Annotated in this window: 92 protein-coding genes, 1 pseudogene and 1 riboswitch; of the genes and pseudogenes, 15 read left to right on the forward strand and 78 right to left on the reverse strand. The window is 40.0% G+C overall.

Translation table 11 applies throughout. The annotated features are described in order from the left end of the window. Positions 1–479 precede the first annotated feature (479 nt). Both ACSU6B_RS09435 and ACSU6B_RS09440 read left to right on the forward strand, forming a co-directional pair. Positions 480–1,445, forward strand: a complete 966-nt coding sequence (locus tag ACSU6B_RS09435; protein ID WP_410884650.1) for a LacI family DNA-binding transcriptional regulator — start codon at positions 480–482, stop codon at positions 1,443–1,445. A gap of 198 nt (positions 1,446–1,643) precedes the next feature. Then, a pseudogene (locus ACSU6B_RS09440) lies at positions 1,644–1,736 on the forward strand (HAD hydrolase family protein); the annotation flags it as partial. 34 nt (positions 1,737–1,770) lie between these two features. On the opposite strand, the gene ACSU6B_RS09445 reads toward ACSU6B_RS09440, so the two are convergent. The 6 genes from ACSU6B_RS09445 to ACSU6B_RS09470 form a co-directional block, all read right to left on the reverse strand. After that, complete coding sequence (locus tag ACSU6B_RS09445) at positions 1,771–3,069, reverse strand: sensor histidine kinase (RefSeq protein ID WP_410884652.1); 1,299 nt, start codon at positions 3,067–3,069, stop codon at positions 1,771–1,773. 97 nt (positions 3,070–3,166) lie between these two features. Next, positions 3,167–3,838 (reverse strand): response regulator transcription factor, encoded by a 672-nt coding sequence (locus ACSU6B_RS09450; RefSeq protein WP_410884654.1) that lies wholly within the window; start codon positions 3,836–3,838, stop codon positions 3,167–3,169. A gap of 147 nt (positions 3,839–3,985) precedes the next feature. After that, entirely contained in the window at positions 3,986–4,672 is a 687-nt protein-coding gene (locus tag ACSU6B_RS09455; RefSeq protein ID WP_410884656.1) for a PspA/IM30 family protein, read from the reverse strand. Position 4,673: 1 nt separating this feature from the next. Continuing rightward, entirely contained in the window at positions 4,674–5,087 is a 414-nt protein-coding gene (locus ACSU6B_RS09460; RefSeq protein ID WP_410884658.1) for a hypothetical protein, read from the reverse strand. Between the two features lie 164 nt (positions 5,088–5,251). Continuing rightward, complete coding sequence (add, locus tag ACSU6B_RS09465; RefSeq protein ID WP_410884660.1) at positions 5,252–6,247, reverse strand: adenosine deaminase; 996 nt, start codon at positions 6,245–6,247, stop codon at positions 5,252–5,254. A gap of 73 nt (positions 6,248–6,320) precedes the next feature. Then, a riboswitch (purine riboswitch) is annotated at positions 6,321–6,421 on the reverse strand. An 88-nt stretch (positions 6,422–6,509) separates the two neighbouring features. Next, positions 6,510–7,400: an acyl-ACP desaturase gene (locus ACSU6B_RS09470; RefSeq protein WP_168245907.1), complete on the reverse strand. Its 891-nt coding sequence runs from the start codon at positions 7,398–7,400 to the stop codon at positions 6,510–6,512. A 323-nt stretch (positions 7,401–7,723) separates the two neighbouring features. On the opposite strand from ACSU6B_RS09470, the gene ACSU6B_RS09475 reads away from it, so the two are divergent. Genes ACSU6B_RS09475 through ACSU6B_RS09485 form a run of 3 tightly spaced genes read left to right on the forward strand, consistent with a single transcriptional unit; the run spans position 7,724 to position 10,060 of the window. Further along, positions 7,724–8,338, forward strand: a complete 615-nt coding sequence (locus tag ACSU6B_RS09475) for a hypothetical protein (protein ID WP_214997677.1) — start codon at positions 7,724–7,726, stop codon at positions 8,336–8,338. Between the two features lie 26 nt (positions 8,339–8,364). Then, positions 8,365–8,895 (forward strand): phosphatase PAP2 family protein, encoded by a 531-nt coding sequence (locus ACSU6B_RS09480; protein WP_410884663.1) that lies wholly within the window; start codon positions 8,365–8,367, stop codon positions 8,893–8,895. A gap of 22 nt (positions 8,896–8,917) precedes the next feature. Continuing rightward, positions 8,918–10,060: a glycosyltransferase family 4 protein gene (locus tag ACSU6B_RS09485; RefSeq protein ID WP_410884665.1), complete on the forward strand. Its 1,143-nt coding sequence runs from the start codon at positions 8,918–8,920 to the stop codon at positions 10,058–10,060. A gap of 60 nt (positions 10,061–10,120) precedes the next feature. Here the strand turns inward: ACSU6B_RS09485 and ACSU6B_RS09490 are convergent, their stop codons facing one another. Next, positions 10,121–11,296, reverse strand: coding sequence for an ABC transporter substrate-binding protein (locus tag ACSU6B_RS09490; protein ID WP_179195696.1), 1,176 nt, complete (start codon positions 11,294–11,296; stop codon positions 10,121–10,123). A 367-nt stretch (positions 11,297–11,663) separates the two neighbouring features. Here ACSU6B_RS09490 and ACSU6B_RS09495 point away from each other — a divergent pair, with 367 nt between their 5' ends. Next, positions 11,664–12,494, forward strand: coding sequence for a metal-dependent hydrolase (locus ACSU6B_RS09495; RefSeq protein WP_410884667.1), 831 nt, complete (start codon positions 11,664–11,666; stop codon positions 12,492–12,494). Positions 12,495–12,590: 96 nt separating this feature from the next. Here the strand turns inward: ACSU6B_RS09495 and ebgA are convergent, their stop codons facing one another. From ebgA to ACSU6B_RS09540, 9 genes are all read right to left on the reverse strand, one after another. Beyond that, positions 12,591–15,650: a beta-galactosidase subunit alpha gene (gene ebgA / locus ACSU6B_RS09500; RefSeq protein WP_410884669.1), complete on the reverse strand. Its 3,060-nt coding sequence runs from the start codon at positions 15,648–15,650 to the stop codon at positions 12,591–12,593. A 73-nt stretch (positions 15,651–15,723) separates the two neighbouring features. Continuing rightward, positions 15,724–17,427 carry an amylo-alpha-1,6-glucosidase gene (locus ACSU6B_RS09505; protein ID WP_410884671.1) on the reverse strand — a complete coding sequence of 568 codons (1,704 nt, stop codon included), beginning with the start codon at positions 17,425–17,427 and terminating at the stop codon, positions 15,724–15,726. 15 nt (positions 17,428–17,442) lie between these two features. Continuing rightward, complete coding sequence (locus tag ACSU6B_RS09510) at positions 17,443–18,741, reverse strand: MFS transporter (protein ID WP_410884673.1); 1,299 nt, start codon at positions 18,739–18,741, stop codon at positions 17,443–17,445. A 124-nt stretch (positions 18,742–18,865) separates the two neighbouring features. Then, a complete protein-coding gene (locus ACSU6B_RS09515; RefSeq protein ID WP_410884675.1) occupies positions 18,866–19,696 on the reverse strand; it encodes a carbohydrate ABC transporter permease in 831 nt (276 codons plus the stop codon). Positions 19,697–19,732: 36 nt separating this feature from the next. Beyond that, positions 19,733–20,677 (reverse strand): carbohydrate ABC transporter permease, encoded by a 945-nt coding sequence (locus ACSU6B_RS09520; RefSeq protein ID WP_410884677.1) that lies wholly within the window; start codon positions 20,675–20,677, stop codon positions 19,733–19,735. A gap of 20 nt (positions 20,678–20,697) precedes the next feature. Next, positions 20,698–21,978 (reverse strand): ABC transporter substrate-binding protein, encoded by a 1,281-nt coding sequence (locus tag ACSU6B_RS09525; protein ID WP_410884679.1) that lies wholly within the window; start codon positions 21,976–21,978, stop codon positions 20,698–20,700. Positions 21,979–22,098: 120 nt separating this feature from the next. Continuing rightward, the gene (locus ACSU6B_RS09530) at positions 22,099–22,893 is read right to left on the reverse strand and encodes a response regulator transcription factor (protein WP_410884681.1); all 795 of its coding nucleotides are present in this window, start codon (positions 22,891–22,893) and stop codon (positions 22,099–22,101) included. After that, on the reverse strand, positions 22,871–24,604 hold the full coding sequence (locus ACSU6B_RS09535; protein WP_410884683.1) for a sensor histidine kinase: 1,734 nt from the start codon (positions 24,602–24,604) through the stop codon (positions 22,871–22,873). The genes ACSU6B_RS09530 and ACSU6B_RS09535 overlap by 23 nt, the downstream gene beginning before the upstream one ends. Positions 24,605–24,847: 243 nt before the next feature. Continuing rightward, the gene (locus ACSU6B_RS09540; RefSeq protein WP_410884685.1) at positions 24,848–25,603 is read right to left on the reverse strand and encodes an NRDE family protein; all 756 of its coding nucleotides are present in this window, start codon (positions 25,601–25,603) and stop codon (positions 24,848–24,850) included. 343 nt (positions 25,604–25,946) lie between these two features. Between ACSU6B_RS09540 and ACSU6B_RS09545 the strand changes: the two genes are divergently transcribed. Then, a complete protein-coding gene (locus ACSU6B_RS09545) occupies positions 25,947–26,180 on the forward strand; it encodes a hypothetical protein (protein WP_214997672.1) in 234 nt (77 codons plus the stop codon). A 94-nt stretch (positions 26,181–26,274) separates the two neighbouring features. Beyond that, on the forward strand, positions 26,275–26,454 hold the full coding sequence (locus ACSU6B_RS09550) for a DUF3934 family protein (protein ID WP_168241740.1): 180 nt from the start codon (positions 26,275–26,277) through the stop codon (positions 26,452–26,454). Positions 26,455–26,603: 149 nt separating this feature from the next. On the opposite strand, the gene ACSU6B_RS09555 is transcribed toward ACSU6B_RS09550, so the two are convergent. From ACSU6B_RS09555 to ACSU6B_RS09675, 25 genes are all read right to left on the reverse strand, one after another. Beyond that, on the reverse strand, positions 26,604–27,674 hold the full coding sequence (locus ACSU6B_RS09555) for an LLM class flavin-dependent oxidoreductase (protein ID WP_410884687.1): 1,071 nt from the start codon (positions 27,672–27,674) through the stop codon (positions 26,604–26,606). A gap of 21 nt (positions 27,675–27,695) precedes the next feature. Continuing rightward, complete coding sequence (locus tag ACSU6B_RS09560; RefSeq protein WP_410884689.1) at positions 27,696–28,541, reverse strand: VOC family protein; 846 nt, start codon at positions 28,539–28,541, stop codon at positions 27,696–27,698. A gap of 250 nt (positions 28,542–28,791) precedes the next feature. After that, on the reverse strand, positions 28,792–30,174 hold the full coding sequence (locus ACSU6B_RS09565; RefSeq protein WP_410884691.1) for an L-cystine transporter: 1,383 nt from the start codon (positions 30,172–30,174) through the stop codon (positions 28,792–28,794). 264 nt (positions 30,175–30,438) lie between these two features. After that, entirely contained in the window at positions 30,439–32,100 is a 1,662-nt protein-coding gene (locus ACSU6B_RS09570; protein ID WP_410884899.1) for a glycerol-3-phosphate dehydrogenase/oxidase, read from the reverse strand. Between the two features lie 141 nt (positions 32,101–32,241). Continuing rightward, positions 32,242–33,732: a glycerol kinase GlpK gene (gene glpK, locus ACSU6B_RS09575; protein ID WP_410884693.1), complete on the reverse strand. Its 1,491-nt coding sequence runs from the start codon at positions 33,730–33,732 to the stop codon at positions 32,242–32,244. Positions 33,733–33,757: 25 nt separating this feature from the next. After that, positions 33,758–34,582, reverse strand: a complete 825-nt coding sequence (locus ACSU6B_RS09580) for an MIP/aquaporin family protein (protein WP_410884695.1) — start codon at positions 34,580–34,582, stop codon at positions 33,758–33,760. Positions 34,583–34,888: 306 nt separating this feature from the next. After that, a complete protein-coding gene (locus ACSU6B_RS09585; RefSeq protein ID WP_214997666.1) occupies positions 34,889–35,458 on the reverse strand; it encodes a glycerol-3-phosphate responsive antiterminator in 570 nt (189 codons plus the stop codon). A gap of 86 nt (positions 35,459–35,544) precedes the next feature. Continuing rightward, the gene (locus tag ACSU6B_RS09590; protein WP_410884697.1) at positions 35,545–35,742 is read right to left on the reverse strand and encodes a hypothetical protein; all 198 of its coding nucleotides are present in this window, start codon (positions 35,740–35,742) and stop codon (positions 35,545–35,547) included. A 244-nt stretch (positions 35,743–35,986) separates the two neighbouring features. Continuing rightward, complete coding sequence (locus ACSU6B_RS09595; protein WP_410884699.1) at positions 35,987–38,179, reverse strand: alpha-galactosidase; 2,193 nt, start codon at positions 38,177–38,179, stop codon at positions 35,987–35,989. Between the two features lie 171 nt (positions 38,180–38,350). Next, complete coding sequence (locus ACSU6B_RS09600) at positions 38,351–39,388, reverse strand: sensor histidine kinase (RefSeq protein WP_410884701.1); 1,038 nt, start codon at positions 39,386–39,388, stop codon at positions 38,351–38,353. After that, complete coding sequence (locus ACSU6B_RS09605; RefSeq protein WP_214714155.1) at positions 39,385–40,059, reverse strand: response regulator transcription factor; 675 nt, start codon at positions 40,057–40,059, stop codon at positions 39,385–39,387. Before ACSU6B_RS09605 ends, ACSU6B_RS09600 begins: the two co-directional genes overlap by 4 nt. A gap of 23 nt (positions 40,060–40,082) precedes the next feature. Beyond that, positions 40,083–41,831 (reverse strand): ABC transporter ATP-binding protein, encoded by a 1,749-nt coding sequence (locus ACSU6B_RS09610; protein ID WP_410884703.1) that lies wholly within the window; start codon positions 41,829–41,831, stop codon positions 40,083–40,085. Positions 41,832–42,070: 239 nt separating this feature from the next. Further along, positions 42,071–43,495: a sigma-54 interaction domain-containing protein gene (locus tag ACSU6B_RS09615; RefSeq protein ID WP_410884705.1), complete on the reverse strand. Its 1,425-nt coding sequence runs from the start codon at positions 43,493–43,495 to the stop codon at positions 42,071–42,073. A gap of 130 nt (positions 43,496–43,625) precedes the next feature. Continuing rightward, complete coding sequence (locus ACSU6B_RS09620; RefSeq protein WP_410884707.1) at positions 43,626–44,411, reverse strand: 3-hydroxybutyrate dehydrogenase; 786 nt, start codon at positions 44,409–44,411, stop codon at positions 43,626–43,628. Positions 44,412–44,468: 57 nt separating this feature from the next. Next, entirely contained in the window at positions 44,469–45,908 is a 1,440-nt protein-coding gene (locus ACSU6B_RS09625; protein ID WP_410884709.1) for a GntP family permease, read from the reverse strand. A gap of 383 nt (positions 45,909–46,291) precedes the next feature. Then, the gene (locus tag ACSU6B_RS09630; RefSeq protein ID WP_410884711.1) at positions 46,292–46,957 is read right to left on the reverse strand and encodes a 3-oxoacid CoA-transferase subunit B; all 666 of its coding nucleotides are present in this window, start codon (positions 46,955–46,957) and stop codon (positions 46,292–46,294) included. Further along, positions 46,957–47,616, reverse strand: a complete 660-nt coding sequence (atoD, locus tag ACSU6B_RS09635; RefSeq protein WP_410884713.1) for an acetate CoA-transferase subunit alpha — start codon at positions 47,614–47,616, stop codon at positions 46,957–46,959. The genes ACSU6B_RS09630 and atoD overlap by 1 nt, the downstream gene beginning before the upstream one ends. 337 nt (positions 47,617–47,953) lie before the next feature. Next, on the reverse strand, positions 47,954–49,189 hold the full coding sequence (locus tag ACSU6B_RS09640) for a Zn-dependent hydrolase (RefSeq protein ID WP_410884715.1): 1,236 nt from the start codon (positions 49,187–49,189) through the stop codon (positions 47,954–47,956). Between the two features lie 336 nt (positions 49,190–49,525). Next, a complete protein-coding gene (mglC, locus tag ACSU6B_RS09645; protein WP_168241726.1) occupies positions 49,526–50,548 on the reverse strand; it encodes a galactose/methyl galactoside ABC transporter permease MglC in 1,023 nt (340 codons plus the stop codon). An 11-nt stretch (positions 50,549–50,559) separates the two neighbouring features. Next, positions 50,560–52,065, reverse strand: coding sequence for a galactose/methyl galactoside ABC transporter ATP-binding protein MglA (mglA, locus tag ACSU6B_RS09650; RefSeq protein WP_410884717.1), 1,506 nt, complete (start codon positions 52,063–52,065; stop codon positions 50,560–50,562). 336 nt (positions 52,066–52,401) lie between these two features. Then, positions 52,402–53,463: a galactose/glucose ABC transporter substrate-binding protein MglB gene (gene mglB, locus ACSU6B_RS09655; RefSeq protein ID WP_168241724.1), complete on the reverse strand. Its 1,062-nt coding sequence runs from the start codon at positions 53,461–53,463 to the stop codon at positions 52,402–52,404. 233 nt (positions 53,464–53,696) lie between these two features. Continuing rightward, positions 53,697–55,283 carry a response regulator gene (locus ACSU6B_RS09660; protein ID WP_410884719.1) on the reverse strand — a complete coding sequence of 529 codons (1,587 nt, stop codon included), beginning with the start codon at positions 55,281–55,283 and terminating at the stop codon, positions 53,697–53,699. Further along, a complete protein-coding gene (locus tag ACSU6B_RS09665; RefSeq protein ID WP_410884721.1) occupies positions 55,258–56,742 on the reverse strand; it encodes a sensor histidine kinase in 1,485 nt (494 codons plus the stop codon). The genes ACSU6B_RS09660 and ACSU6B_RS09665 overlap by 26 nt, the downstream gene beginning before the upstream one ends. Then, positions 56,739–57,737, reverse strand: a complete 999-nt coding sequence (locus tag ACSU6B_RS09670; protein ID WP_410884723.1) for a sugar-binding protein — start codon at positions 57,735–57,737, stop codon at positions 56,739–56,741. The genes ACSU6B_RS09665 and ACSU6B_RS09670 overlap by 4 nt, the downstream gene beginning before the upstream one ends. Positions 57,738–57,929: 192 nt before the next feature. Continuing rightward, entirely contained in the window at positions 57,930–60,320 is a 2,391-nt protein-coding gene (locus ACSU6B_RS09675; protein WP_410884725.1) for a beta-glucosidase, read from the reverse strand. 409 nt (positions 60,321–60,729) lie between these two features. On the opposite strand from ACSU6B_RS09675, the gene ACSU6B_RS09680 reads away from it, so the two are divergent. After that, positions 60,730–63,084: a glycoside hydrolase family 3 C-terminal domain-containing protein gene (locus ACSU6B_RS09680; RefSeq protein ID WP_410884727.1), complete on the forward strand. Its 2,355-nt coding sequence runs from the start codon at positions 60,730–60,732 to the stop codon at positions 63,082–63,084. A gap of 44 nt (positions 63,085–63,128) precedes the next feature. Then, positions 63,129–64,442 carry a prolyl oligopeptidase family serine peptidase gene (locus ACSU6B_RS09685; protein WP_410884729.1) on the forward strand — a complete coding sequence of 438 codons (1,314 nt, stop codon included), beginning with the start codon at positions 63,129–63,131 and terminating at the stop codon, positions 64,440–64,442. 84 nt (positions 64,443–64,526) lie between these two features. On the opposite strand, the gene ACSU6B_RS09690 is transcribed toward ACSU6B_RS09685, so the two are convergent. The 18 genes from ACSU6B_RS09690 to ACSU6B_RS09775 form a co-directional block, all read right to left on the reverse strand. Continuing rightward, the gene (locus tag ACSU6B_RS09690; RefSeq protein WP_410884731.1) at positions 64,527–65,516 is read right to left on the reverse strand and encodes a LacI family DNA-binding transcriptional regulator; all 990 of its coding nucleotides are present in this window, start codon (positions 65,514–65,516) and stop codon (positions 64,527–64,529) included. A gap of 3 nt (positions 65,517–65,519) precedes the next feature. Then, positions 65,520–66,578, reverse strand: coding sequence for an aldose epimerase family protein (locus ACSU6B_RS09695; RefSeq protein WP_410884733.1), 1,059 nt, complete (start codon positions 66,576–66,578; stop codon positions 65,520–65,522). 92 nt (positions 66,579–66,670) lie between these two features. Beyond that, positions 66,671–68,155 (reverse strand): UDP-glucose--hexose-1-phosphate uridylyltransferase, encoded by a 1,485-nt coding sequence (gene galT, locus ACSU6B_RS09700; protein WP_410884901.1) that lies wholly within the window; start codon positions 68,153–68,155, stop codon positions 66,671–66,673. Positions 68,156–68,166: 11 nt separating this feature from the next. Continuing rightward, the gene (gene galE / locus ACSU6B_RS09705) at positions 68,167–69,156 is read right to left on the reverse strand and encodes a UDP-glucose 4-epimerase GalE (protein WP_410884735.1); all 990 of its coding nucleotides are present in this window, start codon (positions 69,154–69,156) and stop codon (positions 68,167–68,169) included. Next, positions 69,157–70,338, reverse strand: a complete 1,182-nt coding sequence (locus ACSU6B_RS09710) for a galactokinase (protein ID WP_410884737.1) — start codon at positions 70,336–70,338, stop codon at positions 69,157–69,159. Positions 70,339–70,506: 168 nt separating this feature from the next. Next, complete coding sequence (locus ACSU6B_RS09715) at positions 70,507–72,744, reverse strand: alpha-galactosidase (RefSeq protein WP_410884739.1); 2,238 nt, start codon at positions 72,742–72,744, stop codon at positions 70,507–70,509. Positions 72,745–72,828: 84 nt separating this feature from the next. Next, positions 72,829–75,864 carry a glycoside hydrolase family 2 TIM barrel-domain containing protein gene (locus tag ACSU6B_RS09720; protein ID WP_410884903.1) on the reverse strand — a complete coding sequence of 1,012 codons (3,036 nt, stop codon included), beginning with the start codon at positions 75,862–75,864 and terminating at the stop codon, positions 72,829–72,831. Positions 75,865–75,901: 37 nt separating this feature from the next. Then, a complete protein-coding gene (locus ACSU6B_RS09725) occupies positions 75,902–76,726 on the reverse strand; it encodes a carbohydrate ABC transporter permease (RefSeq protein WP_410884741.1) in 825 nt (274 codons plus the stop codon). Next, a complete protein-coding gene (locus ACSU6B_RS09730) occupies positions 76,719–77,567 on the reverse strand; it encodes a carbohydrate ABC transporter permease (RefSeq protein ID WP_374102967.1) in 849 nt (282 codons plus the stop codon). The genes ACSU6B_RS09725 and ACSU6B_RS09730 overlap by 8 nt, the downstream gene beginning before the upstream one ends. Before the next feature lie 241 nt (positions 77,568–77,808). Then, positions 77,809–79,095 (reverse strand): ABC transporter substrate-binding protein, encoded by a 1,287-nt coding sequence (locus ACSU6B_RS09735; protein ID WP_410884743.1) that lies wholly within the window; start codon positions 79,093–79,095, stop codon positions 77,809–77,811. Positions 79,096–79,270: 175 nt separating this feature from the next. Continuing rightward, entirely contained in the window at positions 79,271–81,034 is a 1,764-nt protein-coding gene (locus tag ACSU6B_RS09740; protein ID WP_410884745.1) for a sensor histidine kinase, read from the reverse strand. A gap of 13 nt (positions 81,035–81,047) precedes the next feature. Beyond that, complete coding sequence (locus ACSU6B_RS09745) at positions 81,048–82,607, reverse strand: response regulator transcription factor (protein ID WP_410884747.1); 1,560 nt, start codon at positions 82,605–82,607, stop codon at positions 81,048–81,050. Positions 82,608–82,892: 285 nt separating this feature from the next. Beyond that, positions 82,893–83,564, reverse strand: coding sequence for a hypothetical protein (locus ACSU6B_RS09750; RefSeq protein WP_410884906.1), 672 nt, complete (start codon positions 83,562–83,564; stop codon positions 82,893–82,895). A 106-nt stretch (positions 83,565–83,670) separates the two neighbouring features. Further along, positions 83,671–85,044, reverse strand: coding sequence for an alkaline phosphatase (locus ACSU6B_RS09755; RefSeq protein ID WP_410884908.1), 1,374 nt, complete (start codon positions 85,042–85,044; stop codon positions 83,671–83,673). Between the two features lie 325 nt (positions 85,045–85,369). Continuing rightward, positions 85,370–86,977 (reverse strand): M20/M25/M40 family metallo-hydrolase, encoded by a 1,608-nt coding sequence (locus ACSU6B_RS09760; protein WP_410884749.1) that lies wholly within the window; start codon positions 86,975–86,977, stop codon positions 85,370–85,372. A 113-nt stretch (positions 86,978–87,090) separates the two neighbouring features. Beyond that, positions 87,091–88,497 carry an amino acid permease gene (locus ACSU6B_RS09765; RefSeq protein ID WP_410884751.1) on the reverse strand — a complete coding sequence of 469 codons (1,407 nt, stop codon included), beginning with the start codon at positions 88,495–88,497 and terminating at the stop codon, positions 87,091–87,093. Positions 88,498–88,537: 40 nt separating this feature from the next. Then, on the reverse strand, positions 88,538–89,299 hold the full coding sequence (locus ACSU6B_RS09770; RefSeq protein WP_410884753.1) for a dimethylarginine dimethylaminohydrolase family protein: 762 nt from the start codon (positions 89,297–89,299) through the stop codon (positions 88,538–88,540). A gap of 17 nt (positions 89,300–89,316) precedes the next feature. Continuing rightward, positions 89,317–90,171 (reverse strand): dimethylarginine dimethylaminohydrolase family protein, encoded by an 855-nt coding sequence (locus ACSU6B_RS09775; RefSeq protein WP_410884910.1) that lies wholly within the window; start codon positions 90,169–90,171, stop codon positions 89,317–89,319. Positions 90,172–90,352: 181 nt separating this feature from the next. Between ACSU6B_RS09775 and ACSU6B_RS09780 the strand changes: the two genes are divergently transcribed. Together ACSU6B_RS09780 and ACSU6B_RS09785 are read left to right on the forward strand one after the other, a co-directional pair. Beyond that, a complete protein-coding gene (locus tag ACSU6B_RS09780) occupies positions 90,353–91,087 on the forward strand; it encodes an IclR family transcriptional regulator (protein WP_215011449.1) in 735 nt (244 codons plus the stop codon). A 182-nt stretch (positions 91,088–91,269) separates the two neighbouring features. Next, a complete protein-coding gene (locus tag ACSU6B_RS09785) occupies positions 91,270–92,478 on the forward strand; it encodes an MFS transporter (RefSeq protein ID WP_410884756.1) in 1,209 nt (402 codons plus the stop codon). Between the two features lie 130 nt (positions 92,479–92,608). Here the strand turns inward: ACSU6B_RS09785 and ACSU6B_RS09790 are convergent, their stop codons facing one another. The 4 genes from ACSU6B_RS09790 to ACSU6B_RS09805 are packed head-to-tail and all read right to left on the reverse strand — an operon-like array spanning position 92,609 to position 96,464. Further along, a complete protein-coding gene (locus ACSU6B_RS09790; RefSeq protein ID WP_410884758.1) occupies positions 92,609–93,604 on the reverse strand; it encodes an NAD(P)/FAD-dependent oxidoreductase in 996 nt (331 codons plus the stop codon). A 16-nt stretch (positions 93,605–93,620) separates the two neighbouring features. After that, positions 93,621–94,445 carry an ABC transporter ATP-binding protein gene (locus ACSU6B_RS09795; RefSeq protein WP_410884760.1) on the reverse strand — a complete coding sequence of 275 codons (825 nt, stop codon included), beginning with the start codon at positions 94,443–94,445 and terminating at the stop codon, positions 93,621–93,623. A 13-nt stretch (positions 94,446–94,458) separates the two neighbouring features. Next, on the reverse strand, positions 94,459–95,478 hold the full coding sequence (locus tag ACSU6B_RS09800; protein WP_410884912.1) for a FecCD family ABC transporter permease: 1,020 nt from the start codon (positions 95,476–95,478) through the stop codon (positions 94,459–94,461). Continuing rightward, a complete protein-coding gene (locus ACSU6B_RS09805; RefSeq protein WP_410884914.1) occupies positions 95,478–96,464 on the reverse strand; it encodes a FecCD family ABC transporter permease in 987 nt (328 codons plus the stop codon). Before ACSU6B_RS09805 ends, ACSU6B_RS09800 begins: the two co-directional genes overlap by 1 nt. A 351-nt stretch (positions 96,465–96,815) precedes the next feature. Between ACSU6B_RS09805 and ACSU6B_RS09810 the strand changes: the two genes are divergently transcribed. Further along, positions 96,816–97,763 carry an iron-hydroxamate ABC transporter substrate-binding protein gene (locus tag ACSU6B_RS09810; RefSeq protein ID WP_410884762.1) on the forward strand — a complete coding sequence of 316 codons (948 nt, stop codon included), beginning with the start codon at positions 96,816–96,818 and terminating at the stop codon, positions 97,761–97,763. Between the two features lie 821 nt (positions 97,764–98,584). On the opposite strand, the gene ACSU6B_RS09815 is transcribed toward ACSU6B_RS09810, so the two are convergent. The 11 genes from ACSU6B_RS09815 to ACSU6B_RS09865 all read right to left on the reverse strand — a co-directional run bounded on the left by ACSU6B_RS09815 (position 98,585) and on the right by ACSU6B_RS09865 (position 109,885). Next, a complete protein-coding gene (locus ACSU6B_RS09815; RefSeq protein WP_410884764.1) occupies positions 98,585–100,195 on the reverse strand; it encodes a glycoside hydrolase family 43 protein in 1,611 nt (536 codons plus the stop codon). A 109-nt stretch (positions 100,196–100,304) separates the two neighbouring features. Further along, a complete protein-coding gene (locus tag ACSU6B_RS09820; protein WP_410884766.1) occupies positions 100,305–100,922 on the reverse strand; it encodes a YesL family protein in 618 nt (205 codons plus the stop codon). Positions 100,923–100,997: 75 nt separating this feature from the next. Then, a complete protein-coding gene (locus ACSU6B_RS09825; RefSeq protein ID WP_410884916.1) occupies positions 100,998–101,846 on the reverse strand; it encodes a carbohydrate ABC transporter permease in 849 nt (282 codons plus the stop codon). Positions 101,847–101,913: 67 nt separating this feature from the next. Further along, positions 101,914–102,789, reverse strand: a complete 876-nt coding sequence (locus ACSU6B_RS09830; RefSeq protein ID WP_410884768.1) for a carbohydrate ABC transporter permease — start codon at positions 102,787–102,789, stop codon at positions 101,914–101,916. Between the two features lie 87 nt (positions 102,790–102,876). Further along, positions 102,877–104,187, reverse strand: coding sequence for an extracellular solute-binding protein (locus ACSU6B_RS09835; RefSeq protein ID WP_410884770.1), 1,311 nt, complete (start codon positions 104,185–104,187; stop codon positions 102,877–102,879). 94 nt (positions 104,188–104,281) lie between these two features. Further along, the gene (locus ACSU6B_RS09840; protein ID WP_410884772.1) at positions 104,282–105,079 is read right to left on the reverse strand and encodes a response regulator transcription factor; all 798 of its coding nucleotides are present in this window, start codon (positions 105,077–105,079) and stop codon (positions 104,282–104,284) included. Positions 105,080–105,086: 7 nt separating this feature from the next. Next, a complete protein-coding gene (locus tag ACSU6B_RS09845; RefSeq protein ID WP_410884774.1) occupies positions 105,087–106,862 on the reverse strand; it encodes a sensor histidine kinase in 1,776 nt (591 codons plus the stop codon). A 198-nt stretch (positions 106,863–107,060) separates the two neighbouring features. Beyond that, positions 107,061–107,657 (reverse strand): biotin transporter BioY, encoded by a 597-nt coding sequence (locus tag ACSU6B_RS09850; protein WP_410884776.1) that lies wholly within the window; start codon positions 107,655–107,657, stop codon positions 107,061–107,063. A gap of 184 nt (positions 107,658–107,841) precedes the next feature. Further along, positions 107,842–108,372, reverse strand: coding sequence for a GDYXXLXY domain-containing protein (locus tag ACSU6B_RS09855; RefSeq protein ID WP_410884777.1), 531 nt, complete (start codon positions 108,370–108,372; stop codon positions 107,842–107,844). Further along, a complete protein-coding gene (locus ACSU6B_RS09860; RefSeq protein ID WP_410884779.1) occupies positions 108,365–109,438 on the reverse strand; it encodes a DUF2157 domain-containing protein in 1,074 nt (357 codons plus the stop codon). Before ACSU6B_RS09860 ends, ACSU6B_RS09855 begins: the two co-directional genes overlap by 8 nt. Positions 109,439–109,534: 96 nt before the next feature. Next, on the reverse strand, positions 109,535–109,885 hold the full coding sequence (locus tag ACSU6B_RS09865) for a hypothetical protein (RefSeq protein ID WP_410884781.1): 351 nt from the start codon (positions 109,883–109,885) through the stop codon (positions 109,535–109,537). A 345-nt stretch (positions 109,886–110,230) separates the two neighbouring features. On the opposite strand from ACSU6B_RS09865, the gene ACSU6B_RS09870 reads away from it, so the two are divergent. Continuing rightward, entirely contained in the window at positions 110,231–110,767 is a 537-nt protein-coding gene (locus tag ACSU6B_RS09870; protein WP_214998088.1) for a ribonuclease H-like YkuK family protein, read from the forward strand. Positions 110,768–110,834: 67 nt separating this feature from the next. Here the strand turns inward: ACSU6B_RS09870 and ACSU6B_RS09875 are convergent, their stop codons facing one another. Further along, positions 110,835–112,295 (reverse strand): PAS domain-containing sensor histidine kinase, encoded by a 1,461-nt coding sequence (locus ACSU6B_RS09875; RefSeq protein ID WP_410884783.1) that lies wholly within the window; start codon positions 112,293–112,295, stop codon positions 110,835–110,837. A gap of 214 nt (positions 112,296–112,509) precedes the next feature. Then, on the reverse strand, positions 112,510–112,713 hold the full coding sequence (locus tag ACSU6B_RS09880) for a hypothetical protein (RefSeq protein ID WP_410884785.1): 204 nt from the start codon (positions 112,711–112,713) through the stop codon (positions 112,510–112,512). A gap of 262 nt (positions 112,714–112,975) precedes the next feature. Here ACSU6B_RS09880 and ACSU6B_RS09885 point away from each other — a divergent pair, with 262 nt between their 5' ends. Beyond that, a complete protein-coding gene (locus tag ACSU6B_RS09885; RefSeq protein WP_410884786.1) occupies positions 112,976–113,458 on the forward strand; it encodes a hypothetical protein in 483 nt (160 codons plus the stop codon). A gap of 111 nt (positions 113,459–113,569) precedes the next feature. Here ACSU6B_RS09885 and ACSU6B_RS09890 read toward each other — a convergent pair whose 3' ends face one another. Together ACSU6B_RS09890 and ACSU6B_RS09895 are read right to left on the reverse strand one after the other, a co-directional pair. Further along, a complete protein-coding gene (locus ACSU6B_RS09890; protein ID WP_410884788.1) occupies positions 113,570–114,580 on the reverse strand; it encodes a DUF418 domain-containing protein in 1,011 nt (336 codons plus the stop codon). A gap of 101 nt (positions 114,581–114,681) precedes the next feature. Beyond that, positions 114,682–115,020, reverse strand: coding sequence for a UxaA family hydrolase (locus ACSU6B_RS09895; protein ID WP_410884790.1), 339 nt, complete (start codon positions 115,018–115,020; stop codon positions 114,682–114,684). Positions 115,021–115,343 lie beyond the last annotated feature (323 nt).

Here is a 115,343-nt window from a genome sequence, read left to right on the forward strand (position 1 = left end):
GTCCTGAGCCAGGATCAAACTCTCCAAGAAAGTTGATTCGCTCATTTTGTTACGTTGGCTAAAGTGAACTTTCTTACGAAAGATTCACTAATAAAAATTTTATTGACGTTTCTGCTTTGTTTAGTTTTCAAAGAACTATTTTGTGACAGAATAACATTGTATCATCTCGCCTCAATAAAGTCAAACATTATTTTTATATAATATTATTTGAATCAGCGAGGTTACTATCATATCAATCAATATCATTTTTGTCAACTGGTGAAGGATTTATTTTTTTAAGAGATATCATATCCTCTTTCGCAATGCCCTCATCAGATTTACTATATTACTATTGTATATTAATAAAGTCAACTAGTATTCTACAAACAAATATATTATTTTTATTTTTAGGATAAAGTTACAATGAAACAATTATGCAAAGATTAACTGAAAAACGCGGGAATGCAATGGTGTCACGCACCGCTAAGGAAGGTACTTGTATGACAAACATTAAAGATGTGGCGAAGATGGCAGGTGTATCTGTAACAACTGTTTCTCGAGTGTTAAATAATCATCCTTATGTAAGTGAAGAAAAAAGGGGTGCCGTATTAGAAGCGATTAAACAGAGTAATTACCAACAAAACATGAATGCCGTCCATTTAAGTATGGGGAAAACCTTTCTTGTTGGTGTCGTTGTTCCTTTTATCGATCACCCTTACTTCGCACTATTAATTAAAGGGATAGCGAATGAAGCGTTACAAAACAACTACAAGTTGGTTTTATTTCAGACCAATTACGTGGAGACCAGGGAATTAGAAGCCCTGCAAATGCTCAAACAAAAGCAGATTGATGCGCTAATTATTTGTTCTAGAAAGTGTGCGTGGTCGACAATCGAAGCATATTTACCTTTTGGACCCATTGTTTTGTGTGAAGATACTAGAGGCGAAAAAGTATCTTCGATATTTGTGGATCATTATAAAAGTTTCATGTTTGCTTTAGATTACTTGCATCAAAAAGGTCATCACAAAATTGGTTACTGCATTGGACGTAAATCAGGTACGAATAGTAGAAACAGGGAATTAGCGTATAAGCATTTTATCAAGAACTATCATTTGCCTTTTAACCCAGCTTATATTTTTGAGAAATGTCTTCACTTTGAGGATGGAGAAAAGGTAGTAAATCGGATTAAACAAATGTCTAATCCTCCGACAGCATTGCTAGTGACGAGCGATGAGGTCGCAGCAGGGATTTTAACTTGTGCGAAAAATTTAGATGTTAGGATACCAGACGACCTCGCACTAATTGGTTTCAATAATCAGCCCATTGCTAAAATGATGAATATCACCACAATTGAAATCCCCCTTGAGGATATGGGCCGGAAACTATTTTTACAAGGAATCATCAAAAATGAAGAGATTGCACAAAATGAAATTCCCGTGAAATTAATTGAGCGAAAAACAGTATAATCTCAAGTATCACTTGTCCTCTCCCTTCGAATTCTTACATTAAAGGAACTGCTAAAACAGAATTTTTTTTACAAACCACTTGACCTGAAACGCGTTTCATAAAATATTCTGTTTTTGCAGGAACTCACAACACGATGCCGGCGTGATCGGAATCCTCTGAGCGTAACGACCGTGTTGTGTTTAACGGAGGGGTAGAAAATGACAAAGCCTATTGTGTTTTTTGATATTGACGGTACGCTGCTTGACGAGGATAAAGTGATTCTGGATTCTACAAAGAAGGCCGTTCGTGTACCGAAAATGATCACAACGACAGTTCTAATCAAATCTAAGCTTTAAAAACAAGTGGAATATAAATCATAAATGTACTCCCTTTGCCGAGTTCACTCGTAACTTTAATGGTCCCTTTATGTGTGTCAACGATCCACTTGGCGATAGAAAGTCCCAAACCATGCCCTCCCATTTGCCGGGAACGAGATTTATCAGACCTGTAAAAACGTTCGAAAATACGCTGATAATCCTCTGGCCTAATTCCGATTCCTGTGTCCTGAACAGAGATACAAAGCTGTTGTCCTACTATTGATAGGGAGAGCTTAACCTCACCGCCCTGCGGGGTGTATTTTATCGCATTGTCTAAAAGTATATATAATAGCTGTGATAGTCTTTGCGGATCACCGACTGTAATCAGCGAACCCAGTGTATTCAATTGGAATGTGATTTGCTTGGAAACTGCCAGAGGACGGACGGACTCAATTGCAGTTTCTGCCTGAGGACGGAAGTCAAAGGTCTCTAGACTAAGTTGGATTGTATTTGAGTCGGAACGGGCTAAGGTTAATAGATCGTTCACCAAATGTGTCATCCGCCTCACTTCTTGCCTCATATTCGAAAGTATTTTCTCTACCATGTCTCTCTGTTGTGGTTCGATTGTCATTTCCACCGCATCGATTGAGGAGAGCAAGACACTCAATGGTGTTCGTAATTCATGTGAGGCATCTGCCACGAATTCGCGCTGCCTTGTAAATGCCCCGCTAATCGGAATCATCGCTTTTTGTGACATAACCACACTCATATAGATGGCGATACCCAAAAACAAGCTGCCTATTGCTATCAGAATCAGCAATAGAGAGTGGAATAACTGATACGTAAATGTAATGTCTTTTCCCACATACAACTGCCCAATGAATTGACCTTTGTCGTAAATGGCTCGACTTGTAATTATTAGACGAATATCTTTAGGTGCCTCACGCGGATGAAAGCCCCCCTTCATTCCCCTTCCGTTTGAATTTCCTTCATCATGCAGTGTTTCCTTTCGAATTTCTCTTTCGTTTTGAAATCTTCCATTTATTAGCTGCAGTAAATCAGAGCGCAAGCGGGGATCCGATTCATTCCCCATGATGATTTCTCCCTTAGAATTAACCATATAATAAAAGAACTGATTGACTCCAGCAAACAACAACTCTTGGTCATCCATTCCTTGGAGATCATTCTGTTCATTTTTTAATAAATAACTCTCAATAAAATTTGCTTCCTGATTCACTAATGATTGAAGTTCTCGTTCCTGGTTGTTTAGGATAACAACGTGCAGGACGATATAAACGATCGCAATAAAAAAGATTAGAAAGAGCATGAGCAGTCCACCATACATGCGTGTTAATCGGCCTTGTGTGCTCTTAAAAATATCTTTTTCACCTAGGTTTGTGAATGTCTGTATGAATGAGCTAAATTTAGTTACCAAACTTATACCCTACCCCTCTGATGCTTTGAAGCAGATTTTGTTTTCCGAAAGATTGGAGTTTCTTTCGGATTAATTTGACTGTCGCATCTATGGTTTTAGGGGCTACCTCTGAAAAGCCCCAGATTCGCTCAAGAATTACCTCACGCGGCAGGACCTGTCCCTTATTTTTCACCATTAAATCTAATAACTGAAATTCACGAGGGCTTAGTTGAATTTCCTCTCGATCTAAACGTACAATATGGCTCTTCCGATTCAGAACCAATCCATGAATTTGGATCTCGTCCTCCAAAATTGGTGCATAATTCCGGCGGGAAAGTGCACGCAGCCGAGCTAAAAGTTCGTCAATTTCGAATGGTTTGACAAGGTAATCATCCGCACCAGAATCTAATCCCTCGATTCGGTCACCAACGGTATCTTTTGCGGTTAACATCAGAATTGCACCCGAATAACCCTGTTTACGCAATCGGCTGCAAATTTCTACACCCGTCCCATTTGGCATCATCCAGTCCATGATTACTACATCGTAGTGGGCAGAGGTGGCGTAATAGTAGGCATCTTCTCCGTCTACTACCCACTCAACCTGGTATCCGCCCTTCTTTTTAAGCATATAAACAATCAGCTCTCCGAGACGTATATCATCTTCTGCTAATAATATATTCATGGTATGAACCCCTTTTGAGATAGATTTTTAGATGTATCTATTCATCTCTAGTAACACAAATCTAGCATCGCAATCTTAAAGTTTGCTTAAGAAAAGATAATGATATAAAAAAGAAGCACCATAAATCATGGGTGCTCCTTTCTCGTCCTATTTTACGATTTCTTCTAATTGCAGTACTTTTTCATTTTTTAGCTTTTCAAGTTCCTTATTCAATTCTTCCTCGTTTACAAAGTTGCTGTACGCTGCATCATACTGGGCTAACGGTGCGGAAAACTGCTGGCCAGCTTGTACCTCTGCTTCCATCATTAAAATCCGTTCCTCCGCACGGGCCACACCTCTTGTAATGTTGTCCGTTCGGAAGGACACTGTTGCATTTTGAATCTGCTTCATCGACTGCGCCACATTCGCGCGGGATGCTAAAAGGATTTTCTTATGCTGCATTTGATTATAGGTCTCTTTCAGCTCATTTAATTTTTCGATAAGTATTTGAGTTTGGGCTTTAACCGCTTCATATTGTTGCTTGTAAAGGTCTAGCTGCTTTTCATGGACTAGTTTCTCTTGCACCGCTAACTTCGCGATTCCATCCTCACTCTGTTCAATCGCTAGTTTCGCTTGACGCGCACGCTTTGCTACCAATCCTTCGGTTTCCAAAATGAGAGCAGCTTGTTTATTCTCCACAAAAATTTGACGAGACAAGGCTTTCTGGCCTTTTAGAATTTCTTGCTCCATTTCTCGTGAATATTCATTTAACATCGCAATTGGATCCTCGATTCCATCTAGTAACCCATTGATTTCTGCCATCGTTATCGTCTTCACTCTTTTAAAAATACCCATTTTACACATTCTCCTTTTTATTGGTTAAATTTTTTTCCCATGTATCTAAAATACTTGCATTTTGATTTATTACCGGTATATGTGAACCCACTGGTGTGTTAATAAATTGTTTCATCGATGAGACCTTTTCCTTCTTTCTAAACCATCTCACTAAGAGAACCACAACAGCTAGTCCAATTAGAAGGCCGAGCCAAGGAACCCCTCCGCCGTGGTGCGGTCCGTTCATAAGCTGGTGAGAACCAAAGCTACCTTGTTGTCCCATGGCCCCTCCAGGTCCAGGGCCATATCCGTGCGGTCTATTCTCATAACTACTATGACTATGACCGCTAAATAAATAGTGGAGTACATTGACCACCAAAATCATGACGGCGATTCCCATACCCCAGAAAATACCTTTTCTCACTTTCGTATTCATCTCTCTTTCCTCCTTTCTACTTGATACCTGAAGTCTAATAGAGAATAGTGAAAACTTGGTGAAAGCCTGTCACGTTATTTAAAATTTCTCAAAAAATAGAAAAGGTGTCAGGCACCATGTGAAAAATTCACATGGTGCCTGACACCTTTCATTCTACTTTTTTTTCAGGGCATAAATTTTTTTAGCATATCCTTTGTTTCGGAAGCGGCAAAGCTTGCTTCGACACTATTACGGTAAATTTGCTTATAGTCATCTTCACTTATATTGAATTCTTTAAATACGATGTTACATTCATTCGCCATTGTAGTATCTGAGACGGTCCGGTTGTCCGTATTAACTGTTACCTTGATACCATCCTTATGAAACTGATAGATTGGATGTTCACTAAACTGGTTCACTGCTTTTGTTTGCACATTACTTGTTGGGCACATTTCAAGGACGACATGTTTTTCCTTCACAATGTTGTATGCTTCAGCACAATCCTTTATGAATACGCCGTGTCCAATTCTCTCTGCACCTAAAAGTTCAACCGCCTCTAATACATTCTTCCCTATGCCTGTTTCACCCGCATGGATCGTAACTCTATAACCATATTCTCTAGCTAAGGCGATCGGTTCTACGAATTTCCCACAAAACCCTTCCTCTTCCGATGCGCATAAATCGATGGCCACTACACCCTCTCCAAGGAATTTCTTCCCCTTCTCAACGACCTCAAAGGCACGGTCCGCAGACATCGTTCTCATACAGGAAAGAATCAAGTTGCCCTTTATATCAAATTGCTTTTCAGCATCCTTCATTCCAGCTAAGACGCTTTGGATAATAACTTCAAGGTCTAATCCCCCTGCTGTATGAAGGAGTGGCGCAAATCTTACTTCCATGTATTTCACATTTTCCCGGGCCGCATCCTCAAAAAGTTCAAAGGAAATCCTTCTAAGATTTTCCGCTGACTGCATAACTAAATTAGGAATAGAAAATTTCTCTAAATATTCATCCAGGGATTTGCAATCTAATGGAGCAATGAGCTCTCCTTTTATCTCGTCTATTTTCATAGAGGGTAAACTGATACTCTCTCTCTTTGCGATATCAATGATTGTTTCAGGTCTTAGACTCCCATCTAAATGGCAGTGAAGTTCAATTTTGGGTAAGGTTGCGAAATTCATGTTGGATCTTTCCCTTCTAATTTTTGTTTGGTAAAAAAGTGAAAAAAAAAATTCCTGATTACGAAGAAAATACACATCCATGTATCTTCTTCGTAATCAGGAATTTATAGGTTCCTGGTAGAGACCTCCAAACCATATCATTGGAGTTATACGAAATTTTTATTAAATTACTATTGCTCAAGAATAATAAATCTTATTTTTATTGTCAAGTGTTTAAGTTTCGATTAAACCGGCAATATTTCCCTTTCTATTCGGAAGCAACTTATTTATTTTTATAAAAACGATCTCTTACTCTTTTCAACCGGGCGTGATAATTTAGAATGTCCAGTCTTGCTTTTTCTGCTTCTGGTGCAATCGGTCTTAATTTTTCCAACTCCCAATAATCAACAATCACATCTAAAACTTGATCAAAATATTCCAAAGGGCCGTAGTTTGCTTCTTTCGCTATAATGGCCATGCGATCTTCAAAATCAGGCATTACTGTTCCAGGCATTTGAAAATTCTTAATAACATGTCCTAAATGATAACAGTAATTGGGTTCTAGTTGCAGATGAAATTTAATCACGTCCCTGTAAAAGGCATAATGCAACGTTTCATCCTTTGCAAGTCGGCGAAGCAGACTAGCTAAATCCTTATCATGCGAACCAGCTACTTTGGCAACATTATTATAAAAAACCATGGTTGCCAGTTCTTGTAAAGAGGTATAAACCATGGTTTCAAAAGGCGTATGGTAATCAGGATTCCAGCCATTCTCAACCGTTTGTTTGTGTAATTGGTGGAGTCGCTTCGGATCTACATTGCGTGTAATTAATAAATACGTTTCAATCAGGTTTGAATGCTGATCTTCTTCCGCAGTCCAAGTATGGACAAAATCTTTAATAACCGTTAAAGAACCCTTAAACGTTTGATCGAGATGAGAGGTAAACCATGGCAGGTTTACTTCGGTTAAAAGAGCCGTTTCAACCGCAGTAATAATGGACGGCGGGAGTGTGACCTGACTTTCATCCCATGGAACACGTCGAAAATCCATAGCCTTATCCCATGGTAAGAAATCATGGTAACCCCAATCTATTTTTTCAGACCGTTTTTTATGTTCTTCATATAAATCAATAAGTTTAGGCTCTAACCTAAAGTCCAAATCATTCGTTAACATCATAATCCCCCGTTGTTGTAAAAATTTATTTAGGTTTCCTGACAAGCGCTATTTCCAAATTCCAAAAATAGGACCACTTATAAAATCTGGAAAAATAGTTATTTTAATATCTGATATTAGTACCTACTACCAACCAAATTGTAGCACACTATTCTGAATTTATCTAACTGAAGGGATTTTTAATATTCTCAGGTGTCAGGCACTCTATTCATGATGAAGATGCTGAATCTTACAATTACTTTACATTCTTTTAACACCAGCTTAAGAAAAAATTCTCTATTCCCTTATACAATAAAGTAAATAATATCAAATGGAGGGATTGGATGAAGATTACCGTTGCTGGAGCAGGATATGCAGGGCTAGTCACAAGTGCTTGCTTAGCAGAATTAGGGCATATGGTGACATGTATAGACATTAAGAAAGAGAAAATTGACATGCTCCAAAATGGTCGTTCTCCAATTTTTGAGCCTGGTCTTGAATCTCTTTTAGAAAAAAATCTCCATAACGGTCAATTGAATTTTACAGTGAGCCATCATCAAGCCTATTCAGAGGCTGAAGTCATTTTTATCGCGGTCGGAGCACCAAAAAAACATGATGGGTCACGGGATCTAAAATACATCCATGTAGTTTCACACACGATTGCTCACTATATCGAAAATGATGTAACCATTTGTACAATAAGCAAAGTTCCAGTCGGCACAAACGATCTTATCCAACAAATTATTAATAGAAGCAAGCCCCCTAACCTACTCGCAAACGTTGTCACCAATTCCGGGTTTCTTCGGGAAGGCTCTGCAATCCAAGATTTTTTCCACGGTGACCTAATCGTAATTGGAACCAATCATCCTGAAGCAGCAACAATAATCGAAAAAATTTATCAACCATTGAAAATCCCAATAATAATAACAGACATCCGAAGTGCTGAAATAATTATATAAGCATTGAATGCAAAGGGGAATAGACAATGATAAGAATGCTACATGTATTTTATGGTTATGAATGTAGAGTCCTACAGAAAGTAAACAGCCATTTTGATAAAAAGCTATTAAATCTTTTTTTTCGCACGGTTACACACCTTGGTGGAGCAAGAATTACTATCGCGGCGGCTTTTTTTCTGATAATCCTCTCGCCAAGGGAGATCAGATTGATTGCCATTGCTAGCGCACTTGCTTTATCAGCAAGTCATATACCTGTACATTTTGCAAAGTTGCTATTTCCTCGTAAAAGACCCTATTTAATGATTGAAAAAACAAAGTTTCCTGCTAACCCATTACAAGATCATTCTTTTCCTTCAGGGCATACGACGGCAATATTTTCAGTTGTGACGCCATTTGTCTTATTCATACCTCTACTTTCTTATGTCCTAATCCCTTTAGGGCTATGTGTAGGCATATCTAGAATTTACTTAGGTCTTCACTATCCTTCCGATGTGATTGCTGGAGGAATTCTAGGTACCCTCTCTGGGAGCCTATTCTTTTATTTATTGTGTGTTTGAGAGTTCAATTAGGAGGGATTATATGAAAATTGCTATTTTCACAGATACCTTTTATCCGGACATCAACGGGGTTGCTGGGACACTTAAACGATTGACTTCCTATTTTGAAGATCAGAATATTGATTTTAAAATTTTTGCACCCGATTCAAATTCCAGCGACTATAGTTCTACGAATATTCATCTTTTTAAAAGCAGTTCCTTTTTCTTATACCCTGAATGCCGCTTAGCTTTTCCAAATCTTCTTCAAATCAAGTCAGAGTTACAACACTTCTCTCCTGATATAATTCATGTTGCGACCCCCTTTAATATCGGCCTTTGTGGTATTTATTTTTCTAAGAAATTAAACATTCCCCTTGTTGGTTCCTATCACACCAATTTTAATCATTATTTACACTATTATGACCTTCATTTTCTTTCAAAAATCCACTGGAAATACATGCTCTGGTTCCATCGAACATGCAGAAAACTCTTTGTCCCCTCAACTGAAACATTCCTACAGCTTAAGCACCATGGATTTTCAAACTTAGAACTATGGCCTAGAGGTGTGGATTGCCAGCTTTATCACCCCTATTATGATAAAAACGCTGTTCAGTGTCATTACAGTACACAAGGAAAATACCTGCTTACCTATGTTGGCAGATTAGCACCTGAGAAAGATATCAAAACACTATTTGCCGTCGCAAAATCAATCCCAGCTGAAATAAATGAAAAATTACATTGGTTAATCGTCGGTGATGGCCCATTACGCGAGGAACTGCAAGCCCAAGCAGTAGCTAATATGACCTTTACAGGATACCTATATGGAAAAAGCTTAGCCGAAGTCTATTCAGCATCTGATCTATTGGTTTTTCCCTCACCTACTGAAACCTTTGGAAATGTTGTTCTAGAGTCCCTTGCGAGTGGAACCCCTGTCATAGGAGCAAAGTCTGGAGGTGTTAAGAATATTATTAAAGAAGGGATTACAGGGGATTTATGTAAACCAGGTAATGTTCAGGAGTTTAGAGATGCCATTATTCAGATTTTAACGGATGATGGATTGCGAGAACAGATGGGAAACGCCGGAAGGGATTACGCATTAACACAGAGATGGGATCGGATATTTGAAAATCTAACTTGGCATTATACGAATGTAATCGAAGAACAAAATGGACAAAAGTATGCATGATTAATTTAAATAAAAAAAGTGAAATGGAAGGACCGTCCTTCCATTTCACTTTTCGCAATTTTACGGATTAACTTTAGTGTTAAACACTTGCTTACCGTCTTTATATTCTAAAACAGTTGCTGATTTAATTGGATTGTGGTCTTTATCGATAGTGATCTTACCTGTAATCCTAGACAAATCTTTTGTTTTCTCTAATGCTTCTTTAATCTTTGTAGTATCCGTACCGCCAGCGCGCTCAATCGCATCAGCTAATAGATAAACTGTATCATAGCCAAGAGCATTAAATGCATTAGGTGATTCACCATTGAACTTTTCTTTGTATGTCGTTACGAATTTTTGAATATTTTTATCTGGATCTTCAGATGTGTAATGGTTTGTGATAAATGTATTATTTAAAGCGTCAGCTCCAGCTAATTCCACTAACTTCGGTGAATCCCAGCCGTCTGCACCCATTAAAGGAACAGTGATACCCATTTCACGAGCTTGTTTCACGATTAAACCAACTTCTTCATAGTATCCAGGAATAAAAATGAATTCTGGATTTTTGGCTTTAATTCTAGTTAAGGTTGCACGGAAATCAGTATCTTTCGCAACATATGCCTCTTCAGCAACCACTTTACCGCCAGCCTTTTCATATGTCTCTTTGAATGAAGCTGCTAAACCTTTCGCATAATCACTAGCGCTATCTGCAAAAATAGCTGCATTTTTTAAATTTAATTCCTTCGTAGCGAAATTCGCTGCAACGATCCCTTGGAATGGATCAATAAATGAAGTACGGAAGACGAATTCGTTCAATTTTCCATTATCCCCCACGGTTACGTTTGGACTTGTTCCCGATGGAGTTAAAAGAATTGTTTTTGTATCATTTGCGATTTGAGCCTGTGCCACCGTATCACCACTAGTTGCCGCTCCAATAATGGCTGTAACTTTGTCTTGACTTGTTAATTTAATGGCACCGTTTGTAGCTTCTGCTGCTTCGGACTTGTTATCCACTTTAATAATCTCTAGCTTTTTACCCTTTACTCCACCAGCTTTATTAATCTCATCAACTGCAATATCGATACCGTTCTCAAGTGACTCCCCGTAAGAAGCAACCCCGCCGGATAACTCTAAGTTAACTCCAACTTTAATCGTTTTACTGTCACTGCCTGAACTTTTTGGTGCTCCTGAACAACCTGCAAGTATTCCAGCTAATAAAGTGGAAGCCATAAACATTTTTGCCCATTTTTTCTTCATTATAATGACCTCTTTCTTTTTCTGATTTTTCTGACATAACAAAGCGTAGATTGATAGCCTTTTATGATTCAAAATACTTTTGTTTACTGTCTTAACTAATTGATAAATATTATTTTAAAACAATTTTTTCGATTCGTCTAGTATATTATTCGATTTATTTAAATATTTCTGATTTTTTTGATTAATAGTGTTTTTGGTAGCGCTTTCTTTTGCGTATCACCAATAAATGCTATTCAAATAATGTTTTGTGGTTCACAAAACATTATACATAAATTTTATCGACGTATGAATAATCCGATAATGGTTCTTATTATTCATTTGAAAAAATAATATGGTAAAAGAGAGTCTCATTCTGAAGGTTATGGGGGTGTTTGCTCTGAAAATATTACGGCTTGGCCATGCCATGTACGTTCTAAAAAGTAAGGTTGGGAAAAAGTATCTTATTGATCCGTTCTTTGATTTAAATCCTGGCTTTCCTCCACAATTAAACACTGCTGATTTCTACCAATCTATTGATTGTGTATTTTTAACCCACGGCCATTTTGATCATACAAGCGGTCTTACGAAGTTGGTTGAACATAAACCTGATATTATGATTGTGGCACAATACGAGCTGGCTCTCATCCTTTTGCAGCAAGGAATTAAAAATGTCCTTCCCATTAATTTAGGGGGTTCCGTTTCCTTTGAGGATGTAAATGTAACAATGGTACAGGCAAAACATACTTCTTCCTATGGTGAAACCCAAGGTCCACCCGTATATGCCGGTGAATCAGCAGGCTATATTTTCGACTTTAATGACGATTGTACTCTTTACCACTCTGGTGATACGGCATTAATGTCAGATATAAAGTTAATTCAGGATGTATATGAGCCGGAAATTGCGATCCTTTCTTCAAGCGGCCATTTTACAATGGGACCAAAAGAAGCGGCCTATGCTGTAAAAAACCTATTAAAAGTTAAATATGTGATTCCCAGTCATACCTTTCCGACACATGAAACAGCTGCCTCTCCTGAATCATTAGCCCAATTATTAAAGGCTTTTCCTGTTGTTGATTTTATGATTGATAAAGACAACGAGTTAAAAGAATTATTAAAGGATTATCCAAAAACAGCCGTGATTACACTTTCTTATGGAGAAGAAACAGAGTTCGTTAAAAACCTTTGGTCAGAAGCTTTAGTTAATAAGGAATTCTCATGATTAGCGAGGCACCCTTAGAGAGGGTGTCTCCTTTTTAAATAAAAGAGTGTCAGGCACCGTTCGTGGACATTTGTCCACGGGTGGTGCCTGACACCTTTAGCTCTGTTCTCTTCCAAGCACTACAGCTGTGGTATTTTTAGTATTGAAGGAAGAAATCCGAAATGAAAGGGTAAAGTCTTCGAATTTACAACGATATTTTTCTAGTTGGTCCTGCCCGCAGGAATTGCTGCCAAGGCCGTTTTGTTTGTAGTCTATATTCAAGACTATGTAGTCCCGCGGTTTTAAATCGACCGTATGCTTGGCAAGTTCTAGGTCACTAACTTCATAGTGTGAAGCACTGAAGTCAAATTGGTCATTAGCGATGAAAATGAGGCCATTAGACTGACGATCTGTTATGCTTACCCAGTCACAATCAGAACGGTTGCCGTTTTCTTGCGGTTTCACGTAGTTTGTGAACAACTTATCAACTGTTTGACGGTAAACACCTAAGTGATTTGCTTGCTTCGAATCCACATAACTTTCACCAGGTCCTCGGCCGCGCCACTGAGTATCGATAAACTCTTTAGTCAAGCGCATATTCACACCGAGACGCGGAATCATGTCCGGTGCATTTTCTTTCATACCGGATGCAATTCCATTTATGCTGCAAAGAATATCACCATCCGGATAGACTCTATATTGATAGTTTATTTTATAGTACCAAGAACTGTTTGTTGTACCGTACAGTGCATCTGTATCCCATTCGAATACTCCGTCTTTCAACTCATAGCGGATATCCTCAACAATTTCATGTCCGAGATGCATGAAGTATTTTGTTCGATAATCAGTAAGCAAGTACATATCATTGTCAATTGGTGCACGCCAGAGGTTGAACTGCGGACCCTTTTCAATCTGGATTTTCCCATTTCGGGTAACTTGTTTTAGTGTTCCTTTGACGCAATCGAACGTGATGGTAAAATCAGTGCCACTAACGTTTAGTAGCGCTCCCTCTTTTTTAATGAGGAGCTCGCCATCACCGTGAGCTTTTAGTGATTTTGGCTTTCCTGGGAGCACAAAGGAAGCGTTCGCTAATTCATGTCCTTTCGGTGCCCAAGGTGTATCCTGATTTAATTTATATGAAAATACAAAATAGTAATGGGCTCCACTAACTTTTTCTATGTCCTGTCCAACTGGCAGCAAATGAATCTCTGCTATTTCACGCCCAGCTAGTTTTGGAAGCTTTACATCAAAGGAATCAACCAATCGATCATCCTCAAATAACGAACATGTTAAATCCAAATGAGCTAATGATAAGAAATCATATCGATTCATCAGACGGAAAAGGCCCTTCTCGATATCAATACATTCTGTTTGAACTGGTTCAATCACTTTTTTATACTCATATAGACTTGGGGAAAGTGAACCATCCGGCATGATTAATCCATCGATACAGAAGTTTCCATTCGTCGGGTCATCACCAAAATCACCGCCGTACTGATAGTAAACTGTACCATCCTCTGCAACAGCTTCAATTCCGTGGTCAAACCATTCCCAAACGAATCCGCCTTGGAGTTTATCATACTGATAAAATAAGTCCTGATATTCTTTGAGATTTCCAGGCCCATTCCCCATAGCATGGGCATATTCACAAAGAATATGGGGTTTTTTAGACTTTTCAATAACCTGATTCATTGTCCTTCTTTCCTTATGTTCAAGCCATGTATACATCGTGCTGTATACATCGGTCACCTCTGCTTCAAAATCTCCCTCATAATGAACAAGGCGCGTTGGATCCATTTCCTTTGCTCGCTTGGCCATAGCTCGGAAATTATCACCAAATCCAGACTCATTCCCTAGCGACCACATGATAATACAAGGATGGTTTTTATCACGCTCAATCATCCGCTCAAGCCTTGAAACATATGCCGTTTCCCAGTCTGAATCATTACTGATCCAATCATACTTTCCTGTCAATTCAAAGCCGTGACATTCTAAATCCGTTTCATCAATCACATACATCCCGTATTGATCACAAAGATCATAAAGGTATGGGGCATTCGGATAATGAGCCGTACGGATGGCGTTGATATTGTTTTGCTTCATTGTCTTGATGTCGCGCTCAATTTCCTCTCTCGTCACCACTCGGCCTGTCCTCGGGTTGTAGTCATGACGATTCACGCCCTTGAACTTAATGGCCACACCATTTACGAGGAATCTATCCTCGGCCATGACTATCGAGCGGAATCCTACATGCTGATGTACCACCTCAATAATTTTTCCATCTTCCATTACTGTCATATAGAGGTTGTATAAATAGGGCTGCTCTGCACTCCATTTTAAAGGTGACACTATATACTTGCTTAAAGGCTCGTTTACCTTTTTTTCCTCGATAAAAACTGGCTTGCCTTCTGGATCAATTAATTCATAGGTAATGATTTGGTTACACTGTTCCGTCAGCTCAACCAAAACAGTTAAGGTCGCATCCTTCCATTCTCTATCAAGCTCTGTCGTTACGGTAAAGTCATATACGCCAGAAACCGGCCGAGTATATAGTTCAACATCACGGAAGATCCCGCTCAGCCACCACATATCCTGGTCTTCAAGATAGGTCCCATCTGACCACTGGAAGACGCGGACAGTCATGGTGTTTGCACCTTGTCTGCATAGTTTCGTAATATCAAATTCTGATTGAATCCGAGCTCCCTTACTAAACCCAGAGAATTCTCCATTTACATACAATTCGAAGGCAGAATCGACACCATTAAAACGAAGGATTAATTGTTCATCATCCAAATTCCGATCGAACTCAAACTCTCGACGATAAATGCCCGTTGGGTTTTCGGTTGGGACACGGGGCGGAATAATCGGAAAATTGTACCACAGATCAGAATAATGCATCTTCCCGTAGCCTTGCATTTGCCAGTTGCCAGGAACAGCAATTTCGTCCCAAACTTTCGTATCCAAATCGTCATCATAAAAGCCATCCGGCCAATATTCGGGAGCTTCGAGGAATACAAATTTCCATATTCCGTTAAGGTTTTGATAGTAGCGACTATTGGCCACATCATGTGTTTCAGCCGCACTAAGTGAAGGATAGCTGATAAAGTGAGCACGGGCACTTAAACGGTTTATGCCATCTGTATGGATGTCTTCCCATCTTTTTAGTTTTTTCATCATTTAACCTCTCAATCGTTAATATGTTTTTATTACAAAACGCAGTGTTTTGAGATGTAGTCGACTTACCTTCTCTTTAATCCTTTATTGAATCCTCTTGACTAAGATGTTGTCCAAGGATAAGGAATACGCTCGAGGTCCATGTAAATGCCGGATCACGAAGTCCAGATCCAGTTAGAGCATCATAGTTTTCCGCCATGCCTGACTTGGTTGCCATTGAACAGAATTTCTCTGCCACCTCGAGAGCTAATTTCTTTTCACCGGATGAGACCAAACCATCTACTAGAAGCATAGTTGTTGGTGCCCAGATTGGGCCGCGCCAATAACCATCTTCCCTGTAAAATGGACTGTTTGGCAGCTCGGTTGCCAATCCATATTCTGTTAAAAACCCCTTGGTCTTTATATCTTCTACCAATTTCTTTAAGATTTTCGGTGGAAGCCTATTTCCAAGAATCAGAGGAACATACAAAACTAGACTGTCAGATTCGATTGTTTCATGTGTGCCTGACCGTTTTGCTACAAATCGTTGTCCGTTCCAAAAATGTTCAATCATTCTATTTAACAATGCTTGGGACTCATCCATCCATTTTCTAGCTTCCTCATTTTTTCCAAGCTTACAGGCTAATTCCGACAAAACTTCCATTTGCAGCACTAGAAAAGATGATAGGTCGGGACTTTCAACCGGAGTCCCTTTGTGGAAAATTGTACTATTATCCCAACCACTGTCATTTCCGTGATTGTATTGAGGGATCCCGTCTTTGTCACTGTCCTGGAAAGTCAGCCACCACTCCGTCCATTTAACAAGTGGCTGATAAACTTCTAGCAGTTTCTCCGCTGTAACAAAATCGTTTTGTTCCCACATGCACCTTAGTGTCCAGCCATGGATAGGCGGTTTTGTGAAATTCCACAACACAGACCTGTTATTGGCGAAGTCTGGCAGCATCCCAGATTCATCCTGCAAATCAAAAAAGATCATAAACTGATCCCAGGCGAGGTCGGGGTTATTTTTTGCTAACGCCAGGGCATTAAAGCAGTGATCCCAGCTCCAAATGTTTGTCATCCAGTTCTTCGACATGTACATCGCGGGCCTGGTCAGGATTCCTTCAGGCGCCACCACGCATGACCAGGTAACATAAGCCGCCATTTCTTTCCCTCGGACATACTTTTCAGGAATCTCCAGGGCATTCTCCACCCAAGACTCATATTCCTTTGTAACGGTAACGTGCCCTTCCGTAAAAGCTGAGTAGGAACGGGGCTGGTAAACGGTTGTAAATTCCTCTATTACACCTTCCATCTCCCCGAAAGGATGCTCTGGAAGAAAGTCGACAATAATTTTTTCACAACGCTGTTCAATGAAAGGTGCATCCACGACGAGGCGTCCTTTTATCGAAGTAAGCATATACCGCATTTCCTGACGGGAGTGATTAACTTCCCAGCGATCATCTTCCACAGGAACAGCATAATCATAAGCTCCGGTAATTCCTGTCAGTCTGACCCCCACGCTATGACTTCTTATCTGTAAAACGAGGGCTTCTGTTATACAAAATTCTGCAAACCCAACCTCATTTTCGAGCCGGAGCATGCTCGGACTTAGTACTGCCTTATATGGCAGGAGGTTCCCCTTATGTATAAGATCAATTCGGAACACCTCTCCAAACTCATTGTCTCCATTTCGGATATTACGAAGGTAGAGGGGGCTATCACCCTCCTCTTGGTGATTTGGTGAAATTGTCATAAATGAACCATAACGGCTAAAGGGGATTTTTTTTATATCAAACATAAACTTCACTCTCTTTCACCATTCATTTGTTATCCCATCCTGGTTGTTTACTCGGAATTCTGAATCTGCTTCAAAGAATTTCGGTCTGATAATATAAGTAAAGTACACATATCCAAGCAAGAGAAGCAGACCTGCTAAAATAAACGGAAGTGTATAATTTTTTCCAGCTAGGATGGTGCCGACTAGAAATGCAGCTAATGCAGAACCAATGCTACGGAACACGGCTCTCATCCCCGCATACAAATCACGTTCCTCATCCTTAAATGATGACATCGATAAACTGTCAACCAGATTGGTCAGCACGGTAAAAACCCCGCCCCTTACTAATAAAAGTGTCGAAAAGAAATAAGGATGGATGTTTAAAAATAAAATAAAACAAAGAAGGATATTCACCATGTAAATATAAAGAAATGTCTTTTTCACCCCGAAGCGGTCAATCAGTACCGGAGAAAAAACAGAACCTATAAACAATGCCAGACCATTTAGAGCCAGTAGTATCGATACACCCTCATTCGAGAAATCGAAACGGAACTTAATAAATAAATTCAAGTAAGGCTGAAGGCAGGATACTGCACCGCCAGTAATCAGTGCGAAGACAGCAAATAACAGCAATTTTCGCTGAAAATCACTCGAATGCTTACCTTGCCTTTGAAGGAAAGCATTCGGTTCAGAATCTGTTTCCCTTCGCTGGTTTAAATCCTCCCGTGTAACTTTTTTCCTTCGCTGCTCTGCAGGAAGCAGGCCTCCTCTTACACAGGCTAATAATAGAAACAATATTGAGGTAGTAATTAATGTATTTTGGTAGCCTTTCTCTGAAAGTTCAATCCAATTAGGCAAAAAACCGCCAATTAGTGTTCCCGCTCCCGTAAATGCAGTAAAGACTGCGAATAAAAAGCTATAGGCCTGGGTTTCTTCCCTTTTTGAACGGCTATAATGGAACAACAACTGTATTTCCGTCGTTTCCACAAGTGTTAGGCCAATGGACACCACAAATTGAGCCAAAAAAAAGAATACAAAGCCTTCTGCAAAAGCAAAAATGCTGCATCCAATGGCAATACTTGTTATCCCTGTAACAAGCAGCTTTTTCCGACCTGCTTTTTTAGCCAGGATGCTTACAGGAATTGCAAAGATTCCCATTACTAAGATCCCCATCGATGTGATGAGTCCAATTTGCTTTTCTGTAATACCCATTTCAATTAAATGGAGATTCAAGATCAAGGTAAACATTCCAATGCTCAGCCCGTACAGTGATTCAGTGGCCAAGAAACGTTTCACACCAGACGGCATAGTAAGAAATCTTAATGACTGTATCATAGAGTGTTTCAACCTTTCATTTTTAAAAAAATTTCAGAGGAATCTCCCCGTCAATAAACTAACTAATCAGAAGGGGCTTATCCCTTCTGATTAGTTCCTGTTTTGCGAAACAAATAAATACTTGTTATCCCTTTACCCCTGACTTAGAAACATCCTCCACTATATAGCGCTGTGCCGCGAAGAAGAGCACAAGCGGTGGTATGCTGATTAGGAAGGTTATCGCCATGATTCCTTCCATATCAACGCCAAACATTCCTTTGAACTGCGCAAGTCCAAGCGTTAGTGTATATTTGCTCTGATCATTCAAAAACACAAGCGGTCCTAGGTAATCGTTCCAGCAATTCAACATGCTGAACACCCCCACTAGAATTAATACCGGTTTCATGAGCGGAAGATAAATTTTATAAAAAATTTGAAAAGAGTTGGCTCCATCTATTCTTGCTGCTTCATCCAGTTCTTTTGGTATGCCCATGATAAACTGGCGCATCAAGAAGATATAAAATGGGGCACCGAACCAGGCTGGAACAATCAACGGTTTCAACGTGTTAATCCAGCCAAGGAAGTTAAATTCCATATATAAAGGAATCATGGTCACTTCCCACGGAATCATCATCGTGGCAAGAAGCACCATAAACAAGAAGTCTCTTCCTTTAAATGGAAATCTCGCAAACCCATAGGCCACTAGCGATGAGGAAACAATTTGGCCAAGAGTTGCCAAGATTGTTACCGTTAGTGAATTCATCAGAAATTGCGTAAATGGCTGAGAAATCCATGCTTCTTTAAAATTCTCAAAATGAAGACTGGAAGGAATCCACTTTGGCGGGAACAGATAGAGCTCTTCGGGCGATTTTAACGATGTCGTCATCATCCAAAATAATGGCGCCAAAAATAATAGCGAGAAAAAGATTAAGAGACCGTATATAAAGGTTTTTTCAACCCTGCTTTTCATTTTCATAGTAAAACCCCTCGTATCAATAGATTGGCTGCGATTTTATTTCTTCTTCACTTCTCCTTCGTAGTACACCCAGGCAGACGAGGATTTAAATACAAGCATTGTTAAACCTAAAACAATCAAAAACATAAACCACGCATTTGCGGAAGAATAGCCCATTTTAAAATATTTAAAGGCATTTTCATAAACATACATTGCGTAAAAATACGTTGAATTGAGCGGCCCTCCGCCGGTTAATAGCAGGGCTAACGTCAATTGTTGAAAGGCAGCAATAATCGTTGTGATGACATTAAATAGTATGGTTGGAGTCAAGAGCGGTAAGGTAATTTTGAAAAACTGAGTTATTTTATTAGCTCCATCGATGGATGCAGCTTCATAAAGTTCACCCGAAATACCTTTTAAACCTGCCAGGAAGATTAACATCATCGTACCTTGACCCCAAAGGCTTGCAATCACCATCGCAATAAGTGCCCAGCCCGTCTCATTGAGCCAGTTAGGACCTGTGATATCAACCAAGGAAAGAAAGTAATTTAGAATACCGTATTCACCGTTAAATACCCATGCCCAGATCATCGCAAGAGCAACGCCGGAAATGACGGATGGGAGGTAGAAAAAGGTTCGGAAAAAGGAGTGACCTTTAACGTCTTGATTCAACAAAATTGCTAAGACTAGGGCTACAATGATATTTAAAGGGACGAACAAAGCGGCGAATTTCACCGTTACCCCAAGTGATTTCCAAAACAGCGGATCATCCATAAACATGGTCTTATAGTTATCAAGCCCGATAAATGTCGCCTCACCGACAACCGGCCAATCATAAAAGCTGATAAATAGAGAATATAATAACGGTCCGAGCGTGAAAGCAAGAAACCCGAACACCCATGGGGAGATAAAAAGAAGTGGGATAATCTTGTCCCACTTTATTTTCTTTTTCTTATTTATTTCCACATAGGGTGTGGGAGAAGCAGGTAAAGAATTCAACATGAACACCCCATTTATTTAGTCTACTTCTTCATGTATTTCTCAGAATCGTGAACAGCTTTATTTAGTAGTCTCTCAGCATCTTGCCCAAGCATAACCGCATTTACGGCTGCAGACAGGTTACGGTTGATTTCATTCCAATTGCTGTTCAAAAGAAAGGCTGGTGTATCGTCAGATCGTTCAAGCATTTTATAGAACGGACTGATCAATGGGTCCTGCTCCATATTCATTTCCTTTACCACACTGATTCGAACTGGTAAATCAGCTGTACGCATTTTAATGGCTTCTGTAGAGGAATAAAACTTTACAAATTCATAAGCAAGATCTTTATGTTTAGAATCCTTTGCTACCGAAACCGCTGATGAAGCAATAACCCCTTTTGCCGGCTTTTCGCCAAATTTCGGAACTTCCACCGTTCCGAAATTAATCTTAGCTTCTTTAAAGCCTTCTAATGGCCAAATACCGCTTTCCCACATGGCGATTTTTCCTGCCTTGAAAATATCATCACCACTTTGCTGATTTTTCCCACCAACGAGAACAGCGCTTTTATTTTTAAGAAGATCACTTAATATTTGAATTGATTCAATGGTTTCAGGACTGTTCATATAGCCCTTAACTTCTTTCCCATCATTACTAATGAAACTGCCACCATTACTCCATACCAACCCTTGGAGATCATAGGTATCTGGCTCTGGTACTATCCCAAAACCGAATTGCTTTTTACTTGGATCAGACAATTTTTTGGAAATTTCCTTAAAATCATTCCATGACCAGCCATCCTTTGGATAAGGAACATTTGCTGCATCAAATAAATCTTTGTTATAATACACAACCCGTGTTGTAAATCCAGCAGGCATGCCGTAAATTTTCCCATTCATACTGGAATAATTAAATAAACCTTGGTAAAAATCATCCATATCCAATTCTGTATCGCCTTCGATGTACTGATCAAGTGGCTCGAGTGACTCGTAATATGCTGGGAAATTCCACATATACATCATATCCGGTGGATTTTTCGCCCCAAAGGAGGCAGCCAACTTCTGGTCAAAGCCATCACCGTAAGCTTCCACTTGAACCTTAACACCTGGATTCTTTTCCTCAAACTTTTTGGCAATATCCTGTTGAATTTTCAAAGCCTCTCCGGAGTCCCAGGTAGCAAAGCGAAGTGTAATATTGTCTTTTCCATCCTTCTCTTCTCCAGTTCCGCCAGAAGTTTTTTCCCCTGAACTGCTGTTGGAACAAGCAGCCAAGGAGAAGACGCTAACTAAAAGTAAAATCATTGCTAAGATGCTGATTTTCTTCATTCTGAATTTCCCCCTCTATAGAAAAAAATTAACCGCCTTCATTGTACTTCTAATGAAAGCGGTCTCATACTGAAATTCATCTTAACTTGTTAGTAATAATGTTTTAATGTTCTGTGAAATTTATGGGATGGGGGTAAAATTGTCCGGATGGATTCTCCTTTTTGTTTGACGATAATCAGATGGTGTTTGTCCGGTACATTTTTTAAACCATTTACTAAAATATTTACCGTCATGTACCCCGACTTTCTCCCCTATTTCCTGTAAAGTGAGAGAAGTGGTTTCAAGCAATGCACTAGCAGCATGGAGCTTTAATTTTTCCGTAAATGTATAGAAACTTTCTCCAACTGACTTACTAAAAAGGGTACTAAAATGACTTCTGCTAAGGCCGACTTCATAGGCAATATCAACTGAAGAGTGGGATTGTGATAAGTCTCTAGTAATCAGTTGAACGGCTTTTTGAATCGGTTCCGGCCATTTTTCATTAACCTCATTAATTACGGCTTCAGCTAGACTAGAGTCTTGTTCTTTATGTTGTAATTTTTCTATTTCATCAGAGAATTGCTTTAGATATTCTTCAAATTCATCATCTTGAAAGGCCGTTTTTAAGATATAACCTGAAGCACCCAACTTAATGCCTTCCTGCGCATATTCGAAATCCCGGTGGCAGCTTAATAGCAGGATTTTTGTGTCAGGGGCTGCTTGTTTAATTTTCCGGGCCAGTTCTATGCCATTTTGTTCTGGCATGACAATGTCTGTAATGACTATCTCAGGGGAATGCTCTTGAAACACTTCCCAGCCTTTCTGACCATTGGAGGCATCCGCCACTACTTCCATATTGTATTTCTTCCAATTCACCGTTGCCATTAACCCTTTACGGACGATATATTCATCATCAACTACCATGACTTTGATCATTGCTCATCCTCCTTTTTGGCCAGCGTATTTTAAATGTTGTTCCACTCTTCGGTTTTGATTCTATTGTAAGACCATATTCACTTCCAAAATGAAGCTTTAGCCGCTGATCCACATTAAACACGCCTATTCCACGGACTTTATCCTTAGGCGACTGTTCATTAAGTAAGTTTAAGGCCGTTTGTTCACTCATTCCTTTACCATTATCACTCAAGGTAAGTTCAAGTAAGTCTGATTTATCCTCAATAGTTAATTCAATAATTCCCTGTCCGTCTTCAAAGGCATGGAAAAAAATATTTTCAAATAATGGCTGTAGAGACAACCTGGGAATTAAATAATCGGAGCATTCTGGGCTGACCTTTTCATTGTAATCAAACATATGTCCATAACGGATTTCCTGCACCTTCAAATAGTGGCTTATCGTAGCCAGCTCTTTTTTTAATGGAATCAATTCATCAGAAAAATTGAGATTTTCATGAAGAACCTCCGTTAGATGGTAAATCATTTGCTGGACTTCCTTGGCATGACTAAGTCTTGCTTTCCACTGAATGGAGTTTAACGTATTAAACAATAAATGGGGATTTATTTGGTAATGAAACGCCCTTAACTCTGCTTTCCTTTTTAACCGTTCCGTCTCACCGATTTCATCAATTAATTCCTTAATTTGCTGGACCATCTGATTAAAGCTGATTGTTAATTTTCCAATTTCGTCGTTTTCTTTTACATGAATCTGAGTCTGCAACTCGCCCACACTAACCAGTTCCATTGATTCCTTCAGCTTTTTGATTCGTTTTGCAAGCGGTGCTGAAAAGACCATCGCTAGTAGGATTGCGAGAATAATTAAAAAGAAAATGCCTAACATAGTATAGTTAAAAATAACCTCAGAGGATTGATAAAACAGTTTTTCAGGGACTCGGACTTCAATTTTCCAGCCATAGGCATCAATATTTTTCACCCTGACAATATCGCTTAAAAGCCGCTCCCTTTTTGTTTTTGTTCGGTAAAGGACTTTATTCTTTTCATTATGAATGGTTACAAAGGCGTGAACATCCCGTTCAAGGTACTTAATATATGAAAAAAGCTCTTCGGCATTTGTCTCAATTAACAGTTTGCTTCCTTTTAAAATGCCATATTGGCTCTGGATCGGCAATACTAGACCAATCATTGGTTCAGGCGGTTTGCTGCTGTCATAATGATTAGATTCATAAAATCCAATCCATCGCTCTCCTTGTTTGATTTTACTTGCTTCCTTCCAAAACGGCATTTGAAACAGTTTTTGTGAATTAAGATGGTTTCCCCCGTAATAATAGCCAGAACTCGTTATTAAGTAGATTCCTTTTGTATTAAAAGTTCTATGGGCTTCAAGGAATCTTTCAAAATTCTTTTTCTCTATGAATCCTTCATAGGTTCTTGGAATCTCTTCTTTGATAACAATTAAGGTAGGGTCGGATAAATATTGATGAATATCGTTTGAGACGACAAACATCTGATTAATCGTATTTTCTAATTGTTTTTCAAGCTGTGATACAGCAAAGTTTTCATAATCATTAAATTGCTTATTCACAATCGTGGATGACTTTTGATAGGAGAGATAGCCAAATAGTAGGAGAGGTATCAGTGCCACCACGATGAAAAACAGCATCAACTTGGTACGAAAGCTTCCATACAATTGATTCTTAAGATTTAAGGTAATATTTTTAATAACTTCGATCATCCTATCCCTCTTCAAGTCCAGTGGTTTTCGTATGTTATCACTTTGTGCATAACAGCAAGTCTTTTCCTTTTTATTCGTAATCGTTTTCATAAATCTCCCTTATCATAAACCAGAGTTGTTCCAATTTCCATAGACATCTCTGGAGTTTTTGAATGGTAGTTACGACCACTTTTATGAAAATAAAAAATGAAGCATCAAAGAGAGAAAACTTCCCTTGATCCTTCATCCAGATTTACAAATTTTCTATAATTCAATCTTATATTGCTGCTCACTTATGCCATCCTTAGTGAAGACTCGTTCCATGTATTGAATTTCTTTATCTGACATCAACATGACGGTCGAGCTTCTCGTCCCGTAGTTCCCGCTTTTGATAAACAATGGCGAAAGCATTCTTTCCCATTCTAAAGAAACGCCCGTGTGCGGAAGAAGTTCGTCTGGAGCTTGATCTGCATTTTGGAGGAGACTCAAAAGCCGTTCTACAAGTTCGACCTGTTCCCCGTTGATGATTTTGGACATGCCTTCCTTGCCTTTTTGCACCTTGGGCCATTCAGTATTTAATAAATGGTTGCTGACTCCATAAATTCCAGGCTCCACCTTCTGAAGTTCCTGCCCTTTATTTGAATAATAATATAGTTCCGTTCCGTCCCCTGCTAGTAAGTTATAGCCAGGATACAGATCCTTTTTCTTTACAAGACTTTGCATATAATCCTTTATATTTCCTTTATGTTTCAAGGCATCGGCCACCAACTCACCTCTCGAACGCTTTCCTTCCGTTACTTCTTTTGGGTCGCGATAATTGGTCAAGGCCGCAAAACGTCCAGATGTGGTAACACCCATCCAAGTGCCCATTTTTTCTAAATCTCTACCGGCAAGGATGTCAAGTCTGTCTTCCCAATAATGAGCAGGGGCAGTAGGCCGCCCGTATAATTCATCTCGGTTTGCCGCTACAAGGAGCTTGTAGACTGGATGGACTCTATAGGCAAAAACGATTAAACACATATACAATCACAGCCTTAAAAATAATTTAACCGGGGGTTTTTTTATTGGAATAATGTCGTTCATCATCGAAACTAATTTACTAAACTCCAGGCCCAAACCGTCTTTTTGATCTATTAAGTATAATGTATCCAAATTCACTCCATAACCTCCATGTGGAAAAATAAACCACAAGTTATTATTCGCCATGTCTCTAGAAAATCCTTTTAACATAGTGGAATCCCAAAGCGTTTTGTATCTTTTAAGTGCTAAAAATGCATAAGGAAAATAAATCTAATCCTGATTTTAATCGCAAGGTTGGAAATAATAATAGCTACGACCTAATTTAATTTGGAGGTGTGTTTCCATGTCAGAATTAGAGCCCTTAGAATACGAAACAGGGACTGCTATCCGCGAATACGACATTATTGATATTACCCAAACAGCCAACGGGTATGAAGTACTGCTTGATATAGAATTAGACAGCGGCTATTCCTTAGCAAGAACCAAGTTAGAAGTTACCAATGAGGACTTATTAGGGTATGAAACAAAAGAAATTGAGGAAGGGATTAAATTTGCCTTAGGGTTTTTCAATCATTAACAACAAACTAATATTTTTGAGGGCAAATCACTATGAACTGTGTTAAACTAACCAACGACGTTAGAAGAACGTACATTAATAATGGAGTGGTTAAATGAGTAGTGCGAAAGGGAAAGGCGGAACAGGCAGAGGAACCGGCAAGAAGGGCTGGACTCGTTGGCAAGCAGGTGTCAAAAAAGCTAAAAGCGCCAAACCATATGTCAGTAAAGGTGTTAAAAGAGCAAATGACGGAAACAACACCAGCAATAATAAAGGTGACACATCCGAAAAATAGTAATAATACAAAGACTCAGGGGAACCCCATCCCCCGAGTCTTTATTTTCCCCAGCAAACGACCTTTTCAAAAAAAGCACCAATCCGCCACGTAAGGACAAATGTCCACGAGTGGTGCCTGACACCTAATTTTTACACCTTATTTCCTTCTTATTTGCTGGTTTCCCTCCTTACGACTGGTGCTACTTCTGTTGCTAATCGCTCGATGCTTTCGGCGACTTGTTTAAAGGGCATTCCGCCGATGTCCATTTGGGCGATAAATCGCTGGTGTCCATATAGTTCGTATTGTTGGAGGATTTTTTCAATGATCTGCTGGGAACTGCCAACAAATAAAGCCGTTTCTGGTCCGGCCATCTCTTCAAAATCCGCTCTAGACATTCTTGTATTCATCCCACGCTGGCGATTAAAGTATCCCCAATAATTAGAATGATACGGATAGAACTCATCCTTTGCCTTTTGGGTTGTTTCCGAAATAAATGCATGACCTGTCACTGCAACCTTCATCGACTCTGGGGCATGGCCTGCTTGGCTGGCGGCCTGTCGGTAAATATCTACCAGCGGCTTAAACCGAATGTGTTCGCCTCCAAGTATCGCTATTGCTAAGTTAGTCCCTAATCTTCCTGCTCGTGCTGCGCTTGACGGAGTTCCTCCAACACCTACCCACAATGGAATATTTTCCTGTAAAGGTCGTGGAGCAATTTCTGCATCCTGCAACGGAGAACGAAATTGACCATTCCAGGTCACTCGCTCCTGTGCATTCAGTTGCTGAAAGAGCTTGATGTTCTCTTCAAAAAGCTGGTCATAATCGTCTAACTCATACCCGAACAGCGGGAAAGATTCTATAAATGCCCCGCGCCCTGCAATAATTTCTGCCCGTCCGTTTGACAGGAGATCAAGTGTCGCAAAATCCTCAAATAGCCGAACAGGATCAACGGTACTTAAGACAGTAGTAGCACTTGCCAGTTTAATTCGCTTTGTAACTTGTGAAATGGCAGACAAGACAACGGGCGGTGCGGACACGGCATAGTCGAGGCGGTGATGCTCACCCACGCCAACTACATCTAATCCTGCCTCATCAGCCATTTTCGCTGCTTCAATAATTTCCTCAAGTCGCTGTCTTGCGCTGATTGTCTTCCCTGTTCCCCCATCCGGAACTAAATCTCCCAATGTATAGATCCCTATTTCCATACCTGAACGTTTGTCTTTGGAATCTCGCGTCATCTTCATATCTCCTTCATTCATTTATATTACTAATCGAATTTGATTTCCTGAAGGATCTTCCGTTACAAAGAAATCAGCTTCTTCCGATATTTGCGCACCTAATTGCTTTAGCTGTTTAATCGCATTCCCTCTGGCTGCCTCATCAGGGAAAACGAGTGAGTACCAATTTAAGCCGACACTATTCTTCGGTGGTGTCGCTGCCCCTTCACCTTGCCACGTGTTGATAGCAATATGATGATGATAACGTCCTGTGGAAAGGAATGCCGCTTGTGGATAGTAACTTACAATTTCAAAACCAAGCCCTTTTGTGTAAAATTCTTCTGCTTTTTTTAAATTAGATACGTGAAGGTGAATGTGGCCCATAACTGTTCCAGCCGGCAGACCGCTCCATTCGGCATCACTCTCCGCGATAATTCCATTGCCATCAAGCTCTTCCGTTGCCATTTCTACTAAACCGTTGTTCCATCTCCATTCGGAAGAAGGGCGATCTCGGTACACTTCAATCCCATTGCCGTCAGGATCGTTAAGGTATAACGCCTCACTTACATAATGATCTGCAGCACCGAGTGGATATCCCGTTTGAATCATATGCCGTAAAAAGACAGATAAATCAGCTCGCGATGGAAGCAAGATCGCAAAATGATACAAACCTGAACTACGTCCTGTTTTCGCAACCACATCTTTCGGCTGCTCTAGCGTTAATAATGGGGTTTTTCCGTCTGTTGTTAAGACTGCTTTACGATCTGATTTCTCCAATACTTGAAAGCCCATGATATTTTGATAAAAAGTAAGCGCATAATCGAGGTTTTTTACTTTAATATTGACCTCACCAACATATATATTTGGTGCCTGATGAAATTTATCCATTTTCTCCTCATCCCTTCCTTATTCATTTGTATAACGAATGTTATAAAAATTAATCTTTTTATTAATATGGTTATTTTACTTTCCATTAAACCATTAGTATTTCCTATGCTTACAGCATACCCTGAAATTATCTTGAATTCAAGTATTTAAAATTCATAGCATATTGCGGACCAGCCTATTTTTTATACTTGCAACAGAAAAAGGACTCTTCCGCTTAGCGGAAAAGCCCTTGAACCTTGCTTCTCGTTTTTTATGCTTCGACGATATTAGGCTGCTCGTAAACCTCGTTTTCAAACTCGCCTGTTACTTTACTAGTGAGTATGCCTGATGTCATCGCTCCGCTGACATTTAGGGCTGTACGTCCCATGTCAATGAGAGGCTCAACTGAAATAAGCAGACCAACAATCGCAATTGGGAGATTCATCACTGATAAAACGATTAAGGCTGCGAAGGTTGCACCGCCACCTACACCAGCAACACCAAACGAACTAATCGCCACCACAAGAATGAGCGTTAGAATAAAGGATATACTTGTTGGATCCACACCTGCCGACGGGGCAACCATCACCGCTAACATCGCAGGATAAACGCCTGCACATCCGTTTTGACCGATTGTTAGGCCAAATGAACCCGCGAAGTTGGCGATACCTTCGGATACACCAAAGTCCTTTGTTTGTGTTTTAATGGTCATTGGCAAGGTTCCTGCACTTGTCCGTGAGGTGAAAGCAAAGGTTAAGGTTGGCAGCCCTTTTTTCACATAATTTATAGGACTTAGTTTCGCAAATGATAAAAGGAGAAGATGGACAATAAACACAATAATGAGCGCCACATACGAAGCAATCACAAACTTACCTAGTTTTGCTATCGCGGCATAGTCACTCGTTGCTGTCACCCTGGCTATGATCGCTAAGATACCATATGGCGTTAAACGAAGAATCAGTGTGACGACCCTCATGACAACAGAGTAGAAGGTATCAATGATCTTTGCAAAAAATTCACCATGCTCTGGGTCCTTACGCTTCACTCCAAGGTATGCAATACCGATAAATACGGCAAAAATAACAACCGCAATCGTCGATGTTGCGCGGGCCCCAGTTAAATCCTGAAACGGATTGCTTGGGATTAACTCAATGATTTGCTGTGGGAGTGTCATATTTTTGATCCCTGCAGCTCTCTCCTCTAACTGGTCATTCCGGGCTGCTTCTGCATCGCCTTCAGTTAGCTGAACCCCGTCAAGACCAAATCCTAAAGCTGAGCCAATGCCAACTGCGGCAGAAACGGCCGTCGTTGCAAGAAGGATGCCGATCACTAGAAAACTGATTTTCCCTATATTTTTCGTTAATTTTAGTTTTGTAAAGGCCCCGACAATCGAAACAAAGATGAGTGGCATAACGACCATTTGTAATAGCTTTACATAGCCATTCCCGACAATGTTAAACCAATCAATCGAACCTGTCGTTACTTCATGTGTCGTACCATAAATGAGATGAATAATAAAACCAAATATAATTCCTAAACCCAACGCACTAAAAACACGCTTGGAAAAAGAAACATGCTTTTTTTGCATCGTAAATAAACCAAACATCAGTAATAGCAGCACCGCGACATTTACAATGATAAGAAAGGTATTCATGGGATCCCTCCTCTTTATTTTTCGGAAAAATTGAAAACCCAATATTCCAATGCATTAAGTCGGAATTATATTCATTCGTCTTCTTCGTCGTCAGTAATTTCTGTACCTTTATACTTTAAAACAATCAAACGTTTGATATGGTAAATAATATGACATGGCGACCCTAAATATTCCAAGCCCATAAATTATTCAATCAAACGTTTGATTAGTTTTTCAATCGTCCAAAAAGTTACGTGTCCTATTAGGACTGAACGGCGGATAAACTTATATCATTTCAGTCGGCTTCGGATGAATAGCATCCTTAAGTGCGGTTTCTAATTCGTCTTTAAACGCGGCCTTCTCCTCCAATGTCCATCCATGAGCATCTTCCATAAAGCCAATGATTGCTTCATTCCACTCATGTACCCATTGAATATCAAAAAATAAAGCTCCTGTTCGACGGATAAAAAAATCCACTGGTTTTACGGCCATTTCTTCCTCTAGGGAATAAACGATTTGAACATACACCTCCAGCGGCAAGCCAAATTTGTTATTTGGGTCATACGTTTTCGCGATTTCAAAAATACGATCAATATTGGAACCATAGCGATTGACTAATTTTCGGTATTGGTCCTTTGAAAACCCACTTAACTCGCCTTCTTTTTCCTTTTTTTCTATAAATGAAGCAAAGTTACGAGAGCCATCAATATGACCTCCAGAAATAGGTAAATGCTTTGTTCGGCAAGATCCAATCTGGCGTGCTTCGCCGCACTGTTTAGCGATCAAATCTACAACCGTTTCTGCCATTTTTCGGTATCCTGTCAGCTTCCCACCTGCGATTGTAACCAGCCCAGAATTTGATAACCAAATTTCATCTTTTCGCGAAATTTCAGAGGGATCCTTGCCTTCTTCATAAATAAGTGGTCTTACCCCTGCCCAGCTGGATTCAATATCCTCCCCCTTGATATCAACGGTTGGAAACATATAATGAATCGCATTTATAATGTAATCTCGGTCAGCTGCCGTCATTTTCGGATGAATCGGATCGTTGCCATAATAGGTGTCTGTTGTCCCCACATACGTTTTCCCATCCCTTGGAATGGCAAATACCATGCGGCCATCAGGTGTATCAAAATACACCGCCTGTTTAAGGGGAAATATTGACTGATCCATCACCAAATGGACCCCTTTGGTGAGCCGAAGTTTTTTCCCAGATAACGACTGATCTTTGTCTCGGAGCGAATCGACCCAAGGGCCAGTGGCATTAATGATGTGTTTTGCGTAAATATCATGAACGGTACCAGTTAATAGATCCTCAACTTTAGCACCGATCACCTTACCCTCTTGATAAAGAAACTCAATCACTTTTGAATAGTTTACTGCCTTGGCGCCATGCGCGACCGCTTCTTTTATGACTTCGATGGTTAACCGAGCATCATCGGTCCGATATTCCACATAATATCCGCCTCCTTTTAATCCCTCTCTTTTAATAAGAGGCTCTTTCTGAATGGTATCATCGGGAGAAAGCATTTTTCTTCGCTCACTTTTTTTTACACCTGCTAAAAAGTCATAGACTCGTAGTCCAATTGATGTACCGAATTTACCAAACGTTCCATCTTTATGCATTGGCAGGAGCATCCATTCTGGTGTAGTTACATGCGGACCATTTTCATAAACAATCGCCCGTTCCTTCCCTACTTCCGCGACCATCTTCACTTCGAATTGTTTTAGATACCTGAGACCACCGTGAACAAGCTTCGTTGATCGGCTTGATGTCCCAGCGGCAAAATCTTGCATTTCGACTAATGCCGTTTTCATTCCCCTTGTTACGGCATCTAATGCGATTCCAGCGCCTGTAATTCCCCCACCGATAACAAGTACATCTAATTCCTTAGCTGCCATTTTCTTTAAGATCGTGTTCCTATTTGAACCCGAGAATTTTAACATTTCCACTATGGTTACCTCCAATGGGGATAAAAAAAAGAGGCCACAACAATCACAATGATATTAAATCCATTGCTTTGTTGTGGCCTCTCGAGTTTCTCCCGCCAAAATATTAACTTAAGTATAGTTTACCATAGATTACGATTATTTAAAAGCCATAGCTGCGTTTACAGCCTTTTTCCAACCTGTATATAAATTGTTTCGATCCTCTTCAGCCATATCTGGTGTAAATGCTTTATCCATATTCCATTGAGTCGCGATTTCTTCTTGGCTTTCCCAATAACCTACCGCTAATCCTGCTAAATATGCAGCTCCTAATGCTGTGGTCTCTTTTATTTCTGGACGTTCCACTGGAACATCTAGCACATCGCTTTGGAATTGCATTAAAAAGTTATTAGCAACAGCTCCGCCATCTACACGCAAAGCCTTAAGCGAAATACCTGAATCCGCCTCCATAGACGTTAAGACATCCTTTGTTTGATAAGCAAGGGATTCTAACGTTGCGCGAACAAAGTGTTCTTTCGTTGTACCACGTGTTAAGCCAAAGACCGAACCGCGTACATCACTATCCCAATAAGGTGTTCCTAACCCGACGAATGCTGGAACGACATAAACACCGTCAGTAGATGCTACACTAGTAGCAAATTTCTCGCTCTCTTCAGCGTTTCTAAACATACGGAGCCCATCACGAAGCCATTGAATGGCAGATCCGGCAACAAAGATACTTCCTTCTAATGCATATTCTACTTTTCCGTTAATACCCCATGCAATTGTTGTTAACAAACCGTGCTCTGATTTTACTGCTTGTTCTCCGGTATTCATTAACATAAAGCAGCCAGTTCCATAAGTATTTTTCGCCATTCCTTTATCATAACATGCTTGACCGAATAACGCTGCTTGCTGGTCACCCGCCACTCCGGCAATTGGCACATTACAGCCAAAGAAGTGGTAATCAACTGTTTCTGAGTATACTTCTGAAGATGGGCGGACTTCTGGAAGCATCGAAGCAGGCACAGAAAGAATATCTAATAACTCTTCATCCCATTTAAGGTCATGAATATTGTACATCAATGTTCTCGATGCATTGGAGTAATCTGTTACATGGGCTTTTCCACCAGATAGTTTCCAAATAAGCCATGTATCAATCGTTCCAAATAGCAGTTCTCCACGCACTGCTTTTTCTCTTGCACCTTCTACATTATCTAAAATCCATTTCACTTTTGTTCCAGAGAAATAGGCATCAATTAAAAGGCCTGTTTTATCCCTGAATAATTGATCATGTCCTTTTGCTTTTAATTCTTCACAAATCGATGCTGTTTGGCGGGATTGCCAAACAATTGCATGATATATCGGTTGGCCAGTTTCTTTATCCCAGACAACGGCTGTTTCCCGTTGGTTTGTAATACCGATTCCAGCCACTTGTTCTGGTTTTACATTAGCCCCGGCCAAACAAGAAGCCATTACCGCTAGGATCGAACCCCAAATTTCATTTGCATTATGTTCTACCCAACCTGGTTGAGGGAAGAATTGTTGAAATTCCTGCTGAGAGACTTGGACAATCTTTCCTTCTTTATTAAAAAGAATAGCACGTGAACTTGTTGTACCTTGGTCTAATGATAAAATGTATTTTTCCATATATAAACTCTCCCTTTAATTAAAATTATGCACTGACTTTTTCTATCCGGGCCGTTTCCTGAGGTTTCTTTCCCATTACGGAAGCGATCGCAAGAACAACTACAATTGCCCCTATTATAAACCAAAGACTCATTTCTGTTTTACCGAGAAAGGCAGCTTTATAAAATAATCCTCCCAAACTTCCTCCAAGGATTGGGCCTACAATGGGAATCCATGAATATCCCCAGTTAGAACTTCCTTTTCCCGGAATTGGAAGAAGGGCATGTGCTAACCTTGGACCAAAGTCACGGGCGGGATTGATCGCATATCCTGTTGTTCCCCCAAGACTCAAACCGATACTAACAATAAGGAAGCCTACCACAAGTGGATTTAGTCCATCTGTAAATTTATTTGCACCAATCGCTAATATTCCTAAAACAAGAATAAATGTACCAATAATTTCACTAATTAAATTTGCAAAAGTATGCGGAATGGCAGGACCTGTTGCAAATGTACCTAACTTCGCCCCTTGATCCTCTGTCACCCTCCAATGTGGAAGGTATTGGAAGTAAATAATTGTAGCCCCAATCATTGCTCCAATTACTTGACCGAAAATATACGATGGGACTTCTTTCCACGGAAGATCACCGGTAAATGCCAGCGCCACGGTTAAAGCAGGATTTAGATGGGCGCCACTAAATTTACCTACTGAGTATGCAGCAACGGCTACCGCAAATCCCCAACCAAACGTGATCACAATCCAACCACTGCCATTAGAGAGTGTTTTCTTCAGATTCACACCTGCACACACGCCAGCACCTAACGTAATTAAAATTGCCGTGCCAATTACTTCACCCCAAAAAGCTGTCATAATAAGCCTCCTCTTTTTTTTAAAAACATCTTTATCCATTGAAAATAATCCAGAAAAAACAAAAGAGACACACAGAAATATCCCAAAAAAAGGGGAATTCCGTGAGTCTCTGGCTCTTCTTCACATATTATCAACTTAATTACTAGTATAATATTCATCTGAAAGCGCTGTCAACACATTTACAAAATTTTCATATTTTCACTTATTATTTGCCTATATTAATCTACTGTAGCTGCCGAAAACCAACATAAAAAAGCATTCTCTATGAAAATAAAGAATGTCTTTTGAGTACAATTTAGTATTCTATTACTTTTTCTTTTCTGGCTCAAAATATTTCCATAAATCTTTTTTGGATGTTGTTACTGTAATTGCTCCAGCTGCAAATGCTTGTTCAACCTCTTCAATCGTGTCAATAAATCCTCCAGCAAATACTTCCCTTTGCGTTCGATTGCGAATATCCTTAATAATTTTCGGCATAATTCCAGGTAATACTTCTATAAAATCTGGCTTGGTACGATCGATTAACGCAAAACTCTTTTCGATCGAGCTCGTATCTAATAAAAACAGACGCTGAATTGATATTACACCTTTTTGCCTTGCTTTCAGAATAACGCTTCCCTTAGTTGAAATCAGTCCAAATGGTTTAAATTCCTGACAAATAAATTCTGTTGAGTATTCATCACTTTTTAACCCATGAATTAAATCCATATGGATAATCAACTTTTTATGGTTTGCCTGCGCCATTTGAAAAATGGGTTTCAGTCTGGAAACATGCAAATCCAAAATTACAAGATATTCATAATTGCTAGACATCATTTTTTCGACATCTTCTATTTTTCGAATTGCGGGTAACACCTTTTGTCCAAAGAAGCTCATCCCCATTGTTCACCTTTCATCTTCGTTCTCTTATTCTATTATTTTATAACACTTTTTGGCTTCAATACAGTCTTTAATTAGAAATACTATGCTTGGTGATGTCGAAACTGTGAATAAATGGAAAATCCCCATTTATCAGAGCTTGTCAGTTGATCGAGTTGATTTTTACACATACCACATTCTGTCACTGTTTTTATGCCACGTAAGGATAGATCGCGGAGCACTCCTGCTCCCGTCATTCCTCCACCTATTACAATTACTTCCGTTTCTAGTTTTTGTCTCATATCCAATTCCCTCCCAACTTCATTCTAAGGGTTATTTTTGCGCACAAAAAAGCCATAAAAACGCATAGGAATATTAATGAACATTCCCAATGGTTTTTATGGCTTTCTCCGAGTCTCTAAGCCTGCTATTATATTTTCTACTTAAGCATATACCAAAAATATTTTTTTGCACAGGTAAATGGCATGTCAAAATTGTGAATTTTAATTGAGATATCTGAGGTGAAAGCTCGTATTTTTTATTTGATTACTTTTCGCATGCTTCAATGTGGTAAATACTTGAGGTAAAATCTCTTTTTATCAATGGCAGCATTAATCCAATTTTCATAAGCTCATCGCCCACATATTCCTGTTCTCCCCTATTTAGTCTATACATCTCATCCGACTTTAGCCCACGCAACTTCAGCCGGAAGAACGGTGGATTTGGTGTTGCCAACGTTTTAAAGTAAAAAACAGCAGCCCTTTCCTGATTCGGTGAAACATACATCCACGCCGAATCCATTCCATCAAACGGACTTAACAGCCTGAATAAGTTACCAAAACAGACGATATCCTTGATTTGATGATATCGTTTGATTTGCTCCATTACCACCTCTTTATCATCACTACTCAGCTTGTCGATATTTAATTCAAATCCCAAATTTGCAGCCATCGCCACATGGCATCTCATCAAAAGCGGTGTGGTTCTACCGACCTGGTGATTCGGCACATCTGATACATGCGCTCCCATTGTAATGGCAGGATAAATGAGACTTGTTCCGTATTGAATTTTAAGCCGTTCAACAGCATCAGTATCATCACTCGTCCAAGTTTGCGGCATATAATAGAGCATTCCAGGATCAAAGCGACCTCCTCCTCCGGAACAGCTTTCAAATAAAATCTTAGGAAATCGTTCGGTCAGTTTTTCTAGGATTCGGTACAAGCCAAGCATATAACGGTGCGCGGTTTCTTTTTGCCGATGAGGTGGAAGCGCAGCCGAACCCACCTCCGTCATATTTCGATTCATATCCCATTTCACATAGGAGATCTTAGCACTGCTAAAGACTTCGGTCAGCGTTTCGATTAAAAAATTACATACGTCTTCCCGGCTTAAATCAAGAATTAATTGATTTCTGGACTGTGTTCGGTTCCGTCCCGGCACATGGATACACCAATCGGGATGCTTCTGATACAAATTACTGTCAGGAGAAACCATTTCCGGCTCGACCCATAACCCAAATTGCATCCCCTTTTTTTGGATATAATCAGCCAATCCGTTTAAACCATTCGGAAGTTTTTTCTTAAAAACAAACCAATCACCCAACGAACTTTTATCATTGTCACGATGCCCAAACCAGCCATCATCCAATACAAACAGCTCGATACCCAACTCTTTTGCTGCATCCGCAAGGTCGATAAGTTTTTTTTCATTAAAATGAAAATAGGTGGCTTCCCAGTTATTAATGAGAATTGGGCGTGTTTTGTCGCGGTATACCCCTCGACAAACCCTTTCCCTCAGAAATTTATGATAAGTCCTGGACATTCCTCCAAGCCCGTCCGAGGAATAAACCATTAAAGCCTCAGGAGTTTGAAAGGTTTCCCCCGGCTGCAGCGCCCATGTAAAATCAAAGGGGTTTATGCCGATGCTAAGTCTGGAAGTTTGATAAGGATCCACTTCGACTGAAGCTTGAAAATTCCCACTGTAGACCAAACTGATGCCAAATACATCCCCATATTCTTCGTTGGTGTCTTTTGAAAGCAGCGCAACAAAAGGATTATGTTGATGGCTGCTTGAACCCCGAGCTGATGAAATCGTTTGAATCCCATGGTTAAGTGGCTGCCTTTCGATGTGACGCTCACGCCCCCATGTTCCATAAAGATGCAGCCAATCCCAATCTGATTGATGAATGTCGACTGACATACTCATACATTTATGTATTTCCACATCATGGCTGCCAAGATGCTCAAAGGAGACCGATCTCGTTATCACATCAAAATCACGATAAATTGTATAATGTAGATTTATCCCGATCCCAAGCATGGAATCTACCAGTGTTATCACTAATGTTTCAGCATCAGAATTATCCTCAACATAAGCAGACGGCAATCCCTCAAGCGTATGTTTTCCTTGAAAAATTTCATGAGAATCAAAGACAAAGTCCGTTACCGTAGTTCCGTCAGCAGAACGGATCTGATAAGCCGGCGAACGAAAGTCCCCGTTCCCAAAAGCTGGATATTCCTGTGGTAGCGTATCAAGTGAAAATTGCGGAAGAGAAGGTTCGGTAGTCGGCGAAAAAGCCCTGCCTTTAAACGCCAGAATGGAAGATGGATGCAGCGTCTTAACCATCTTGCCCCAATACAAATGAGCGGGATATTTACCATGGACAATTTGAATCAAATAACTAATCTTGCTATTGTACAAATGAAAAATCCTATCCTTTTCATCCCAATCAATTGGCACGAGCGCTCATTCCTCCATTGTTAGATAACCTAAATTACTTACTTATCTTCCTATAGATATGATTTTCCCTATGTATATCAGAACAATAAATTTAAAAAGGGTGTCAGGCACCGTTCGTGGACATTTGTCCACGAGCGGTGCCTGACACCCAAAACAACACAAAAATGGTTTTTATAGTGTAATGGTGAAGGTGGTTCCCTTCCCTTCTTCGCTGTCAACACAGATGGTTCCTTCGTGCATTTCGATGATTTTTTTTACGATGGAGAGTCCTAAACCGCTGCCGCCTTTTGACCGGTCCCTTGCCTTATCTGCTTTGTAGAATCGTTCAAATACATGGATCTGATCTTTTTTCGTGATGCCAATCCCCGTATCGGTAATTTTCACGATCGTTTTGTCATCGACCTGCTGGAGATGGACACGAATACTTCCGCGCTTGGGAGTAAATTTAATACTATTGTGAATCAGATTGGTCCATACCTGGCTCATCAAATCTTCATCCGCAATGATGATGACCTTCTCGAGGGACACATCCAGTTCCAGTTCCTTTTCAATCCAATGAGGTTCACAGGCCAATATAATTGTCCGTAATTGTTGGTCTAACCGATAGCTATGTCGCTCAAAGGGATGATGCTTGGATTCTAGTGAGGTTAGTTTTAGAAGATTATCACTTAATTTCGATAATCTTTTGCTTTCTGTTTCAATAATACTGAGATAATGACTTCTTTCATCGCTCGAAAGCTGGCCATATTGAAGTGCTCTTGCAAAGCCCATGATCGACGTCAGCGGCGACTGAATTTCATGTGAGACATTAGAAATAAACTCCTGCCTCATCTCTTCCAACTGCTTTAATTGCTTAGCCATATGATTAATATGGTCAATCAGACTCGTGAATTGATTTCTTTTACCAGCCTTTAAATCGAGGTATACATTAAAATCACCTTTAGAAATCCTACTTAACGCATCCAGTACTTCATGAAAGAGATTGCGTCGCCTTGAACGAGTGAATAAAGACATAAGAAAACCAACTAAGCTCATCGTCAATAAACCAGTAATTACCGATGCCATATGACGAAGGTAATCGGATGTGTGAAAATCGAATAATTGATAAGTTCCGGACACAATGAAATAACCTGCTGAAAAACCAAAAGAGACAAATACAAAGAAAAAGACAACCCCAAATACATGTTGAAAAAAGCGCTTAATCTTCATGATTTTACCTCAAAGCGGTAGCCTAATCCCCAAATCGTCTGAATCCGGAACGGGAATTCTCTTTCTGGAAACCGCTCTCTTAACCTTTTAATATGAACATCGACCGTTCGTTCGTCTCCTTCATAGTCATAGCCCCAAATGTCTTCGATGAGCACCTCTCGTGAAAACGTTTTTCCAGGATAGCTGGCCAGTTTAAACAACAGCTCGAATTCCTTCAACGGAATCGTATATTCCTTATTTTTAAAAGAAATTTCATGTGTTTTTCGATTCAATTTAAATTCATTAATCGTAATCGTTTGCGAAACCGTTATATTATACCGTTTTAATAATGCTTTAACTCGAGCGGTTAACTCCATTGGGTCAAAGGGTTTAACTAGATAATCGTCCGCTCCCAACTCGAATCCTTTCAGCTTTTGTGTTGTTTCCCCTTTGGCGGTCAGCATTAAGATGGGAATATCACTAAATTCCCGCAGCTCTTTGCATAATTCCCAGCCATCCATATTTGGCATCATAATATCAATGATCGCTAAATCCATCTTTACTTTTTCCATCAGTTGTAATGCCATTACACCATCTGATGCCTCATAAAGTTCGAATCCTTCTTTTTTTAAAAAAAGTTGGATTAGTTCGCGAATATTGGCATCATCATCGACCATTAGAACTTTTGTCATTCATCCTCATTCCTTTCCTTCTATTAAGCAGGTTCGTTGATCCGTAATTGCTGCTCGGCAAATTCACGATACAAGGAGTGAGTTCTTAAAAGTTGTTCATGTGTACCGCTTCCGGTAATTTTCCCTTTATCCAAAAAGATAATTTGATCAGAATCGATCACCGTTGACAGACGATGCGCAATTACGAGGGTAGTTCTTCCCTTCATTAAATTTTGTAATGCCTGTTGAACAACACGTTCTGATTTGCTGTCAAGACTGGAAGTTGCTTCATCTAACATTAAAATTTGGGGGTCCCTTAAAAAGGCACGAGCAATCGCAATCCTCTGTCGCTGCCCACCCGATAATTTTATTCCTCTTTCACCAACTTCTGTATCATACCCGCTTGGCAGTTCCGCAATAAATTGGTCCGCATAGGCCATTTTTGCCACCCTTTCGATATCTGCCTGCTCAATTTTTTTATCCATTCCGTAACAAATATTATCACGAATCGTTCCCACAACAATCGGGCTTTCCTGTGATACATAGCCAATTTGACTTCTCCAGGAAAACAGGGAGAATTGATTAATCGGTTCTTGCCCCAGACGAATTGCGCCTTGTTGCGGTTGATAATAACGCTCCAATAAAGAAAATAGGGTCGTTTTTCCGCTCCCGCTTGGACCTACAATCGCAGTCACCTTGCCTGCTTCTGCGGAAAAGCTAATATTCTTCAGTACGTCTTCCCCATTTTTATAAGAATAGTTCATATCCTCTACAGTGATCGATTGATTCACATTATGAACATCCTGATTCGAATGGTCTTCTTCCTCGTTCATATCCATGATGGTGATAATTCGTTCTGTGGCACCGGTTGCTTTTTGAAATTGGGTAAAGAAGGCGGCTAATTGCCCCATTGGCATGACGATTTGAAACAGATACATAATAAAGGCAACTAAATCACCCGCCATTAATGCACCTGATGATACCCTCATTCCACCGTAACCTAGAATGACGACTAGTAATACCATGATTACCAAACCAATCAGGGGGGTGATTAATGCTTGAATCTTCGCCTCTTTCAACCCATATTGAAACAATTGGGTGATCCCGTTTTTACCATTCTTATACTCGATTGCCTCGGCGTTGGAAGCTTTGACTAATCGTATTTCTGATAAAACTTGCTGGAGAACTGAGGTAAAACGTGCTGTTTCGGTTTGCATACCTTTTGACACCTGATGCATCTTTCTTCCAAGTGTCATTAATATAACTGCTGCAAGCGGCAGTGCTATAAACATGAGCAAAGCCATTTTCCAATCCAATAGCAGCAAAACAACAATCGAACCAATGATGGAAATCGTTCCTGATAGGAAATTGGCGAGATGATCGGTAATTAATCCTTTGACCACCGCTGTATCATTGGTCATTCTACTGACGGTTTCGCCGGTTTGATTTTCATCATAAAACGGTACCGGTAAGACGAGCAGCTTTTTCCATAAACGGTCTCGAATCCCGGCCACAACAGATTGGCCGAGATGATTTAATAAATAGATGGATATCCCGCTAGCCCCTGCTTGAATTAAAAGCGCAGTAACAAGAATAAGAATCCTGCCCGTACTTAAAGAGCTAATCGAAAAATCATTAATAAGATTTTTTGTAAACAGCGGGACCAATAGCCCCACTATTGTGGTACCGACACTTAATAAAAGAGCGATACCAAGGAGCAATTTAGATGGGTTGGTATGTTGAACCAATCGAATAAATTGGCGCCAGCCCTTCTCTATCTTCACTTCCGTCATATATATTTACATCCCTTCTAAAGGTCACGTTAAATTCAAGTCTACATTCTCAATTACAAACTCGATTATACAAAGAATATATGAATTGAATATGAACTGCCAATAATGAATAGCTTAAAAAAGGTGTCAGGCACCAGCCGTGGACATTTGTCCACGGCCGGTGCCTGACACCCTAACAAGATCGACTTACTTCTACCTATTCTTTTCGAGTTGGAAATGAAGACCCAAATTAATTATTGTTACGATCTAATAGCATACAATTTACATTTTTCATAGAAACTAGTTTTCCCTATTTCCAGTAGTTTAGCAGCCTCCTGCTTATTGCCATTTGTCAGCTCTAATGCATTTAAAATGGCTTTCTTCTCGGCATGAGCAAGTGTTTCTTTTAATGAGAAAATCGGTAATAGCCGTTTTGGCGCCGTCTCAAGATTCTGGGTATTAGCTCCCTTAACAAAGTTAGTCTCCGGTTCCATGTCACGTAAGTATAATGGCAGGTGGACCATTTCAATCGTTTTCCCATCCAGAACATTGATGGATCGTTCCAAGACATTCTCAAGTTCCCGGATGTTTCCCGGCCATGAATGCTCCATTAGTCTCTCTTCTACCACTGTAGATAGCTCAATTCCTTTGCGGTAAAATTTCCCCTCTAACTTCTTCAATAAGCTTTGAGAGATTAGCGGAATATCCTCTTTTCGCTCTCTAAGAGGGGGAATTTCTATTTTGATGACATTTAATCGATAATACAAATCCTGACGAAACTTTCCTTCTTCCACCAGCATCTCTAAATCCCGGTGGGTTGCTGCAATGATTCGCACATCTACTGCAATTGACTTTTGACCTCCGACTCGCTGAATCTCTTTTTCCTGCAGCACCCTCAAAAGCTTACTTTGCATCGAAAGTGGCATGTCGCCTATTTCATCTAGAAAAAGTGTACCATTGTTGGCAATTTCGAACTGCCCCTTCTTTCCGCCTTTCTTTGCTCCTGTAAACGCACCGTCATCATAACCAAACAGTTCCGATTCTAGTAAATGTTCAGGTATTGAAGCACAATTGATCGCAACAAAGGATAAGGAGGAACGCATGCTGCTATTATGAATGGCATGAGCAAATAATTCCTTGCCTGTTCCAGAATCCCCGATCAATAAAACGGATGAGTTGCTCCCGGATATTCTTTCTGCTAGTTTTTTGGTTGCAAGAAAGGTAGAGCTTTTTCCAATTAAATCATTGAATTGGTACTTACTTTTCAGCTCTTTTTCCAGTTTTGTTTTATAATACTTTAATTCTTCAACTAACCCCTGAATTTTTGTTTTATACATCCGCCATTCCTCAGGGGTACGAAACATGACAGTTCCCACCGCTCCGACGATTTTTCCATCCTCAATGATTGGGAAACGGTTTGCTATCATTTCACTTCCATTAATCGGATGAAGAGCAGCAAGCTCTTTTTGTCCTGTTTTGGCGACAATGTGCATGCGAGAATTTTCAATGACCTCTTGTACAGGCCGGTTGACCGCATCTTTAATCGTCGTTCCTAAAAACTGGCAATACGCCTCATTTATGTAAAGAATAATACCATTATCATCGACGACTACGATTCGTTCCGCTAATAGGTGAATCATTTGTTCATGCCAATTTTGGGGGATCTTCTCAAATCCTTGGTACATTCTTTTCCCACCTTTGCACATTAGATATTAAAATTATACCAAACGTAGACGTTTGTTTGAGCGACTGGAAGCATTTTTATAGAATAATAAAATCCTATTCGAACAATCGAATAGGATTCTCTATTTGGAATTATTGGGCCGTGTAGCCGCCATCTAGAATGACTGCTTGACCTGTAACGCCTCTACCTTTATCACTTGCTAAAAAGACCGCATAATCAGCAATTTCTGTTACGGATAATAGCCTTCTTTGTGGAACCAGCGGGAAGAGTACTTCTTCAATCACACTGTCTAAGCTGACATTTCTTGTTTTAGCCAAGTCCCCCAATTGATTTCTTACTAGTGGTGTATCCACGTAACCAGGACATAAAGCATTTACGGTAATTCCGTCTGCTGCACCTTCCAATGCTGCAACCTTGGTCAAACCAATGACACCGTGTTTTGCACTATTATATGCGGCCTTGCCAGCAAACCCGATTACACCATTAATGGAAGCCATATTGATTACTCTTCCAAAGCCTTGTTTCTTCATGATTGGGAATACATTTTTAATCCCGATAAATGGGGCGGTTAACATAATTTTGACTAGTAATTCAAATTTCTCAGTCGGAAATTCCTCAATTGGTGATACAAACTGCATTCCTGCATTATTGACTAAAATATCAATACTTCCGAACGCTTTATAAGCTGACTGAAGACTATTTTTAAATGCTTCCTCGTCGGTCACATCACATGGCGCCGATAATGCTTCAAATCCTTGCTCCCTTAATTCAGCAGCCACTTCTTCACTTTTACCAACATTTAAATCGGAGATCACCACTTTTGCGCCTTCCTGCGCAAACGCCTTTGCGATTTCTAATCCAATCCCACTTGCAGATCCTGTAATAAATGCTGTTTTTCCTTCTAATGACTTGGTCATACGAGAATCCTCCTTTATAACTAGACAACTATTCTTCTATATTTACGCGCAATGTCTTTAGATAATCCCAAATAAAGTGTAGATACCAATGATGACGAAAACGGCTAATGTTTTAATGACTGTAATAGCGAAAATGTCACGGTATGATTGTTTGTGCGTTAAACCTGTAACTGCAAGCAAGGTAATGACGGCTCCGTTATGTGGAAGTGTATCCATACCACCGGATGCCATAGCGACGACACGGTGCATTACTTCTGGTGGAATATTCGCTGCTGTAATCGCCTGATTGTATTTATCAGCCATCGCTCCTAACGCAATCCCCATACCACCTGAGGCGGACCCAGTAATACCTGCAAGGGAACTAGTTGTAACCGCACCGTTAACAAGTGGATTCGTAAAGGTACTAGAAATCCCGTCACTGATTTTTGCAAATCCTGGAAGTGAGGAAATAATACCGCCAAAACCGTATTCGGCACCCGTATTCATCGTTGCAAGCAATGCTCCGGCAATACTGAGGTTTAGTCCTTCTTTAAAGTTTACTGTCACACGCTTCCAATCGAAGGCAAGTGACGTGATGATCCCCACGACTAAGGCCATTTCAATGGCCCAGATAGCTGCAACAGTAGGAACATCTACTGTATATGCTTTTAAGCCAATCGCAGAAAAATCAAATCCGTTCGGGTACCATTTTGGTATGTAGGTAATGAACAATTTATTTGAAACAGCTACCAGCACAAGCGGTACAAACGCTAAAATTTGCTTTAAAACAGATTGATGTGTCGCTAAATCTGGAACGGTTACGTCCTTTTGATTTGATTCAGCTAAATCTAATGCAGCCGCAGTTTCGGCTTCAAATCCATAATAACCTTCCCCTGCTTTTGCTGCCTTTCTCCTTCTCATCTCTAGATAAAGCAGCCCTAAAGTTAAGACAAAAATAGCCCCGATAATTCCAAGTGTTGGTGCCGCATAAATATCTGTTTTAAAGAATTGAATTGGTATAACGTTTTGAATTTGCGGTGTTCCCGGCAGGGCATCCATTGTGAATGTGAACGCACCAAGTGCAATCGTTCCTGGAATTAAGCGCTTAGGAATATTCGCTTCCCTGAACATTTGAGCAGCAAATGGGTAAATTGCAAAAACAGCTACGAATAAGCTTACACCGCTATATGTTAATATGGCTCCTAATAATACAATGGTTAGCATCGCACGTTTTGCACCAAGCAGACGGACAATCGTCTTAGCGATGGATTCTGCAATCCCTGACATTTCAACTACTTTTCCAAAAATGGCTCCTAATAGGAACACTGGGAAGTATGATTTAATGAATCCGACCATTTTTTCCATGAACACACCGGAAAAGAACGGTAAAACATGGCTTGGGTCAACAAGTACAACAGCTAAAAGTGCACAGATCGGAGCAAATAAGATAACAGAAAATCCTCGGTAGGCAACAAACATTAAGAGCCCAAGTGACAAAAGAATAATAAATAATTGCATTTAAATCCCCCTTTTTACTTTTTGTATAAGCTTCAGTATCCCCTTGGTAAGCGTTTACAGGCTAAAGTTCACTTAAAAAAATGCAAGTTCCGTGCCAAAATCGGTTATAATTTCTAAAAAGTTTAAATTTTCTTTATTATCATACAAGTATTATACTAAATTAATAGTTTATAACTATACGTTACCAAAAATCACCCCTTTATACTCTCGTTTATGATTCCGTAAATTCGGAAAATTCAGTGCAGTCAGATTCCACAAATCCGGAATTTTCCGTTTTTTCGGAATCGATTTATTTAAAACACTGGCTTTAACAGCATTTGATAAATACCTAATCCCTCGCAATCTATGAAACTCGATTTACTTTTCATTTTCTATCATATTAATTAACCGTTTTTTTCTTTTAAAATAGCTGGATTGATCGTAAAAGCAGCCTCTGTTTTTTCCTTAACGGTATCAAGTTCGACACCATCTTGAAGTTCCTCCAGTACCAATCCTTCAGCTGTTACACGAAAGACAGCTAGTTCCGTCACAATCAGGTCCACTACACCCTTTCCAGTCAAAGGCAATCGACATTGTTCTAATATTTTGGATGATCCGTTTTTGGCCATATGTTCCATTGCTACAATAACTTTCTTGGCTCCAGTAACTAAATCCATTGCTCCACCCATACCAGGCACCATTTTTCCAGGAACCATCCAGTTAGCAAGGTTGCCTTTCGCATCAACCTCTAATCCTCCAAGGACAGTTACGTCCACATGTCCTCCACGGATTAATTCGAATGAGAAAAGGCTGTCGAAGAACGCACCTCCTGGATTAATACCTGAAGGCTGCCCACCCGCATTAACCAAATCCGGATCAATATCTCCGTCTACAGGACCGAGTCCGATATATCCATTTTCAGATTGGAGAATGACGTTAACATTTCCAGGCAGGTAGTTTGGGACCATAGTCGGCAGTCCAATCCCCAGGTTAACTACATCTCCATCTTGCAATTCCTTCGCAACACGAGCAGCGATCATTTGTTTTGGATTCACTAGTGTATTTATCATTATCGACTACCTCCCTGAACGAAAATTTTATCGACCAAGATTCCGGGTGTCATTACTTCATCCGGGTCAATTTCTCCAACTTCAACGATTTGTTCTACTTGAACAATCACGAGATCTGCTGCTAAGGCCATCAATGGGTTAAAATTCCGGGCCGAACGATGATAAATCAAATTGCCAGCTTTATCTGCTTTAAATGCTTTAAGAATGGCAACTTCAGCGCGAAGCGGTTTTTCGAGTAAATATTCACGGCCATCGACGGTGATCTTTTCTTTGCCTTCTTCGACTACAGTTCCAACACCAGTGGGAGTCAACACTCCGCCAAGGCCAGACCCTCCGGCACGAACACGTTCAGCCAGTGTTCCCTGGGGAACTAGTTCCACTTCCAGTTCACCAGCAATCATTTGTTTGCCGGTTTCAGGATTTGTGCCAGTATGTGATGCAATTACCTTCTTTACTCGTTTGTTTACAATTAATGGTCCTACACCCGTTTTTATGAAAGCGGTGTCATTTGCGATTAGCGTTAAATCCTTCACATCTGCTTCAAGCAGGGCAGTTACCAGTTCTTGTGGTGTACCTACCCCCATAAACCCACCTGCCATAATGGTCATTCCATCTGTCAGAATGGAGGAAATTTCCTCTATTGAAATAATTTTATTCACTACAACGCACCTCCTGTAAGAATTAAATGAAATTAATGTTAGTTACATCCATTTATTATGCAAGAAGTGTGCCAAAAATAGAGTCCCTTAAGGCAATGTCCGAAGTCTTTTGAAAATCAATATTACGGGGAGCAATAGCCATAAAGTAGATTGGTGCGAATGCCAGATGAAAAATACTATAAAACAACCAAGAATCTGCTCCGTAAAACCCACTGCTAATAAGCATAAATACAGCCCACAGTACTGCTGTATAGGCAAGAGGAACAAGCCAAAGTAAAAAAGAGACCTTTCCGCATCACGAAAAGGTCCCTTTATAACTAATTTATTTAATTAAAAACTATTTTGCTAACATCGTTAAAACCGTATCTAATAAAACATTGATCCCTTTTTCGCAATCTTCCCAAGTGGTTAACTCTTCTTCACAGTGGCTTTTGCCGTTAATACTAGGGACAAATAGCATGGCCGTTGGAACAAAGCTAGCAATGAATTGCGCATCATGGCCTGCACCACTAACCATTCTTCTATTAGAGTACCCGAGCGTCCGTGCCGATTCTTCTAAAAGTTGGCAGACTTCTGGTTCGAACCAAACGGTGTCCCGCTCCCATAATTTTGTTGTTTTTACCTCACAGCCTTCATTTAACGAGGTTAAATTCGGAAGTGCTTCGATGAAGTTTTTAACCGTACGGACAATTTCCATGTCCTTGTGACGTGCTTCAAGAGTAAAGATGACCTTATTCGGAATGACCGTATGGATGCTTGGATACACGTTTACTCTGCCAATCGTGAAGACTAAATCTTCATCTAAAACTCCTAACCGCCTGCGGATTTCATTGATTAAGTTATTAGTAGCAAACAAGGCATCTTTTCTCATCTTCATTGGAGTTGTGCCAGCATGGTCAGATTCCCCTGTTACTTCAATCTCATAGCAAGCCATTCCTACCACACATTCTACGACACCAATTGAGAGTGCCTCTTTTTCAAGGATCGGTCCTTGTTCAATGTGGAGCTCTAAAAGGGCCGATGCCTCTTTTAATCGATTCTCCACATTGCCTTCGTACCCGCTCGACTTTAAAGCCTCCCCAAAAGTAACTCCCTCTGAATCTACCTTTTTTAACATAGCAGACTTTTCAAATTTACCTGAAAGCACCCCCGATGCCATCATCGAAGGTTCAAACCTGGCACCTTCTTCATTCGTAAAGTTAACAATTGTGATCGGAATCTGTGGTTTAATTTGATTCTCCACTAACGTTCGAACCACTTCTAAGCCAGCCACTACCCCTAAGACACCATCGAAACGGCCGCCTTTTTTCACCGAATCCAAATGGGAGCCAATAAGAATTGGCGGCTTTTCTTCTTTCCCAGTCAGTGTCGCATACATGCAGCCCATATCATCAACCTTGACTGTCAACCCTAATTCCTCGCAGCAAGAACGGAAGTAATCCCTTACCCGGATATCTTCCTTGGATAAGGACAACCTTGTGACCCCATTGTTTTCTGTCCGGCCAAAGTTTGCAAATTGTTCTAATGTCGTCTTCAGTCTTTCTCCATTAATCAATAATTTTTGTCGTTGCATGATTAAACACTCCCCTTTTTTATCTGAGATAAAGTGCATAATTCAATGTTAAAAATCTCGTGGAGGATAAAAACAGAAATTTGCGGACTTTTGATTTTGAAGCTGTTCTGGGGTCCAAAGTAAGCCTATTATGAAATTTGAGTAAATATTCAGACAACAATTTAATTATACACCACTGCTAAGGCCTGTCATTAGACAAAACATCAAATCTTACATACAAATTGTTTTATAGTTTGTATGTATAGGTAACATCACAAAATAAAAAGGTGTCAGGCACCGCTCATGGACATTTGTCCACGAACGGTGCCTGACACCAAATTTTTAATACCAATCTACTTATTTTTTCTTTGCGTGTTTGCGCATGTCAAAGGCTACTGCGACGATTATGATTAAGCCTTTTACGATGAATTGAATGTATGGGCTTACGCCAAGGAAGGCTAAACCGTAGTTGATGACTTGGAAAATCAGTACCCCTGTGATAACACCAGGGACGGTTCCAATTCCACCTGATAGTGATACACCGCCGACTACGCAGGCTGCGATTGCATCTAGTTCATACATGTTACCTGTGTTGTTTGTTGCACTACCTACACGTCCAGCTTCTAATGTACCTGTTAAGCCGTATAGAAGACCTGCGATCGTGTAGATGATAATCAGATTTCTTGCCACGTTTACACCGGAAACCTTAGCAGCTTCTGGATTGCCACCAATGGCATACATATTTTTTCCTAGCTGTGTTTTATTCCAAATCACCCAAATGATAAGTGATACCACAATGGCATAGATAATGAGGTATGGAAATTCATATTGGCCAATTTTTATACCGCGTTGCGCAAACGTTGTAAAGGCTTGGCTTAATCCGCCAATTGGCTGCGCACCATATGGCGGGCGGTCAAAATAAATCGAAGTTAGTCCGTAAACACCAATCATCATACCTAAGGTAGCAATGAATGGAGGAACGTGAAATTTTGCTACAATAACACCGTTTAATGCTGAAATGATACCTGTTGCTACCATCGCAATGACAATCGGAACAATTAATGGTAATTCCGGCAGGTTTGGATACATTCGATAAGCATAATCCCCTGCTTGCAGCATCGAGGCTGATATGACGGCAGCAAGTCCAACCATCCGGCCCGCTGAAAGGTCGGTACCTGCAGTAATTAAGATACCTGCTACCCCAAGTGCGATAATAATACGTGAGGATGATTGACTTAAGATATTAATTAAGTTTGTCATCGATAAAAAGTCCGGAGAAGCAGCGACAATCCCGACGACAAGAAGGATTAAAACTACATAAATTACGTTATCAACAAGCCATTTTGATACGCTTGATTTTTTTGAAGCTTGAGTATTCATATCCATTCCTCCTAATACAAAGCTGCTAATTGCATAATTTCTTCTTGAGATGTTGCGTGAGTCTCAACAATTCCAGCTGCTTTTCCATTACTCATGACTAAAATTCGGTCGGTCACACCCAAAAGCTCAGGCATTTCAGAAGAAATCATGATAATTCCTTTTCCTTCCGCAGCTAATTGGTTAATGAGCTGATAAATTTCAAACTTTGCCCCGACATCAATACCCCTAGTTGGTTCATCTAGCAATAAAATATCTGGTTTTGTTAGCAGCCATCGGCCAATAATTACCTTCTGTTGGTTTCCACCTGATAGACTTCCAATCGAAGTCTTTTGGGAAGGTGTCTTTACCTTCATGGAATCAATTACCCACTGGGTATCATCGGCGACTTTGCGGTCAGATAAGAATCCGCTTTTTGTTTTATATTGCTTCATGTTAGAAATGATCGAGTTAAAGCTAATGCTTAGTTCTGGGAAAATACCGGTTGATCTTCTTTCTTCCGTCACAAGGGCAAATCCATTTTTGATGGCTTGCTGCGGTGAATGGTTTTTAACTACCTTGCCATTTAATTCAATCGTTCCTGATGTTAGCGCCCTCATTCCAAATAATGCTTCCACCACCTCGGTCCGTTTCGAGCCAACCAGCCCGGCAATACCTAAGATTTCGCCTTTTCTTAACTCGAAGCCAACATTAGAAAAAGAAGGCTGTGTTTCTGCAGTCAAATCAGATACTTTCAATATTAATTCCCCTGGTTTGTTTATTTTTTCAGGGAAACGTTGTGAAAGGTCACGTCCTACCATCAATTTAATAATTTCATCGGTTGTTAGGTCCTTCGAACTTTTTGTTGTTATATACTGACCATCACGCATGATCGTTACTTCGTCTGAAATCTTTAAGATTTCCTCCATTTTGTGTGAAATATAGATAATCGCAACGTTCTCACTTTGAAGCCTTTTGATGATTCTGAACAGATGATTTACTTCCGTCTCTGTTAGAGAGGAGGTTGGTTCGTCCATTACTATAATTTTAGAATGATAGGAGACAGCTTTTGCAATTTCCACCATCTGCATTTCGGAAACAGAAAGCGTACTCACCTTACTGCGTGGATTAATACTGATATCAAGACTTTTAAAAATAGCCGCTGTATCTTCGTACATTTTCTTTTCATCGATGAAAATGCCCTTTTTCGGATAACGTCCCAGCCAAATATTGTCCATAACATTCTGTTGACGTACCTGATTTAGTTCTTGGTGTACCATGGAAACTCCGTTTTCGAGGGCTTGCTTCGAATTGGCAAAGGAAACTTCTTTCCCACCAAAGAGAATTTTACCTTCATCCATCGAATAGATGCCGAATAAGCATTTCATCAACGTCGATTTTCCTGCACCGTTTTCGCCCATTAAGGCATGGACCGATCCAGGCTTTACTTTTAGGGAAACATTGTCTAAAGCGAGTACCCCTGGGAACCTTTTGGTTATATTCAGCATTTCTAGTAAATTGGTTGTACTTGATTCTGACATGAGCGAACCTCCTCTGAAACCATTTAAAAAAATATGAGAGCTCCATGGGATGCTTCTCAAACTTTTAAAGAGAGTAATAATTTTATTGCGGTATCCAGCTCCAAATATTTGGAGTCTTACCCCGAACGAAGGAAAAGCGTCCGCTTTTCCTTTGTTCGAGGAGCGCCAAGGGGCTGATTCCAGCCCCTGGACAAGGCGCTTCTGCTTTTCTTACTGTCTAGCTCCAGCGCCTAGGGGCTCGGGGTCATAAGCCAATCCGTCAAGAAGGTCAAAGGGCAACCTTCTCGCCGGCTCGTCTTATGCCTGTCGCCCCTGGACAAGGCGCTTCTGCTTTTCTTACTTATAAGCGTCTCTACCAACTTGGATATTATCTTTTGTTACTTCAATGTAAGGAACACGAACTGCTTTATTATCGTCTAGCTTCCACTCAGTTCCGTCTAATACATCTTTGCCGTTTGCTGCATTTGCTGCTAGCTGAATAGTGGCGCTACCTTGGTTTTTCGCATCATTTAAGATGGAACCAACCATTTTGCCATTTTCAATCATTTCAAGTGCTTCAGGAATCGCGTCAACACCTACAACAGGCATAAACTTGTCGCCGGAGAAGTAGCCTGCTTTTTCAAGAGATGCAATTGCACCTAATGCCATACCATCGTTGTTGGCAATAACGAATTCGATTTTGTCATTGTATTTTGCAAGCCAAGCATCCATTTTTTCAGTTGCCTTCATTGCATCCCACATCGCTGTATCCATAGCTAATTCTTCCACTTGAATCCCTTTTTCTTTAACAGTATCCACCGCAAATTTTGTACGAGCTTCTGCATCTGGGTGTCCTGGCTCACCTTTTAGTAATACGTATTGAAGCTTGCCATCTTTGTTTTTGTCATATTTATCTTTGTTAGCTTCCCAAGCTTTTGCAATCAGTTCACCTTGAAGTACACCTGATTCAGAAGATGTTGTTCCAACATAGTAAGCTTTATCATAGCCTTTTAATACACTTGCATCAGGCTCTTTATTAAAGAAGATAACCGGAAGATCTTTTGCTTTTGCTTTGTCCACAATTGTTTGCGCTGCTTTTGGATCAACCAGGTTAATTGCTAGAGATTTTGCTCCTTTAGCAATTAGGGTATCAACTTGTTCAATCTGTTTTGCTTGGTCGTTTTGCGAGTCATTTAGCATGAGCTTTACTTTATCTTTTGCTGAAGTCTCCATTGCACGGCGAACATAGGACATGAAGTTGTCATCAAATTTGTAAATGGTTGCCCCAACTGCTGGAAGACTGTTGTCCTTGCCTTTTCCAGAATCTGTACCGCTTGTTGAATCACTGCATCCTGTTGCTAATAGAATACTAGATGCAACTGTTAAAGATAGAATTAAACCCTTTTTCTTTTTAAACATGTTGTCATTCTCCTTTTACTATTTAGTAAAGACTCTGGTAAGGCAGCAGAACCGATCCACTTAACCTCGTTGTAAGCCCTTACACTTATGTTAGCATGGGGGGATTCGCTTCAATAGGTCAAAAGTCTAGCATTAATTTGTGATTACCTAGACTTTTTTGCAAACGCTTTATTTTTTATTAAAAAAATGAGAGCAATCCACTACGACGGATTGATCTCATTAGAGAAAAAATATTAACCTACTGTTACTTTGCGAAATTCTGTTGGCGATAAGCCTGTATGCTTTTTAAACACGCGGCTAAAATAGTTTGGATCCTTGTAGCCAATCGAATAACATATTTCCTTCAAGCTCTTTCCTGGGTCAACCATTTCAGCCTTGGCATGCTTGATTCTTATTTCCGTCACATAATCAATAAAGGTCATCCCAAAACGATCTTTAAATAATTTGCTAAAATAATAGGGACTAAGCTCCACATATTCTGCCACTAATTCCAATGTAATCGAAGCAGCATAATGGTTTTCGATATATTCCTTTGCCTTATGGAGCATGCCCTTAGCGTGATTGTTTCGCCACACCTGGACATGATGAACGACGGCTAATAAATGGGCCTTTCCTTTTTCAAAAATCGCCTTAATTTCCTCAGACTCTTCCACTGCAGGTGTTCGTTCATAGCTTATACCTAAATCATGGAGCATTCGGGAAATGAGAATAAACAATTCATCAAATGATTTTTTAACTAGTGACCCTTTTATTTTCTTATCATCTGCCAGCATCGTTGCAAACGATTCAAAAATGACCAAGACTTGATTGACATCTCCCTGCCTCACAGCTTCTAATAGTTTCTTCTCAATCTCTAACACCCCTGATTGAGAAGGGAGCTCAGTAGACCCTTGTTTAACTGCAAATAAATATTTTCGATTGGGAGTTTTTACGAGGTGCTGCAGGGCCATTAGCGCGTCGTGATAGGATTTATTTAGTTCATGTGCATGGTTGTAGGGAAGACCGACCCCTATCCTTAGTTCCGCATCCAAGTATTTCTTTTCAAAAAGACTGTTCAGACCATCGATGACCGCCTGCGCATTAGTTTTAAATTGGAACTTTTCCGTCGTTTTTTTACAGAGGAATAAAACAGGTACCTGTGCGTCAGTTAACGGGCCAACCATCATTTCCTGTTTCAGCACGATAGAATTAAGAGTATCCTTAAGCCACAAATACCAGTTCTGTTTTTCAACTGCTGCAAGTTCCGTCATGCCCCGTGGCCTTAGTGAGAAAAGCATGATATACCCCGAAGTAATCTCAACCCCAAGCAGCTGCCCCCATTCATCAAAGGAGATATCCTGGACTTGATTCACCAATACAGTTGATACCCATTCTTTTTGGGCGATCGATACGGCACGGTCCAGGTTTTCCCGCAAATTTTGCTGCTCTTCCCGTTGTTTACTCTCCTCTAGGATGTCACTAGAAACGCGGTCTAATGCCGCAAGAATATCTTGTTTTCTGCTGGGTTTTAAGATGTATTCCTTAACCCCCTGCTGCATTACTTCCTTTGCATATTCGAACGTATTAAAGGCGGAAACCATAATAAACCGAATGCCAGGGTCGATTTTTTTTATCGCTTTGACGGCTTGAACGCCATCTATTCCCGGCATTTTAATATCCATAAAAATGATATTAGGCCGATGTTCCATGGCCATTTCAATTGCCTTTCTCCCATTGGGGGCTTCTCCAATGACGATTACGTCCATGGATGAACGGTTAATGATCTTCGTTAATGCCGTCCGCTCCAAGACTTCATCATCCACAATAAGAATTTTCAACAAGGCCTTTTCCCCCTTTGGCAACAACAGGAATCGTAAGTCTAAAATTGGTTCCATGGTCTACTTCTGATTCAATTTCAACAATGTCATTTCTCTGATAAAAGAGCTGCAGCCTTCTGATCACATTTTTCACACCAATACCCGTTGATTGACCTTTTGATTTTTCAGCTTCGTATCTTTCCTCTGGTTCGATGCACTCTACATATTTGAGCAATCTTTTCTTGGTAGTATCGTCCATTCCCGTACCGTTATCAATGACTTCGACGTAAATCTGATGATTATGCCTGTATACATGAAGATGGATGATCCCATTTTCCTCGTAGGATTCAACCCCATGCATGAATGCGTTCTCAATTAATGGCTGTAAGATTAAACTAGGGATTTCAATATCTAAACAATCATCCTCGATGTCGGTCACAAATTGAATCCGTTCCCCAAAACGTGTTTGTTGAATATAAAAATACTCTTGAACAATTCTCACTTCTTCTCTTAGCGTTGAGGCTTTGTCGAAATCACTCAAGTTATACCTGAGTATGGCAGCAACAGCTTCTATTAATCTTGTAGTCTGCTCCGCTTCTTCCAAATAGGCCATTTTTGAAACCGTATTCAAAGTATTGAATAGGAAATGAGGATTGATTTGATTTTGGAGACTCTTTAACTCCAATTCTTTTAATAACTTATCTAACTCCCCTTGTTGTTTGATTTCCGTTACGAGCTGTCTAAGGTTCGTACGCATTTGATTAAAGGTTTCTGTTAATGGCTTAAGCTCGTCCTTTGTGGTAATTTTTATATCCTCACCTGCTAAGTTTCCAATTGAAATCTCCTTAGCTGCATGTGATAACAATCTAATTGGCTTCGTAATCCCGCCGGAAATCCATAATGCTAACAAAGTGCTTAGAACAAAAGCTGCTGCAAAAAGGGAAATCGACATGAGCTTATAATAATGGTTTTGCTGCTCCATTTGATCATAAAATTTTTGATAGTCCGTCAGTTTATTGTTTAATAGTGCAAGAGTGCTTTCTTGAAGAAATGAGTTTATCTTCAATACTTCATTAAAATGACCCGAATATTGATTAATCTCGTCCTGCTTAAATGCACCAACAGTGGCATCCCCTTCATCCAAAAAACTATCAATCATATTTTTATAATTTGTAAGCGTAATCTCATTCGTATTGATTACTTTATAAAGCCTCTTTTGGTCCTTAATAAGCTTAAGCTTTTCTTTTCGATAGTCTTTTAGGTAGGATTCATCCTTATCTAAAATATACCCATGAAGCTTTTCCGTAAGTAAATTGGATCTTTGCGAAATATCATTTAGCAAAAGAAATCGTTCAAAGCTGTCATCATATTCCGTCACCAGCTTTTCACTGCTGTTATAAAAAAAGAACCCGACCGAAGTTAACAAAACTACAAGGACAATGAAATAAAGCAGCAATTTTGATCTAATCCGAAATAACATCATTCATGCTCCCCCATTCTGCCATTATTCACGGATAAATCGCTTATTCTCAAAATTCGAGTATCCGTATGGACAATAGGCGAAACCTTTTTCCCCTCAATTAGATCAATCATCATTTTTACTGCCCCATAACCCATTTGAAATGGTTCCTGGACAACGGTTGCCTTAATGGTTCCCTTTCTTATAAACTTAAGCGTTTCCGGTAGTGTATCAAAGCCAATAATATAAATTTTATTCTGTTTTTTATATTTTTCGACCACTTGGGCAATTTCGATGCCATCCAAGGCACTTGTCCCAAAGAACGCGTTGACCTCAGGGTGATCCTGCAAAATTTGGTTGGCCTTTTCCGCTGCTTTTACTCTGCTAATCTCTGACTCTTCCACAGCAATGATATGGATTCCTTTTTCTGCTTTTACAGCATCCTGAAATCCCTTAACTCGCTGCTGCATATGATTCGCATAAAAGCTCCCCGTAATAATCGCTACATTGGCATTACCCTTTGTATCCGCTATCAAAGCTTTCCCTGCTAAAAAGCCGGAATAATAATTATCCGTTCCAATATAGGCCAGCCTTTTACTGTTCGAGGTGTCCGTATCGACCGTGATAACAGGGATTCCCTTAGCTACGACCCGATTAATAAGCGGAGTAAATTGTTCGTCACTCAATCCCTGTGTAATGATCCCATCAACTTTTGAAGCAGCTGACATTTCAATTGTTTTTACATGATCATCAATATTTGCCTGCTTCGGCCCAGCATATTCCAGCTGAACACTATATTTTTCTGCTGCCTTCTTTGCCCCTTTTTCAACAAGCTTCCAATATTCATTATCTAACTCTTCAGGAACAAGAATAAGATGGTAGCTATACTTTTTTACTGCACTTTCCTCCTTAGGTAAGTGGTGGGTAACGATCTTATATCCGTAAAAGATTGAAAGTGAGCAACTGACAAGAAAAAACAAACTTCCAACTGTATAGGCAACGATGGATAACTTGCTCATATAACATCCCCAATCCCAAAGCATAGTTAAGCCTATTATACGGAACATAGCAATAATCGACAATCTCCCAAAATATGAAAATGTTTTGATTACCATTTCAATTTGAATCCCATTTTTAACCACATTTACCAATAAAAAAACAGCCTTCATTCACTTTCAATGAGGGCTGTTCACCAATGTCCTTTTTAGGATTTATTTGGTAAGCGGTTCAAAATCAACTTTAGGTGCCAATGCCTCGTTAACCTTTTCAACAACCATATCGTGGTCTACCGTAAACGTTGCTGTTCCTTTAATGTCTTCTGAGGATGCCCCCACTTTTACTGTATATGTGCCTTTTTCAAGAATCCATGCATTTTTCTCTTCATCGAAGGAGGCAAGGTCTTTGGCATTTAGATCGAATTGAAGAAGCTCACGTTGATGCGGCTTAAGGTCTTTTGTTTTACCAAAGGCCTTTAGTTCAACAGCAGGTTTCTCAAGCTTTCCATCTGGGGCGGAAACATAAACTTGGACGACTTCTCTCCCAGAAAGCTTGCCCGTATTTTCGACCATAGCAGATACCTTAAGCTTGTCCTTAAATTTCTTTCCTTCATTGATATTTACATGGCTAAAGTTGAAGCTTGTATAGGACAATCCATAACCAAATTCATAAGCAGGCTTCACATTGAACGTGGTATTGTAGCGGTAGCCGACATAAATGTCTTCGTTATAGATCACCTGTGTTGGGTTCTCAGCAGGTGTTCCAGGGAAGCTATCTGCCGATGCAACATCGCTATATTTTACAGGGAAGGTAGTTGGCAGTTTTCCGGACGGATTGACTTTACCGGAAATAACATCCGCTACAGCATAACCTGCCTCCTGGCCAGGCTGCCATGCTAATAGGATAGAGTCAACCTTATCCCGCCAGCTTGCTACATCGATAGGTCCGCCAATATTCAAAATAACGGCTACTTTTTTACCCTGCTTGTGGTATTCTGCTGATACTTTCGAAATCATGTCTTGTTCTGCATCACTTAATAGGTAATCCCCTTTTACCACTTGACGGTCCGCACCTTCTCCTGAATTACGGCCAATAACAATGACGCCGATATCCGATTCTTTCGAAGCAGCGGCAATTTCATTATCTGCTAGAGGCTTTTCAGGAATGGCAGGGATTGACTTGCCAAAATCCTCACCCCATGGACTTGGTTTAATTTTATATTGTTCCTGCGAGCGCAATGTATCAATATATGTCTTATATTCCTGGAATTCGGATTGATTTAATTCGTAGCCAGCACTCTTTAAGCCATCTGCAATCGAGGTGGTGTAAGCTGCATTAACATCACCGCTTCCTGTTCCACCTTTAACCGTCTCGATTTGTGTATTGCCAAATAACGTGACCTTTTGATCTTTGCTGATTGGCAGCGGCATATTGTCGTTCTTTAAAAGAACCATTCCTTCCGCAGCTGCTTTTCGAGCTGTTTGTGCATGAGCAGCTAAATCAGGCTTGTCGGAGTTTTGGTACTTTTTAAACTCAGGTGTTTCGATGACGATCTGGAGAATGTTCTTAATATTGCGGTCAAGCACTTTTTCGTCCAAATTTCCACCTTCAACAGCTGCTTTAATTATATCGGATTGGTACGATGCACCCGGCATAATCATGTCATTGCCAGCCTTCATTTGTTCTACCGGATTATCTCCTCCAAACCAGTCTGTCATGACAAACCCTGTGTAGCCCCAGTCCTTACGCAAAACAGTTGTTAACAAGTCAGCATTTTGGGAAGTGTATGTTCCATTAAGTTTGTTATAGGAACTCATAACGGACCATGGATGGGATTCCTTAACAGCAATTTCAAAGCCTTTTAGATAAATTTCCCTTAATGCTCGTTCAGAAACGACGGTATCAATGCTATTCCGGTTTGTTTCCTGGTTATTAGCAACAAAGTGCTTGATTGTTGCGCCAACACCGTTCGATTGTACCCCATTCACCATCGCCGCAGCTATTTTCCCTGAAATTAAAGGATCCTCTGAATAGTATTCGAAGTTTCGTCCATTTAATGGATTACGGTGGATATTCAGTGCCGGTGCTAATAAAAGGTCGACACCATATTCTTTCACTTCATTTCCCTGAGCTTTACCTACTGCTTCTGCAGTTGCAGGATCCCAAGTGGAGGCCAGCGCCGATGCAATCGGGAAAGCGGTTGCATAATAAGTTTGAGTTTGTCCTGGCCTTGTTGGACGAATCCGTAGTCCTGCCGGGCCGTCAGCAAAACGCAGTTCAGGGATTCCTAACCGAGGAATTCCGTAGGTGCCGCCTACTGCTCCGGTTACTTCAAATGGAGGCATTCCCCCAAATCCAGGCATTCCTACCCCGACAACAAATTTAGCTTTTTCCTCTAAGGTCATCGCTTGAATAACAGTGTTAATAGATGCTGCGTCTGTTAAGTATGGTGCTGTTGTCTGTACAGTAGTTTTGTTTTGTTGTATGTTTGATGGATCTTGACTCTGAGCGGATGCAATGTCAAAGGTGAGTCCTGAGAGAAGTAATGAAGATGTAAGAGTAATGGCCAGTAATTTCAACTTTTTCTTCTTTAGCTTTTTTAACATAATTCTAATTCCCCCATCAAATTAGTCTGAACTTTTTACACATATAAATTAAAACGCTTTCATTGTTAGTTTAACTTAAGTGAAGTTTCAGACTATTATCATTCTTCTGGATTATCTTGCGAATATCTTCATTATTTTGTTTTAGTTGAAAGAGATTAAGAGATAGAAAGAGTTTAAAAAGGGATTTCCTTTACAGTTTTATACCCTTCTCTTAAGTCATTTAGAATAATGTCTAAGAAATATGTATAATTCCTCTTGAACATTTAATAATTTATTGAATTTTCAGTCTATAACAAATTAATCTAGTAAATCACAATTTAATGCTACCTCTTGTAACTTATCGAATTACACTTTACATGTTAACCTCTTGATTGTAAGGGTTTTCATTCGAAAGAAGGGGTTGTTAGGTGTGAAGGGTTATTACAAGGTTCTAAGTTCATCCATGTTTAGTCTAATGCTATTGTCTTCTGGTAATTCAGGAGTACTAGCAATGGAACAGCCACAAACGCAAGTTAATGCGGAGGCTGTTGCCACAGAAAATAGTAGTGTACAAACTGGTGCTGCTCAGGAGCAAACGCCAATGTTAGTCGACCAATCTTCCATTCTAGCAGTTATTCAGGCCATGACGCTGGACGAAAAGGTAGATTTGATTGGAGGAGCTGGAGCCGCAGTAACAGGGGCTGCTGGCGGAACCTTTCCTATTCCGCGGCTTGGTATTCCAAAGCTTACTTTTGCCGATGGTCCAGCCGGTCTTCGATTTGGATCAACAGCAAATAAGTCGACAACCGGTTTCCCAATTCCCTCGGCATTATCTGCTAGTTTTAATAAGGATTTAATGTACCAGGTTTCTAGTGCGATGGGAAAAGAAACCCTTGATTATGGCGTGGATGTTATATTAGGACCCGCATTGAATATTCACAGAGATCCAAGAGGTGGAAGAAACTTCGAATATTATTCGGAAGATCCATACTTAAGCGGTGAAATGGCAGCTGAGTTTACTAAAGGCGTGCAAGACCAGGGTGTTGGTGTAAGTATGAAGCACTATGCAGCAAATAATCAGGAAACAAACAGACAGTCAGTAAACGAAATCATTTCTGAACGTGCCTTAAGAGAAATTTATTTAGCCGGATTCGAGCGGGTGATTAAAGAAGCAAGTCCTTGGACAGTAATGAGTTCCTATAACTCGATAAATGGTCCGTTTTCTGCTCATAATTCATGGCTGTTAAATGATGTACTAAGAAGTGACTGGGGTTTTAACGGGATGGTTATGACAGACTGGGGCGGATCTAAACAAAATGGAGTAGCGATGTTGAACGGCGGAAATGACTTGTCCATGCCAAGTTTAAATGCGGTTGGTAAGGCAGCAGTTAAAGCGGCCATCTTAGACGGTTCACTTCCAGAGGAGAAACTTGATACGGCCATCGAGAATATTCTAAATTTAGTGGTTAAGTCACCTACATTCAAAAAATTAAGTAGCGTTGATGATACGAAACAAAGTGTAAGTGTAGAGCTTGCAACTGCTAATGCAAAACTTTCAAGAGAAGCGGCACCGGAAGGAATGGTTTTATTAAAAAATAAAAATAAAGCGCTTCCGTTTACAGATAAGGTCAAGAAGGTCGGTTTAGTCGGCAACTCGTATACCATGCCAAGCTGTGGATTTGGTACCCCTGCTTCTGCGTGTACGACGGATAATGCTGCTACGAAAATGTTCTTAATGGGAACAGGAAGTGCCTATGTTACTCCAACACATACGGTCCAGCTTCCTGAAGGACTAAAAAATGGAGGCTATAGTCCTGTTTATACGAACGCAAGCGGGACAGAAATCAATGAAAATCTGACTATCGAAGATGCGGAATATATGGCAAACAATTCCGATATCGGCGTGGTAGTAATTGCACGAGGATCCGGGGAGGGTGCGGATGGAAATTCGACTACCTTTGAACCAACTACAAAAGAGTTAGAACTAATAAAAAAGGTTTCTAATGCATATCACGCGGTTAATAAAAAGGTTGTCGTGGTCTTAAATGTTGGCGCTCCTTTTAACACGACAGACTGGAAGGACTATGCCGATTCCATTTTATTATCTTGGCAGCCAGGAATGGAAGCAGGTAATGCCCTTACAGATGTTCTTTCTGGCAAAGCGAATCCTTCTGGTAAACTTCCGGCAACCTTCCCAGTTCATTTAGAGGATGCGCCAAGTTATGCTAACTTCCCAAGCTCTGATGGCAATCCAAATCTAGTCAAATATAGTGAAGATATTTATGTCGGCTACCGTTACTACTCAACATTTAATGTACCAACTGCCTATGAATTTGGTTATGGACTATCTTATACAACTTTTGATTATAGCGATTTTAAATTAAATAAAGACAACTTATCTAATAAAATCAAAGTCTCGTTTAAAGTGACAAACTCCGGTTCCTTTGCTGGAAAAGAGGCACCACAACTATATGTAAGTGCACCAGATGGGAAACTAGAAAAACCAGCCATTGAACTTAAGGCCTTCGCAAAAACGAGAGAGCTAAAGCCGGGGCAAAAAGAAACAGTTAATTTCTTTATAAGTCCAAAAGATATTGCTTCCTTTGATGAAGATACTTCTTCATGGATTTTAGAAAAGGGTTCCTATCAATTCCATGTAGGTTCGTCTTCAAAGGATTTCAGAGGTACCTTAACCTTTAAAGTAAATAAAGACCTAGTTGTTGAAACGGTTAATAACAATGGTCCTGAAGTTCAATTAGATAGGCTATCAAAGTACAATCAATAGAAAGATAGATAGACTTAAAAGGAAAAAATGAGGAGGCAAAATAAATGATAAAAAGATTTATGTTCTTACTGATGGCCATTATAATGGCCTTTCCTTTCAGCTTGGGGGCACTTGCCAAGGAAGTTAAGACGCAGCCAACCTCTTACCGTACGGTTACAGAGATTGAAGATTGGGGAGCGGCCATTACAAAAGTAATCGTCGATGTAGGCAGACCGATTCCAAAAGACTCCGTAACAACAAATACGTTCAATGTTCATGTTGTTAGAAGTGACAGCAGGTTAAAGACACCATTTCTGGAAGAAGGTGACCGCACCGTTACAAAAGCATTTGTTTCGGATAAAGACGGAAACCCTGCAGTTGCAACAGGAAAATACGTGGTATTAGAAATGAAGATTGGACCAACTGTATCTTTAGGTTCCCCGCTCAACTATGATTTTGCTGGAACCCGATTTAATGATTGGATTGATAGCAAATATACGATCACTCAACAAAAAGACATTGTGACTAGCGCTGGAACCATCTCAGGGTTAGTGGTTGACACATTTGCAGGGGAAAAAAGAGAACTTGTCGATGACTTCACTACCGGGAAAGCAACGTTTGATAATACTACATTAACTTACGCAGATTATGCACCAGCAAAAGACAAAGGAAAGAATCCACTAATTATCTGGCTCCACGGCGGCGGTGAAGGGGGAACAGATGCAACCATTCCACTTTCTGCAAATGAAGCTGTAAGTCTTTCTACTGATATGATTCAATCTTACTTTGGTGGAGCTTATGTTTTAGCACCTCAGGCACCTACTAGATGGATGCATGGTTCTATAACGGGTGGAGCAGATGGAACTTCTATCTATGAAGAAGCTCTTATGGCACTAATTAACGATTATGTTTCAAAAAATCCTGATATTGATCCAAATAGAATCTACATTGGCGGAGCTTCAAATGGTGGATATATGACAATGCTAATGGTTCGTGATTATCCAGGATACTTTGCTGCCGCTTATCCGGTATGTGAAGGGTTAAATGATACATTGATAACCGATGCTGACATCCAAAAAATTAAAGAAACGCCAATCTGGTTTGTTGCAGCTATAAATGATACGACATTGCCTCCTGCAATCAACACAGTACCAACCTATGACCGATTAATCCAAGCTGGAGCAAAGAATGTACAATTATCGTTATTTGATGACGTACATGATACTTCAGGCTTATATAACAATGCAGATGGTACACCATATCAATACGCTGGACACTGGTCATGGATTTATGTATACAACAATGAACCTGCAGCATCTATTAATGGCAAAACAACAACAATCATGGAATGGATGGCTGCCCAGTCGTTAAATAAATAAATGGTGTCAGGCACCACAAAAAGACAACATGCCAATTTGTCCACCTCAGTTGGACAAATTGGCATGTTTTAATTTTTTCTTAGGTTAAAAGCTACTGTTACGAATGATTAGTTCTGTGGCGATGAATATTTTTTTGGCTGTTTTTCTGCCTGCGATTCTCTCCAAAAGGGTGTCAACGGCGGTTTCTCCCATGATTTCGGTATACACCTTAATCGTGCTTAACGCTGGATAGACATATTTGGAGATACTGATGTCATTCACACCGATGATGTTAACCCGTTTTGGAACAGAAATTCCTGCCTCCAGCAGTGCCCTTAATGCCCCAACAGCAATCGAATCATTACCTGCAAAAAAGGCGGTTGGCAGGTTGTCCCCATGTTCATCAATCGCCTTTTTCATCATGACATGACCTTCATCGGCTGAGAAGGTTCCTACATACATAAAAGCTTCATAGGGCATCCCTTTACCTGTTAAATAGCGCTTGAACGCCGATTCCCTTGGGTCTTCTATGATGGAAGTTTTATCTTTAAACACTTCTCTTCCGCCGATATAGCCGATTTTCTCATGACCCTTCTTCATAAAATGATCAAGTACCTTTATTGTTGCCCTTTCAAAGTCAATGACGATCGAATCAAACCGGTCTTCGTCTGGTGAGGTGTCCACAAAGACAATATTTTTTGTTATCTTAAGCAGCTCATTCACCTGCTTCTTGCTAAATTTCCCTATCGCAATCAGCCCTTGAATATCGTCTTCCTTCAAATCCTCATAGTTGTCTTGAAAATATTTGGCCACTTGAATCCCTTGCTGTCGGCATTGGTTTTCAACCCCAAGCCGGATCGACATGTAATACAAATCTTCCAGTTCTTCTTTTTCGGTATACCATTGCAGGAGAGCAATTTTCCCCGCCCCCTGCTTGCGGGCTGGTTTCTTTTTATACGATAATTCCTCTGCCACTTCGAAAATTCTTTTTTTGGTTTCATCGCTGACAGAAAGTGTCGTATCATAATTCAAAACACGGGATACAGTGGCGATCGATACCCCTGCCATTTGTGCAATATCTTTGATGGTAGCCATTAATCAATCTCCTAATGTATTAGCAAAAAAACGATACACTGTTTTGGAATAGTATACTTCCTCCGGGTTTAAAATGACAGAGGGGAACTCTGGGTGATGGATAGCATCTGGAAATCCTTGCGTTTCCAGACAAACACCCAAATAGTTTCTTGACCTGACACCTGCTATAGAATAGGGACCTTCTAGTTGGTTCCCTGTATAAAGGACGACGCATGGCTGGTCGGTCGAAACAAGCAGTGAACGGCCGCTTTCATCATCACTTAGCATGATTGTATTTTCACCCTTTTTGGTAAAAACAAGTGGGTGGTCGTACCCATTACCAACAAGCACATTTTGTGGATGAGACGAAACCATCCCAGAGCGTAACCTTCTGCCATGCTTAAAATCAAATGGGGTATTTTTCGTATCAATCATATTACCAGTAGGGATAAAACCTTTGCCCAGTTCTAAAAACTGATCACTTTCTAATTGGAGAATATGTTCAGAACAATCTCTTTTTACATTTCCACTCAAGTTAAAATACGAGTGATTCGTTAAGTTGACAACTGTTTTTTGATCCGTTTTCCCTTCAAAAGTAATATCGAGTTCATTTTTATTGTTTAGAATATAGGTAACAGTGGTGTCTAGATTACCAGGATAGCCTTCGTCACCGTCTGGACTATGATAAAAAAACTTCAAACCGACTGCATTTTCTTCCTCTATTATTTCGGTTTTCCAAATCACAGAGTTAAAGCCCTTCCTGCCCCCGTGTATATGATTGGGATAATCATTGTCTGCAAGATGGTATTCTTTTCCGTCCAACTCAAAGCTGGCACCATTAATTCTTCCGGCTACTCGTCCCACAACTGCGCCAAAATACGGGGACCATTCTGTGTAATCTTCGAAGTTTTCAAATCCAAGCACTACATTTTCAAAGTTTCCATGACGGTCAGGGACGATGATTTTAGTCATCACACAACCATAATTAAGGCAAGAGACCATCATGCCGTAATCATTGACTAAGGTATACTCAGTAACAGACTCACCCTCGTAACTGCCAAATATTCTATCTAATATTTTCATCGCGTTATCACTCCATATTTTTCAGAAGGTATTCTAATTCATTTCTTTTTAAAAACTAGAGCTATCAACAAAGTTCTGGGCCGATTATGTTTTTATAACGTACTGATAAACCGCTGGAACCCAGCTGCACCCACTTCATTTCGCTTAAACACTCCTGCATCTTCCAAGCACCTTAAAAACTTCTTTCCTACTTCTTCTCTTACCAGACCATCCACATTCGCTTCATTAGCAATAGCTAGATAGCGTGCTTTTAACGCTTCCGCCCAGTCTAAATGATAGTCTGCTACTGCCGATGATTGACCTAGGATGTAATTTTCCACTTCTCCTAGTTCATCCTTTAACCGTGCTGGTAAAACCGCCAGCCCCATCACTTCAATTAGGCCAATATTTTCCTTCTTAATATGATGTACATCTGCGTGAGGATGGAAAATGCCAAGCGGATGTTCATCACTCGTCCGGTTGTTACGCAGAACCAAATCCAGTTCAAATACATCCCCATTTTTACGTGCAATGGGTGTAATTGTGTTGTGCGGGGTATCGCCAGTCCTCGCCTCAATTCCTAAACCTTCATCACTGTACTTTTTCCATTTGTCTAAAATATGTGACCCGGCTTCAACGAGCGTACTAATTTGATCGGAACGCAGGCGAATAACGGACATAGGCCATTTAACAACCGCACACTCTACATCCGGATATCCAGCCATTTTAAATGCCCAGTCATCCCCTGCCTTCGCCATCGCAAATTGATAATTCCCGCCTTGATAATGATCATGGGATAAAATCGAGCCCCCTACAATCGGCAGGTCCGCATTAGAGCCGACAAAATAATGTGGAAATTGCTCAACAAAGCTTAACAGCCGTAAGAATGTCGTTGGACTAATAACCATATCGGTATGTTTTTCTGCTAACACGATACAATGCTCGTTGTAATAGACATATGGTGAATACTGCAAGTACCATGTGTTTTCTAATAGATTTACACGAATCATGCGGTGATTGGAGCGGGCAGGGTGCCCGATTCTTCCCGCATATCCCTCATTTTCCACACAAAGCAAGCATTTCGGATAGTCCGTTTTCTTCATCGACCGTTCGAGTTCAATACTTTTAGGATCCTTTTCGGGTTTGGATAGATTAATGGTAATATCAAGTTCACCATATTCTGTAGCGGTCTTATATTCAATGTTATTTCGAATTCGCTTCATTTGAATGTAGTTGCTATTTTTACTTAACTCATAGAAATACTGTGTTGCTGCTTTTGGATCCTGTTTATATTTTCCATAAAAAAGCTGATTAACCGCTGATGGCCGGGCGATGAAACAGTTCATAATTTTACTTGAAAAAATCTCTTTTTCATCAAATAATTCTTCAATAACCCCTTGATTGCAGGCATAATCTACAATGAAATCGAGTAAATCAGGGATATCAAAGTTACTTTCCCCTGCTGCGTCCACTTTCTTAAACTCCGTTAGATGGAGAAGTGACAATATTTGATTGCGCGCATAGATTTCATCTTCCCGCTCAATTAATTGAGCGGCTATTGCTTGATTGATTAATTGTTGTATTTGTTGATAAATCATCATGTTCACCTCTATTTCTGATATCCATTCGGGTGGTGCTGATGCCAGTTCCAGGCATTGCTAATCATTTGATGAATCGATGTTCTCGTTGGATTCCATCCCAATATCTTTTTTGCTTTTTCCGAAGAAGCAATTAATGTACTTGGGTCTCCAGCTCTTCGTTCACCGATTTTTACCGGGATATCAATTCCTGTAACCTCTTTAGCTGTCTCAACAATTTCTTTTACCGAGAATCCTTGACTTGAGCCAAGATTGAAATGATTACTCTCCCCGCCATTTTGTAGATAACGGAGGGCTAATATATGGGCATCAATTAAGTCTTCTACATGAATATAATCACGAACACAAGTACCATCTGCTGTATCATAATCTTCCCCAAATATCGTAACGGCAGGCCTTTTGCCTAATGCTGCTTCTAATACAACAGGGATGAGATGCGTTTCTGGGTTATGGTCCTCGCCAATTTGTCCGTCGCTTCTTGCCGAAGCTACGTTAAAATAGCGAAGGGAAACATAGTGAAGATCAAACGCTTTTTCGCACCAAGCCATCATTTTTTCCATCGCAAGCTTGGTTTCGCCATAGGTATTCGTTGGAATGGTTGCCGCATCCTCTGTAATCGGTACAACCTTCTGCTCTCCATAAACTGCTGCTGTCGAAGAAAAAACGATGTGCTTGACGCTAAATTCCTTCATCATTTCAAGGACAACTTGTGTGCCATAAACATTGTTATCAAAGTATTTTAACGGTTCAACCATGGATTCCCCGACAAGGGAATTGGCGGCAAAATGCAAGATTGCTTCAATGTCTTCTTTTTCAAAAACAGAGCGCATAAACTCACGACTGCGGATATCCCCTTCATAAAAGCTTGCCTTTGGATGAATTGCATCGCTATGGCCTGTTTGCAAATTATCAATCACAACCACCGGAAACCCCTGATCAATCAACTGATAAACAGCGTGTGAACCGACATAGCCCGCTCCACCTAATACAAGGATACTCATTTAGATCGCCGCCTCCATTTGAATTTCTTTTGCCCCGTCACCAATGCTCGCTGCATAAAATTCTGCCTTGTAGCCAATTTTCTCGAGATAGGCTGACCCAACATTTGCAATAAAGTTTTCAACCTCGTCATTTTCTACGATTGCAATAGCACAGCCGCCGAATCCTGCACCAGTCATCCGCGCCCCTAGAACTCCCGGTTGTTTCCATGCAGCCTCTACTAAACTGTCAAGTTCCACCCCTGTCACTTCATAATCATCTCGTAAGGATACGTGTGATTGGTTAATCAATTGTCCAAATGCCTCTAAATTTCCCGCTTTAAGCTCTTCTAGTGCCTTAATTGTTCGCACGTTTTCATAGACAGCGTGCTTTGCTCGTTTGCGCACCGTTTCATTGGTAATTAGGTAATGATTTTCATCAAACTCCGCTTCAGATAACTGACCTAGAGCCTCAATCGGAAGTTTTTGCTGAAGTTGCGCTAGCGCCTCTTCACATTCACTTCTTCGCTCATTGTATTTCGAATCAGCTAATTCCCTGCGCTTGTTCGTATTCATAATTAAAATTTTGTAATCATCAAGGTGAATGGGTGCGTATTCATAGCTTAGAGTCTGGCAATCTAGTAAAATTCCAGCATCTTTCTTCCCCATGCCAATCGCAAACTGGTCCATAATGCCGCTGTTCACACCAATAAATTCATTCTCTACCTTTTTACCAAGCTTGATGAGATCAAGCCTAGGAATTTCTAATTCAAACAGGCCGTTTACTAGCACTCCGGTTAACAGCTCAATGGAAGCCGACGAAGATAGTCCTGCACCATTCGGGATATTGCCTTCAATGGCACAATCAAATCCCGTTGGAATCTCATATCCCGCCTCGATCATGTACCGAATCATTCCTTTCGGATAGTTGGCCCAATTGTGTTCTTTCTCATATTCTAGTTTGTTTAAGTTAAATTCGATGATTCCTTTTTCAGGGAAGTTCGTTGAGTATAGTTGAATCACTTGGTCTTCCCGTTTCCTTGCTACAGCGTAAGTACCGTAGGTAATCGCACATGGAAACACATGACCGCCATTATAATCGGTATGCTCGCCAATTAAATTAATCCTCCCAGGAGCAAAAAAGGCTTTTCTAGGTAAAATATGAAACATATCTAAAAATACTTTATTAAGTGCGTTAACGTTCATTTTAATTCCTCCAGAAATTCTGTTTCTTGTAAGTAAATTATTAATTTCAACTTAATTTTATAACGGTTAGTAAAAATATTCAACCGTTTTTACTAAAAGTTTACTTAAAAATATAAGAAAAGCGCATGAATAATTTCATGCGCTTTCACAGTGCTGTTTTTTATTCCACTACCTTCCTCCGGTCTTTTGCAAATAAAAAACCTGGGACTGGAAGTCGCCGCCACGCTCGGCACTCCCTCCATTGACACCGTTAAACTCGGTTGGAAGCGGCAGTCCTACGTTCATGAGCTCATCGCCATAATACGTTCGTTCGCTTCCAGCCACTTTATACATCTTCGATTCAGCTAGTCCACTGAGACGAAGCGTTTGCTGCTTTTTAGGATTCGGCGTAGCCAAAACCTTATACCAGCCAATCAAGGCTTCCGATTGGTCCTTGCTCACGACCATCCAAGCCGTTTCATTATTCGAAAAAGGACTCAACAAGCGATAAAATTGACCATCGCGAATTAATCCTCGATGCTTTTTATAAAAAGCAACCTGCTCTTTAATTTCTGCCCGCTCTTCTTTGGTTAATTTCACTGGATCTAATTCATAGCCAAAGGTTCCAAAGTAAGCAGTATTTGCCCTTGTTGCTAACGGTGTCGTCCGCAATGTTTGGTGATTCGGAACAGCCGACACATGAGATCCCATGCTGTAAACTGGATAGGCGAAGGAGGTACCGTATTGGATTTTTAGCCTCTCAATCGCATCCGTATCATCACTTGTCCATGCTTGCGGTGCATAATACATCATCCCTGGGTCGAATCTTCCCCCGCCTCCTGCACAAGATTCAAACAACACATGCGGGAATTCACGTGTTAACCGTTCATAGAGATCATAGACCCCTAAAATATAGCGATGGAAAAACTCGCCTTGCTGATGAACGGCTAGTTTTTGTGAGAATGCTTCGGTAATGTTCCGATTCATATCCCATTTAATATAAGCAAGGCTTGTTTTTTTAATAATATCGGACATTTTTTCATAAAGATAATCAACAATTTCTGGTCTTGAAAAGTCAAGAACGAGCTGATTGCGACCCAATGTATAATGTTGACCTGGAACACCCACGGCCCAATCAGGATGCTCGCTAAATAAATCACTGTTCGGACTGATCATCTCCGGCTCAAACCATAGCCCAAATTTCATTCCAATCGCAGATATTTTCTGGGCTAAGCTTTCTAAGCCACCCGGAAGTTTATCTAAGTCCACATACCAATCTCCAAGGGAGGTGGTATCATCATTCCGTTTTCCAAACCAGCCATCATCAAGGACCAGCAGTTCGATTCCTAATTCACTTGCTGATTTCGCAATATTAACGAGTTTTTCCTCAGTAAAATCAAAGTAGGTTGCTTCCCAGTTATTAATCAAAATCGGACGCACGGCCTTCTTCCATTGCGCTTGAATCAGGTGCTCGCGATAAAGACTATGAAAGGCCTGGCTCATCCCATTTAAACCTTGATCGGAATACACCATTACTACTTCCGGTGTTTGGAAGGACACGTTCGGCTTTAGATTCCACTTGAAGCCAAACGGATGAATCCCAACCATAAGTCTTGCTGTGTCGTAATGATCCACTTCTATTTGCATCAAAAAGTTACTGCTATATATAAAATTAAAGCCGTATACCTCACCTGTATGTTCCGTCGCCTCCGGACGCTTTAGTGCCAAGAACGGATTATGGTGGTGAGAGCTGGCACCTCGCAGACTAGAAATAGACTGAATGCCTGTTTCCAGTATTCTCTCTTTTACATGCCGCTCCCGTGACCATGCACCCGCTAAGTGGGTAAATAAAAAATCTTTATCCGGAAGGTCGAGTGATGCTCCCATTAATCGATCAATAACCAATTCCTCTTGACTTTCATTTTTCAAGGAAGCACTTCTCGTTATGACAGGCATATCAAGGAATATTGTATAATTTAACGTCAATTCTGCTTGGAGGAATTCATCCTTTAAGATAATTTGAAGTGTACTAGCGTCCTGATTGTCCTCTGTATAGGTTGCCGGCAGACCTTCAAGACGAGGCTTTCCGTCTACAAGTTGATACGAATCATATTTGAAATTAGGAACATGATTAGCCGTCGTGTTACTTACACTGATTGCCGGTTCGCGAAAATCAGAATTTCCGTAGGCAGGGTATTCTTGACGGAGCGTTTCCAAACCAAAAGCAGGATCATCTGCATACACGTGTGTAGTAGCCCCTGTTGGCACATCATACGTCTGCAAGTGAGAAAAATCTTCTCTGTGGTGCAATGCCTTTCCATAATAAAGATGGCCTAATTGTCCATTTTTCATCACGTGAAAAATATAACTAACTTGGCCATTTGTTAAATGAAACTGTCTGTCCTCTTGATTAACATGAATAAGCATAACCTTCCGCTCCTTAAGTTTGTCATGTAAAGGAAAGAGCCTGCCTATTTCAGGCTCTTTTCTTGTAAATGCTAATTTTCAAGCTTAGATTCGATCAATGATAAACTCGAATTCCATGTCTTGATTGGCAGGAATGAGGTGTTCATCATGCACCGGTGCACCCCAGCTGTCGTCTCCACCGACGCCCATCTGCTTGCCTGCGACCGTCACAACCGTGTAATGGATATTTGGAAGCTCATATTGATGCTGAGCATTCTCGAGTTCAAAAGCCGTATAAGGAGAAAAATTGCACTCTAATGGTTTAGTCGCAGCTGAAATTTTTATTCCCTGTCCTTCCTTGTTGGTTAGACTAACTCGGCGCACTCCCGTCCGGTTGCCCGATTCTTGCGGCATGACATATCCAGATAAATTCTCAATTACTTGATTTTTAAATATTCCAAGTCTTGCTCCTTGCACTCGGTCTGAGTAATTTTCTTCAGGACCCATCGCATACCATTCCAGTTGGTCATAATCGGCAGGCACCTTGAAGGATACTGCAAAAATCGGCAGCTGCGGGAGATTTTCCGCCCCCTTATAGACCGACTTCACACGAACATTGCCGTTGGCAAGAACGGTATAATTTACTTTCACCACTACTTTTTCACTAATCGATAATTTATAAGTAAAAGCAATGCTCACCTGACCATTAGCTTGTTCGACATCCATCCCAATGCATTTGCGCGCAAGACTGGCTGCATACCAAAGACCCGAATGATAGCCTTGGGAATAGCCGCGGTCATTATCCGTCGTCGCCCGCCAGAATAACGGTGCCGGCGGAAGAGCAATCATTTCTTTCCCAGCGTAGTTAAGTGAAACCAGGCTGCCCGCCTGTTTCGAGAACAAGATGGTGAAGTCAGGGCCGTGGACACCAATATTAACATCGCCAGTGACAACCCATAATTCCCCGTGAGCTGCCATTTGCTCGACAAACGCCTCCGTTCTGAACACATATTGTCCGAACGCGATCTCGTAACCAGCGTCCGCCCAGAGATTACTTTCCTTTAGCTTAAAAGAAGTTTGTATACAATATTCGCCAGAAACGCTGGTGAGTTCTGCAGGCATTTTAAATTCAATGCGCCCTTCACTCTGTGGTGCCACCACAACATCGAGCTGATTCCGATACAACTCTTTACCTTCAAGGTAGAGAGTGTACTCCAAATCATAATCGGACGTATCTACGAAAAGACTTTCATTCTGAATGGTTACCCCCGTACGATCCGGACTTAGTTTGATATTTTGATATAAATACTTTACTTCCTGCATCTTCGGTGACAACTCTCGATTGGCATACACAATCCCATTCGTACAGAAGCCATAATCCGTTGGGCGATCGTCAAAATCACCGCCGTAGGCCAAAAATTCCTTGCCATAACGGTCTTTTTTAATAATTGACTGATCAATATAATCCCAAATAAATCCACCTTGATACATCGGATACTTCCGCTCTAAATCTGTATATTTGTACATACCGCCGAGTGAATTTCCCATGGCGTGCATATATTCACAGCTAATGTATGGCTTTGACGGGTTATCGTTCAAATAATTCTCAATGTCAGCTGGCTTTGCATACATGCGGCTTTCCATATCACTCGTATCATTGTAATCACGGGCATGGAAAACACCTTCATAATGAACCAGGCGACTTGAATCAACTTGCTTAAAATACTTAGAAACATTCAGAATCACTTCACCCGCATAGGATTCATTGCCACAAGACCAAATGAGAATGGATGGGTGATTCTTATCCCGTTCATACATAGATACCGCCCGATCCATAACAATATTCTCCCATTCCGGCTTATTTCCAGGAATGTTCCAAGACGGCTCAACTGCCCCCATCTTCTGCCATGAACCGTGCGTTTCAAGGTTCATTTCATCGATGACATAGACACCGTATTCGTCGCACAACTCGTACCAATAACTCTGATTCGGATAATGGGACGTCCGGACAGCGTTAATGTTGTTCTGTTTCAATGTTTTAATATCCCAAAGCATGTCTTCCTTTGTAATTGCGCGGCCGGTACGGCAATTAAATTCATGGCGATTGACACCCTTGAATACAATCCGTTCACCATTAAGGGTCATGATTTTATCGACAAGTTCAAATCTTCGGAAGCCGACATTCTGCGGAACAACCTCTACCAAATTACCTGACTCGTTATATACCTGAATATAAAACTTATACAAATAAGGATTTTCTGCGCTCCATAGCTTTGGATTATTGATCATCATTAAAACTGTCCAATTTCCGTCAGTGAAATCACCGTTTTGTGCTGCTACTAAGTGCCCCTCGGCATCGTACAATTCAGCAACTATTTTTATTGGAGAAACCACATCAGATAAAAGCTTTAGGTCTGCTTGAAGCGTCCCTTTCGTAAAAGTCGGATCCAGCTCTGCGCGAATACCGGCGTCATAAACATGAATTTCCGGTACTGTGTAGAGGTAAACATCACGGAAAATACCAGAAAAACGCCAGAAATCCTGGTCCTCGAGCCAGCTGCCCGTGCTCCGTTGGTAAACGGCGACGGCAAGCTTATTCTCACCCTCTGTAAGAAATGGGGTAAGCTCAAATTCTGCAGGCGTAAACGAGTCCTCACTATAGCCGACGAACTCCCCGTTTAACCACACATAAAAGGCCGACTCCACACCTTGAAAGGATATATACAGTGGCTTGTTTTCCATTTGAGGGGGAACGGTAAACATCTTCACATAGCTTCCAACCGGATTATGGTCGAGTGGAATTTCTGGCGGACGAATCTCGTTAAGCCCGTCCCATGGGTACATCGTATTCACATATTGTGGTTTTCCGTAGCCCTGAAGCTGGATGTGGCCTGGGACGGTGATGTCCCCCCAGCCCATGCAGTTAAAATCCAGCCGGTGAAAATTCTCCGGACGATTGTCTGGATTAACGCTATAGTTAAATTTCCAGTTACCGTTTAATTCATGGCGCATTGCCATTGGACCTGCAATTTTTGCCTGCTCCAGTGTTTCATAATATCGGTGGTCTGAATGTGCTGGAAGTCGATTAAAGGCAAACACATTTAAGTCGGTAAGCCAATCTATTTTTGGAATGGTTGTCATCACTATCACTCTTCCTATCTACATTTGCAAAATTTTATTATTTAACTGAACCCATCATCCCTGCAACGAAATGCTTTTGCATAATGAAGAAGATAAGTGCTGCCGGCAGGGTGGCAATCACAATCGCTGTCATAATCATTCCAAAGTCGGGTGAGTAGCTTGAACCAAGGTTTGAGATTAACAGCGGAATGGTTTGGTTCTCGGGTGACTGCAACACAACCAGCGGCCATAAATAACTGTTCCAGCTAGCCATGAAAGTAATGATGGCAGCTGCCGCGTAAGTCGTTTTCATTGTTGGTACATAGATTCGAAAGAAACATCCCAATTCAGAGAGACCATCAATTCTTCCCGCTTCAAGAATTTCCTTCGGAAACATCTTGGTGCTTTGTCTAAAGAAAAAGATTAGATAGGCAGTTGTAACCGTCGGTAATATGACCGCTGCCATTGTATCAATACCAATGATCGGTAAGGATTGTGAAATGGCAGCAAACATTCTAAAGAGCGGTACCATTAAAGCCGCAAAAGGAATCATCATAGAAACTAGTAAAATATTAAACACAAAGTCCTTCGACTTACTTTTGTAAATTTCAAATCCATATCCTGCCAAGGAGGCGATAAGCATGGCAAGAATGGTTGTTAAAATCGAAATTTTCGCCGAATTCATTAATGCAGGTATAAGCTCAACTGTATCTAGTAGATTGTGAAGGTTTTCTATAAAATGACTGCCTGGCAGCATCCTTCCTTGCGTCACATCTACAGACTTGTTTGTCGAGCTCACAATCATCCATAGAAACGGAAACATAGAAACAATGGAAGCGATGATAAGAACTGTATAGCTGAATGAGCGTTTAAGGTTATTCATTTTTATCACCTGCCACTTTGAACTGAATGATTGAGAAGATGACGATCATAATGACAATGGCATAAGAGACAGTAGCCGCATATCCAAAGTCAGGGGTATACTTAAATGATAAATTATATATGTACTGAGAAATTGTCATGGTCGCATTTCCCGGTCCACCCTTGGTAATATTCATGACCTCGTCAAATAGCTGAAGCGTTCCAATTGTTGAAGTGATAGATGTAAATAGGATAATCGGCTTCAACATTGGGATCGTAATCTTGAAAAATTGTTGAACTGGCGAAGCCCCATCTATCCTAGCTGCTTCATAGATAGATTCATCGACGTTTTGAAGAGCGGATAAATAGAAGATCATGTTATAACCTGTCCAACGCCAAGTGATAGCCACAATAATGGCAATTTTGGCCCAAAACGGATCGGTGAGCCATTGGATGGGCTCAGAAATTAGTGAAACTTTCATTAACATGATATTGATAATCCCATCTTGACCAAACAAATATTTGAAAATGACGGAATAGGCAACAAGTGAGGTTACGCAGGGTAAGAAGATGGCTGTTCGAAAAAAGCCCTTGAACTTCAACGTTTTATTATTTAGTAAAACGGAAAGAAATAAAGCAAGTAGAATCATAACTGGTACTTGGATGATCAGATAGATCACCGTATTTTTTACCGTTGTAAGGAACGTTGGATCCTTAAATAAACGCGTATAATTATCGATACCTGTAAATGTTAAATTCGCACCTACCCCTGATTGAAATGACAAAATAAGAGCCTGAACCATTGGGTAGAAGTAAAACAAAAAGATCATTACGGCAGCGATAATCACAAAGGACCAGCCAATAACATTATTTTTTAACCGAAGCTTCCGACCTGAATTTGCTTTTGGAAGAGTTTGAGTGTGGTTTTCTTTCGCAGTTATCAATTTTAGTCAACTCCTTACGTTGTAATTTTAAGAAAAAAAGAAAAGAGCCTCAGAAAATCGCCTGACACATCAGATAGCTCCAATTACTGAAGGGTTGAAGCCGGCGAATTCCAAAGGCATAATCTCTTTACAAAGATGTGTTACTTGCTAATTTGTTGTGTTATTTAATTTGTTCTTCAGCTTGCTTTTGAGCATCTTCTAATACTTTATCTAGATCTTTACCCTTAAGGTAGTCCTGCATTCCAACAGCTAAAATATCCTCGATTGCATACGTATGCATACCATAGTTTACTTGAGGAATTTTCTCTGTCCAGGCAGCAAAGTCACTAACGACCTTTTGACCTCCGAAGAAATCGTCCGCAGCCTTATACGCTTCGCCTTCAGCAGCTGGCTTGTAAGTACCGATCGCTCCCATTTCCTTATTCAAAGTCTGATAAAAATCAGCATTAGAACCAAAAGTTTTTGCTAAGAAGTCAGCAGCCTTTTCTTTACCAGGAATGTTAAGCACGTACCAAGAGCTTCCGCCTAGGTTAGAGGCGTTCACGGAGCCTGAAATTCCAGCTTGTTTTGGCATTGGAACAACTGCCCACTTACCTGCTTGTGAGCTTTCCGCTTTGATGGATGGAGTAATCCAGTTACCCGTAGGAACCGTAGCAACTTCGCCACTGTTAAATCCTGCTACAAATTGGCCCCAATCAGAGACAGGTTTCACTAAATCCGCATCTAAAAGCTCTTTATATGTTTGGAATGCTTCCTTTAAAGAAGCGTTGCCTGCTATGTCAGGTGTAACCCCGTCGTTCTTTAAATACCATGAACCGCTTGACTGAACCATCATTCGAATAAGACCAAGGTCTTTTGGATCCTGTGTAAGCATTTGTTTCCCCGTTGCTTCTTTTACCTTTTTACCGATTTCAATGTACTTGTTCCAGTCGATATCTTTTAAATCATCAACCGTGTAGCCCGCTTTTTCCATGTAATCCGTTCTAACGTATAGTCCTGTAACACCCGTATCAAATGGAAGGCCGTAGTTTTTGCCGTCCAAGCTCGTAGGGGCAATTTTATACTGAGCAAAATCATCCGCCTTAAAAGAGCCAGTTAACTCATGGAACATATCTGGATACGCTTTAAGGAAGCTTTGCGCCCGATAATCTTCAATTAAAACAATATTCGGAAGTCCTTTTGTAGTTCCAGAACTTAAGCTCGTATTAAGCTTTTGAATAATGTCATCTTGAGCATGTTCAATAACTTTAATGTTTACATCTGCGTTTTCAGATTTATAAGCTTCTTTTGCTAAATTCATTGCTTTAATGTTAAAATTCGGGTCCCATGCCCATACTGTTACTTCATTTGTATCTTTGCCGCTGTCGGAAGTCTCTTTATTTGATCCCGAAGAACAGGCAGTTAGCATCAATATACTAACTAAAAAGAGTGCTAGTACTTTTTTCATTGATATTCCCCCAACATTCTATTTTTGTAAGCGTTATCTAACTTACAAATACAATGTTATCACCTGTTAGGAAGTAACCGTTAGGACGATATTTTTAATGGTTGGTAATATTTTTATAACATGAACACGCTTCCATTTGATTTATTTGGATTATTTTTAGATTTTATGACTATTTTCACTTAGTTGAAACTGGAAGTGTCATCCGGACCTTTGTCCCTTCACCCAACTCGCTAGAAATTGTCACCCCATACTGTTCCCCGTAAATCAGCTGGATACGCTCATGAACATTCCGCACACCAATCCCAGAAAACATCTGTTGCTTACGCTTTGTAGTCGGGAGTTTATTCTCTGCAGAGACTTCCATTCCATCTCCGTTATCCACGACTTCACAAATCAACGTATTCTCCTCTTTCCAGACAAGTACATTAATATAGCCACCAGTCTTACGATTGAAGCCATGAAAGAATGAATTTTCCATAAAAGGCTGCAGGATAAGCTTTGGTACATGATATTCCAAACAATCTGGCGCGATAAAATAGTTAACATTAATCCGGTTACCGTACCGCTTTTGATTAATAAGGACGTAATTTTTTAAATTATCCACTTCCTGGACAATGGTATTCGTCTCGCTGACATTGCCAATTGTATTCTGAAGCAAGGATATTAAAGCATTAATTGTTGCTTCGGTTTCTTCTTTTCCACCTTGCTGCACCATGAATTTTATTGAAGTTAACGTGTTGTATAAAAAATGAGGATTAATTTGCTGCTGCAGCGCAGCCAATTCCGCATTGCGCTTTTGCTTTTGTGATTCCACAAGCTGTTCAACATACAAGTGAAGCGCATCGAGCATGGAATTAAAGGCATTGCCGATTTTCATGGTTTCATATGTGCCGGTTGCAGTAACATATTGGTGGAATTCATGTTTTGACGCATCTTCTATCTGCTTAACAAGACTCGATAACGAATTTGTCAATCTCCTCGTCGCTAGTAAGACAATGATTAACGCCACAAAGACGATACCCATTGAGATGAGCACGATATCTTTCTTATCAATTAGGTCTCCAACTGCTTTTTGCTTATCAATTATATTAAATAGGTACATGTCAAACGATGGAAGGTATTCCATCGAGATAATCTGATCCTTTCCCATAAAATTATCAATGATATAATGGTCTGAACTCTTTTCAATTTTTCCTACATAGCTAAGCAGGCCTTTTGGTGCTTGCCCTATGAGGTTTGTTTGGTTGCTAGAAACAATAACTCCCTGCTTGTCTACGACAAACACATTATTACCTGGTCCTGTATAGCTTGTGAAGAACTGTCTAAATTGACTTTCATCAAACGCAAAGAACATCGATCCATAAACAGTACCGTTGATCCGTTCCATTAGTACCTTTGATGCCACAATGAACTGGCGATTCGTTCCATCATTTCGCTTGTCCAATTGGTACACCAGTTTCTTTGGTTCCTTAAACGTATTACTAGTAAGTCTGCTAGCCCTTAATTCCTCATCCGTTATTGGCCAGTACGTCCGATCCGTTGCAAAACTGAATCCATTTTTCCCCATGACTAGAATGCTTTCTTCATATGCATCTAAATTAGTTTCAATTCGCTTTAACTGTTGGCCCGCATTAAAATAGGCATTAAGTTTCTCTTTATTGCTATATTGCTCCTTCGTAAGAATTTTTTTAACCGTATTGCTTTGAAGGAGATTGTTAGATGCTAGGACGACCGAATAGTTAAAGGATTCGAAACTTCCCTTTACCTGACTCATTACTTTGGAGTTCGTAATGCTAAACTTTTTAATAAAAAATTGCTCCGACATCCGAATCGTTGTCCATGTAATAGTGATCGAAACTGTGATAATCATCATAACCGTAATGAAAAACATAACGATAAACAATCCGTTATGTTTAAAACGTTCGGGAATAAATCTCATAATTCACCATCTCTTATCTTAGTTTTTGCTTTCTTTTGTATTGGCTTGGAGACAATCCCTTTATTTTCTTAAAAACTTTACAGAAATAACTGTGGTCCGAATAACCGACCATTCCACTAATTTCTGAGATAGATTCCATTCCCTCCATGAGCAGTTTCGTCGCTTCTTCGATCCGCATTCTATTTAGATATTCGATGAATCCTTCCTTATTATGCGTTGAAAAATAGCTTGAAAGATAAGATGGATTAAAATGAAAGTGCTTTGCGACCCCAGTAAGGGTAAGCGGTTCGGCATAATGTTCTCTAATATATTCCATCAGTTTTTTCATATTTATATCTTCGGGCTCACTCTGGACCAAAAATATGCATTTTTCCGCTTCTTCAATAAAGCGATTCATTAGTTCAACCGTGGCCTTCGCCGAAGGTGCTTCATCAATCGACCTAAAATATGAATACTTAGCTTCTTCCAATTCTGTTACGTCAAATTTCATATTACTTAGGAGAATGGTAATGTTAAAAATAATGTTGCCAAAAAAAGCTTTATATTCAAAGACATCCATCGTATAACAAGAAGACATTACCTTTACATGGTCTTGTAGATATTTGAAAGCGGAATCAAAATGTTTTCTCTTTAATTCCTCTGTAAACCAATCCAAATTAAAATTTTCGGGTTTGGGCGGCACTTTTGGAAGATTCTCTTTCATTAAAAACGGTTGATTTGGAAAATAAAAGCGATAATCTAACAATTTTACGAGACTTTCTTTGTAGTTGGTTCCTAGTTTAGAAAGGTCTGAAAACTCATCTGTCAATGCAATACTCATTACTGGTATAGACTCTGCAAGTTGGCTGGCCAATTTAATAAACTCTTTATCATTCTGCTTGTTTATATTAATTAAGTATCCAATGATATTCTCTTCAACGCTTAAGGGCTCGTAAACAACTTGATTTATGATATGTTGTAATGCCTCTTCGATTTTCGCCTTGATACTTGTTTGAAATTCTGCACTATTTCTAGACTGATGATTCCTTAAATCAGCTCCAATTAAACAATAATGGCTGTATGGCAAAGCTTTGGATACTAACTCCGAATCATACTTCACTTCATATCCTGAAATCAGTTTATTGATAATCTGCCCAATTGGGAGATTGCCTGTTAATCTTTGATCCACCTTCTGAAAGGAAGGAATTCTGCTTGCGGCATTTTTCAGCGCCTTTAAGAGACCGTCTGCATTGAGCTTCGGCTTTAAGATATAATCAACAACACCACTTTGGAAGGTGGAGCGAACATAATCGAATTCTCCAAAACTGCTTAAAATAATGATTTCAATGTGAGGATATCTTTCCTTCACAATTCTTGTTAATTCCTCTCCATCCATGATTGGCATCACGATATCTGTAATGATGATATGTGGGGCGGTGGCCTCAATTAATTCCAGTGCTTCTTGACCGTTCGAAGCTTCCCCAACAATCATAAAGCCCTCTTGCTCCCAATTGATATAGTGCTTAATCCCTTGTCTGATTAACATTTCATCGTCTACAATAAGTGTTCGGCATAGTTCCCCGACTGTCAACACGATCCCTCCAGAATATGACCTGCACAATTAGAAATTTCAGTATTTTTATTATACTATAATCATACTGAATTACCTTTTCATAAAATTGTTCCAATTAGTTGCACAACAGCAGAATACAAATAGGGCCCTATCCCAATCATGGGTAGGGCCCTGATGTCCTTCCGTTTCATCCAGAAAGGTACTAGGTCTTTATATATTCGTAAAATTTTACACAGGTCAAAGGGTGTCAGGCACTGCTCGTGGACAAATGTCCACGAGTGGTGCCTGACACCTTTTTATTCTCCATTAAAAATTAAGTTGGATTTTTTGTGCTTCCTCCAGCCCTTCGTGTTTATCATTAAACACGTCACTGGTTAGAATACTAATCCATTCCGTTTTTTTGCTGCCAGCTTGGTCAACGATAAAGCCTAGACTCCCCCGTTTTATTTGATTTCCTTCGATTTCTCCATTTAAATGTTCAAGATACATATCCTGATTCCAGTCCATTTTCTCACCTGTATTCGTTTCAAAAAGGGCGATTGGAGCAAAATTCCGTTTTTCTTTGGATTGATTTTTTATATCCACACTTAATTTAATAAAGTCAAATTCCTCGGCTTCCGTTAACGGATGGAAATAGTCAATTAAACTATAATCAGGTCGGTAGTGAAGTAGTTTCATTTCTTTGATCGTGTACTCGATATCCCCGAGATGATATACCTCATTTATATGTTTTATCGCTTTTAAAGTGGCCTCTCCTTTTTCATCCGTAACAGACTGGCCGGGTTTTTGTAAGGTTGAATCATCCGTTACCTGAGGGCTATTATAATAAGCGTCATGATCATCTTTCGAGATTTTTTTGGTAATTGTGGAAGTATTCTTTGTTTTTGCATCAGTTTTCTCATTAGATGGCTGAATTGAAATAAACGAACAGCCCGTAAGTAGAAAAACAAATAAAATAGTTATCATTGCCTGTTTCACATCAATTCCTCCCATCAAGTAAAACTCCTTTTTAGAAAGATATCCCGCTGCTAAAAAGGCAACGGGATATCATATTTTCCAATCCTAATCTGCTTAATTTTTAAACTTACTTGTCTTCGATGACTGTTTTTCGGCTGCTTTTTTCAAGAATGTCAAAGATGATTTTGGCATTATCCGTATTATCAATTTGACCGGCAAAGCGTTCGCTGGCGGGTCCGAATGCATAGACATTTACATCTTCGCCTGTATGTCCGCCCGTCGTCCATCCAGTGAATGAACGGGTATCAATAATTTGTTCGATCGCATTATCGATATCCACTACTTTCTTCGTACCCGCAGCATCTTTCACAGACTGAATCTCTTTATCTGTTAATGTGAGATTAATATATTTAGACAAAGTTTCTTTCACATCTGCCCCATTAGCAATTTGCTCTGCCATAAAATCAGGCGTACGTTTTGTTGCATTAATTGGTGCACTAAACCAGTTGTACTCCCCGCGGGCACCGATCGAGTAACCGCCAGTTGAATGGTCAGCTGTTGCCACTACTAAGGTATGTCCATCCTTTTTGGCAAACTCAATGGCTGCTTTGAACGCTTTTTCGAAATCTTCCATTTCACTCATTGCGCCTACAATATCATTATCATGACCTGCCCAGTCAATTTGGCTTCCTTCCACCATCAGAAAGAAACCTTTTTTATTTTGATTTAAGCGCTCAATGGCCGAAGTCGTCATATCTGCTAGGGAAGGCATCTCTGCCGTCCGGTCGATCATTTTTGGCATACCCCGTTTCGCAAATAATCCAAGAACCTGGTCATTTTTGTCTTTTTTCAATTCTTGAAGGTTTGAAACATAACTGTATCCGTCTTTTTTGAATTCATCTGTAAGGTTACGGTCTTGACGGACAAATAAATCTGAGCCGCCTCCCAATAGGACGTCTATTTTGTGTTTTCCGTTAACCATTTCATTATAATAATCATCAGCAATGGCATTCATGTTATTACGGTTTACATCATGAGAACCAAACGATGCAGGTGTGGCATGTGTGATTTCTGACGTAGCAACCAGTCCGGTTGATTTCCCCTGCTCTTTCGCTGCTTCAAGGACTGTTTTGACTTCAGATTTGTCATTGTCAACTGCGATGGCGGCATTATAGGTTTTGACCCCCGCAGCCATGGCCGTTGCTGCAGATGCTGAATCCGTTACATTTTGCTTCGCATCCTCTGGATATGTAGTCTGTTGTCCAACTAGAAATTTATCAAACTCAGTTGGCTCCACTCTTTTAGTAGACGGATCGTCTTTTAAATAACGGTAGGCCGACGTATATGAAACACCCATTCCATCTCCGATTAGAAAAATGACATTTTTTATATCTGCATTGTTTTTATCTGCGTTTTCGGATTTAGCGTTTGCGGTTCCTGTTCCAACAAGACTGCAAAAAGCAATGCTTGAAAGGACAGCAACTGGAAGAACCTTTTTTATAAGTTTTTTTTTTAAACAACTCGATTTCCCCCTAAATAAACTTGAATATGTTGTTTTACGATTTTCATTATAGCGGGGGTTTATTAAGCGAATGTAAACAATTGTAAAGACGAATAAATCGGAAGTGCTAATATATAGGCAATTTGTATGAGAGTAAATCACTTTTAAACAAAAAAATCTACATTTTCCATTAGGTTGTCAGATCAACTCCTCCTTAAAAAGACCTATTTTTCTTTATATTTTCTTAATAAAAATTGAACATTGGAATAAGTGTAGACTCACCAGATAAAAAAAACTGATTCGACGATGCGAATCAGTTTCTTTCCTAGTTATTAATCATCATTTTTATCATACCCTCGACAAGAATCGGAACTTCTTCAAATGCACTTTTCATATGAAGACGCTCCGTTCGTTTGTGGGCGTCTTTTCCGAGTGGGCCAACATTTAAGACAGGAGCTTGGAGTTCTTTCATCGCATCGAATGGGATGATGTAACCGCTGCCCCATACCGGGGTATTTGATTTGAAGACGGTCCATCCTTCCCCATCGTCCTGATAATTAACATAGCTTAAGTCGCTAATTCCATTAAAATAGTGAACTTGCTGAACAGGCAAATTAAATTTTGCGAGACCTTGCTCTTTCACATATTCTACACATTGTGTAATGAGTTCATCATTTGATGAATTTACCGCTGGATAATAAGGTGGAGCAAATAGCAAAACAATCGCCGGTGCAAGTTCCTGGCACTGAATCATTAGAGTATCTGCAATACGGAGGGATTTTTCACGGTCATCCCATTCTGAATTTGCATGAATAGCTGCCTTGATTGCTTCGACAAAATCTGTTCCAAATTTATTAATCGCATGCGTAAGTAAAGATTCATAACGTAAGACATGCACTTCACCAACTGGGTCTACATACTGCTCTTTGCAGACTTCCATATAGGCCCGGTTGCAGGTACTAGCCGCGTTAACAGCTACTTTTTCAAAGATATCCATAATTTCTTCCGCATTCCGCTCCATTAAAAACACATTATACAAGGCTGCTGCACGGTATGGTGTTTGAGCGGAGTATTCAAGTTTTAAATCCTTTTGTTGAAGTGTGACCGGAAGAGGGGTTGTTTCACCCCTCACCGTTTCTTGAAGGCTCAAATTCCATTCCATCTTCTGCGTCAAAAACGATGCAATATATGGTGCTGTGATTCCACTGAGAGGTTCACCAACATGTGTCTCTTTCCCGTAAAAAAGTGCCGATGGCATAATTTTACCGATGGAACCTGAATACACATAATAATTTTCGTCACCCGGCTCTTGTGAAAATACGGGTTCTCCGTTCAAGAAAAGCTTATAGGTGAGATCATACTTTTCCTTTAGTTCTAATAATTTCGGTACAGCTGCACACATACCCGCCGAATTTACTTCCTCATCTGGCACGGTTAACAAGAGAAGATTTATCGGCCATTGTTCGACAGTTGCTTTTTCGATTAATCCCATATGCATCACAAGTCCCATTTTCATATCCATCGTGCCTCTGCCGAATAAATATTCTCCAGATTTCAGATCCTGCACCACATCTTCCGGTAACCAATCCAATCTTTCATGGAGCAAGTTGGTTAGCTTTTCTGGCTGATAAGCAAAATCCTCTAGATCTCCATATTCCTCCGTATTCACTGTATCAAAATGACTAATGAGAACGATGGTTTCTTTTGCATTTGAATGTTTATATAAAGCAGTTAAAAACCGCCTGCCCTGATCGGCATCGTGAAGAAGCAAATGAGTAGGATTTTCCTGAAAATAGCCCAACCCTCGTAGTTTTGCCTCTACCTTTGAAGGAAAATTACGTTCACCCTCTGTTAATGTCATGCTTCTCCAGCTCACCACTTCGCACAAAAGCTCACGAAGTGCCTCTGGTCTCCCCCAATTTAGCTGATTCATTACCCGATTACTCCTTTAATTAATTACAAAATGGTGAATCACAACCGTCCACCTAAGATGGACAAATGCAGCCAACTGTCCACGAGTGGTGCCTGACACCCTATCGTGACAACCTATCGATAGTCCACATCATTATTTGCACTCAATTTGTCCTTTTTATTCTTAAAATAATAGGAAATATAGCATACGGCTAAAAATCCTAAACCCACTAGTAAACCGACTAATTGGGTCGGATCAAAGGCCAAGAATATTAAGATTGAAACGCAGAATACGATACAAATAATTGGTATTAATGGATAAAATGGGACTTTATATTGTAAATCCTCTAATTTCCCGCCATCTTGCAGGTATTTCCTCCGAAACAACAACTGTGAAAGGGCAATGCCGATCCACGAAATCGTAACAGAAATGCCGGCAATCGACATTAACAATACAAACACTGTGTCGGCTGCAATGAAGCTAGTTAGCAAGGATAATAGAGAAAAAACCATCGTAAATACTAGAGCAGCAAATGGAACCTTGCGTTTTGATAGCTTTCCAAACCGTTTTGGAGCCATTCCATCTTGCGCCATCGCCCATAGTAAACGGGTCGACGCGTAAATACATGAGTTTCCAACCGATAATATTGCTGTCAGTATAACAAAGTTCATAATATCTGGTGCGAAAGGAATACCTGCCATATCCATAAGGGTTACGAATGGACTTTCCAATAATCCCAGTTCCTTAGATGGGAAAATGGCGGATAATATAACAATAGAAGCTAGATAAAAGACGATAATTCTAAAAAGGACGTTTCGAATGGCTCGGGGAATATTCTTTTCCGGCTCCTCGCTTTCCCCAGCAGCAATTCCAATCAATTCAGATCCTTGATAGGAAAAGATAACATTCATCATCGTAACAAAAAGGATGACAAAACCTGCAGGGAACAATCCAGATGGTGCTAAGTTTTCTAAAAATGGCGCGGGACGGTCGGCCAATGGAATGATTCCAAAAATAGCAGCGAAACCAATAATAATAAAGAAAATAACAGCAACCACTTTAATACCTGCAAACCAATATTCTGCCTCTGCGAATCCTCTGGTTGTAAGAGCATTGAGGACAAATAACAGGGCGATGAAAACAGCACACCATATCCAGACTGAAACATCAGGAAACCACCGTTTCATTAGGATTCCTGCCGCGGTAAATTCAACCCCAGCCGTTGTGGCTGAACCAACGAAATACATCCATCCTAACGAAAATCCAGCGGAAGGACTAATAAATTTACTTGCATATGTTTGAAATGAGCCTGTTACAGGCATGTGGACAGCCAGTTCCCCTAGGCACACCATGACCAAGTATAAAATGATCCCGCCAAATAAATAACCTAATAATGCACCACCAGCTCCGGCCTGATTAATGGTATAGCCAGCATTTAAAAACAACCCTGTTCCTATGACTCCACCTAACGAAAGCATAAACAAATGACGACGTTTCATTGATCGATTTAATTGATTCTGCTGACCCTCTCGTTCAACCATCTCCCACACACCCCTTTTCTATTAGCAGTCTCCAATGTTCCTAAAAACGTAGTGATAAACAGCTTAAGCCGCCATCTAATTTACGAAATTCAGACATGTCGACCTCAATCGTCCGAAAACCAGCCTCCTTCATTTTTTGCTTCGTTTGAGGAAAACCTGCTGGAATGATGACATAGTCATTCACACGAATACAATTCGCTGCATATTCCTCTTCCGGTGGAACGATAATTTTTGTATAGGAATTAAAATCTGGATGATCAATAAATTCACCTGCGACAACAATTGTACGATTTCCAAGATAAGAAATACCTGTTTTAAGGTGGAAAAACTTTTCTAGTTGAACAATAGTCGCCTGGTAATGTTCCAATTCAAGAATTTGCTTTAATTGTTCAGCTCCTTCCAAATTTGTCCTTTCAGAAAGTCCTATATAAAAATGATTATCAATTTGTAAAATATCGCCGCCGTCAAGGGTTCCTGGTGACTTGATATAATAGATGTTTTCATAATGGGATTTTATTGTCGGCTCCATCTCAAAAATTTCCCCGTTACGTGAAGGGGCCCCTGGGTTTGAAATAACCGCAAACTCAGGTGTCAGCACTGCCGTGTCTTCTACAAAGGTAGAGTCTGGGAAATCCTCATGATTAGGCAGGACGGTTACTTCTACCCCACAGGTTTTTAGTGCATCAATATAAGCTTTATGCTGTTCGAGTGCCTTTTCTAAAATAGGACTCCCTAGATCAGAAGTCGTTAAGCCATGGATGAAGCTTTCTCCAGGTGTTTTGACAATTGTAGTTTTAAACATATTTTTTCCTCCTTCAATTATGTACGGATAACAGGACAAGTGAGACAGGTGGGACCACCTGTACCTAAATAAGAGATTTCATTTCCTTCATATTCATAGACGGTTGCCCCCGCTTCCATTAATTTTTGCTTAGTGTAAGGGCTTCCAGAAACTATCATACAAATTCGCGGTGCTAAGGCAAGGACATTACAGCCTAGTCGATGATATTCTTCGTCGGGAACTTCAATTAATTCAAAGCCACGCTTGATTAGCATTTGTCTTAAGAAGACTGGCATTAATCTCGAATAAACAACAGCCAGGTTATCATCTACGATACTAATAAAAGACATAAGATGTAGACATTCGTCCACACCTTGGTCATGAGGAAGTTGAACAACGATACATTCGTCCACTAAACCTTTAGTAATTTCCTTGATTTGGCGGATCGCTTCATCATTCGTTCGATAGCCACGGCCAATTAACAGTGTGCGATCATCCAGCCAAACAAGATCTCCCCCGTCAGCTACTGCTTCACCAGTAAGTTCACCTAATATAGGAATTTCCTTTTCTATTAAAAATTGTTTATACACCTCGGCTTCCGGCTGTCGTAATTTTTTCCCTGATTTTAAAATAATTGCACCCTTTTTCGTAAATTTAACGGGATCATGGGCATAGAGAGAATCTAATCCTACACGTTCTGACGCGGGTAAAAATTCAATATGGTCCACATGCTGTTTAATAATAGAAAGAAACTGTTCAAATTCATGCTGTGCTTTTGAAAAATCAGGTTCATGAATATAGTTGAATTTTTCCCATTCCTTTTTTAAATGTTCTTGATTAATAAAGGCTTCATTTGGGTGTTTAACAATAACGGTGTTAAGTTTTTTATACATAGATGATGCCAAAGCATTTCCTCCCTTCGCTTTTCCGTATAGTGGAATTCATTTCCCCTGACAGGAAAACTTATAATATGATATTATAGTAGTAATAATTTCATGTCAATATATTTTGAATTTACTGATTAATAATTATTAATATTTTTACTGATACCTAATTTAAATAGGAGATGAAGATATGCAAACGATCGATCGAGCCATGCAGGTGATCAAAGTCCTTGTTGGAAATGAAACAAAGAAATGGTTTTCAATTACTGATTTATCTAAGGAGTGTGACTTACCCGTAAGTACAATGCATCGTCTTTTACAATCAATGAAGCAGCATGGACTGATACAACAGGATCCAAATTTAAAACATTATTCAATGGGGAACACCTGGTTAGAATACGGCTTACAGATGTATGATACCTTTGATTTTGTAGGGTTAATTCGCCCCGAGATGGAAAAATTAATGCTTGAGGTAGAAGAGAGTATTTATTTCAGTAAACCAATGGGGCTAGAATCATTAATCGTTGAGAGAATTGACTGCCAGCAAAATCCGATCCGTATATATGATCAACTAGGATTACGTATTCCACTTAACATTGGAGCAGCAAATAAAGTCATGTTAGCCCATATGCCCTCAATTGAAAGGCAAAAAATCGTAAATGAACTAGTAGCTGAAGAAGATAGAGATACTTTTTTAACTGTATTAAATCAAATAGTGAAAGAGGGCTATGGGGAGAGTCATGGGGAGAGAACGAAAGGCACATCATCAGTAGCTGCCCCTATTTTTAACCAAATAAATGAACTAATTGGCGCTATTAGTATTGGTTATGTCAATTTCAACATAACGGAAGAACGAAAAAACTTCCTAATCGAGAGAGTCATCGCGTACGGAAAGCAAATTTCCACCAAACTTCGATTCAAATAGGTTCCGTCTTTACAGCAGGAGTCTGAAATAGATTATTGGGGGATTCGAACTAAAAAGGACGGTGTCAGGCACCACTTGTGGACATTTGTCCACGAGTGGTGCCTGACACTGTTTTCTGATAGTATTTTGAATAGAATTATATTTTCATATGGATATGAATAGAGGATTGAGGGACACAGTTTATGTTGAGGAACAAGAATGTTTGGATTTTGTTAACAGGGGAATTTATCGCCGGCCTCGGTTTGTGGCTCGGCATTATTGGTAATTTAGAATTCTTGCAAGAAAAACTGCCATCGGACTTTTTAAAATCGCTCCTTCTGGCTGCGGGACTGCTTGCTGGGATTGCAGTTGGGCCCTATGCTGGCAAACTTACCGATCAAGCAAGTAAAAAAACAGTAATGTTATTAGCAGGATTTGTAAGGGCTATCAGTGTTATTTTTATGTTAATTGCGATTGCAACAGGCTCCATCTGGTGGATGGTTGTCTTTCTAGTTCTGCTGCAGATTTCAGCTGCTTTTTATTTTCCCGCCCTTCAAGCAGCACTGCCGCTGATTGTCGCAGAAAAGGATTTGCTCCAATTAAATGGTGTTCATATGAATGTATCGACCTTGTCGCGCATTGTTGGAACAGCCGTAGCCGGAATTTTGTTAGTTGTCCTGCCCTTATCGATGCTTTACGTCAGTTCGCTTGTAGCGTATATCGGACTATTTATCCTTACTTGGTTCTTGAATATAGATGAATCAAAGGATCAACAGACTGCAAAGAAAGGCCCATCAGAAAAAACAAGTTTTAAAGACGTTTTTCCGATTATTAAAGATCTGCCGATTGTCTTTATGACGCTGATCATGACACTGGTTCCCGTCCTGTTTCTCGGCGGCTTTAACCTTGTCGTCATTAACATTAGTGAACTCCAGGATAGTTCAGCCATAAAAGGCTGGATCTACACGGCAGAGGGTATTTCCTTTATGATTGGGGCTTTTTTCATTAAATTAATTAGTGACCGAACTTCACCTTACATCATCTTGTTTGCCTGTTCCTTTTTGATTGGTGCATCCCAGTTGCTTCTTTATTTAGCTGATATACCGTTAGTGACTATCGTTGCTTTTGCATTATTTGGATTTTCTGTCGGCTGCTTTTTCCCAACGGCTGCCACCATTTTCCAAACAAAGGTACCGAAAGATTTTCACGGACGATTCTTTTCTTTCCGGAATATGCTTGACCGGATTACCTATCAGATTGTCCTGCTCATTAGCGGCTTCTTCCTCGACCTAATCGGCCTGCAGCTGATGTGCGTCCTTTTCGGAGGTTTATCAATCATTATGACAATAGTCTTCTATTCAAGACACAGATACCTTCAAACCCGGACCCGAACAGCAAAACAAGATAGCTAATTACAAAAAGGCATCATCCAAATTGGATGATGCCTTTTTGTCCACTCCACGCGGGCAAATGTCCACGAATGATGCCTGACACCACTTTTTTGACACCACTTTTTGACTTCCTCTTTAAAGTGACACCAGCTCAAAAGTGGGTGGTCGAGTAAATCGGCTTGAGTTCTTTTTCGGGTTCTATGTAGGCTTTGGCGCTATTGACGGCGGTGGGTCCTTCTGAGAATCCGCCTGCGATTAGGTGTAATTTATTTGGGTAGTTTGCGACGTCGCCAGCGGCGAAAATTCCTTCGATGTTGGTTTGCATCCTGTTGTCTACTTTGAGGTTTCCATATTCGAATTCTAAACCCCATCCCTTGATCGGACCCAGATCAATACAAAAGCCATGATTGACAAGGACTTCGTCTACTTCAATCACCTGAGTCTCGTTAGTTTCGATGTTTTTGACGTAAACACTCTCAATTCGATCATTCTCCCCATGTAAGGCGTCTAAAACATGTGGGGTTAGGATTGTCGCTGTTGATTTACGCAAATTACTTATATTTCGCTCCAGTCCTGAAAATTCATGTCTGCGATGCACCACTGTAATATGTTTGGCAATCGGCAGCAGCTCGTTGGCCCAATCAACGGCCGAATTGCCGCCGCCGGAAATGAGCACATGTTTATCTCTGTAATCATTTAGTCTTTCTACCCCATAACGTAAGTTCCGTCCTTCATATTTCTCAGCATTTTCTACGTCAAGTTTTGCACTTTTCAACGTCCCGAAACCTGTTGCTAGAATAATAGTACGTGTATGATGCTTCTCACCGTTATGACTTGTTATAAGAAAAGTCCCATCTTCTAATCTTTCCAAACCGACAACTTGTTGATTCAAAACAATCGTCGGGTTAAAGGTTTGTGCCTGATCCGCCAACTGTTTGATTAGATTTTCTCCTGAAATAGCCGGAATCCCGCCAATATCTCGGACGACTTTTTCGGGATAGAAGTAGGAAACCTTTCCGCCTAAGTATGGAAGAAATTCTATTACTTTCGTTTCCATCTCTCTCATCCCACAATAAAATGCGGTGAATAAGCCAATTGGACCACCGCCGATAATGGTTACATCATAAATTTTCATATCATTCCCCATCCAATCCCGCTTTTAACTAGAAATTCATGACTTTTCGTTTGTCGAAACTATGATCTTTCTGTATTAAATCATAGCAAAGACATACCGGTTTTTTCGTCCGTGGATCGTTTACAATTTCTGCGTCGATTTGAAACACAGTTTTTAAAACTTCCGGGGTCATCACTTCTTCTGCCGTTCCCTCTTTGACCTTTTTACCAGCACGGAGGGCAACCATATGATGGGAAAAACGCGACGCATGATTTAAATCGTGAATGACCATAACAATTGTCCGCCTTTGTTCCTTATTCAATTTTTCAAGCAGCTGTAAAATCTCCAGCTGATGTGCCATATCGAGGTACGTTGTTGGCTCATCTAGCAGCAATAGGTCGGTTTCTTGTGCGATTGCCATTGCAATCCATGCGCGCTGGCGTTGTCCACCAGATAGTGCATCGACAGGATGGTCAGCGAATAATGTAAGCCCGGTAACCTCTAAAGCCCAATCAATCATTTTGCGATCATTATCCGACAGCCTGCCGAAGCCGCTTTGATGCGGGGAACGACCAAAGGAAATCAATTCATAGACGGTTAAACCATTCGGGGCTTCAGGACTTTGCGGGAGGACAGCCATTTTCTTTGCAATTTCCTTTGTTGGGACTTTGTGAATCATCTTTCCATCTAAATAGATAATTCCAGATTTAGCTGCATGGACACGGGCTAATGTTTTTAAAATGGTAGATTTCCCGCAGCCATTGGCGCCGATAATAGTGGTAATTTCCCCCTTTTTTATCTGTAAATTCAAGTTTTCAACGATCGTCTTGTCTCCATAGCCTATCTGAAGATTCTCGGTAGAAAGTGAAACCACAATCCGTTCCCCCTTATTTTGCTTTCATTAGTAAAAAGATAAAATATGGTGCACTAAATATTGCTACAACAATTCCAACCGGTATTTGTGTTGGCGCGAGAAGGTTTCTGCCAATCGTGTCTGCCAATAAAAGCAGGAACGATCCTAACACTGCAGTTATTGGCAGAAATAGTTGGTGCTTTGGCCCAATTAATCTTTTGGCAATATGAGGTGCTACTAATCCAAGAAAAGCAATTCCTCCCCCAGCCGCCACACTAAAACCTGCGAGTGCTACTGCTGCTAAAAGCAATAGCCGTCTTTCCTTCTCTACCCGAATGCCGAGACCCGTCGCGACTTGATCACCTAAATTCAAGATATTTAGGGTGTGTGCTTTATATAAGGCACAAGGAAGCAGGAGCAGGATTAAGGGTGCAAGAATGGAAACAAATTTCCAATTAGCTCCCCATATATCACCTGATAGCCATACAGCCGCCTGCATAAAGTCCTGTGGATTCATTTTTAATTGAAAAATAACAATCGCGGCGCCAAAGCCAGAATTCACACCAATTCCTACTAAAATTAATCGGACCGGGTCAATTCCTTTTTTCCATGCCAATACATAAATCAGGAACGCCGTAATTACCGCACCTACTAAGGCGAATAGCGGCATTAAAAAGATGCCAAACGTACTCACACTGTTCATAGAGCCTTGAAAGAAGTAGATAAATAGGATGACCATGAACCCTGCACCTGTATTAATTCCTAAAATCCCAGGGTCCGCTAAATCATTTTTTGTCACACCTTGCAAAATGGCCCCAGAGACCGCTAATCCCGCACCAATTAATAATGACAGAATCATTCTCGGCAGCCTAAAGTCAACTAAAACGAGTTGATCCCGGGCTGTCCCCATCCCAAGTAATGTCTTAAACACGTCCAGTGGGGCAATCCGGACCACACCAAGGTTTAAGCTTATGATGAATGTGATAATAGTTAGGATAAATAATAGGCTAATTACGACGATAAATTTTTTCTGTTTTGCTCTCCATTGAGTCATCATAGCCCTCTCCTTTCCCCTCGAGCTAGGTATAAGAAAAAGGGAACACCGATGATGGCCGTTATGGCTCCGACCGGAGTTTCAAACGGGGCATTCACCATTCTTGCTGCAATATCGGCTAGGACAAGTAACAGCCCACCTAATACAGCAGAAATTGGTATAATCCAGCGGTAATCGGACCCAATTATAAAACGTGTAATATGTGGAATCACTAGGCCAATAAAACCAATTGCGCCAGCAACGGAGACTGCCGCACCAGTTAGTACCAATACAACAATCACGCCCAGAGATTTTACTAAAAGTGTATTTTGACCAAGCCCTTTTGACACTTCTTCACCTAAGCTAAGAATGGTGATCGACTTTGAGATGTACAGGGCGAGCAATAGCCCAAGTCCACCAGAGATGAGTAAAATCTTAACGGAACCCCAAGAGGTTGTCGTTAATCCTCCTGCATACCAGAAACTCATGTCCTTTGCGACTTGTGTATGTAGAGCAATGGCGCTTGAGAACGCACTGAGCATTGAGCCCACGGCAACCCCGGCAAGTGCAAGTTTTACTGGTGTCAATCCTCCTTTTGAAAAAGCTCCGATTGTAAAAACAAGGATAACACCAAGTCCCGCTCCAATAAAGGAAGAAAAGGTTAGGCCCAACATGGTTGCAGTCGGAAAAAAAGCAAGCGTGATGACTAACGCAAACGCAGCCCCATCCGTTACGCCCATGATGGATGGAGATGCAAGCGGATTCCGTGTCAAACCTTGCATCAAGGCACCTGAAACGGCAAGTAATGCTCCGACTAAAACGGCTCCTATCGCCCTCGGCATGCGGATTTCTTGGATGATTTGATGGGAAGTAAGATCAGGATTAAAATGTGACACAGCCTCCCACACCGTTGCCAGCTTGATATCCGCTGCACCGTAGGCAATGGATAAACCCATCGAGATTAAGATTAATATCAATCCCACGATTAATATCAATGTTGCTTTAATGGCTGTTTTTAATCTATTTTTATGAAGTTCTAATGAGTCTCCGTTTTGTTGCTTTGCATTTCCATTCAACTATTACACCTCTTCTAGATAAAAAAGAACATTTAGGTATCTTACTAAATTGACAAAGTATAATTGAATCGCTTAAAAAGGAATGAGAATCATTATCATTAAGTATAAATATTTACCCTTGATTTTTCAATATAATAATAGGATAAAAAGGGTTTCCATAAATATCCTTCAAATTCCCTTCACAAATTAGCGCCGATCCACTTGTTTTGTTTATTGACATCATAAATGAAAATGATTATCATTACCATTATAACAGGTATTCACTATCTTAGGAGGTTAAATATGCTTAAAAAGCGCTTTTATTTATCTTTTACTCTATTACTGATGTTATTTTTGGTAAGTGCTTGCAGTAATTCCGATAATTCATATACGGACAATAAAACAGAGAATAAAAATACCGAGGTAAAATTAACGGATGCGATGGGTGAAGTGGTTATACCGGCTAATCCTAAACGAATCATCGCTCCTTATTTAGAGGATTCATTAGTAGCATTAGGAGTCAGACCAGCAGCTCAATGGTCCATCGGTGACACGGTTTTAGATTATTTGCAGCCCGAGTTAAAAGACGTTCCCAAAATCGGCTGGGACCTTCCGCTGGAACAGGCAATCAATAACAACCCTGATTTAATTATTTTCAGTTCGCAATCTTCCATCCAAAAAGGGCAATATGAGGAGTATAAAAAAATTGCTCCTACCTATGTCTATAAGGACGAGGTAAGTGCCGATTGGCGTAAACAACTGACTCAAATGGGTGAGATTTTAAGTAAACAGGATGAAGCCAAAGAAGCCCTAGCGAATTACGATACCAAAGTCGCTGATGCAAAAGCGAAAGTCCACGATTCAATTGGGGATGAATCTGCGGCAATCCTTTGGGTAATGGCAGATAAGTTTTACTTGATGGAAAACAATCGTTTCAGTGCAAACGTTCTTTACGGCGATCTAGGCATTAAGCAGCCGGCTTTCGTAGAAGGTCTTGGCGGAGCTGCCGTTCAATGGGATCCAATTGCTCTTGAGAAATTGCCAGAAATCAAAGCAGATCATATCTTCCTTGTCAGCAAAAAAGGAGAACCTGGCCTAGACTTATTAGCGAAGAGTTCCATCTGGAATGGTCTCGATGCGGTAAAAAATGGACATGTTTACGAAATGAACGATCCAAGTAACTGGACAATCAATGGTTTAATCGCTAGTGAAAAAACAATTGACGAAGTGGTAAAATCCCTTAAAAAATAATGGCTAAAATTTCGAAATGCGTCATCCTATTTTTAGGATGACGCCTTTTCATCAATATAGCTTATGATACGGCAGGGTGTGTCCATTTGAAGGTCATTAACGTTGATTAATTCTTTCTCATTATAGAAGACCAACTAAGCTGGTGTGTTATTAAGTCTATTACTGCTACTAGGATTTAATCAAACGTTTGATTAGTTTTTTCACTTTTCTTAACAAGCCAGATGTATTATGGCTTGAACACGATTTAATCAATCATTTGATTAGTTTTTCCACTTTGCTTTGAAAGCCCAATGTACCATAGCTTCAATTCAATTTAATCAAACGTCTGATTAGTTTTCCACTTTGCTTAAATACTCAAATGAACGTCTGTGGCCAGATCCTATTTATAATCAATCGTTTGATTAGTTTTCCCACTTTGCTTAAAAAACCAAATGTATCATGGCCTTGACACGATTAATCAATCGTTTGATTAGTTTTTCCACTTAGCTTAAAAAAAAGATCTATCATGTCTTTAATTCGATTTAATCAAACGTTTAATTAGTTTTTGCATTTCCCTTAAAAAATTAAATCTATCATGGCCTCAACTTCATTTAATCAAACGCTTGATTAGTTTTTTCATTTTCATTAAAAAGACCAGATCTGCCATGGTCCCAGTCCCATCTAATCAAACGTTTGATTAGTTTTTTGCCAACTGTAAAAATCAAAATAGCCCTTTACCAGTGTGAAGCACTGGGTGTCAGGCACCACTCGTGGACAAATGTCCACGAGCGGTGCCTGACACCTTTTTTGATATCAACAACAAACTTAAATGTAAAATAGTATCAATTGTTGTTTTTGTAACTAAAGTAGTCAAAATCTGCATGCAGGTTTTGGCCTGATGTGTCTTGGCATTGCATGCCTACAAATGCGCCGGTGAAGAAGCCGCCGCCTTGAATATAATCGTCCGACAACTTGTAGGAGTGGAATGTTACTGGAATCACTGACCAGTTCTCACCATCAAAGGAGAAGGAGTATTGGTATACATCCGTCTTCACATCCACACGAAGATACACATATTCAACATCCTCTGGAATGACAATTTCTTGACCTTGAAGCGGTTGGTCAAAGGTAAAATTGTCACAGGTCATGAGTTCTAGGATTCTCCCTTTGTCCTCGTTCCAGGTGACCTGACATGATGTCCAGTTCTGTGTATTATAGTAATTCACCAGGCCTGCAGATTGCTGGAAGGTATTCGGGGTAAAGGCAACTTTTGTCTCCGCGCTAAAGGTAAAATGCTGCCAACGTCTTGCCACAAATGCTTGTGTGAATTTAGAAGTTAACGATTCTTTCCCATACAGGCGCAAGTGGCCAGGGTTATCTTTTAATGAAACAATTTTTTCCCCTAATGGGATCCGTAAGCTCTGAAAATGAGGGTTCAACATTTCTGTATCAAATTCGTCTTTCTCAGGGAAGTCCCTGTCCCACTTCACTTCGTCCACCCTTGGCCCTTCTATCTCAACAGATGGCTGGTTTCCTCCGACAACGTATGGCCAATCATTTTTCCACTCTAGTCTTTGGATCGCAGTTTCCCTTCCAAGTGGACAGTAGCCCCGAGGTTCTAACAAAGGCTGTCCTTCTCTGGACAATGGTCTCCCAGTTAAATGAACAAGGAACCACTCACCTGTATGGGTATGTACAATCGAAGCATGACCTGCTTTTTGAAGAGGAATCCTCGGGACATGGAACGACGTGATCAGCGGGTTCTCCGGATGCACTTCGTATGGACCCCTCAGTTGTTTAGAGCGCGCAATGGTTGCTTGGTGATCAAATTTCGTGCCGCCTTCAGCTGTTAATAGATAATAATAGTCGCCAATTTTATATAAATGCGGCGCCTCCGTTAGTTTAATATCTGTTCCTTTAAAAATAATTTCAGCCTTACCAATTAGCTTTTGTTCAACCGGACTGTATTCCTGAAGTGAAATCCCGTAAAAATTGTGATGACCCATACGATGATCCCAATTCATGTTGACCAAATATTTTTTACCATCTTCATCATGGAATAATGAGGGATCAAAGCCTGAGCTATTCAAATAAATTGGGTCTGACCACTCGCCATCAATCGTTTCACAGGTAGCAAGGTAATTATGGCAATCCTTCCATTGACCTTCAACCACCTTTACATCCGTATAAATCAGCCAGAACTGACCATCACGGTAGGTTAGTGCCGGTGCCCATATTCCTCCCGAATCCGGATTCCCCATCATATTCAACTGGCTTAACCGGTTTAGCGGCCTCGCTGCTAATCGCCAGTTTTTTAGATCCTTTGAATGGTAAATCCCCACCCCTGGGAACCATTCAAATGTCGACACCGCAATATAATAATCTTCGCCAACCCGGCAAATACACGGATCTGGATTGAAACCCGTTAAAATTGGATTTTGAATTATAGCCATTTTTTACACTCCTGTTCATCAACTAATATTCATGCTCATTTTTGTACCTGTTTCTTAATGACATGAGGAATGCGCCATTTTTCTTTAGGTTGGAAGAGCTGCTGCAAATCTAGTGTCTAGCCCCCACCCGGTTAAAGCAATAATTCCCTCCAAACATCAGTATCCAAGCAATCGTTGCAGCACTAAAAAATGGGATGAAGCTTGTTTGGTACAAATTCAAGAAAATGATTGCTGCTGAAGCTGCCAGCATCAAAACGGTCATGTGGAAATTAAGTACGCTTAAGAAAAAGGCATTTTTTATATAATCCAAAGTTTTTAATTCAAAATGGACATAGACTGGAAATATATAAACAAGGGTAAGTACATAAAATCCTGTGATCATCAGTAATGGGATGAACAAGGTAAATTGGAGCGCTCCTCCTACTGTTCTCAAGTAAAGAAAGTCAAAAATGATAAATGCCCCACTCAATCCGATATATATACCCAATCCATTTGATTTTTTGAATTCTTGTCTGTACACGGAAAGAAACGTTTTCCAAATGGGGAGGTCGGTTTCTTTCAACTGCCATTTTCGGACGATCGTAAAAAGAGCCACCGTTGCCGGCATGATTCCCAGGAGAACCAATCCTGCCAGGGAAAAGAAAAACCATAATAGATTCACGTATGCAAGCCTCATGATCCACTCACAAAAAGTGAACAGTTTCCCCATCGTTTTTCCATATTGCACGGTTTTTCACCTCTAATCCCAAGTTTCCCTCAATACCTTCTATCCTATTTTCATAAGTTGCTAGATTTTAATAAATCACCCTTTAACTGAACCCGAAGCAATTCCTTCGACAATTCGGTTGCTCAAGATTAAGAATGCAATCAGAATTGGCAGTATACTAATAACAAGTGTTGCACCAATTGCACCCCAGTCCGTTGTATATTGACCGATAAAGTTCTGAATTCCAACTGTCAGCGTTTTAAAGCTGTCTGAACTAATAAATGTGTTGACGAAAACAAATTCATTCCAGTTGTAAATCATGTTAATAATCGCTGCCGTTGCAATAACTGGTGCAGTCATTGGCAGGGTAATCCGGAAAAATATATGATTAATCGAAGCTCCGTCCATTACAGCAGCCTCTTCTACCTCTCGTGGCAGTGCCTCATAAAATCCAAGCAATATCATAATTGTGATCGGCAGATTAAAGGCAGTATAGGCGAAGATGACGGAAAGTGGATTATCAATCAGGTTTATTTTTGTAAAAGTATTGAATAAAGGAATCAGTGTGGAATGGACCGGAATCATTAGTCCAACCATGAATAAGCCCAAAACCAATTTACTGCCCTTCCAGTTCATTCTCGTAAGGGCGAATGTTACCATACTTGCTAAAATAACAGTCAATACAACCGCTACTACCGTGTAGGTGATACTGTTGAAAAAGTATTGGCTAATGTTCCCCTCTGTCCAAACCTTTTGGTAATTCTCCCACTTTGGCTGTGCTGGCAAGGAAAAGGGGGCCATATTAAAAACTTCTTGGTTATTTTTCAATGAGAAAAGAAATAACCAGATGATCGGAAAGATTTGAAAAATTGCTACGATAATAAGGAATAGGTACATAATTCCATAGGCTGCGCGATTAAGGAATGGGTTCTTCGCTAGATTCAATTTTTCCTTATTTATGATTACCGGAGATCCAGTCGTTTTCACCGTATTCACCTAAATCCCCCCTCTTTTAATAAATATCGTCATTCTGTGTGGTAAGTTTCCTTATGATATACGTAACAACTAAACAGATGATTAATAAAAAGAAACCAATAGCACTTCCGTACCCAAAGTCAAAGCCCTTAAATGCTTTATGGTACATATATGAGGCCATAACCTCACTGGAATTGTTTGGACCTCCATCAGTCATGACATAAATCAAGTCGAAATATTTCAATGATCCGACAACCGCAAGAACAATCGTTACCTTGATTACATTCATGATTAATGGAATTTTTATTTTTAATGCAATTTGAAGTGGCGTAGCGCCATCAATTCTCGCAGCTTCTTCAAGGGAATCCGGGATGTTTTTCAATGCTGCATAATAGATCAAAATATAAAAGCCTGCATATTGCCAGATAATCGGAACGATAATTGCGTATAGCGCGATACCTGGTTCAGCTAGCCATGCGGGTGGATTTTCAACCCCAAGTGAAACCAGAACACTATTTAGAATTCCATTTGTAGGATGGTAAATTTTCAGCCAGAGTTGCGCAATGGCAACAGATGCAAGCAGCATGGGAATCAGATAGATTTTTCTAAGCAAATCTGCTCCTTTTATTTTGCCTGCCAATATCATCGAGATGAATAAATAACCAATCAAGCTAAGTGTTGAAAAAACTGCCAATATTAAGGAGTGGTAGGCACTCTTCCAAAACAAGGAATCCTGTATCAGATGGGCATAATTTTTTAAGCCAATGAATTCCATCTCTCCGATTCCATTCCATTTCATTAAGCCATAATATCCGGTTTGGACAATGGGGACATAAATCAAGGCAAGGATAAGAAAAAGCGCTGGTGCGATATACAGAGCAACTATCTTTTTATTGGACATAACTCTATTCATTACGATTCAACTCCTTTGCAAACAGGATAAAAATGAAGGGGCACATACCAAAAGTAAAGATATATGCCCCTTTTTTCTAAGTTGCGATTATTTGCCTTCGTCAGCCTTTAACGCATCTTCGTGTTGTTTAGCAAAATCTTTTGGATTCACTTCGTTCCCGAACAGTGATTGAATTAGATTCAAATGTGTTTCAGCAACAGATGCACTCATTTGAACATCTGCGAATAATGTTAGATTGCTAGCTTTATTCAATTCGTTTAATACATCAATATAAAGTTGTGGTAATTTAACTTTGGCAGTATCAACTTTAGTAGCTGGAATTACACCTGCTTTTTCAACAGATTGCTCTCCCCATTTTTCAACAAAGAATTTAACAAATTCTTTTGCTTCAGGCTTAACCTTTGAGTTTTCAGATACAAACAAGCCGACCCCAGGACCGCCAACCCAGCTGTCGATGTTACCTTTACCGCCTTCAACTGTTGGGAATTTAAAGAATCCAACATTGTCACGGAATGCTTGTGGAATTTCTTCATTTGTCGTGAAGTTCGGGAGTTCCCATGTCCCCATCAGGTACATAGCAGCTCTTCCATTTAAGAATTCTGATTTTCCTTCATCATTAGACAAACCATTAAATCCTTTATTGAATGCATTTTCTTTTACAAGTTTTTGAATTTCATCTGCAGCTGCTACTAAGGCAGGATCTTCAAATGAACCAGTACGATCGATTGCTTTGTTTAAAACCTCAGAACCACCTAAACGGTCTGCAAGGTACATATACCATAGAGATCCAGTCCAACGATCTTTATTTCCAAGTGCAATTGGTGCTACACCTTTACTAGCAATTGTTTTCACAACATTTGTAAATTCACTGTAAGTTTGAGGTACTTCGAGATTAAATTTTTTGAAGATTTCTTTATTGTAATAAATAGGAGCGATGTTTAATTCTAGTGGAAGACCATAAGTTTTGCCGTCTAACGCATATGCTTCTGTTGTTCCACTAACGAAAGAATCTTTCAAACCGCCAGATAATACATCATCAAGTGGTGAAAAAAGCTTTCCTTTAACGAAAGGAGTCATATATCCAGCTGCCCATGTAAAACCTACATCTGGAAGCTCGTTAGATGAGGAAAGAACTTTCATTTTGTTCTTGTATTGTTCATTTTCAAGTACTTCAACCTCAATTTTTACATCCTTATGATTTGCCTCGTATTGCTTGATAATATCTGACACGATCAAGTTTTGTTGTTTGGAGCTTCCGGCAGGCCAAAGGTGCATGAATTTAATCGTTTTCTTGGAACTGCTCTCATTGCTTGCCTTGTCGGAACCACTGCAGCCAGCAAGACCAGCTGTAAGAAGAAGTGCAAGAACTAGCAACAATGTATACGCTTTCTTAAACATTTCAAAACCCCCAGTGAATTGTTTTCGCTTACATACTGAATTTTAGCACTAATAAAAAATCACGGTAAGGTAACCGCGATTGGGGGAAATTCCACTATTTTTGGATAGGTGCTTCGTCAAGGACAGCCACTTTTCTGTATTTGCTTGGTGTAATTCCCTCATAATCCTTAAAGATTTTAATGAAATACTTAGCTGTCTGATAGCCTGCCTGCTGGGCGATATCTTCGACATGTGAATCCGTGGTCAATAACAGGTTTTTGGCCATTTGCAGCCTTTTTCTCGTCAAGTATTCACTAAATGTCAAACGGGTTTGTTCTTTAAACAAAACACTGAAATAACTGGCATTTAAATGGACAGTATTAGCCACTTCCTTTAAGCTGACCTGCCTATTTAAATTTTTATTTATGTATGTAATTGCATCTTTTATTAGAGAATTCGAGAGGTCTTTCCTAGCATCCACATTCAGCAGCTTTTGATCGGCAACTTTTTCTAGATGGTCTGCCCTTTCGATGTTAGCTTCTGTTTCCAATGCCTGCTCAACTGCTTCAATTAGCTTTTGTTTACTTAACGGCTTCAGGAGATAATTAATTACTCCCAGACGAATTGCTTCCTGAGCATATTCAAAATCAGGATGTCCAGAAATAATCATCACAACGGGCTTATATCCTCTATCCTTAATGTTTTTCAACAGTTTCAAACCATCCATCTCAGGCATGCAAACATCTGTGATTAGAAGGTGAATTTTATGTTTGCCAAAAAGCTCATATGCCTCAGGTCCATCAGTGGCACTTATTATTTCATATTTTCCCGCGGACCATATTTCCAGTGTTTTTTTCAAGCCTTGTCTTGTTGTTTGCTCATCATCGACGATTAAAATAGTCTTGGTAGACATCTGTTATTTACCTCCTCAGCTCTGGAATTTCAAATGTAACCTTTGTACCCTCGCCTTGTTTACTATCTAGGTATAGATGCTTCAAATCGTATTGATCATAATAAAGTCGAATTCTTTTATTCACATTGGTAAGAGCCATCCCCATTCCTTTAATGGAAGACTCACCATCCATTTCTATCGCGTGATTAATTTGTGAAAGCATTTCCGCCTCCATTCCTGAACCATTGTCCTTTACGGTTATCGTGATATTTGAGGGGTCGTCCACTTTTTCAACATGGATAAAGACGGCACCTTGCTTTCTCTTTTTCTCAATTCCATGGATTATTGCATTTTCAACTAAAGGCTGAATGATAAGCTTTGGTATTTTTATATCTATGTATTCTGGCCGCACAGATATTGACCATATCAATCGGTCACCCAGCCTCATTTTCATCAGCTGTAAATAGCGTTCAATATGTTCAAGTTCATCGTGAATGGTTACCCATTCGCCACTATTTTTGTTTCCAATTGTATAGCGGAAAAGCTCTGACATCGCAATGACTGTCCCAGCCAAATCCTCTTCTCCCTTTTCTTCTAATGACCAGTAAAGGGCATTTAATGTATTGTAAAGAAAATGGGGATCGATTTGGGATTGAAGCGCTTTCAATTCAGTCCTACTCCGCAACAGTTCCTTTTCATACACCTCTTGTATTAGGTGATTCGTGTTTTCGACCATTTGGTTGTACGTATTATTAAGTTCAATAATTTCCAACGATGCGGAACTTCCAGGATTTATCCTTAATTCATCCAATTTAGCTTTCTTCATTGTATTGGTTAGTCGCTTAATTGGCCTCGTGATCATCGTCGCCAAAAAAATAGAAGAGACAAAGAAAATGATATATCCGATTACACCTGATAGTAAAATAAGGGAACGTACCGCTGAAACACGTTCTGAAAGGAAACTCGTCGGCTTTAGGATAACCAATGTCCAGCCCGTCAGTTTAGATGATTCCTTTACTATCATGAACTCTTTTTTATTAATGGTAACGGCTTGTTGTCCTTCTAGAAGCATATTCTGAATATCAATTCCATAATTATTAGTAATTGGAGCTAAGTCTCGATCAAGGAGCATCATATACCCCTCTTCTCCATGTTCCTCTATGTTCTCTTTTACTTGAAAATAGCTGTTAGTGATCCGAACAACCAAATATCCCCCGTTTGAAAACCAACGGTCTATTAAACTCACTCTTCTAATGGCATAAGAATAATTGGTATTGGCCGGGTCTTTTCCAACCCATACTAATCGTCCTTTTTCTTTATCCGCTACCTCTATCCATCTCGGTTGAATGCGGTTAGATAAGTGCTTATTATCAAAGGGATAAATTCTTTTCCCCTTAGATGTAAATAGTTCAAAGTTGGAAATCCCATCCGAGTAGGCGTAGAAATTATTGATGACTTTGATTAACGATTGCTGCTTGGCAAAATCCATGATATCCCCGTCAACGATCCCTAACAGTACCTGCTGGACGGTACCATTCGTCGCCAATTGGTTCGACAGTGTGTCCACTTGTCTATATAATGTTTCCATTCTTCCATTTGCTTCAACTGCTGTTTGCTGAATTTGTTCCTCTGCATTGTCCTTCATTAAAGTTCCAACCTGGTTGTATACCATAATGGAAACAATCGAAAGAACAATCATCATAACAAACAAAAAAACAGCTAGAATCTGATTACGCAGGGTATTTAAGCTTCTCAATCGTGACCTGATGATTGTAATCACCCATTCTGTAATAACTTCTATCAATATATAAATCCATTATTCCTGAATTATATCAAAATGCCCTTTTAAATTATATGTATAACATCCGAATAATCTAAAAGTTTCGTATCAAGCAATTTCTTCGAAAAAAGGTGTCACAAAAAAAGGGTGTCAGGCACCGCTAAAAGACAAATGTCCACTAGCGGTGCCTGACACCCTTTTTTTGTTTATAACTTGATAGCCTTAGGAAACACGTTTTAAATGTTTAAATTGCCCTTTTGATAGGACGGTTTTTTCTAGTCGGTGGGCCATGATTCCGGCAAGGACGGCTAAAATTATGTCTTTTGGAAGTGGAACAACCATCCATAACCAGGCCACTTTATAGGTGAATCCTTCTGGTGCTGCTGCCCAAAGCTTATAAGCAAAGTACATCCAATTTGTACCGAAGAAGTAGTTTACAACCATTCCAATTAAGGAGGCGATGATAAAGGCTGCGACAGTTTTCTTTTTCTCAACGATTTTTCCAATGATAAACGCTGTAAAAATATACGATAGAATAAAGCCGAAGGTAGGACTAAAAATTGTGGATGGGCCTGCCCCAAATTTAGCAAAAACAGGAACGCCCACAAAGCCAACTAGCATATAAACCGTCATCGCTATGGATCCTAACCGGCTCCCTAATATAGCCCCAGCCAAGATAGCAAAGAAGGTTTGGAGTGTAATTGGAACTCCTCCCACCACCATAAAAGGTACAAAGGATGTTATGTTTGCCCCAATCGCCATCAACGCCACAAACATCCCCACTAGTGTTATATCCAACGCTCTTAATTTTGTCTTCATTCTCCCACCCCAATATTTATTGTTATAATATTAAAATATATAGTTAACCGCTGTATTGTCAACATAATTTTAATTTAAGTTAACATTAGTAATACAAGAAGGTGTCAGGCACCGAGAAAGACCAATGTCCTCTCCACGTGGACAAAAGACAGTTTCGTCCACATGTGGCGCCTAACACCAACTTTTACTTGGTTGTGATATCGGTCAGGACGGCATAGCCGTTGTTTACTTTTAGTTTGGCTAGTATTTCTCCTTTAGCAGAGGCTTTTTCCCATTCTGCCCCGGTGTTGTCCTCTAGGAAGTATTTATCCAGATTGTACTCAATGATGGCAATTTCTTGTCCTTGGTTGTCTTTATCAATATAGTTTATTGTTCCTTTTAGGAATATTCCGTTATCGGGTTTTTCAAGGCTGACTTTAATGGGGGTGTGGACTCCGTTCTTTTTCGCCATCAGGACGTATACGTCGAACTGTCCCCCCTTGTTCTGCAATCTTGTGACCACTGCTTTTTCCAACAATGAAATCGGGACCTCTTCAGCTTCATATTGAAGGGTCACATAATCGCCTCTAAAAGGATCGGATGGGTCCACCGGTTTCGTTTGGAGAATCATTTCCTCCCCCGTTAACATGGTATAGAGGGGCGCGAAGCACATGCCTAACAGAATAAGCACCGGCACCGAACAAGCCAAAACTAACTGCTTTGCTCGCTTATTCATGCACACTCACCCCTTTTTTCCTTTGTTTTTCAAAATAAAAACCGAAACCTAGGAGCAGGAATCCTCCAATAATAAATACGAACGATTTTGGCAAGAATTCAAAGGATAAATCCAAGTAAAAACGGAAGATCATCACGCATAAAATAATGATACTGAGCAAACTTCCTTTTTTAATTAGGTACAAAACATAGAGCACATAGATGACCGAAAAAGGAATATACATCCAATCCATTGGCCAGGTATCTTCAAAAGATAACAATAGCGCTGCGGCACCATGAACGATGTATCCCAAGACAACGTAAATGTCTCTAATTTTCCCTCTTGAGAGGACTAGAGCCACGCCTATGACCAAATAGATTAATCCATACACGTAAGGAAAATCAGTATAATCATAGCGGTTGACAAAAAAGCTAATGACCGTCCCGATAAATGCTAGTGACAGCAGGCCCGTGATAAAGCCAGTGGCTTTTGAAAAACCTATTTTTTCATTAAGTAAATAAATGGCGGCAATCCAAAGCAGTGTCCAATACGGGATATTTACCCCTTCGAGATATTGTCCATCCAGCATGTATTTGAGGACAAAAAGGGATGATGCTAGTAGGATCCATTTATCCCGTAATACCCATGCTAATGGCAAAATGCCAAGCGACCACCATAAAAAAGCATTTTGTGAATTTGTTCCGAGATGAAACATTTGCTCCACAAGAAAAATCCCCGCCCCGAACACAAGAACACCTACATAATAAAGGCTTTTAGATGTCTTTGGATAGTTCCTTTCCATTTTAAATCCTGCAAGATTACTGGCAACGAACAACGCGATGATTAATAGGAGCTTCGCTGTTTTTCCAATCTCATCCCAATTACTCGCGATAAAACTGAGTACCCCCGCGCCAATCAAAATAGAACCCACATACAAAAGTGTTTTTGTAAAAGAAAGTCTCTGTACCTCGTAAATCTCATCTATTTCATTGGCCTTTCCTACAGGCAGAATCTCTGAATCTTCTAAGAACCTTAGCTCCCGCTTCAAAAAATTTAATTCATGCTGTTTTACAATCCGTTTCACCATCTATCCCACCCCTTTAACATCTATTTATTTGGGACTACACGCTCACAACCACTTTAGGCTAATTGCACTACAGTTAAGTTTATTCGACAATTAGTATTAATATCCTTTTAAAAAATGAGTGTATGACCCTCTTTGCCCGATATCACCAAAAAAGAAAAAGGTGTCAGGCACCGCAAAAGGACAAATGTCCACGAGCGGTGCCTGACACCATTGTTTATTTATCCCGGCAGTTTTTGCAAACTTTGATGGTTTGGTTTGTTTCTGTTGTATGCGGATATAGTAGCTTGATTCTTGTCCTTTCACACAGCGGGCAGGTTCCCCGGCCATTTGAAGGCATGTAGCTGATTGTTTTCCCTCGGTTTCTCTTTGCCATTTCCATCCATCCCTATCTAGATAAAATCCCGTTTCTTTATCTAATGATGGACTGGCACAAATATTGTTAGGCAAATAATTGTTTTTAGAAAAAAGGTTGTTCCAACGCTATTAATTTCTAAAATAAGGTTAGCCAGATTCCATTTACCATTGTTAATTGGGCATAATTCAAAACCGAATCAATACCGAGCAGCCTTCGCGCTGTCCTCCCAGTGCGGACAAATGAAGCGTTTGTCCATGGACGGTGCCTGACACCCTAAGGTGTCACACCCATGCATTTTTGCTCACCTATCTACATACATTTCAATAAAGATCAAATACTTTCAATGGCTGCACGACAATAAATCACTTTCCATAAGATAGGAGTAAGAGTCGAGACTAAATTTTTTTAGTTGGAAAGGAAAGATGTGGTGCTTCAAGATGAAAAAAAACGGGGCTTATCACGATTTGTTTCAAAATCTTCAGGAGAATGGGCTGTCGTTCGAACAAGTCTTTGAACGGATTGTAACATTCATGAAGTTAGACCCAAGTGGGAACTACCGACTAATGGTTGGCACAGATTCTCAAGTCCATAGATCCACAACTGTTTTTATAACAGGAATTGTGATTCAAAATAAAGGAAAAGGAGTATGGGCGTGCATAAGGAAAGTCATTATTCCAAGAAAAATGACTCACTTACATGAACGGATTTCCCTTGAATTGTCGTTAACTGAGGAAATTGTATCGATGTTCAACGAAGAAAGGAAAAATGAGTTGATCAATCTTGTCCTCCCCTATATATATAAAGGAGCAACCTTCACAATGGAAGGACACATTGATATCGGTGCTGGTAAACGAAACAAGACGAGTGAGTTTGTAAAAGAAATGGTAACGAGAATCGAATCAATGGGGGTTGAACCGAAAATCAAACCAAATGCCTTTGTTGCTTCTAGCTATGCAAATCGTTACACCAAATAAGGGTGTCAGGCACCACGTGGGACAATTGTCCCCTAATGATGCCTGACACCCTTTTTTTACATCCTTATTAAAAGCTTTCCAGTTCAACTTTTACAGTGGTGCCTTTCCCAGGTTGACTGTCGATTTTCATAGTACCATTATGTTCCTGGATGATTTTGTTGCTGACGGTTAGGCCAAGTCCGATTCCTTTATCCTTGGTTGTATAGAAGGGAGTTCCCAAATAGCGCATAAGTTCGCCGTCAATGCCCATCCCTTCATCCGAAAAGCTAATCTGCACTCGTTTGCCTTCTATCCTTTGCACATGAATATTCACATTTCCACCAAACGGCATCGATTCAATTGCATTTTTTAAAAAATTAACAAAAACCTGTTTCAACTGATTGGGATTACAAAGCAAATCAATATTATCCTTTTGGTAATGTCTGATTATTTGCACATTATGTAATAAAGCTTGTGGATGAAGTATATTAACCGTGCTTTCTAAGATTGAATTTAGATTTTCTTGATCAAATTGAATGGCTTGAGGTTTCGCCAACGACATAAATTCATTCACAATCATATCAATACGATCTAATTCGTTCATGATGATTGATAAATAATCACTTTGTTTTTCTTGGTTCCTAGTATCTTTCAAAAGCTTTGAAAACCCTTTCAACGAAGTCAACGGGTTTCGTATTTCATGAGCAACTCCAGCAGCCAATTGGCCAATAATCGAAAGCCGGTCTAAATTTCGGAGGGCATCATCATTTTTTACCCGGTCTGTAATATCCCTTCCCACCGTCACATAGGAATCAATTTCTCCTTGTTCATTAAAAATTGGAGAAATAGTGGTCTCCGAGTATATTACTTCCTTATTACCTGTTTGCAACTTTGTTTGTAGCAGTTGAGGTTCCTTTGTTTCTATTAACCTTTGATAAACTCTTTCAAAATGGTCTATTTCCTCTGGCATGATAAGATCATATACGGTTTTACCTATTAACTGGTCAGGAGTATATCCAATTCCGTTTTCATGAGAAGGAGATGCATAGACAATCTTTTTATCTCTCGAATAGACCTTAATCATATCCGATGTATTTTCAGTTATAAGCTTGTACAGTTCACGTGTCTTTTTTAATTCTCTTTCAATATTTATATGCTCTGTTATATCGCGAAAGATTGCAATAACAGCAATAATTTCCCCACATGAATTTCGAAAGGGAGAATAGGAAACAGCAATATCAAGTATGCTTCCGTCTTTATGGTATCTTTGGGTAACCATATCAGGAAATGCTTCACCACTTTTGACTGATTCAATAATATCATGCACAATGTCAGGATTGGGAAATTCTTCAACTCTTTTTCCGATGACATCGTCCTCTGTATAGCCAAATATCTTCGTATATACGTGGTTCACTCGAATAAACCGATTCTCCATATCGACTATACAAATCGCGTCTGCGGTACAGTCAAGAAATAAGTCAATTAAATCATCCGGACTATAAACCACAGATTCATTCTCTTCCGTAAAAATCGGGAAACTCTTCGACATAGAGATCTCTCCAAACACATCTATTATACTCTTAATCTCCATTTTACAGAGTTTTTCGATAAAGAAAAGAAGTATTTTACAAAATGGTGTCAGGCACCACCGAAAGACACTTAGCCCTATTGTCCGTCCTACACGGACAATTTGAGCTGCTTTAAGTTCATAATAACAAACGCTCGGAGCTTAAGTCCAAGCGTTTGTGGGGTTGTTTCTTGTTTTATAATGCTGCCTCTATTTCTTTGGCCATTGCTTTGACAGACTTTAAGCCTCTACCGCTTAGGTACCATGTGTCTACATCTAGGTAGATAATCTTATCATTCTTAAAGGCAGCAGTTTTTTTAACTAACTCATTTTCAATAATTTCCTTTGCACCAATTTCTCCGCCAACTGCTGTCGCACGGTCAATAAGAAACCCCATCATTTCTATAATTCTAGCGTTCTATTATTGATAATGAAAATCATTATCAATAATTTATAAATTTGATTATAACATTCTGAATTTTGAAGTCAACGTCTAATTGAGAACCTTTTTCAGTAAGATTACCAAAATAAAACATTTACTGAAGAGCCGAATTTCCTAAACAAGACTATATAAAGCCACGTGATGATTAATAAAATAATATTTTCCACACTCATAATGGACTTCCTAACCCTCATAAATTGGGCATTAGGAGGTGAATGTAGTGAAAAAATGGATATTGGCTATATTCCTACCCATTTTGATTTTATTGTCTGGATGCTCCAATGATCCTGTGCAAGATGATTTACTTAATTATGTAAATAAAGAAATGAAGGAAGCGGGGAAATTAGAGAGGGCTGCCGTTTCAGCCTATGAAGGGGTCTCGGGTACAAACTATCAGGATGATCAAACAATGTACGATGTCTTAAATAATGATGTTATTCCAAATTACAACGAATTTATTAAAGCTCTAGATTCTGTAAAGATTAAAACAGATGAGGTAAGAGAAATCCACGAAATATATATTGAAGGGGCGGATATACAGTTTAAAGCCTTTGCAATAATTAAACAGGCGTTAGAAGAACAGGATGCCAATTTGATCCAAAAAGCCAATGATATGTTGGCTGACGCGCGAAAACATATTCGTAATTATCAAACTAAATTGGATAAATTAGCAAAGGAACACGATGTGAATATTGAAAAATAACATTTTCTCCAGACATAAGCTGTAACAAAAATCGAGTCAGTCCTCCAGTTTTAAACATTGGAGGACTGACATTTTTTTAGCATTCCCCATCAAGAGGTGGGCGTTTGCTCTCTATACTCTAGTTTTTCGCATTGGCGGGATTTCGAAATAGGTCAACGTGCGCCACACCCATTCCAATGGGCCGAAGCTGAAGTGGCGCAGCCAAATCGCACTGAACGTAAGTTGAATGACATAAATAGCTAAACAAAAATAAAGTGATTGTAAATAAGTGATATGATCAAATAAATCCAGCACCTTCCCCGCAACTAGGATTAAGATTGTTTGTGAAAGATAATTTGTCAGCGCCATCCGTCCATAGCTCTTTAAAGGTGACAGAACCTTCTGGACAACAGGACAATTCAGAAGCAAAATCATCAGCCCGATATACAAAGCAGAGACAATTGGACCAATCGTGATTCCAATCCGTAAGAATTGCTGCGTTTCTATGGACTCACCACCTGATCCAAATGCAAACGGAGCATGCTGATATTGATAAATAAGACCTGCCACACTTAAAACAAACATCCCCCCTGTGAAAATAGCTGTCACTTTCCATTGATCTGATATTCGTTCAAATAGCCGGTACTGCCCGGCGGCGATTCCTAACAACATCAAAGGAACCACCATAAACATTTTCTGAGCATACAAACTTAGGACGAGCAACATGACCATTCCAAAAACAAGATTTACAACCTTGTTCGCTTTATAAAAAGGTAAAATAATCAGACCGCAAATAGCATAAACCGTTAATGCTTCCCCTGGATGAAATTGCACATGAACTAATCCAAAGATAAACAACACGAGGATTCGCCGTAAAAACAAAACATAGCCATTTTTCCCCTTCGCATTTGCCCTGGAGATAAATATATAAAACCCCACACCAAACAAAAAGGTAAAGATCGTATAAAAGCGACCTTCCACAAATAAGTATAAAAACCTCAAGTACGATGCATCAGAGGTGCTGGGAATTGGTAACTTAACCGACAATAATGGAATGATGTTAACCAGGATAATCCCCATTAGGGCAAATCCCCGTAAATAATCAAGAACATCGATCCGTGTGGATATCTCCTTCGTATTCATCCTAATCAACTCCACTATCATTATAACCGTTAACAAGATATTCAACTATTTTGCTAATCTAAAGAGGCTGACAGCATGCTTCCTGTCAGCCTTTAATATTTTCAGCTTTGCCACAATCGTTCTATCCCTTGATCAGGTGTTAGTAGTTCGTCCAGCGCGGGTGTACTTGGCAAATCCATGGTTTCATTGACCCAGCCTCCCTTTTTCACAGGATTTTTAACATAACCGATGATGTGTCCATAACGAATAATCGCATCCCCACACTTTAAATCCGTAAGTGTTACTTTATGACCTTGAGGTACTCGCTCATTCAGTTTTAGTCCATCTGAAAAAATTGCCCCCTCAGGCAATCCCCCAGTGTTGACAATAATCGCTACATTATCATCAGGATGTACTTTTATGTATAAGGGCTTTTCCATCTCAGTTACGTTCAAAGACATGATTTAGGCTCCTTATAGATTAATAGCTTATTTTTTGATTAAATTGTCCGATATCACTTATATTGTAAACCTGTTAGGAAAATTAACCATTAGTCAATTAAATAATTATTATGATAATTTTTTTTGGACAATTGCAAAACTAACATCTTGGTAAACCCCTTACAAAAATAAGTTCACTGATGGCAAGTTAGTCTCTTCACATCAACTTGGTTTTTTTCCTCTATGAACTTGCACCTCCCTAATTGACCCAAACCAAACACCGCACTTTTTCATACCTTAGTAAAAAAACTGCAACTGAGATGTTTTTAAAATGGAGGTAAACA

The sequence above is a fragment of the Neobacillus sp. C211 genome, from assembly GCF_051842875.1.
Lineage (GTDB): Bacteria > Bacillota > Bacilli > Bacillales > Cytobacillaceae > Neobacillus.

Coding starts and splice junctions, on each gene's coding strand:
- ACSU6B_RS09435 (WP_410884650.1), top strand. CDS start 480: ATGACAAACATTAAAGATGTGGCGAAGATGGCAGGTGTATCTGTAACA.
- ACSU6B_RS09445 (WP_410884652.1), bottom strand. CDS start 3,069: ATGCTCTTTCTAATCTTTTTTATTGCGATCGTTTATATCGTCCTGCAC.
- ACSU6B_RS09450 (WP_410884654.1), bottom strand. CDS start 3,838: ATGAATATATTATTAGCAGAAGATGATATACGTCTCGGAGAGCTGATT.
- ACSU6B_RS09455 (WP_410884656.1), bottom strand. CDS start 4,672: ATGGGTATTTTTAAAAGAGTGAAGACGATAACGATGGCAGAAATCAAT.
- ACSU6B_RS09460 (WP_410884658.1), bottom strand. CDS start 5,087: ATGAATACGAAAGTGAGAAAAGGTATTTTCTGGGGTATGGGAATCGCC.
- add (WP_410884660.1), bottom strand. CDS start 6,247: ATGAATTTCGCAACCTTACCCAAAATTGAACTTCACTGCCATTTAGAT.
- ACSU6B_RS09470 (WP_168245907.1), bottom strand. CDS start 7,400: ATGTTAACGAATGATTTGGACTTTAGGTTAGAGCCTAAACTTATTGAT.
- ACSU6B_RS09475 (WP_214997677.1), top strand. CDS start 7,724: ATGAAGATTACCGTTGCTGGAGCAGGATATGCAGGGCTAGTCACAAGT.
- ACSU6B_RS09480 (WP_410884663.1), top strand. CDS start 8,365: ATGATAAGAATGCTACATGTATTTTATGGTTATGAATGTAGAGTCCTA.
- ACSU6B_RS09485 (WP_410884665.1), top strand. CDS start 8,918: ATGAAAATTGCTATTTTCACAGATACCTTTTATCCGGACATCAACGGG.
- ACSU6B_RS09490 (WP_179195696.1), bottom strand. CDS start 11,296: ATGAAGAAAAAATGGGCAAAAATGTTTATGGCTTCCACTTTATTAGCT.
- ebgA (WP_410884669.1), bottom strand. CDS start 15,650: ATGATGAAAAAACTAAAAAGATGGGAAGACATCCATACAGATGGCATA.
- ACSU6B_RS09505 (WP_410884671.1), bottom strand. CDS start 17,427: ATGTTTGATATAAAAAAAATCCCCTTTAGCCGTTATGGTTCATTTATG.
- ACSU6B_RS09510 (WP_410884673.1), bottom strand. CDS start 18,741: ATGATACAGTCATTAAGATTTCTTACTATGCCGTCTGGTGTGAAACGT.
- ACSU6B_RS09515 (WP_410884675.1), bottom strand. CDS start 19,696: ATGAAAATGAAAAGCAGGGTTGAAAAAACCTTTATATACGGTCTCTTA.
- ACSU6B_RS09520 (WP_410884677.1), bottom strand. CDS start 20,677: ATGTTGAATTCTTTACCTGCTTCTCCCACACCCTATGTGGAAATAAAT.
- ACSU6B_RS09525 (WP_410884679.1), bottom strand. CDS start 21,978: ATGAAGAAAATCAGCATCTTAGCAATGATTTTACTTTTAGTTAGCGTC.
- ACSU6B_RS09530 (WP_410884681.1), bottom strand. CDS start 22,893: ATGATCAAAGTCATGGTAGTTGATGATGAATATATCGTCCGTAAAGGG.
- ACSU6B_RS09535 (WP_410884683.1), bottom strand. CDS start 24,604: ATGATCGAAGTTATTAAAAATATTACCTTAAATCTTAAGAATCAATTG.
- ACSU6B_RS09540 (WP_410884685.1), bottom strand. CDS start 25,603: ATGTGTTTAATCGTTTTTGCCTATAGAGTCCATCCAGTCTACAAGCTC.
- ACSU6B_RS09545 (WP_214997672.1), top strand. CDS start 25,947: ATGTCAGAATTAGAGCCCTTAGAATACGAAACAGGGACTGCTATCCGC.
- ACSU6B_RS09550 (WP_168241740.1), top strand. CDS start 26,275: ATGAGTAGTGCGAAAGGGAAAGGCGGAACAGGCAGAGGAACCGGCAAG.
- ACSU6B_RS09555 (WP_410884687.1), bottom strand. CDS start 27,674: ATGACGCGAGATTCCAAAGACAAACGTTCAGGTATGGAAATAGGGATC.
- ACSU6B_RS09560 (WP_410884689.1), bottom strand. CDS start 28,541: ATGGATAAATTTCATCAGGCACCAAATATATATGTTGGTGAGGTCAAT.
- ACSU6B_RS09565 (WP_410884691.1), bottom strand. CDS start 30,174: ATGAATACCTTTCTTATCATTGTAAATGTCGCGGTGCTGCTATTACTG.
- ACSU6B_RS09570 (WP_410884899.1), bottom strand. CDS start 32,100: ATGTTAAAATTCTCGGGTTCAAATAGGAACACGATCTTAAAGAAAATG.
- glpK (WP_410884693.1), bottom strand. CDS start 33,732: ATGGAAAAATACATTTTATCATTAGACCAAGGTACAACAAGTTCACGT.
- ACSU6B_RS09580 (WP_410884695.1), bottom strand. CDS start 34,582: ATGACAGCTTTTTGGGGTGAAGTAATTGGCACGGCAATTTTAATTACG.
- ACSU6B_RS09585 (WP_214997666.1), bottom strand. CDS start 35,458: ATGAGCTTCTTTGGACAAAAGGTGTTACCCGCAATTCGAAAAATAGAA.
- ACSU6B_RS09590 (WP_410884697.1), bottom strand. CDS start 35,742: ATGAGACAAAAACTAGAAACGGAAGTAATTGTAATAGGTGGAGGAATG.
- ACSU6B_RS09600 (WP_410884701.1), bottom strand. CDS start 39,388: ATGAAGATTAAGCGCTTTTTTCAACATGTATTTGGGGTTGTCTTTTTC.
- ACSU6B_RS09605 (WP_214714155.1), bottom strand. CDS start 40,059: ATGACAAAAGTTCTAATGGTCGATGATGATGCCAATATTCGCGAACTA.
- ACSU6B_RS09610 (WP_410884703.1), bottom strand. CDS start 41,831: ATGACGGAAGTGAAGATAGAGAAGGGCTGGCGCCAATTTATTCGATTG.
- ACSU6B_RS09615 (WP_410884705.1), bottom strand. CDS start 43,495: ATGTACCAAGGATTTGAGAAGATCCCCCAAAATTGGCATGAACAAATG.
- ACSU6B_RS09620 (WP_410884707.1), bottom strand. CDS start 44,411: ATGACCAAGTCATTAGAAGGAAAAACAGCATTTATTACAGGATCTGCA.
- ACSU6B_RS09625 (WP_410884709.1), bottom strand. CDS start 45,908: ATGCAATTATTTATTATTCTTTTGTCACTTGGGCTCTTAATGTTTGTT.
- ACSU6B_RS09630 (WP_410884711.1), bottom strand. CDS start 46,957: ATGATAAATACACTAGTGAATCCAAAACAAATGATCGCTGCTCGTGTT.
- ACSU6B_RS09640 (WP_410884715.1), bottom strand. CDS start 49,189: ATGCAACGACAAAAATTATTGATTAATGGAGAAAGACTGAAGACGACA.
- mglC (WP_168241726.1), bottom strand. CDS start 50,548: ATGAATACTCAAGCTTCAAAAAAATCAAGCGTATCAAAATGGCTTGTT.
- mglA (WP_410884717.1), bottom strand. CDS start 52,065: ATGTCAGAATCAAGTACAACCAATTTACTAGAAATGCTGAATATAACC.
- mglB (WP_168241724.1), bottom strand. CDS start 53,463: ATGTTTAAAAAGAAAAAGGGTTTAATTCTATCTTTAACAGTTGCATCT.
- ACSU6B_RS09665 (WP_410884721.1), bottom strand. CDS start 56,742: ATGATGTTATTTCGGATTAGATCAAAATTGCTGCTTTATTTCATTGTC.
- ACSU6B_RS09670 (WP_410884723.1), bottom strand. CDS start 57,737: ATGAGCAAGTTATCCATCGTTGCCTATACAGTTGGAAGTTTGTTTTTT.
- ACSU6B_RS09675 (WP_410884725.1), bottom strand. CDS start 60,320: ATGTTAAAAAAGCTAAAGAAGAAAAAGTTGAAATTACTGGCCATTACT.
- ACSU6B_RS09685 (WP_410884729.1), top strand. CDS start 63,129: ATGATAAAAAGATTTATGTTCTTACTGATGGCCATTATAATGGCCTTT.
- ACSU6B_RS09690 (WP_410884731.1), bottom strand. CDS start 65,516: ATGGCTACCATCAAAGATATTGCACAAATGGCAGGGGTATCGATCGCC.
- ACSU6B_RS09695 (WP_410884733.1), bottom strand. CDS start 66,578: ATGAAAATATTAGATAGAATATTTGGCAGTTACGAGGGTGAGTCTGTT.
- galT (WP_410884901.1), bottom strand. CDS start 68,155: ATGATTTATCAACAAATACAACAATTAATCAATCAAGCAATAGCCGCT.
- galE (WP_410884735.1), bottom strand. CDS start 69,156: ATGAGTATCCTTGTATTAGGTGGAGCGGGCTATGTCGGTTCACACGCT.
- ACSU6B_RS09710 (WP_410884737.1), bottom strand. CDS start 70,338: ATGAACGTTAACGCACTTAATAAAGTATTTTTAGATATGTTTCATATT.
- ACSU6B_RS09715 (WP_410884739.1), bottom strand. CDS start 72,744: ATGCTTATTCATGTTAATCAAGAGGACAGACAGTTTCATTTAACAAAT.
- ACSU6B_RS09720 (WP_410884903.1), bottom strand. CDS start 75,864: ATGACAACCATTCCAAAAATAGATTGGCTTACCGACTTAAATGTGTTT.
- ACSU6B_RS09725 (WP_410884741.1), bottom strand. CDS start 76,726: ATGAATAACCTTAAACGCTCATTCAGCTATACAGTTCTTATCATCGCT.
- ACSU6B_RS09735 (WP_410884743.1), bottom strand. CDS start 79,095: ATGAAAAAAGTACTAGCACTCTTTTTAGTTAGTATATTGATGCTAACT.
- ACSU6B_RS09740 (WP_410884745.1), bottom strand. CDS start 81,034: ATGAGATTTATTCCCGAACGTTTTAAACATAACGGATTGTTTATCGTT.
- ACSU6B_RS09760 (WP_410884749.1), bottom strand. CDS start 86,977: ATGAATCAGCTAAATTGGGGGAGACCAGAGGCACTTCGTGAGCTTTTG.
- ACSU6B_RS09765 (WP_410884751.1), bottom strand. CDS start 88,497: ATGGTTGAACGAGAGGGTCAGCAGAATCAATTAAATCGATCAATGAAA.
- ACSU6B_RS09770 (WP_410884753.1), bottom strand. CDS start 89,299: ATGTTTAAAACTACAATTGTCAAAACACCTGGAGAAAGCTTCATCCAT.
- ACSU6B_RS09775 (WP_410884910.1), bottom strand. CDS start 90,171: ATGTATAAAAAACTTAACACCGTTATTGTTAAACACCCAAATGAAGCC.
- ACSU6B_RS09780 (WP_215011449.1), top strand. CDS start 90,353: ATGCAAACGATCGATCGAGCCATGCAGGTGATCAAAGTCCTTGTTGGA.
- ACSU6B_RS09785 (WP_410884756.1), top strand. CDS start 91,270: ATGTTGAGGAACAAGAATGTTTGGATTTTGTTAACAGGGGAATTTATC.
- ACSU6B_RS09790 (WP_410884758.1), bottom strand. CDS start 93,604: ATGGGGAATGATATGAAAATTTATGATGTAACCATTATCGGCGGTGGT.
- ACSU6B_RS09800 (WP_410884912.1), bottom strand. CDS start 95,478: ATGACTCAATGGAGAGCAAAACAGAAAAAATTTATCGTCGTAATTAGC.
- ACSU6B_RS09810 (WP_410884762.1), top strand. CDS start 96,816: ATGCTTAAAAAGCGCTTTTATTTATCTTTTACTCTATTACTGATGTTA.
- ACSU6B_RS09815 (WP_410884764.1), bottom strand. CDS start 100,195: ATGGCTATAATTCAAAATCCAATTTTAACGGGTTTCAATCCAGATCCG.
- ACSU6B_RS09830 (WP_410884768.1), bottom strand. CDS start 102,789: ATGAATAGAGTTATGTCCAATAAAAAGATAGTTGCTCTGTATATCGCA.
- ACSU6B_RS09835 (WP_410884770.1), bottom strand. CDS start 104,187: ATGTTTAAGAAAGCGTATACATTGTTGCTAGTTCTTGCACTTCTTCTT.
- ACSU6B_RS09840 (WP_410884772.1), bottom strand. CDS start 105,079: ATGTCTACCAAGACTATTTTAATCGTCGATGATGAGCAAACAACAAGA.
- ACSU6B_RS09850 (WP_410884776.1), bottom strand. CDS start 107,657: ATGAAGACAAAATTAAGAGCGTTGGATATAACACTAGTGGGGATGTTT.
- ACSU6B_RS09855 (WP_410884777.1), bottom strand. CDS start 108,372: ATGAATAAGCGAGCAAAGCAGTTAGTTTTGGCTTGTTCGGTGCCGGTG.
- ACSU6B_RS09860 (WP_410884779.1), bottom strand. CDS start 109,438: ATGGTGAAACGGATTGTAAAACAGCATGAATTAAATTTTTTGAAGCGG.
- ACSU6B_RS09870 (WP_214998088.1), top strand. CDS start 110,231: ATGAAAAAAAACGGGGCTTATCACGATTTGTTTCAAAATCTTCAGGAG.
- ACSU6B_RS09875 (WP_410884783.1), bottom strand. CDS start 112,295: ATGTCGAAGAGTTTCCCGATTTTTACGGAAGAGAATGAATCTGTGGTT.
- ACSU6B_RS09880 (WP_410884785.1), bottom strand. CDS start 112,713: ATGATGGGGTTTCTTATTGACCGTGCGACAGCAGTTGGCGGAGAAATT.
- ACSU6B_RS09890 (WP_410884788.1), bottom strand. CDS start 114,580: ATGAATACGAAGGAGATATCCACACGGATCGATGTTCTTGATTATTTA.
- ACSU6B_RS09895 (WP_410884790.1), bottom strand. CDS start 115,020: ATGTCTTTGAACGTAACTGAGATGGAAAAGCCCTTATACATAAAAGTA.